Source organism: Achromobacter sp. (genome assembly GCF_049647645.1).
In the GTDB taxonomy this organism is placed as follows: Bacteria; Pseudomonadota; Gammaproteobacteria; order Burkholderiales; family Burkholderiaceae_B; genus Achromobacter.
On the sequence record NZ_JBARYB010000219.1, the window covers coordinates 55,080 to 161,849 of the forward strand.

General features: G+C 65.6%; 100 protein-coding genes and 2 pseudogenes (1 of these 102 cut by a window edge). 61 read left to right on the forward strand and 41 right to left on the reverse strand.

Annotated features, from left to right (window positions below; genetic code table 11):
* Both fabV and WBB14_RS25680 read right to left on the reverse strand, forming a co-directional pair.
* A protein-coding gene (fabV, locus tag WBB14_RS25675; protein ID WP_424242269.1) for an enoyl-ACP reductase FabV crosses the window boundary here: on the reverse strand, nucleotides 1-675 show its 5' portion. The gene continues 516 nt to the left of window position 1, outside the view; only the first 675 of its 1,191 coding nucleotides appear in the window; its start codon is at nucleotides 673-675; its stop codon lies beyond the left edge, outside the window.
* Between the two features lie 97 nt (nucleotides 676-772).
* Nucleotides 773-1,732, reverse strand: coding sequence for a DMT family transporter (locus tag WBB14_RS25680; protein ID WP_424242270.1), 960 nt, complete (start codon nucleotides 1,730-1,732; stop codon nucleotides 773-775).
* An 87-nt stretch (nucleotides 1,733-1,819) separates the two neighbouring features.
* Between WBB14_RS25680 and WBB14_RS25685 the strand changes: the two genes are divergently transcribed.
* A complete protein-coding gene (locus tag WBB14_RS25685) occupies nucleotides 1,820-2,725 on the forward strand; it encodes a LysR family transcriptional regulator (RefSeq protein WP_424242271.1) in 906 nt (301 codons plus the stop codon).
* 4 nt (nucleotides 2,726-2,729) lie between these two features.
* Here WBB14_RS25685 and WBB14_RS25690 read toward each other — a convergent pair whose 3' ends face one another.
* Nucleotides 2,730-3,149 carry a hypothetical protein gene (locus WBB14_RS25690; RefSeq protein ID WP_424242272.1) on the reverse strand — a complete coding sequence of 140 codons (420 nt, stop codon included), beginning with the start codon at nucleotides 3,147-3,149 and terminating at the stop codon, nucleotides 2,730-2,732.
* Between WBB14_RS25690 and WBB14_RS25695 the strand changes: the two genes are divergently transcribed.
* The 12 genes from WBB14_RS25695 (at nucleotide 3,148) to WBB14_RS25750 (ending at nucleotide 15,275) form a co-directional block, all read left to right on the forward strand.
* Nucleotides 3,148-4,194: a TRAP transporter substrate-binding protein gene (locus WBB14_RS25695; RefSeq protein ID WP_424242273.1), complete on the forward strand. Its 1,047-nt coding sequence runs from the start codon at nucleotides 3,148-3,150 to the stop codon at nucleotides 4,192-4,194. The genes WBB14_RS25690 and WBB14_RS25695 overlap by 2 nt on opposite strands.
* Nucleotides 4,195-4,476: 282 nt before the next feature.
* Nucleotides 4,477-5,097, forward strand: a complete 621-nt coding sequence (locus WBB14_RS25700) for a TRAP transporter small permease subunit (protein WP_424242274.1) — start codon at nucleotides 4,477-4,479, stop codon at nucleotides 5,095-5,097.
* Nucleotides 5,094-6,377, forward strand: coding sequence for a TRAP transporter large permease (locus tag WBB14_RS25705; protein ID WP_424242275.1), 1,284 nt, complete (start codon nucleotides 5,094-5,096; stop codon nucleotides 6,375-6,377). The genes WBB14_RS25700 and WBB14_RS25705 overlap by 4 nt, the downstream gene beginning before the upstream one ends.
* 72 nt (nucleotides 6,378-6,449) lie before the next feature.
* Nucleotides 6,450-7,133 carry a DUF2848 domain-containing protein gene (locus WBB14_RS25710; RefSeq protein WP_424242276.1) on the forward strand — a complete coding sequence of 228 codons (684 nt, stop codon included), beginning with the start codon at nucleotides 6,450-6,452 and terminating at the stop codon, nucleotides 7,131-7,133.
* Between the two features lie 83 nt (nucleotides 7,134-7,216).
* Complete coding sequence (locus WBB14_RS25715) at nucleotides 7,217-8,566, forward strand: amidase (protein WP_424242277.1); 1,350 nt, start codon at nucleotides 7,217-7,219, stop codon at nucleotides 8,564-8,566.
* A gap of 78 nt (nucleotides 8,567-8,644) precedes the next feature.
* The gene (locus WBB14_RS25720) at nucleotides 8,645-9,550 is read left to right on the forward strand and encodes a LysR family transcriptional regulator (RefSeq protein WP_424242347.1); all 906 of its coding nucleotides are present in this window, start codon (nucleotides 8,645-8,647) and stop codon (nucleotides 9,548-9,550) included.
* A gap of 107 nt (nucleotides 9,551-9,657) precedes the next feature.
* Nucleotides 9,658-10,464, forward strand: coding sequence for a putative hydro-lyase (locus tag WBB14_RS25725; protein ID WP_424242278.1), 807 nt, complete (start codon nucleotides 9,658-9,660; stop codon nucleotides 10,462-10,464).
* A 258-nt stretch (nucleotides 10,465-10,722) separates the two neighbouring features.
* The gene (locus tag WBB14_RS25730) at nucleotides 10,723-11,970 is read left to right on the forward strand and encodes an ABC transporter substrate-binding protein (protein WP_424242279.1); all 1,248 of its coding nucleotides are present in this window, start codon (nucleotides 10,723-10,725) and stop codon (nucleotides 11,968-11,970) included.
* A gap of 47 nt (nucleotides 11,971-12,017) precedes the next feature.
* Nucleotides 12,018-12,869, forward strand: coding sequence for a branched-chain amino acid ABC transporter permease (locus tag WBB14_RS25735; protein WP_119451601.1), 852 nt, complete (start codon nucleotides 12,018-12,020; stop codon nucleotides 12,867-12,869).
* Nucleotide 12,870: 1 nt separating this feature from the next.
* Nucleotides 12,871-13,860 carry a branched-chain amino acid ABC transporter permease gene (locus tag WBB14_RS25740; protein WP_424242280.1) on the forward strand — a complete coding sequence of 330 codons (990 nt, stop codon included), beginning with the start codon at nucleotides 12,871-12,873 and terminating at the stop codon, nucleotides 13,858-13,860.
* Nucleotides 13,841-14,563, forward strand: coding sequence for an ABC transporter ATP-binding protein (locus tag WBB14_RS25745; protein WP_013394013.1), 723 nt, complete (start codon nucleotides 13,841-13,843; stop codon nucleotides 14,561-14,563). Before WBB14_RS25740 ends, WBB14_RS25745 begins: the two co-directional genes overlap by 20 nt.
* 4 nt (nucleotides 14,564-14,567) lie before the next feature.
* Entirely contained in the window at nucleotides 14,568-15,275 is a 708-nt protein-coding gene (locus tag WBB14_RS25750; protein ID WP_424242348.1) for an ABC transporter ATP-binding protein, read from the forward strand.
* 57 nt (nucleotides 15,276-15,332) lie between these two features.
* Here the strand turns inward: WBB14_RS25750 and WBB14_RS25755 are convergent, their stop codons facing one another.
* The 4 genes from WBB14_RS25755 to WBB14_RS25770 all read right to left on the reverse strand — a co-directional run bounded on the left by WBB14_RS25755 (nucleotide 15,333) and on the right by WBB14_RS25770 (nucleotide 19,514).
* Nucleotides 15,333-16,403: a porin gene (locus WBB14_RS25755; protein WP_424242281.1), complete on the reverse strand. Its 1,071-nt coding sequence runs from the start codon at nucleotides 16,401-16,403 to the stop codon at nucleotides 15,333-15,335.
* Nucleotides 16,404-16,737: 334 nt separating this feature from the next.
* Nucleotides 16,738-18,039 (reverse strand): TRAP transporter large permease, encoded by a 1,302-nt coding sequence (locus WBB14_RS25760; protein WP_424242282.1) that lies wholly within the window; start codon nucleotides 18,037-18,039, stop codon nucleotides 16,738-16,740.
* Complete coding sequence (locus WBB14_RS25765; protein WP_424242283.1) at nucleotides 18,032-18,532, reverse strand: TRAP transporter small permease; 501 nt, start codon at nucleotides 18,530-18,532, stop codon at nucleotides 18,032-18,034. The genes WBB14_RS25760 and WBB14_RS25765 overlap by 8 nt, the downstream gene beginning before the upstream one ends.
* A gap of 7 nt (nucleotides 18,533-18,539) precedes the next feature.
* The gene (locus WBB14_RS25770) at nucleotides 18,540-19,514 is read right to left on the reverse strand and encodes a TRAP transporter substrate-binding protein (protein WP_424242284.1); all 975 of its coding nucleotides are present in this window, start codon (nucleotides 19,512-19,514) and stop codon (nucleotides 18,540-18,542) included.
* A gap of 280 nt (nucleotides 19,515-19,794) precedes the next feature.
* Here WBB14_RS25770 and nudC point away from each other — a divergent pair, with 280 nt between their 5' ends.
* The 3 genes from nudC to WBB14_RS25785 all read left to right on the forward strand — a co-directional run bounded on the left by nudC (nucleotide 19,795) and on the right by WBB14_RS25785 (nucleotide 24,891).
* Nucleotides 19,795-20,565: an NAD(+) diphosphatase gene (gene nudC, locus WBB14_RS25775; protein WP_424242285.1), complete on the forward strand. Its 771-nt coding sequence runs from the start codon at nucleotides 19,795-19,797 to the stop codon at nucleotides 20,563-20,565.
* A gap of 132 nt (nucleotides 20,566-20,697) precedes the next feature.
* Complete coding sequence (locus WBB14_RS25780; RefSeq protein ID WP_424242286.1) at nucleotides 20,698-21,207, forward strand: winged helix DNA-binding protein; 510 nt, start codon at nucleotides 20,698-20,700, stop codon at nucleotides 21,205-21,207.
* A 60-nt stretch (nucleotides 21,208-21,267) separates the two neighbouring features.
* Nucleotides 21,268-24,891 (forward strand): hydantoinase B/oxoprolinase family protein, encoded by a 3,624-nt coding sequence (locus WBB14_RS25785; RefSeq protein ID WP_424242287.1) that lies wholly within the window; start codon nucleotides 21,268-21,270, stop codon nucleotides 24,889-24,891.
* A 71-nt stretch (nucleotides 24,892-24,962) separates the two neighbouring features.
* Here WBB14_RS25785 and WBB14_RS25790 read toward each other — a convergent pair whose 3' ends face one another.
* Complete coding sequence (locus tag WBB14_RS25790) at nucleotides 24,963-25,997, reverse strand: C45 family autoproteolytic acyltransferase/hydolase (protein ID WP_424242288.1); 1,035 nt, start codon at nucleotides 25,995-25,997, stop codon at nucleotides 24,963-24,965.
* 167 nt (nucleotides 25,998-26,164) lie between these two features.
* On the opposite strand from WBB14_RS25790, the gene glnH reads away from it, so the two are divergent.
* The 3 genes from glnH to glnQ all read left to right on the forward strand — a co-directional run bounded on the left by glnH (nucleotide 26,165) and on the right by glnQ (nucleotide 28,442).
* Complete coding sequence (gene glnH, locus WBB14_RS25795) at nucleotides 26,165-26,917, forward strand: glutamine ABC transporter substrate-binding protein GlnH (protein ID WP_424242289.1); 753 nt, start codon at nucleotides 26,165-26,167, stop codon at nucleotides 26,915-26,917.
* A gap of 143 nt (nucleotides 26,918-27,060) precedes the next feature.
* On the forward strand, nucleotides 27,061-27,717 hold the full coding sequence (gene glnP / locus WBB14_RS25800) for a glutamine ABC transporter permease GlnP (RefSeq protein ID WP_424242290.1): 657 nt from the start codon (nucleotides 27,061-27,063) through the stop codon (nucleotides 27,715-27,717).
* A complete protein-coding gene (glnQ, locus tag WBB14_RS25805) occupies nucleotides 27,714-28,442 on the forward strand; it encodes a glutamine ABC transporter ATP-binding protein GlnQ (protein ID WP_424242291.1) in 729 nt (242 codons plus the stop codon). The genes glnP and glnQ overlap by 4 nt, the downstream gene beginning before the upstream one ends.
* Before the next feature lie 48 nt (nucleotides 28,443-28,490).
* Here glnQ and WBB14_RS25810 read toward each other — a convergent pair whose 3' ends face one another.
* From WBB14_RS25810 to WBB14_RS25830, 5 genes are all read right to left on the reverse strand, one after another.
* Nucleotides 28,491-30,785, reverse strand: coding sequence for a RelA/SpoT family protein (locus WBB14_RS25810; protein ID WP_424242292.1), 2,295 nt, complete (start codon nucleotides 30,783-30,785; stop codon nucleotides 28,491-28,493).
* A 21-nt stretch (nucleotides 30,786-30,806) separates the two neighbouring features.
* Complete coding sequence (gene rpoZ / locus WBB14_RS25815) at nucleotides 30,807-31,010, reverse strand: DNA-directed RNA polymerase subunit omega (protein ID WP_006219679.1); 204 nt, start codon at nucleotides 31,008-31,010, stop codon at nucleotides 30,807-30,809.
* A 44-nt stretch (nucleotides 31,011-31,054) separates the two neighbouring features.
* Nucleotides 31,055-31,687 (reverse strand): guanylate kinase, encoded by a 633-nt coding sequence (gene gmk / locus WBB14_RS25820; protein WP_173148231.1) that lies wholly within the window; start codon nucleotides 31,685-31,687, stop codon nucleotides 31,055-31,057.
* A gap of 103 nt (nucleotides 31,688-31,790) precedes the next feature.
* Nucleotides 31,791-32,711 carry a c-type cytochrome gene (locus tag WBB14_RS25825; protein ID WP_424242349.1) on the reverse strand — a complete coding sequence of 307 codons (921 nt, stop codon included), beginning with the start codon at nucleotides 32,709-32,711 and terminating at the stop codon, nucleotides 31,791-31,793.
* Nucleotides 32,711-33,415, reverse strand: coding sequence for a c-type cytochrome (locus WBB14_RS25830; RefSeq protein WP_424242293.1), 705 nt, complete (start codon nucleotides 33,413-33,415; stop codon nucleotides 32,711-32,713). Before WBB14_RS25830 ends, WBB14_RS25825 begins: the two co-directional genes overlap by 1 nt.
* Before the next feature lie 345 nt (nucleotides 33,416-33,760).
* Here WBB14_RS25830 and WBB14_RS25835 point away from each other — a divergent pair, with 345 nt between their 5' ends.
* Nucleotides 33,761-34,531 carry an SDR family oxidoreductase gene (locus tag WBB14_RS25835; protein ID WP_424242294.1) on the forward strand — a complete coding sequence of 257 codons (771 nt, stop codon included), beginning with the start codon at nucleotides 33,761-33,763 and terminating at the stop codon, nucleotides 34,529-34,531.
* Nucleotides 34,532-34,630: 99 nt separating this feature from the next.
* Here the strand turns inward: WBB14_RS25835 and WBB14_RS25840 are convergent, their stop codons facing one another.
* Complete coding sequence (locus WBB14_RS25840; protein ID WP_424242295.1) at nucleotides 34,631-35,230, reverse strand: C40 family peptidase; 600 nt, start codon at nucleotides 35,228-35,230, stop codon at nucleotides 34,631-34,633.
* A gap of 310 nt (nucleotides 35,231-35,540) precedes the next feature.
* On the opposite strand from WBB14_RS25840, the gene WBB14_RS25845 reads away from it, so the two are divergent.
* Both WBB14_RS25845 and WBB14_RS25850 read left to right on the forward strand, forming a co-directional pair.
* Entirely contained in the window at nucleotides 35,541-37,040 is a 1,500-nt protein-coding gene (locus WBB14_RS25845) for an AMP nucleosidase (RefSeq protein ID WP_424242296.1), read from the forward strand.
* A 135-nt stretch (nucleotides 37,041-37,175) separates the two neighbouring features.
* The gene (locus WBB14_RS25850) at nucleotides 37,176-38,735 is read left to right on the forward strand and encodes an amino acid permease (protein WP_424242297.1); all 1,560 of its coding nucleotides are present in this window, start codon (nucleotides 37,176-37,178) and stop codon (nucleotides 38,733-38,735) included.
* An 88-nt stretch (nucleotides 38,736-38,823) separates the two neighbouring features.
* On the opposite strand, the gene WBB14_RS25855 is transcribed toward WBB14_RS25850, so the two are convergent.
* From WBB14_RS25855 to WBB14_RS25865, 3 genes are all read right to left on the reverse strand, one after another.
* Entirely contained in the window at nucleotides 38,824-39,144 is a 321-nt protein-coding gene (locus WBB14_RS25855; protein ID WP_424242298.1) for an addiction module antidote protein, read from the reverse strand.
* A gap of 3 nt (nucleotides 39,145-39,147) precedes the next feature.
* Nucleotides 39,148-39,465 (reverse strand): type II toxin-antitoxin system RelE/ParE family toxin, encoded by a 318-nt coding sequence (locus WBB14_RS25860; protein ID WP_424242299.1) that lies wholly within the window; start codon nucleotides 39,463-39,465, stop codon nucleotides 39,148-39,150.
* Between the two features lie 394 nt (nucleotides 39,466-39,859).
* A complete protein-coding gene (locus WBB14_RS25865) occupies nucleotides 39,860-40,792 on the reverse strand; it encodes a YicC/YloC family endoribonuclease (RefSeq protein WP_424242300.1) in 933 nt (310 codons plus the stop codon).
* Between the two features lie 185 nt (nucleotides 40,793-40,977).
* Between WBB14_RS25865 and rph the strand changes: the two genes are divergently transcribed.
* Entirely contained in the window at nucleotides 40,978-41,712 is a 735-nt protein-coding gene (gene rph, locus WBB14_RS25870; protein WP_424242301.1) for a ribonuclease PH, read from the forward strand.
* A gap of 105 nt (nucleotides 41,713-41,817) precedes the next feature.
* Here the strand turns inward: rph and WBB14_RS25875 are convergent, their stop codons facing one another.
* Together WBB14_RS25875 and WBB14_RS25880 are read right to left on the reverse strand one after the other, a co-directional pair.
* Nucleotides 41,818-43,194 (reverse strand): MmgE/PrpD family protein, encoded by a 1,377-nt coding sequence (locus WBB14_RS25875; RefSeq protein WP_424242302.1) that lies wholly within the window; start codon nucleotides 43,192-43,194, stop codon nucleotides 41,818-41,820.
* Between the two features lie 16 nt (nucleotides 43,195-43,210).
* On the reverse strand, nucleotides 43,211-44,371 hold the full coding sequence (locus WBB14_RS25880; protein WP_013393987.1) for an acyl-CoA dehydrogenase family protein: 1,161 nt from the start codon (nucleotides 44,369-44,371) through the stop codon (nucleotides 43,211-43,213).
* Nucleotides 44,372-44,583: 212 nt separating this feature from the next.
* Between WBB14_RS25880 and WBB14_RS25885 the strand changes: the two are divergent.
* Nucleotides 44,584-46,017, forward strand: a pseudogene (locus WBB14_RS25885) (methyl-accepting chemotaxis protein); the annotation flags it as partial.
* Between the two features lie 153 nt (nucleotides 46,018-46,170).
* On the opposite strand, the gene WBB14_RS25890 reads toward WBB14_RS25885, so the two are convergent.
* Entirely contained in the window at nucleotides 46,171-48,024 is a 1,854-nt protein-coding gene (locus tag WBB14_RS25890; protein WP_424242303.1) for an EAL domain-containing protein, read from the reverse strand.
* Between the two features lie 205 nt (nucleotides 48,025-48,229).
* Between WBB14_RS25890 and rdgB the strand changes: the two genes are divergently transcribed.
* From rdgB to ntrC, 5 genes are all read left to right on the forward strand, one after another.
* A complete protein-coding gene (rdgB, locus tag WBB14_RS25895; RefSeq protein WP_424242304.1) occupies nucleotides 48,230-48,853 on the forward strand; it encodes an RdgB/HAM1 family non-canonical purine NTP pyrophosphatase in 624 nt (207 codons plus the stop codon).
* Nucleotides 48,854-48,890: 37 nt separating this feature from the next.
* Nucleotides 48,891-50,111, forward strand: coding sequence for a radical SAM family heme chaperone HemW (gene hemW, locus WBB14_RS25900; protein ID WP_424242305.1), 1,221 nt, complete (start codon nucleotides 48,891-48,893; stop codon nucleotides 50,109-50,111).
* Nucleotides 50,112-50,295: 184 nt separating this feature from the next.
* Complete coding sequence (gene glnA / locus WBB14_RS25905; protein WP_332015065.1) at nucleotides 50,296-51,708, forward strand: type I glutamate--ammonia ligase; 1,413 nt, start codon at nucleotides 50,296-50,298, stop codon at nucleotides 51,706-51,708.
* 181 nt (nucleotides 51,709-51,889) lie between these two features.
* Complete coding sequence (glnL, locus tag WBB14_RS25910) at nucleotides 51,890-52,954, forward strand: nitrogen regulation protein NR(II) (protein WP_424242306.1); 1,065 nt, start codon at nucleotides 51,890-51,892, stop codon at nucleotides 52,952-52,954.
* Nucleotides 52,954-54,462 (forward strand): nitrogen regulation protein NR(I), encoded by a 1,509-nt coding sequence (ntrC, locus tag WBB14_RS25915; RefSeq protein WP_424242307.1) that lies wholly within the window; start codon nucleotides 52,954-52,956, stop codon nucleotides 54,460-54,462. Before glnL ends, ntrC begins: the two co-directional genes overlap by 1 nt.
* An 18-nt stretch (nucleotides 54,463-54,480) precedes the next feature.
* Here the strand turns inward: ntrC and WBB14_RS25920 are convergent, their stop codons facing one another.
* The gene (locus WBB14_RS25920) at nucleotides 54,481-55,395 is read right to left on the reverse strand and encodes a LysR family transcriptional regulator (protein WP_424242308.1); all 915 of its coding nucleotides are present in this window, start codon (nucleotides 55,393-55,395) and stop codon (nucleotides 54,481-54,483) included.
* A gap of 179 nt (nucleotides 55,396-55,574) precedes the next feature.
* Here WBB14_RS25920 and WBB14_RS25925 point away from each other — a divergent pair, with 179 nt between their 5' ends.
* The 3 genes from WBB14_RS25925 to WBB14_RS25935 all read left to right on the forward strand — a co-directional run bounded on the left by WBB14_RS25925 (nucleotide 55,575) and on the right by WBB14_RS25935 (nucleotide 58,349).
* A complete protein-coding gene (locus WBB14_RS25925) occupies nucleotides 55,575-56,273 on the forward strand; it encodes a pirin family protein (protein ID WP_424242309.1) in 699 nt (232 codons plus the stop codon).
* Between the two features lie 104 nt (nucleotides 56,274-56,377).
* On the forward strand, nucleotides 56,378-57,283 hold the full coding sequence (locus WBB14_RS25930) for a pirin family protein (RefSeq protein ID WP_424242310.1): 906 nt from the start codon (nucleotides 56,378-56,380) through the stop codon (nucleotides 57,281-57,283).
* A gap of 88 nt (nucleotides 57,284-57,371) precedes the next feature.
* Nucleotides 57,372-58,349: a tripartite tricarboxylate transporter substrate binding protein gene (locus WBB14_RS25935; protein WP_332015060.1), complete on the forward strand. Its 978-nt coding sequence runs from the start codon at nucleotides 57,372-57,374 to the stop codon at nucleotides 58,347-58,349.
* A 15-nt stretch (nucleotides 58,350-58,364) separates the two neighbouring features.
* On the opposite strand, the gene WBB14_RS25940 is transcribed toward WBB14_RS25935, so the two are convergent.
* The 3 genes from WBB14_RS25940 to WBB14_RS25950 all read right to left on the reverse strand — a co-directional run bounded on the left by WBB14_RS25940 (nucleotide 58,365) and on the right by WBB14_RS25950 (nucleotide 62,005).
* Nucleotides 58,365-59,141 carry an ABC transporter ATP-binding protein gene (locus tag WBB14_RS25940; protein WP_424242311.1) on the reverse strand — a complete coding sequence of 259 codons (777 nt, stop codon included), beginning with the start codon at nucleotides 59,139-59,141 and terminating at the stop codon, nucleotides 58,365-58,367.
* 5 nt (nucleotides 59,142-59,146) lie between these two features.
* Nucleotides 59,147-60,817: an ABC transporter permease gene (locus WBB14_RS25945; protein ID WP_424242312.1), complete on the reverse strand. Its 1,671-nt coding sequence runs from the start codon at nucleotides 60,815-60,817 to the stop codon at nucleotides 59,147-59,149.
* 144 nt (nucleotides 60,818-60,961) lie between these two features.
* Nucleotides 60,962-62,005, reverse strand: coding sequence for a Fe(3+) ABC transporter substrate-binding protein (locus WBB14_RS25950; protein WP_424242313.1), 1,044 nt, complete (start codon nucleotides 62,003-62,005; stop codon nucleotides 60,962-60,964).
* A gap of 335 nt (nucleotides 62,006-62,340) precedes the next feature.
* Here WBB14_RS25950 and WBB14_RS25955 point away from each other — a divergent pair, with 335 nt between their 5' ends.
* Nucleotides 62,341-63,117: a ferredoxin--NADP reductase gene (locus WBB14_RS25955; protein WP_013393972.1), complete on the forward strand. Its 777-nt coding sequence runs from the start codon at nucleotides 62,341-62,343 to the stop codon at nucleotides 63,115-63,117.
* A gap of 212 nt (nucleotides 63,118-63,329) precedes the next feature.
* Entirely contained in the window at nucleotides 63,330-64,121 is a 792-nt protein-coding gene (locus WBB14_RS25960) for an SDR family oxidoreductase (protein ID WP_424242350.1), read from the forward strand.
* Between the two features lie 119 nt (nucleotides 64,122-64,240).
* On the opposite strand, the gene WBB14_RS25965 is transcribed toward WBB14_RS25960, so the two are convergent.
* Genes WBB14_RS25965 through WBB14_RS25975 form a run of 3 tightly spaced genes read right to left on the reverse strand, consistent with a single transcriptional unit; the run spans nucleotide 64,241 to nucleotide 66,977 of the window.
* Nucleotides 64,241-65,203 carry a Bug family tripartite tricarboxylate transporter substrate binding protein gene (locus WBB14_RS25965; RefSeq protein ID WP_424242314.1) on the reverse strand — a complete coding sequence of 321 codons (963 nt, stop codon included), beginning with the start codon at nucleotides 65,201-65,203 and terminating at the stop codon, nucleotides 64,241-64,243.
* Nucleotides 65,204-65,238: 35 nt separating this feature from the next.
* Nucleotides 65,239-65,622: an AtuA-related protein gene (locus WBB14_RS25970; RefSeq protein ID WP_424242315.1), complete on the reverse strand. Its 384-nt coding sequence runs from the start codon at nucleotides 65,620-65,622 to the stop codon at nucleotides 65,239-65,241.
* On the reverse strand, nucleotides 65,619-66,977 hold the full coding sequence (locus WBB14_RS25975; RefSeq protein ID WP_424242316.1) for an acyclic terpene utilization AtuA family protein: 1,359 nt from the start codon (nucleotides 66,975-66,977) through the stop codon (nucleotides 65,619-65,621). The genes WBB14_RS25970 and WBB14_RS25975 overlap by 4 nt, the downstream gene beginning before the upstream one ends.
* A gap of 97 nt (nucleotides 66,978-67,074) precedes the next feature.
* On the opposite strand from WBB14_RS25975, the gene WBB14_RS25980 reads away from it, so the two are divergent.
* A complete protein-coding gene (locus WBB14_RS25980; protein WP_424242317.1) occupies nucleotides 67,075-67,989 on the forward strand; it encodes a LysR family transcriptional regulator in 915 nt (304 codons plus the stop codon).
* On the opposite strand, the gene WBB14_RS25985 is transcribed toward WBB14_RS25980, so the two are convergent.
* Nucleotides 67,986-68,582, reverse strand: a complete 597-nt coding sequence (locus WBB14_RS25985; protein ID WP_424242318.1) for a putative adenosine monophosphate-protein transferase Fic — start codon at nucleotides 68,580-68,582, stop codon at nucleotides 67,986-67,988. The two genes, WBB14_RS25980 and WBB14_RS25985, sit on opposite strands and share 4 nt — an antisense overlap.
* A gap of 2 nt (nucleotides 68,583-68,584) precedes the next feature.
* Nucleotides 68,585-68,752 (reverse strand): YhfG family protein, encoded by a 168-nt coding sequence (locus WBB14_RS25990; protein WP_332014284.1) that lies wholly within the window; start codon nucleotides 68,750-68,752, stop codon nucleotides 68,585-68,587.
* 205 nt (nucleotides 68,753-68,957) lie between these two features.
* On the opposite strand from WBB14_RS25990, the gene WBB14_RS25995 reads away from it, so the two are divergent.
* The 4 genes from WBB14_RS25995 to WBB14_RS26010 all read left to right on the forward strand — a co-directional run bounded on the left by WBB14_RS25995 (nucleotide 68,958) and on the right by WBB14_RS26010 (nucleotide 73,157).
* Entirely contained in the window at nucleotides 68,958-69,344 is a 387-nt protein-coding gene (locus WBB14_RS25995; protein ID WP_424242319.1) for a Rid family detoxifying hydrolase, read from the forward strand.
* 39 nt (nucleotides 69,345-69,383) lie between these two features.
* Entirely contained in the window at nucleotides 69,384-71,474 is a 2,091-nt protein-coding gene (gene recG, locus WBB14_RS26000) for an ATP-dependent DNA helicase RecG (RefSeq protein ID WP_424242320.1), read from the forward strand.
* Nucleotides 71,475-71,554: 80 nt separating this feature from the next.
* Nucleotides 71,555-72,505 (forward strand): LysR substrate-binding domain-containing protein, encoded by a 951-nt coding sequence (locus WBB14_RS26005; RefSeq protein WP_424242321.1) that lies wholly within the window; start codon nucleotides 71,555-71,557, stop codon nucleotides 72,503-72,505.
* A 151-nt stretch (nucleotides 72,506-72,656) separates the two neighbouring features.
* Entirely contained in the window at nucleotides 72,657-73,157 is a 501-nt protein-coding gene (locus tag WBB14_RS26010; protein WP_207465082.1) for a Dps family protein, read from the forward strand.
* A gap of 70 nt (nucleotides 73,158-73,227) precedes the next feature.
* Here the strand turns inward: WBB14_RS26010 and WBB14_RS26015 are convergent, their stop codons facing one another.
* Nucleotides 73,228-73,833 (reverse strand): RBBP9/YdeN family alpha/beta hydrolase, encoded by a 606-nt coding sequence (locus tag WBB14_RS26015; protein ID WP_424242322.1) that lies wholly within the window; start codon nucleotides 73,831-73,833, stop codon nucleotides 73,228-73,230.
* A 316-nt stretch (nucleotides 73,834-74,149) separates the two neighbouring features.
* Here WBB14_RS26015 and WBB14_RS26020 point away from each other — a divergent pair, with 316 nt between their 5' ends.
* The 5 genes from WBB14_RS26020 to WBB14_RS26040 all read left to right on the forward strand — a co-directional run bounded on the left by WBB14_RS26020 (nucleotide 74,150) and on the right by WBB14_RS26040 (nucleotide 79,664).
* Nucleotides 74,150-75,277, forward strand: coding sequence for a branched-chain amino acid ABC transporter substrate-binding protein (locus tag WBB14_RS26020; protein ID WP_424242323.1), 1,128 nt, complete (start codon nucleotides 74,150-74,152; stop codon nucleotides 75,275-75,277).
* Nucleotides 75,278-75,484: 207 nt separating this feature from the next.
* On the forward strand, nucleotides 75,485-76,186 hold the full coding sequence (locus WBB14_RS26025) for a response regulator (RefSeq protein ID WP_013393959.1): 702 nt from the start codon (nucleotides 75,485-75,487) through the stop codon (nucleotides 76,184-76,186).
* Nucleotides 76,179-77,471 carry an ATP-binding protein gene (locus WBB14_RS26030; protein ID WP_424242324.1) on the forward strand — a complete coding sequence of 431 codons (1,293 nt, stop codon included), beginning with the start codon at nucleotides 76,179-76,181 and terminating at the stop codon, nucleotides 77,469-77,471. Before WBB14_RS26025 ends, WBB14_RS26030 begins: the two co-directional genes overlap by 8 nt.
* A 149-nt stretch (nucleotides 77,472-77,620) precedes the next feature.
* Complete coding sequence (locus WBB14_RS26035) at nucleotides 77,621-78,715, forward strand: serine hydrolase domain-containing protein (RefSeq protein ID WP_424242325.1); 1,095 nt, start codon at nucleotides 77,621-77,623, stop codon at nucleotides 78,713-78,715.
* A 61-nt stretch (nucleotides 78,716-78,776) separates the two neighbouring features.
* Nucleotides 78,777-79,664: a MipA/OmpV family protein gene (locus tag WBB14_RS26040; RefSeq protein WP_424242326.1), complete on the forward strand. Its 888-nt coding sequence runs from the start codon at nucleotides 78,777-78,779 to the stop codon at nucleotides 79,662-79,664.
* Nucleotides 79,665-79,745: 81 nt separating this feature from the next.
* On the opposite strand, the gene WBB14_RS26045 is transcribed toward WBB14_RS26040, so the two are convergent.
* From WBB14_RS26045 to ugpB, 4 genes are all read right to left on the reverse strand, one after another.
* On the reverse strand, nucleotides 79,746-80,834 hold the full coding sequence (locus WBB14_RS26045; RefSeq protein WP_424242327.1) for a sn-glycerol-3-phosphate import ATP-binding protein UgpC: 1,089 nt from the start codon (nucleotides 80,832-80,834) through the stop codon (nucleotides 79,746-79,748).
* A gap of 64 nt (nucleotides 80,835-80,898) precedes the next feature.
* A complete protein-coding gene (gene ugpE / locus WBB14_RS26050) occupies nucleotides 80,899-81,750 on the reverse strand; it encodes a sn-glycerol-3-phosphate ABC transporter permease UgpE (protein WP_013393954.1) in 852 nt (283 codons plus the stop codon).
* A 21-nt stretch (nucleotides 81,751-81,771) separates the two neighbouring features.
* Nucleotides 81,772-82,653 carry a sn-glycerol-3-phosphate ABC transporter permease UgpA gene (gene ugpA, locus WBB14_RS26055; RefSeq protein WP_424242328.1) on the reverse strand — a complete coding sequence of 294 codons (882 nt, stop codon included), beginning with the start codon at nucleotides 82,651-82,653 and terminating at the stop codon, nucleotides 81,772-81,774.
* A gap of 197 nt (nucleotides 82,654-82,850) precedes the next feature.
* A complete protein-coding gene (gene ugpB / locus WBB14_RS26060) occupies nucleotides 82,851-84,164 on the reverse strand; it encodes a sn-glycerol-3-phosphate ABC transporter substrate-binding protein UgpB (protein ID WP_332014794.1) in 1,314 nt (437 codons plus the stop codon).
* Nucleotides 84,165-84,358: 194 nt separating this feature from the next.
* Between ugpB and proC the strand changes: the two genes are divergently transcribed.
* From proC to WBB14_RS26095, 7 genes are all read left to right on the forward strand, one after another.
* Complete coding sequence (proC, locus tag WBB14_RS26065) at nucleotides 84,359-85,192, forward strand: pyrroline-5-carboxylate reductase (protein WP_424242329.1); 834 nt, start codon at nucleotides 84,359-84,361, stop codon at nucleotides 85,190-85,192.
* Nucleotides 85,189-85,758, forward strand: coding sequence for a queuosine precursor transporter (locus WBB14_RS26070; protein ID WP_332014796.1), 570 nt, complete (start codon nucleotides 85,189-85,191; stop codon nucleotides 85,756-85,758). The genes proC and WBB14_RS26070 overlap by 4 nt, the downstream gene beginning before the upstream one ends.
* 432 nt (nucleotides 85,759-86,190) lie before the next feature.
* Complete coding sequence (locus WBB14_RS26075) at nucleotides 86,191-87,306, forward strand: high-affinity branched-chain amino acid ABC transporter substrate-binding protein (protein ID WP_332014797.1); 1,116 nt, start codon at nucleotides 86,191-86,193, stop codon at nucleotides 87,304-87,306.
* Nucleotides 87,307-87,497: 191 nt separating this feature from the next.
* Nucleotides 87,498-88,424, forward strand: a complete 927-nt coding sequence (livH, locus tag WBB14_RS26080) for a high-affinity branched-chain amino acid ABC transporter permease LivH (protein WP_013393948.1) — start codon at nucleotides 87,498-87,500, stop codon at nucleotides 88,422-88,424.
* On the forward strand, nucleotides 88,424-89,659 hold the full coding sequence (locus WBB14_RS26085) for a high-affinity branched-chain amino acid ABC transporter permease LivM (RefSeq protein ID WP_013393947.1): 1,236 nt from the start codon (nucleotides 88,424-88,426) through the stop codon (nucleotides 89,657-89,659). The genes livH and WBB14_RS26085 overlap by 1 nt, the downstream gene beginning before the upstream one ends.
* Nucleotides 89,656-90,423: a high-affinity branched-chain amino acid ABC transporter ATP-binding protein LivG gene (gene livG, locus WBB14_RS26090; protein ID WP_013393946.1), complete on the forward strand. Its 768-nt coding sequence runs from the start codon at nucleotides 89,656-89,658 to the stop codon at nucleotides 90,421-90,423. Before WBB14_RS26085 ends, livG begins: the two co-directional genes overlap by 4 nt.
* A complete protein-coding gene (locus tag WBB14_RS26095; protein ID WP_424242330.1) occupies nucleotides 90,423-91,124 on the forward strand; it encodes an ABC transporter ATP-binding protein in 702 nt (233 codons plus the stop codon). Before livG ends, WBB14_RS26095 begins: the two co-directional genes overlap by 1 nt.
* Nucleotides 91,125-91,206: 82 nt before the next feature.
* Here WBB14_RS26095 and WBB14_RS26100 read toward each other — a convergent pair whose 3' ends face one another.
* The 3 genes from WBB14_RS26100 to WBB14_RS26110 are packed head-to-tail and all read right to left on the reverse strand — an operon-like array spanning nucleotide 91,207 to nucleotide 94,389.
* Complete coding sequence (locus WBB14_RS26100) at nucleotides 91,207-91,941, reverse strand: aspartate/glutamate racemase family protein (RefSeq protein WP_424242331.1); 735 nt, start codon at nucleotides 91,939-91,941, stop codon at nucleotides 91,207-91,209.
* A 1-nt stretch (nucleotide 91,942) separates the two neighbouring features.
* A complete protein-coding gene (locus tag WBB14_RS26105; RefSeq protein WP_424242332.1) occupies nucleotides 91,943-93,409 on the reverse strand; it encodes an N-acyl-D-amino-acid deacylase family protein in 1,467 nt (488 codons plus the stop codon).
* Nucleotides 93,410-93,411: 2 nt separating this feature from the next.
* On the reverse strand, nucleotides 93,412-94,389 hold the full coding sequence (locus WBB14_RS26110) for a Bug family tripartite tricarboxylate transporter substrate binding protein (RefSeq protein WP_424242333.1): 978 nt from the start codon (nucleotides 94,387-94,389) through the stop codon (nucleotides 93,412-93,414).
* Between the two features lie 133 nt (nucleotides 94,390-94,522).
* Between WBB14_RS26110 and WBB14_RS26115 the strand changes: the two genes are divergently transcribed.
* Entirely contained in the window at nucleotides 94,523-95,494 is a 972-nt protein-coding gene (locus WBB14_RS26115; RefSeq protein ID WP_424242334.1) for a LysR family transcriptional regulator, read from the forward strand.
* Between the two features lie 35 nt (nucleotides 95,495-95,529).
* Here the strand turns inward: WBB14_RS26115 and WBB14_RS26120 are convergent, their stop codons facing one another.
* Nucleotides 95,530-96,141, reverse strand: coding sequence for a glutathione S-transferase family protein (locus WBB14_RS26120; protein WP_424242335.1), 612 nt, complete (start codon nucleotides 96,139-96,141; stop codon nucleotides 95,530-95,532).
* An 80-nt stretch (nucleotides 96,142-96,221) separates the two neighbouring features.
* Between WBB14_RS26120 and WBB14_RS26125 the strand changes: the two genes are divergently transcribed.
* The gene (locus WBB14_RS26125; protein WP_424242336.1) at nucleotides 96,222-97,376 is read left to right on the forward strand and encodes a PQQ-dependent sugar dehydrogenase; all 1,155 of its coding nucleotides are present in this window, start codon (nucleotides 96,222-96,224) and stop codon (nucleotides 97,374-97,376) included.
* A 5-nt stretch (nucleotides 97,377-97,381) separates the two neighbouring features.
* Nucleotides 97,382-98,020 carry a glutathione S-transferase family protein gene (locus WBB14_RS26130; RefSeq protein WP_424242337.1) on the forward strand — a complete coding sequence of 213 codons (639 nt, stop codon included), beginning with the start codon at nucleotides 97,382-97,384 and terminating at the stop codon, nucleotides 98,018-98,020.
* 7 nt (nucleotides 98,021-98,027) lie between these two features.
* On the opposite strand, the gene WBB14_RS26135 is transcribed toward WBB14_RS26130, so the two are convergent.
* Nucleotides 98,028-98,942: a DMT family transporter gene (locus WBB14_RS26135; protein ID WP_424242338.1), complete on the reverse strand. Its 915-nt coding sequence runs from the start codon at nucleotides 98,940-98,942 to the stop codon at nucleotides 98,028-98,030.
* A gap of 56 nt (nucleotides 98,943-98,998) precedes the next feature.
* Entirely contained in the window at nucleotides 98,999-99,376 is a 378-nt protein-coding gene (locus WBB14_RS26140; RefSeq protein WP_207465043.1) for a DUF423 domain-containing protein, read from the reverse strand.
* 194 nt (nucleotides 99,377-99,570) lie between these two features.
* On the opposite strand from WBB14_RS26140, the gene parS reads away from it, so the two are divergent.
* Together parS and WBB14_RS26150 are read left to right on the forward strand one after the other, a co-directional pair.
* Entirely contained in the window at nucleotides 99,571-100,038 is a 468-nt protein-coding gene (gene parS, locus WBB14_RS26145) for a type II RES/Xre toxin-antitoxin system antitoxin (protein WP_424242339.1), read from the forward strand.
* Entirely contained in the window at nucleotides 100,035-100,550 is a 516-nt protein-coding gene (locus WBB14_RS26150; RefSeq protein WP_424242340.1) for an RES family NAD+ phosphorylase, read from the forward strand. Before parS ends, WBB14_RS26150 begins: the two co-directional genes overlap by 4 nt.
* A 1-nt stretch (nucleotide 100,551) precedes the next feature.
* Here WBB14_RS26150 and WBB14_RS26155 read toward each other — a convergent pair.
* A pseudogene (locus tag WBB14_RS26155) lies at nucleotides 100,552-100,848 on the reverse strand (zinc-binding dehydrogenase); the annotation flags it as partial.
* Between the two features lie 44 nt (nucleotides 100,849-100,892).
* Here WBB14_RS26155 and WBB14_RS26160 point away from each other — a divergent pair.
* From WBB14_RS26160 to petA, 5 genes are all read left to right on the forward strand, one after another.
* Nucleotides 100,893-101,438, forward strand: a complete 546-nt coding sequence (locus WBB14_RS26160; RefSeq protein WP_424242341.1) for a CDP-alcohol phosphatidyltransferase family protein — start codon at nucleotides 100,893-100,895, stop codon at nucleotides 101,436-101,438.
* Nucleotides 101,439-101,477: 39 nt separating this feature from the next.
* Nucleotides 101,478-102,164, forward strand: coding sequence for an HdaA/DnaA family protein (locus tag WBB14_RS26165; RefSeq protein ID WP_424242342.1), 687 nt, complete (start codon nucleotides 101,478-101,480; stop codon nucleotides 102,162-102,164).
* A gap of 174 nt (nucleotides 102,165-102,338) precedes the next feature.
* Complete coding sequence (locus WBB14_RS26170; protein WP_424242343.1) at nucleotides 102,339-104,543, forward strand: RNA degradosome polyphosphate kinase; 2,205 nt, start codon at nucleotides 102,339-102,341, stop codon at nucleotides 104,541-104,543.
* A gap of 45 nt (nucleotides 104,544-104,588) precedes the next feature.
* Nucleotides 104,589-106,061, forward strand: a complete 1,473-nt coding sequence (gene ppx, locus WBB14_RS26175; RefSeq protein ID WP_424242344.1) for an exopolyphosphatase — start codon at nucleotides 104,589-104,591, stop codon at nucleotides 106,059-106,061.
* A 162-nt stretch (nucleotides 106,062-106,223) separates the two neighbouring features.
* Nucleotides 106,224-106,770 (forward strand): ubiquinol-cytochrome c reductase iron-sulfur subunit (gene petA / locus WBB14_RS26180; RefSeq protein WP_424242345.1); only part of this gene is annotated, 547 nt, incomplete at its 3' end.

Genomic DNA, 106,770 nt, shown 5'->3' on the forward strand with positions numbered 1-106,770 from the left:
ATAGGTGAAGGCCGTGGTGGTGGCGCCCTCGGCCAGCACGCCGGCCTCAAGCAGCGCGTCGATCCACATCTGCCAGTCCTCACCACCCATGACGGCGACGGTGGCGTCGATCTCGGCCTGGGTGGCGGGTTCCAGCACGGATTCCTTGACCACTTCGCGGTCTGTGTCCAGGCCGCGCAGGTTCACCGCCTGCCCGATGGGCTTGAGCGTGGAATTGAAGACTTCCCCGGTCTTCGGGTGCGTGCGGCGGGGCGCGGCCAGGCTGTAGATCACCTGGTCGACCTGGCCCAGGTCCTGTTTGATGAGGTCTATGGTCTTGCGCTTGATCTCGTCCGAGAAGGCGTCGCCATTGATGCTCTTGGCGTACAACCCGGCGGCATGGGCCTGCTCGTGGAATTCCGCCGTGTTGTACCAGCCCGGCGTGCCGGCCTTGGTCGCGTCGCCCGGGCGTTCGAAGAACACGCCTAGCGTCTCTGCGCCGCAGCCGAAGGCCGCGCTGATCCGCGCCGCCAGGCCATAGCCGGTGGATGCTCCCAGCACCAGCACGCGTTTCGGCCCGCCAGCGATGGGCCCGTGGGCCTGGACGTAGTCGATCTGGTTGCGGACGTTGGCGGCGCAGCCGGCCGGATGGGTGGTGACGCAGATGAAACCGCGCACGCGGGGCTTGATGATCATGAGAGCCTCGATTCGGGGAAATGCCTGGATCGCCCATGCGCGAAAGCGCAAAAAGCGACCCGCATTGTACGGGAGGCGGCCGCGGCGCGTTGCCGGCTCAGCGCACGCCGGCCCCGGCCAGCGGCGCGGCCTGGGCCCGGCTGCGGCGCCATTCGACCAGGCCGATGCCGATGCCGCTGGCGCAGATGATGGCGATGCCGAGCCAGGTCAGCAGGTCGGGGAAATGGCCCCAGACCAGCCAGCCGACCGCGGTCGCGCTGAGGATCTGCAGGTAGACGAAGGGCGCCAGGGTGGAAGCGGGTGCGCGGCGATAGGCAGCGATCTGGAACAGGTGGCCCAGGCCGCCGGTGATGCCCGTGGAGATCAGCACGACCCAATCCAGCGGCGCCAGCGCCTTGAGGACGGGCAGGGCGGACGGCAGGATGAAGGGCAGGGCCAGCGTCAGGCAGATCGTGCCGACGGCGCCGCTCCAGATCAGCGAGGTGAACGGATCGTCGCCCGCAACGCGGCGCGTGGCAATGAATTGCACCGCGAAGCAACAGGCCGTGAGCAGGCCGAACACCGTGCCGACGGGGTCCAGGCCGCCGCCCGGGCGGATCACGATGATCACGCCGACGAATGCGATACCCGCGGCGACGAAACGAGACAGGCGGGCAGGCTCCTTGAGCACCCAGGGCGCAGCCGAGAGCACCAGCAGCGGCGCCAGGAAATTGATGGCGGTGGCCTCGGCCTGAGGAATGTAGCTCAGCGTGGTGAAGAACATCAGCGTGGCCAGGAACATCGAGCCGCCCCGCAGGATCTGTTCGCGCGGCTTCTTGCTGCGCAGCACGCCCAGCCCGCGCGCCGGCAGCACCAGGGCCAGGACCAGCGCCAGGTGGACGGCATAGCGGAACCACGACAGCACCAGCAGCGGCACGCCCGCGCTCATCACCCACTTGCCGCTGGCGTCCAGGCACGACAGCGTCCACATCGACAGCACCAGCAACAGCACCCCCATCATCGGGCCGCTGGAGGCGGGCGCGGCTGCGCGCGTGCGACCGTTATCGGCCGGGGTCATCGACAAACTCCTTGATAGGCTGGGCTGCCGGCTTGGGGGTGCCGGGCGGCTGACATGATACGCTCATCGCGCCGGGGGAACAGGCTCATGATAGAACTACGTAACATCGAAACTTTTTTTTGGGTGGCCACGCTGGGCAGCTTTCGCGCCGCGTCGGACAAGCTCAACACCACGCAGCCTGCGGTATCGCAGCGCATCGCCTCACTGGAGGCGGACCTGGGCGTACGCCTGTTCGAGCGCGAGGCGCGCGGCGTGAAGCTGACCGCCAAGGGCCACGAACTGCTGTCGCACGCCGAACGCATGCTGCAGGTGCGGCGCGACATGTTCGAGGCCGCGCGCGAGCAGAACGTCATGAGCGGCACGGTGCGTATCGGCGTGGCCGAAACCATCGTGCAGACTTGGTTGCCGACGCTGATTGAACTGATCCATTCGAACTATCCAGCGCTGGTGCTGGAGATCGAGGTCGACACGACCCACGTGCTGCGCTCGCACCTGATGTCGCGGCAGATCGACCTGGCCTTCCTGATGGGGCCGGTGCTGGAGGCTCGGGTCGAGAACCTGCCGTTGTGCACCTATCCGCTGGCCTGGGTTGCGAGCCCGCTGCTGGACCTGGGTCCCGAGCCGCTGACATTGGAGCGCATAGGCAAGCTGCCCATCATCACGTATCCCTCAAACAGCGCGCCTTATCGTGTGGTGCGCGACATGCTGACGCGCGCGGGCGTGAATTCGCCGCGCATGTACGGCAGCGCCTCGATGTCAATGGTGGTGCGCATGACGCAGGATGCCATCGGCACCAGCGTGATCGCGCCGGTGTTCCTGGGCAAGGAGTTGGCGCGCGGCGAATTGCGCATCCTGCGCGTGGAGGCGGACCCCTTGCCGGAACTGAGTTTCACGGCTACCTGGGTGCAAGGGCCGGACAGCCATGCGGTGCGCGTCATCGCGCAGATGGCCCAGAAGGTGGCGGAGCAGGCCGCGGACGGCGTTCCCATCTAGGTGTTTACCCGAGCACAAACGGCGCGGCCGGCGCGAGCAGCCGTTCGACAAGGCGGCGGCCCGGCGTGCCTGGCTGCCCGCTGAGCCGCGCCGCTGCGTCGTCTGCGCGAATCGAGAGGCGCGCGTCGAGCGAGACCAAAGAAAAATTTATACCCCCGTATCGCAACATACGATTGGACGCTCCGCGCCCCTGACGCTGCAATGACGGCACATCAATAACGATCGCCTGGATGCATAGAGCGGGGGAAAGCATGAACCAGCGTATGTCCCATTTCCAGACCCGGGCGGCAAGCCATGCCGCGCAGGCGCAATGCGCGCCTTTGCGCGGCTGATCTCCAGACTCTCCGATTGCTACCCGCGCGCCGCCAGGATAACGGGATCCGGCGCGCGGCATACCATCCCGCCAGCCAGGAGTTTTGTCCATGAAGAAGTCGCTAGTTTTCGCCGCCGTCGCTGCCAGCCTGCTGGCCGGCGCCGTCCAGGCGCAGGACCTGCCCAAGACCCAGTTGAAGGTCGTCGGCGGCCTGAGCAACCTGACTGCCTACAACGATTACGAAAAGCCGTTCTGGACCAAGACCATCCCCGAGCTGTCCAAGGGTCAAGTCACGGCCGACATCAAGGGCTTCAATGAAATGGGCCTGAAGGGCCCCGAGCTGCTGCGCCTGATGTCGCAGGGCGTGGTCGAGTTCGGTACCGCCACCCTGGCGTACTTCGCCAGCGATAACCCCATCAACGAAGCGATCGACCTGGCCGGCCTGGCGCCGGACGTCAAGACCGCGCGCGCGGTCACCGACGCGTTCGAACCGGTCTACGCCAAGCTGTACGGCGAAGGCAGCAACGTCAAGCTGCTGGGCATTTCCACCTATCCCGCCCAGGTGCTGTTCTGCAATGCCGAAATCAAGAGCCTGGCCGACATCAAGGGCAAGAAGGTCCGCACCAGCAGCCGCACCACCGCCGAGTTCGTCGAGGCGCTGGGCGGTTCGAGCGTGACCATGGCCTTCGGTGAAGTCGTGCCCGCGCTGCAGAACAAGGTGGTGGATTGCGCCATCACGGGTTCGCTGTCCGGCTACTCGGCCAAGTGGTATGAAGTGTCGACGCATCTGGTCGCGCTGCCGATCAACTGGAACCAGCAGATCCACGCCGTGAACCAGAAGGCCTGGGACAAGCTGGACCCCAAGGTGCGCACTTTCCTGCAGACCAATGTGAAGACCCTGGTCGACAACATCTGGGACGCTGCCGCGCGCCAGACCCAGGAAGGCTATGACTGCAACACGGGCGCTGCCGCTTGCCCGTTCCCGGTCAAGGGCAAGATGGTCCTGGTCCAGCCCTCGGACGCCGACCGCGCGCTGCTGAAGAAGGTCACCGAGGAAGCCGTGCTGCCCAAGTGGGCCGCGCGTTGCTCGGCCCAGTGCGTGAGTGACTTCAACGCCACGGTCGGCAAGACCCTGGGCGTGGTCGCGAAGAAGTAGGGCCCCCCCCGAAGCGCTGCGCGCTTCCCCCCCAGGGGGGCATGCCTGCGGACCGGCGGAGCCGGATCCACGGCATCCCGATTGGGGGGAGTCGCTACAGATTGGCAGAGCTGATTCCGTGGCATCTCAATTGGGGGCGCCGCAGATCGGTAAAGCTGATTCCGTGGCAGCTCGATCGGAGTTGCTACAGATCGGCACTGCCGGTTCCGTGGCATCCCTCTGGGATCGTTCGTTACATAGCTGGGAGGGCGATGCGTGCCCGACCCTGCAGAGGTTTTACTCATGACTCAAACTGAACACTTTCGCCTGCTGGGCGGGCTGTTGCGGCGCGCCGAGAGCTTCTCCCGGATGGCCGTGTGGGCCGGCGGTGGCTTGACGGTGGCCAGCGTGCTGCTGATTTCCTTCGACGTGCTGGCCCGCAAATTCCTGGGCTTCACCACCGGTGGCGCCGACGAGCTGTCGAGCTACGCCTTTGCCATCAGCACCTCCTGGGCGCTGGCGTTCGCCACGCTGCAACGCGCCAACGTGCGCGTGGACGTGGTCTACCAGTACATGCCGGTGCGCGTCGCCGCCGTGCTGGACTGGATCTCCATGGTGGCCCTGGCGGTCTTCATGGTCTACCTGACTTATTACGCGTCCGAGGTCGTGCAGACTTCCTGGGCGCAGAAATCCGCGGCGAACACGCCGTTGGCCACGCCCTTGTGGATTCCGCAGGGCCTGTGGCTGCTCGGCCTGGGTTGGATGTGCATTACGGTCGCGTTGATGCTGGCGCGCGCTTCCGCCGCGCTGGTTACGGGCGACATCGAACTGGTCAAGAGCATTTGCGGCGTGCGTTCGGCGCAGGAAGAAGCCGACGAGGAAGCCGCCGCCGGCGAGCGCATGGTGAAAGGAGAGGCCGCATGATTTCCACTGCATTGATACTGCTTCTGGTGCTGATCGGCCTGTCCATCCCCGTGGGCGCGGCGCTGGGCGTGCTGGGCCTGATCCTGGACCCGCTGTTCTCCATGCTGCCGCTGACGCGCGCGATCGGCGAGGTCTCGTGGAGCACCAACAACGAGTTCCTGTTGGTGGCGATTCCGCTGTTCATCATGCTGGGCGAGGTGCTGCTGCGCGCCGGGTTCGCCGAACGCATGTATGGTGCGATGAGTCTGTGGCTGTCGTGGCTGCCGGGCGGGCTGATGCACGCCAACATCGGCGCGTCGACGCTGTTCTCGGCCACCTCCGGCTCCAGCGTGGCGACCGCCGCGACCGTGGGCACGGTGGCCATTCCGCAGATCCGCAAGTACGGCTACAACGAGCCGCTGTTCCTGGGCAGCCTGGCCGCCGGCGGCACGCTGGGCATCCTGATCCCTCCGTCGATCAATCTGGTCATCTACGGCGTGCTGACGAACTCGTCCGTGCCCAAGCTGTACCTGGCCGGCATCATCCCGGGTTTCGCGATGGCCGCGCTGTTCATGCTGACGGTGGTCATCGCCTGCGTCGCCAAGCCGTCCTGGGGCGGCAAGAAGATCCAGGCGACCTGGGGCCAGCGCATCGCCAGCCTGGTGCATCTGGCGCCGCCCATGGGAATCTTCTTTCTGGTGGTCGGTTCGATCTACGCCGGCCTGGCCACGCCCACCGAGGCGGCCGCGCTGGGCGTGCTGGGCGCCTTCATCCTGGCGGCCTGGTTCCGCCGCCTGTCGTGGTCGATGCTGCGCGAGGTCATGGAAGGCACCATGCGGTCCACGGCCATGATCATGCTGATCGTGGTGGCGGCCAGCTTCCTGAACTTCGTCATGTCCGCTACCGGCCTGACCGACGCGTTGACGAAGTCGATCACGGGGCTGGGCCTGTCGCCTGGATGGATGCTGCTGATCGTGGTGGTCTTCTACCTGGTGCTGGGCTGCTTCATGGAAACGCTGTCCATGATGATCACGACCATTCCCATCGTGGCGCCCATCATGATCGGCCTGGGCTTCGATCCCATCTGGCTGGGCATCGTCATCATCATCCTGGTCGAAGCCGCCCTGATCACGCCGCCCGTCGGTTTGAACCTGTTCGTGGTCCAGAGCCTGCGCAAGAGCGGCTCCATGAGCGCGGTCATCGTCGGCAGCCTGCCGTTCGTGGCGGCCATGTTCGTGATGCTGGCGCTGCTGGCGTTCTGGCCGGACGTGGCGCTGTGGCTGCCGCGCGTGTTCGGCTGACCTTCATTCCCTAAACATTCCGGGCGCGGCCGACCGCCGCGCTCTTCACCTCCTTATTTCCGCAGGACAGATATGAAAGCCGTATTCCAGATCGAAGACTCGCAACCCCGCCAGGTGGAAGTCGAGTTCGACACCCTGATCGTCGCCGGCTGGGCCGGACGCGACATGGCCGCGATCGAGCACCACATCGAAGAGCTGGCCGCCATCGGCGTGCCGCGTCCCAGCAGCGTGCCGCTGTACTACCGCATCGCCGACAACCAGCTGACCCAGAAGGAAACCGTCCAGGCGCTGGGCGAGGATTCCTCGGGCGAAGTCGAGACCTTTGTGTTCGCGGTGGATGGCGAGATGTACGTCAGCATCGCTTCCGACCACACCGACCGCAAGCTGGAAACCTACAGCGTGGCGATGTCCAAGCAGGTCTGCGTCAAGCCCGTGGCCACCAGCGCCTGGCGCCTGGCCGACGTGGCGGACTACTGGGACGAGCTCATCATCCGCTCGTACATCGTCGAGAACGGCGTCGAAGTGCTGTATCAGGAAGGCCCGCTGGCGTCGCTGCGCACGCCGCAGGACCTGGTTGCCGGCTACACCGGCGGCTCGGCCGTGCTGCCGGCCGGCGCGGGCATGACCTGCGGCACCGTGGGCGCGATCGGCGGCATCCGCGCCTCGGCCGACTTCGCCATGGAACTGCACGATCCGCGGCGCCAGCGCAGCCTGCGTCACCGCTATCATGTCGAGACGCTGCCCGTGGTGGCCTGATTCCGGCCTCCGGCGCCTATCGCCAGGCGCGCCCGCGGGCGCGCCCGTTTGCACTCATGCCGCAAGGCGGCACTAGGATGACTATGGTTTCGACTCTGAATGATCTGACCCTGGCCCTGCAAGAGGGCCGCAGCAGCTCCGTGGAACTGACGCAGGCGGCGCTGGCCCGCGCCCAGGATGATGCGGGCGAGGGTGCACGCGCCTTCACGCGCCTGTACGCGGAAACGGCGCTGGCCCAGGCGCAGGCTTCCGACACGCTGCGCGCGGCCGGCATCGTCCGCTCGGCCATCGAGGGCTTGCCCATCAGCATCAAGGACCTGTTTGACATCGAAGGCGAGACCACGATGGCAGGTTCCGTGGCACGCGAAGGCGAGCCCGCCGCCGATGCCGACGCCGAAGTCGTGCGCCGCCTGGTGGCGGCAGGCGCGGTCATCATCGGCCGCACCAACATGACCGAATTCGCCTATTCCGGCCTGGGCATCAACCCGCACTATGGCACGCCCCTGAACCCCTACGACCGCGCCACCGGCCGCATTCCCGGCGGCTCGTCCTCCGGCGCCGCCGTGTCCGTCGCCGACGGCATGGCGGTCGCGGCCATTGGTTCGGACACTGGCGGTTCGGTGCGCATCCCCGCCGCGCTTTGCGGCCTGACGGGATTCAAGCCCAGCGCCTGGCGCGTTTCGATGGAAGGCGTGCTGCCGCTGTCGGCCAACCTGGATTCCATCGGCCCGATCGCGGCCAGCGTGCGCTGCTGCGCCGAGCTGGACGCCATCCTGTCCGGTGACGGCGGCCCGGTGCCGGAAGCGGCGGTGTTGCGCGGTCTGCGCCTGGCCATCCCGACCACCTTGGCGCTGGACGCCATGGAAAAGCATGTTGCTGACAGCTTCGCGGCCGCGGTTGCCCATCTGAAGGCCGCCGGCGCCCTGGTCGACGAGATTGCGATTCCGGAATTCGCGGAACTGGGGGCCATCAACGCCAAGGGCGGCTTTACTGCTGCCGAGGCCTGGGCCTGGCACCGCGACCTGATCGCGCGCGCCGGCAAGCGCTACGACCCGCGTGTGGTGTCGCGCATCATGCGCGGCAAGGACATGAGCGCGGCCGACTACCTGGACCTGCTGGACGCGCGCGAGGCCTGGGTCGCGGCGGTGGACCATCGCATCGCCGGCTACGACGCCCTGATCATGCCGACCACGCCCATCGTGGCGCCGGCGGTCGCCGACCTGCAGGCCTCGGACGAAGCCTATTACGCGGCCAATGGCCTGATCCTGCGCAATCCGACACTGATCAATTTCCTGGATGGCTGCGCGCTGTCGCTGCCTTGCCACGCGTCCGGCACGGCGCCGGTGGGATTGATGATCGCGGGCAGCAATGGCGCGGACCGCCGCATCCTGAGCATCGGCTTGGCGGTGGAAGCGCTGTACGCCGGCCAGTGATGTGCAGCCGGGGCGGACGGCAGCCGCCGGTCCGTCCCGGGCGCTAAGATGGCGGCTGCATCGCCGGACGCCGCCGCCATGATCGATCTACGCAATATCGAGACGTTCTTCTGGGTCGCCACCCTGGGCGGGTTCCGGGCGGCGGCCGAGAAGCTCAACGCCACCCAGCCCGCCATTTCCCAGCGCATCGCGTCGCTGGAATCCGATCTGGGGGTGCGCCTGTTCGACCGCGACACGCGCGGCATCAAGCTGACGGGCAAGGGGCGCGAGTTGCTGTCGCACGCCGAGCGCATGCTGCAGATGCGGCGCGATATGCAGGAGGCCGCAAGGGCCAAGAGCGTCATGACCGGCATGCTCCGGCTGGGGGTGTCGGAAACCATCGTCCATACCTGGCTGCCGACCCTGATGGAGTATCTGCACGACGTCTATCCGGCCTTGATGGTCGAGATCCAGGTGGATACGACTACGGTGCTGAAGACGCAGCTCGCTTCGCGCCAGATCGACCTGGCCTTCCTGCTGGGGCCGATGGAAGAACCCCGCATCGAGAACCTCTATCTCTGCAACTACCCCTTGTCCTGGGTGGCGAGTCCCAAGCTCAAGGTGGGGCGTCAGCCGATCCCCTTGAAGCGCCTGGCTGAATGGCCCGTCATCACTTATCCGTCCACCACCGATCCGCACCGCGCCGTGCGCCAGCTGTTGCAGCAGGCCGGGGTGGAGGCGCCGCGCATGTACGGTAGTTCGGCGCTCAGCGTCATCGTGCGGATGGCGCAGGACGGCATCGGCACCGCCGTCATCGCGCCCGTGATCCTGCACAAGGAGCTGGCGCAGGGCGAGTTGCGCATCCTGGACGTCAAGGCGCCGGCCTTGCCGCCGCTGCACTACACCGCCTGCTGGATGCAGGGGCCGGACAGCCAGATCCCGCGTGCGGTGGCCGAGGCGGCGCAGCAGATTGCGCGTGAAGAAGCGCTGCGCCATCCGGCATAACCCTGATAAGGAATATTGATCGGGGTCTATCGCAACTTGTGATTGGACGCTGGTCCGCGGTTCCTGTGCAATGTCCCCATACTGAAATTGTCATTGAAGGGATGGACATGCATACGAACCCCGGGGCACGCGCCAGCGTGGAATTGGCCCGCCAGGCGCGCCTGGATGCGCGCAGCGGCAAGCTCACCGGCCCCACCGCGAACCTGGCGCCGGGTCATGTGCAGGCCAACCTCGCGATCCTGCCGCGCGCGCTTGCCGCCGACTTCCTGCATTTCTGCCAGCGCAATCCCAAACCCTGTCCCTTGCTGGCCATGTCCGAACCGGGCGATCCCGCCTTGCCGGAACTGGGTCAGGACATCGATATCCGCAGCGATATCCCGCGCTACCGCGTCTGGCAGAACGGCGAACTTGTGGCCGAGCCTACCGACGTGCGGGATCTTTGGCGTGACGATCTGGTGTCGTTCCTGATCGGCTGTTCGTTCTCCTTCGAGGAAGCGATGCTGGACAACGGCCTGCCCGTGCGCCACATCGAGCAGGGCTGCAACGTGCCGATGTACCGCACCAATGTCCCGACCCATGCCGCGGGCGTGTTCGGCGGCCCGCTGGTCGTGTCCATGCGTCCCCTGAAGGCTGCCGATGCCATCCGCGCCATCCAGGTCACCTCGCGTTTTCCCTCGGTCCACGGCGCGCCGGTGCATATCGGCGACCCCGCGTTGATCGGGATTGCCGACATCAACCGCCCGGACTATGGTGATCCGGTGGAAATACGCGAAGGCGAAATGCCGGTGTTCTGGGCCTGCGGCGTGACGCCGCAGTCCGTGGTCGCCGCTGTCAGGCCGGAGTTCTGCATTACCCACGCGCCGGGCCACATGCTGGTCACGGACCTCATCAACAGCCGGATGGCGGTGTTCTGACCGTCCCAGTGCCGCTTTCCTGATAGCACGGAAACAGGGAGCGGTTACACGCCGTACTTTTGCTGCAGTACCCGTTGTGCCACCAAAACGATCCATCAAAGGACAAGGGGAAATGGCGACAACCGCACTGAATCTGGGGCCTTCCGGCTTGCCGGAGGGTCTCCTGCCGCCGCGAACGGGGTCATTTCCAAGGGCATGCCCCGACCCGCGTACATGCATTGCTTTCACACTTAGCCGGTTCAATCCAGGAGTCCAGTTATGAAGATGAAGCTCATCGCGGGTGTCGCCGCGAGTCTGGCGCTGATGAGCGCCGTGCCCGCGCAGGCCCAGCAGGCCGTGCGCATCGGCGCGATCTACCCCTTGTCGGGCGCCTTGGCGTCCACCGGGTCGGAAATCAAGGCGGCCATCGAGCTGGCGGTCGACATCATCAACAATCCGCACCCCGAACTGGAAGGCATACCGCTGGCCGCGGGCAGCGGCTTGCCGGCGCTGAAAGGCGCCAAGATCGAAGTGGTGTTCGGCGATTCCCAGGGCAAGCCCGAAGTGGGCCTGGCCGACGCCCAGCGCCTGATCGACCAGGAAAAGGTCGTGGCCCTGACCGGCGCCTACCAGTCGGCCGTGACCAAGACCGCCAGCCGCATCGCCGAGCAGCGCGGCATTCCCTATGTGAACGGCGAATCCAGCAGCCCGGACCTGACCGAGCGCGGCTACAAGTGGTTCTTCCGCACCTCGCCCAACGACGACACCTTCGTCGAGAACATGATGCAATTCCTGGACGGCGTGAAGGCGGTGCCGACTGCCAAGATCGCCGTGGTGTACGAGAACACCGACTTCGGCGTGAACACCTACAAGGCCGTCGAAAAGTTCGCCAAGCAGTACAAGCGCGAGCTGGTCGCCAACATTGCCTACAGCGCGGGCTCGGCCTCGGTGACGGCAGAAGTGCAGAAGCTGGCCGCTGCCAAGCCCGATGTGGCGATCTTCGCCAGCTACACCTCGGACGCCATGCTGTTCGTGCGCACCATGCGGGAAAGCAAGTATGCGCCGCCGGTGCTGCTGGCCAATGACGCCGGCTTCATCGATTCGCGCTTCGTGCAGGAAGTGGGGCCGCAGGTCCAGGGCGTGCTGACGCGCGACGTCTGGGGCAACGACGTTGCGGCATCCAAGGCCGGGCTGAAGAAGATCAACGACATGTACAAGGCCAAGACCGGCAAGGATCTCAACGGCAATAACGCCCGTTCTATGCAGGGCGTGCTGGTGCTGGCCGACGCGATCAACCGGGCCGGCTCGACCGATCCCGAGGCGATCCGCAAGGCGCTGGCCGCCACCGACCTGGGCGAAGCGCAAGTCGCGATGCCCTGGGCTGGGGTGCAATTCGACGCCAAGGGCCAGAACACCAAGGGCTCGGGCCTGATCCTGGAACTCAAGGGTTCGTCCTACCAGACGGTGTGGCCGGAGAAATACCGCACGGACAAGAACCTGCCCACGCTGCCGTTCGCCTGGAAGTAGTCGCAGTCTGACGCGGCGGGCCGCGGGGCTCGCCGCAGGAGCAATCCATGTTCGAAGCTCTCTCGGCAGGCCTGTTCAACGGCCTGATCTATGCCGCGGTGGCGGTGGGGCTGGCGCTGATCTGGGGCATTACCGACGTCATCAACTTCGCCCATGGCGAGTTCCTGATGCTGGGCATGTATGCCGCCTATTGGCTCTATACGCTGGGCCACATCGATCCCACGCTGTCTGCGCCGCTGGTGGCCATCGTGCTCGCCTTCGTCGGTTTCCTGACCTACGCGCTCATCATCCGCCGCCTGCAGAAGGGGCCGGCGATGGCAGTCATCCTGGCCACCTTCGGCCTGGGACTGGTGTTGCGCCAGATAGCCTTCATCGCCTTCAGCCCCGATTACCGCAGCCTGCCCGACACTCTGGTGTCTGGCAGCGTCACGGTTGCCGGCATTTCGCTGGGCCGGCCGCAGGTGGTGACGGGCCTGATCGCGCTGGTGGTGGTGGTCGCGCTGTTCATCCTGGTGTACCGCACGCGCTGGGGCCATGCCTTGCAGGCGGTGGCGGAAGACCGGCAGGTGGCTGCCCTGGTAGGCATTTCGCCGGACCGGGTCAATGCCCAGGTCTGGATGCTGGGCAGCGCGGCGGTTGGTCTGGCTGGCGCCTTGCTGACCACCTTCTTCTATGTGTTTCCCTCGGTGGGCACGGTGTTCGGCCTGCTGGCTTTCGTGGCGGTGTGCATGGGCGGCTTCGGTTCGCTGCCGGGCGCCTTCATCGCGGGGATTCTGATCGGGATCATCGAGGCCATGACGGGCTACTTCGTCGCGCCGGCGCTCAAGACGGTGAGCGTGTTCATCCTGTTCATCCTGGTTCTCTGGTATCGGCCGCGCGGCCTGTTCGGGCGGTGGTGAGATGAACAAGACAAACAAACTCGACGCCGCCTCGGCCGGCGTGCCGAAGTGGCCTGTGGCGGCGGCGGCCGTGGCCGCCATTCTGATGGCCCTGGTGCCGGTGGTGGTGAAGGACTCCTTCACTCTGCAAGTGCTGTTGCTGGCGATCATGTTCGGCGCGCTGGGCGCGTGCTGGAATCTCGTCGGCGGCTTTCTGGGCCGGATCTCCTTTGGCCATAGCGTGTTCGTGGGGGTAGGGGGCTATACCACTTTGCTGCTGCTGCACCATCTGAAGCTCACGCCGCTCCTGGGCATACCGCTGGGCGGCGTGATCAGCGCCGCGCTGGCCTGGCTGGTGGGCGGGCCCACGCTGCGGCTGTCTGGCCACTACTTCGCGATGGCCACCATCGCGCTGCTGCAGATCGGGCTGCTGCTGATGATCAATTGGGAGTGGGCGGGCGGTGCGGTCGGTCTGGAGGCGCCCATCGGCGACGCCGCCTGGATGCTGCTGTTCCGCAGCAAGGTGCCGTACTACTGGATCGCGGTGGGCCTGGCGTTCCTGACCTTCTGCGCCACGTTCTTCCTGGTGCACTCCAAGACCGGCTTCTACTGGCGCGCCATCAATGGCGACGAAGCGGCGTCGCGCAGCCTGGGCGTGCCCGCGGACCGCTACAAGATGCTGGCCTTCGTGATGTCGGCGGGCATGACCGGCGTCTGGGGCGGCTTCTTCGCCATGTACGTGGGCTTCATCGACCCGGAATCCATGTTCAACCTGACGATGTCGGTGCAGGTCGTGCTGGTGACCATCCTGGGCGGCGTCGGCACGCTGATCGGCCCGTGGCTGGGCGCGGCGGTGCTGTTGCCGCTGTCCGAGGGCACGCGCGTGCTGTGGGGCAGTTCGGGCATGGGCCTGGACCTGCTGGTCTTCGGCCTGGCCATATTGCTGGTCACCATGTTCCTGCCGGGTGGGCTGGTCACATTGAGGAGGCGCCGTGGCTCTGCTGGACGTTAAGAACCTGACCAAGCAATTCGGCGGGCTGGTCGCGAACAAGGACATCTCGCTGTCGGTCGAGGCGGGCGAGATCGTCGCCATCATCGGTCCCAACGGCGCGGGCAAGAGCACCTTGTTCAACGGACTGGTGGGGCATCACGAGCCCACCTCCGGCTCGGTGACCTTCGACGGCCAGTCCATGATAGGGCGTCGTCCCGAGCAGGTGGCGGCCATGGGCCTGGTGCGCACCTATCAGATCCCACGCAGCTTCGGGCAGATGACGGTGCTGGAGAACGCCATGGTCGGCGCGCTGCTGCGCCATCCGCGCCTGCAGGACGCGCGCCGCGAATCCGCCCGCGTGCTGGAACTGGTCGGGCTGGCCGAACGTGCCGACGTGCGGGCGGCAGAACTGAACGTGGCCGGACAGAAGCGGGTCGAGCTGGCGCGCGCGCTGGCGACCGAGCCGCGCATGCTGCTGCTGGACGAAGTGGCGGGCGGCCTGAATCCGGCCGAGGCCATCGCGCTGGCCGAGATCCTGCGCGGCATCCACGCGTCGGGCGTCACGCTCATCATCGTGGAGCATGTGCTGGAGGTGGTCATGCGGCTGGCGCAACGGGTGCTGGTGCTGAACTTCGGCCAGATGATCGCCGAGGGCGCGCCGCAGGAGATCGTGCGCAACCCGGCCGTGATCGAAGCCTATCTGGGGAGAAAGCACCGTGCCTGATGCGATGCTGAAAGTCGAGGACCTGAGCGTGGCCTATGGCGGCGTGCAGGCGGTGCGCGGCGTGTCGCTGGAAGTCAGACCGGGCGAGATCGCGGCCTTGCTGGGCGCCAACGGCGCGGGCAAGTCCAGCACCCTGATGGCCATTGTGGGGGCGGTCAAACCCAAGGGCGGACGGGTCGTGTTCGAAGGGCGGGACATTACCGGCACGCCGCCGGACAGGCTGGTGACCCAGGGGATCTCCATGATTCCCGAAGGCGCCCGCGTGTTCGCGCGCCAGCCGGTGGAGCAGAACCTGCGCCTGGGAGCCTACACGGTGCGGGACGAGCGCGTGTACGGCGAACGCCTGGAGCGCGTGTATGCCTTGTTCCCGCGCTTGAAGGAGCGCCGCGCGCAGTTGGCGGGCACCATGTCCGGCGGCGAGCGCCAGATGCTGGCCATCGGCCGGGCGCTGATGAGCGGGCCGCGCCTGCTCCTGATCGACGAACCCAGCCTGGGCCTGTCGCCTTTGCTGGTGGAACAGGTATTCGACGCGCTGGCGGCCCTGAACCGCGATGATGGCCTGTCGGTCTTGCTGGTGGAGCAGAACATGGCGCAGGCGTTGGAAGTCGCGGCACGCGCCTATGTGATGCAAAGCGGGAGGGTGGCCTTGTCGGGCGAAGCGGCAGAGCTCGCAGCCTCGGACGAGGTACGCAAGGCCTATCTGGGGATGTAGATCCGGGGATGTGACGAAGCCGCGCCGGACGCGCAAGGCGTCCGGCGCGCACAGTCATCAGAAGATGTGGCGGAAGCCCACTGCGGCGCCGAGCTGGTTGCTCTTGCCGGTAATTTCGCCGCTGGCGGCGTCGCTGACCTTGTTCCAGTCCACCGTGCCGTACACCTGCGAGCGCTTGGACAGCGAGTACTCGGCCACGGCGACCAGCGCGTAGCGCTTGCCCTTGTCGCCGTCTTCGACCACGTTCTTGCTTTGGTCGTAGTAGGCGGCGCCGGTGATGGCCCAGCGCGGCGTGGCCTGCCAGGTGACGCCGGCGAAGTAGCCGTTGTCCTTGCGGTCCAGGCCGGCGGCCTGGGCGCCACCCATTACAGCGTTGACCCAGCCGGTTTCGTCGCGGCCGTTGAAGTAGCCGGCAAATACCTTGGCGCCTTCGAACTGATAGGAAGCGTTCAGGTTCCACACGCGCTGGCGCAGGTCGGAATCCGTGCCTTCGTAGGTCTGCTGATAGCCCGCGCCCAGGCCCAGGTTGCCCACGGTGTAGCGCAGGCTGGCGCCGTACTGCTGGCCGGCCTTGTGGTCCTTGTAGTCGTCGCCGTTGGCCCAGGACAGCACGAACGCCAGGTCTCCAATGGTGTTGGAGTACTTGGTCATGTTGTTGGTGCGCACGCGCGACATGGCGGCGGGCAGCCAGGCGTTTTGGTCGTAGTTGCCGACGGTCAGCGGGTCGAAGTAGTCGGCCAGCAGGTCGAACATAGGGGTGTTCTGCAGACCCAGGGTCAGCGCGCCGATGCTGCCGCCGTCTAGGCCGATATAGGCCAGGCGGCTGAAGGTCTTGGCGGGATCCGAGCCGCGGCCGTTCTGCATGTTGAAGCCGTTTTCCAGGCGGAAGAAGGCGCGGTTGCCGTTGCCCAGATCTTCGGAGCCGCGCAGGCCCCAGCGGCTGTTGGAAATGGCGCCGTTCTCCATCGACACGCGGCTGCCGTCCGCGCCGACGCTGCCCGCGCTGGTGCTCAGGTAGCGGATGCTGACGTCGGCGATGCCGTAGAGGGTGACGCTGGTTTCGGCTTGGGCCGTGCCGGCGGCCAAGCCCAGGCCTGCGAGGGCGAGGGATAGGGTAATGCGTTTCATGCGGGGCTCCTCCTGGGTAGCGCTATTTTTTAGTGGCGCCGGGCTTTTGGCCCGGCTGGATGCGCCTGGCGGATCGTCAGGCGCTGGGCCGTCGCACCGACGCTTCGGGTAAGCGCGGGTCCGGGCGATGGCCGCATATGCACATATACGCCGTAATGTTGCAACGTAGCAGCGCCTGGGAATTCTAGAAAAGTTGGGCCGCGAACAACACCTGTAGTTTTTTGGAGTTTTCCCTGGTTTACAGGAGAGCAAAACAGGGGGCGCGGGTAGAGCGCGTTGGCGATGGCAAAAAAAAACCCCGTTCCGAGAACGGGGTTTTCACGATGGCGCCGTTCTATAGCGTCATGTGCAGCGGCAGCCACGTGGCTATGCCAGGCACGGCATAGAGCAGCAGCACGGCCAGGATCATCAGGAAGAACATCGGCAGTGAAGCGCGCGCGATGTAGGGCAATTCCTTGCCGCTCATGCCGGACAGCACGAACAGGTTGAACCCCACTGGCGGCGTGATTTGTGCCATTTCCACAACGAATACGATGAAGATGCCGAACCAGATCAGGTCGATCCCGGCGGCCTGCACCGTGGGTAACAGCACGCCCATGGTCAGCACGACGATGGAAATGCCGTCCAGGAAGCAGCCCAAGACGATGAAGAACACCATCAAGGCCAGGATCAGCCCAAACTGGGACAGGCCCAGGCCGCCGATCCATTCGGCCAGCGCGCGCGGCAGGCCGATATAGCCCATCGCCAACGTCAGGAACTGCGCGCCTGCCAAGATCAGCGCAATCATGCAGTACAGCCGGGTTGCGCCCAGCAGCGACTGCATGAAGGTGGAGCGGTTGAGCGAACCCTGCAGCGCCGAGAGGAACAGGGCGCCCACCACGCCGACCGCCGCCGCTTCCGTGGCGGTGGCAATGCCGGTGTAGATGGAGCCCAGCACCGCGCCGATCAGCAGCATCACCGGGATCAGATGCCGCGAACGCGACAGCTTCTGCATCAGCGACAGGCCCGGGTCGGCCGCCGGCACCTGGCCGGGATTGCGGATCGCCCACCAGGCGATGTAGCCCATGAACAGCAGGGCCAGCAGGATGCCCGGCAGGATGCCGGCGATGAACAGCTTGGCGATGGACACATCCGCTGCCACGCCATACACGATCATGATGATGGAAGGCGGAATCAGCAGGCCCAGCGTACCGGCCCCGGACAGCGTGCCCAGGATCTTGTCTTCGGGATAGCCGCGGCGCGTCAGTTCGGGGATGGTCATCTTGCCGACCGTGGCGCAGGTTGCCGCAGACGAGCCCGAGACCGCCGCGAAGATGGCGCAGCCGATCACGTTGGTATGCAACAGCCGGCCCGGCAGGCGATTAAGCCAGGGGGCGAGCCCCTTGAACAGGTCCTCCGACAGGCGCGTGCGGAACAGGATCTCCCCCATCCACAGGAAAAGGGGCAGGGCGGTCAGCGTCCAGCTGGAGGACGCGCCCCAGATGGTGACGGCCATTGCATCGCCCGCCGGCCGGCTGGAGAAGATCTCCATGCCGATCCATGCGGTCCCTGCCAGGGTCAGGCCGACCCAGACCCCGCAGCCCAGCAGCGCGAAGATCGAGACGACCAATAGGGTTATGACGAGAAGTTCATTCATGGGTTTGCTGCGAAGAGGCGGCGGCCAGGCCGCGAGAGCGTCGGATCAGCTCGTCGATCAAGGCGACCAGGAACAGCACTGTGCCCACGGCCATGCTGAGTTGGGGAATCCAGAGCGGCGTGGCGTCGTTGGACGTGGAGATGTCGTTGAACTGCCAGGAGTCGTAGGTCAGCTTGACACTGAAGAAGGCGAACGAGGCTGCCAGCAGGCAGCCGACCGCCAGGGCGAAGATATCCAGCCTGCGGCTGGCGGCGGGCTTGAGCGAATTGAGCAGCAGCGTCACGCGGATGTGTTCGCCGTGTTTGAACGTGCTGGCCAGCGCGAGAAAGCCGGCGGCGGCCATGAAATACCCGGCATAGGCGTCCGTGCCGGGTATGTTCATGCTGAGCTGGCGCGCGATGATCGCGGCCAGCACCGACACCAGTACGCCGATCGTGCACAGGCCGGCCATCAGGCCGGCCGCGCCGTAAAGACCATCTAGAAAGCGGCGCATGGAGGTATCACTGCTTCTTGTAGGCGTCGATCATGGCCTGGCCGTCGGCGCCGGCCTTCTTCAGCCAGTCTTCCAGCATGCGTTTGCCGATCACGGACAGGCCTTCCTTCAGCTCGACCGTGGGCTTGATGGTTTCCATGCCGTTCTTGGCCAGCTCTTCCTGGTACCACTTGTTCTTTTCCTGCGACAGCTTCCAGCCGCGTTCCTCGGCTTGCGCGCCGGCCTTCTTCAGGGCGTCTTGCGTGGCGGGATCGAGCGCATCGAACGCCTTCTTGTTGACGATGATGGCGTTCTTCGGCAGCCAGGCCTGCGTGTCGTAGAACTTCTTGATGTACTCGTAAGTCTTGGTGTCGTAGCCCGTGGATGCCGAGGACATGTAGGAATCGATCACGCCGGTGGCCAGGGCCTGGGCCAGTTCAGCCTGTTGCACCGTGACGGGCTGCGCGCCGACCAGTTCGGCGATCTTGGCCGTCACCGGGCTGTAGGCGCGCCATTTCAGACCCTTCATGTCCGAAATCTGCTTGATGTCCTTGTTGGCGAAGATGCCTTGGGGCGGCCAAGCCACCGCATACAACAGGGTCATGCCGTGCGCGTTGAGCTTCTTTTCGAGGAAGGGCTTTTGCGCCTGATAGAGCTTGAACGACGCTTCGTAGCCGGTGGCCAGGAAGGGCAGGCCGTCCAGTTCGTAGATCGGGTCTTCGTTCGCGAAGTTGGTCAGCAGGATCTCGCCGATCTGAGCCTGGTTGCCTTGCACCGCGCGCTTGATTTCGGGCGCTTTGTACAGCGAGGCGTTGTTGTGCAGCGTGATCTTCAGCTTGCCTCCGGACAACGTGTCCACGTCCTTGACGAAGGTGGTCAGGTTTTCGACATGGAAGTTGCTGGCCGGATAGGCCGTGGGCAGATCCCATTTCGTTTGCGCCTGTGCGCCTGCGCTGAACGCCAGGACGATGCTGCCGGCGAGCAGGGAGATTTTCTTGTGCATGGGTGGGTCCTTCTTTGCGAATGGTGAAGCCGGGTTGTGCCCGAAAGGCATTGCGAAAGAGTGCGCTGCGCCGATGACGCGCAGCTGAAAAGCCGTGCCATTCTATGTTGCTATGCGGTGGCCGCGCGCCCGAAATCACGTCTTTACGGGTTATTCCTAACAGGCGTGCGCGCTATGGATGATTGAGGGTTCAATCTTTGCCCAAGCCTTGCGCAAACGCATTGCGGCAGCCGTTTTTCTTCTAACATTGCGCTATTGAAAGCATGGTGCCGAGGCGTGTGTGAACTTCGTATTCCGTCATGATGAGTTGCTGGTTGAAGAAACGTCCGCCGTACTGCCGGACACCGCCTTGTGCGTTCAGATAGGGGTGGCAGCCGCGGCCTTGCAGCCGATCTGGGCGCTGCCCGGTTCGCCATACCGTACGGTGCACGTCGATCCCGGCATGGAGCCGCCGCAAGGCTATGCCTTCAGGAAGCTGCGCTCGCTCTTCGGCGTGCTGGACGACGAGCGCATGGCGTTGGCTGGCCGCGCCTACCAGATCGCCGAATGGGCGCGCACGCATAGGTTCTGTGGCGTCTGCGGCACGCCGGCGGAGCGCGTGCCCACCGAGTTCTGCCTGCGCTGCCCGTCCTGCGGCTTCTCGGCCTATCCGCGCATCTCGCCGGCCATGATGGTGCTGATCCGCAAGGGCGACAGCATCCTGCTGGCGCGCCACACCACGACGGCTACCTCGCGCTATACGGCGCTGGCCGGCTTCGTCGAACCCGGCGAAAGCGTTGAGCAGACCATCCATCGCGAGGTTCTAGAAGAAGTCGGCCTGAAGGTCGGCAACCTGCAGTACTTCGGCAGCCAGTCCTGGCCGTTCCCGCATTCGCTCATGGTGGCGTTCACGGCGGACTACGTGTCCGGCGACATTCGCGTCCAGGAAGACGAGATTGCCGACGCGCGCTGGTTCGGCCCGGGCGACCCCATGCCGGATATCGCGCCGCGGATTTCCATTGCCGGTTGGCTGATCCGGGCCAATCTGCCCATGGGCTGGTCGGCGCCGTAGCCGCTTTCTCACCGCATTGCTAGGGGTATTCCCTTGAAAAAGGGATTATTTGACGCCTTTGAATATTTTTTATTGATGAAATGTAGATAAATTATTAGTATTTCGCACATATAAACTCGGCTTGCGTCTCCCATGACACCTGCTTTGATTGCATCGTCGGCCCATCTGGCTGGCGGCAGCGCGCCCGACCTCTCCGAGGTCGAGTTCGGCCTGATGATCGCCAGCCACGCCTTTGACCGCTGGACCGTGCGCTGCATGGCGGCGGCTGGACTGCCCGACCTGACGCCCACCGACGTGATGGTCTTCCATCACGTCTATCACCGCGAGCGGCCCAAGAAGCTGGCCGACATCTGCTTCACGCTGAACGTCGAGGACACGCACATCGTCAGCTATGCGCTCAAGAAGCTGGAGCGCCTGGGCGTGGTCAAGGGCGAGCGCAGCAGCAAGGAAGTGTTCTACAGCGTGACCCCGGAAGGCGCAGCCATCCTCAAGCGCTACGCCGAGATCCGCGAGCAATGCCTGACCGCCGGCCTGGACGCGCCGGGCGGGGGCGGGCTGGACTACAGCCGCCAACTGGCGCACACGTTGCGCGCGCTGTCCGGCCTGTACGACCAGGCGGCCCGCGCGGCGACCTCTCTCTGATTCCGTTTACCCGCGCGCGGCCGCAGGCGCCGCGGCGACCCTTTGTTTGCAAGGACAGCTATGAAGTGGCAATTCTGGATTGATCGTGGGGGCACCTTTACCGACATCGTGGCGCGGCGCCCCGATGGTTCCACCACTACGGCCAAGATGCTCTCGGAAAACCCCGAGCAGTATCGCGACGCGGCGGTGGCCGGCATCCGCAAGCTGCTGGGCATCGCGCCCGGGCAGCCTGTGCCCGTCGATCAGGTCGAATGCGTGAAGATGGGCACCACGGTGGCCACCAACGCCTTGCTGGAACGCAAGGGCGAGCGCACCTTGCTGGTGACGACCCGCGGCTTCCGCGACGGCCTGCGCATTGCCTACCAGAACCGGCCGCGCCTGTTCGACCGCAACGTCATCCTGCCCGAAATGCTCTACGAGTCCGTCGTGGAAGCCGACGAGCGCGTGGCGGCCGACGGCGAGGTGATCCGCGAGCTGGACCAGGAAGCGCTGCGCGCGGCCATGCAGGGCGCCTATGACAGCGGCATTCGCGCTGCCGCCATCGTCTTCATGCATGCCTGGCACGCACCCGAGCACGAGCGCATCGCGGCCCGCATCGCGCGTGAAGTGGGCTTTCCGCAGGTGTCGGCCTCCCACGAGGTCAGCCCCTTGATCAAGTTCGTGTCGCGCGGCGACACCACGGTGGTGGACGCCTACCTGTCGCCCATCCTGATGCGATATGTGGATCAGGTGGCCGGCGAACTGCCGGGCATCCGCTTGATGTTCATGCAATCCAGCGGCGGCCTGACCGATGCGCACCGCTTCCGCGGCAAGGACGCCATCCTGTCGGGTCCAGCCGGCGGTATCGTCGGCATGGTGCGCACCAGCGAGATCGCGGGCTTTCCCAAGGTCATCGGCTTCGACATGGGCGGCACCTCGACCGACGTGTCGCACTACGCTGGCGAATTCGAGCGCGAATTCGAAACCCAGGTGGCCGGCGTGCGCATGCGCGCGCCCATGATGAGCATCCATACGGTGGCGGCAGGCGGCGGTTCGATCCTGCATTTCGACGGCGCGCGACTGCGCGTGGGCCCGGATTCGGCCGGCGCCAATCCTGGTCCCGCGTGCTATCGCCGCGGCGGCCCGCTGGCGGTGACGGACTGCAACGTCCTGTTGGGCAAGATCCAGCCCGATTTCTTTCCCAAGGTCTTCGGTCCCGAAGCCAATGAGCCCCTGGACCGCGACGCGGTCGTGGCGCGCTTTACGGCCATGTCCGACGAAGTGCGCGCCGCCACCGGCCGCGAGATGAGTCCGGAACAGCTCGCCGAGGGCTTCCTGGAAATCGCGGTGGGCAATATGGCCGAGGCCATCAAGCGCATCTCGGTGCAGCGCGGCCACGACGTGACCGAGTACGCGCTGACCGTGTTCGGCGGCGCGGGCGGCCAGCACGCTTGCCTGGTCGCAGACGCGCTAGGCATGACGACGGTGTTCGCGCATCCGTTGGGCGGCGTGCTGTCGGCCTATGGCATGGGCCTGGCCGATCAGACCGACATGCGCCAGAAGACGGTCGAAAAGGTGCTCGACGCCGACCTGATGCAGGCGCTGCAGGGCGAGCTGGACGAACTGGCCGGCCTGGCCGTGGGCGAACTGCGCCGTCAGCACGTGGCCGAAAGCGACATCGGCGTGCAGCGCCGCCTGCACCTGAAGTACCGCGGCACGGACACCTCGCTGGAAGTGGCTTATACGGATCTGGATCAGGCGCGCAAGGATTTCGAGGCGGCATACCGCCAACGCTATTCCTTCCTGATGCCCAACCGCGAGCTGGTGGTGGAGACCATTTCGGTCGAAGCCACGGGCGGCGGCGAGCGTGTCGGTGAAGCGTCTGCCGCACGCGTGCGCAACGGCGCGCTGGCTCCCAGCCGCGTCGTCAGCATGTACAGCGGCGGCGCCTGGCGCGATACGCCCCTGTATGTGCGCGAGGACATGGCGGGTGGCGACGTGGTGGCGGGACCGGCCATCATTTCCGAGCCCAACCAGACCACGGTGGTAGAAGCCGGCTGGCAGGCGGAATTGACGGCGCAGGACCACTTCGTGATCCGCCGCGTCGAGGCCCGTCCGGAACGTCGCGCCATCGGCACTCAGGCCGACCCGGTCATGCTGGAGGTATTCAACAACCTCTTCATGTCGATCGCCGAACAGATGGGCTACCGCCTGCAGAACACCGCCTACTCGGTCAACATCAAGGAACGCCTGGATTTCTCCTGCGCGATCTTCGATGCGCAGGCCCGTTTGATCGCCAATGCCCCGCACATGCCGGTGCACCTGGGTTCCATGGGCGAGTCCGTGCGCACGGTCATGCACGCCAATGCCGGCATCATGAAGCCGGGCGATGCCTATGTGGTGAACGATCCGTACCACGGCGGCACGCACCTGCCGGACGTCACTGTCATTACTCCGGTTTTCGACCGCGAAGGGCGCGAAATCCTGTTCTACGTGGGGTCGCGCGGCCACCATGCCGATATCGGCGGCACCACGCCGGGCTCGATGCCGCCGGATTCCAAGACGGTGGAAGACGAGGGTGTGCTCTTCACCAACTTCCAACTGGTGAAGGACGGCGAGTTCCGCGAAGCCGCCGCGCGCGGCATCCTGGGCTCGGGCCGCTGGCCGGCGCGCAATCCGGACCAGAACATCGCCGACATGCACGCGCAGATCGCCGCCAACGAAAAGGGCGTGCAGGAGCTGCTGCGCATGTGCGACCACTTCGGCCTGGAGGTGGTCCGCGCCTACATGGGGCATGTGCAGGACAACGCCGAGGAAGCAGTGCGCCGCGTGATCTCGGTGCTGAAGGACGGCAGCTACGAGTATCCGCTGGACAACGGCGCGGTGATCCGCGTGGCCGTGAAGGTCGACACCGAGGCGCGCAGCGCCGTGGTGGATTTCACCGGCACGTCCAATCAGCTGGACAACAACTTCAACGCACCCGGCGCCATCGCCGTGGCGGCGGTGCTGTATGTGTTCCGCACGCTGGTCAATGACGACATTCCGCTGAACGACGGCTGCCTGGTGCCGCTGTCCATCATCCTGCCGGAAGGCTCGATGCTGCGTCCGAACCCGCCGGCTTCGGTGGTGGCGGGCAACGTGGAAACGTCCATGTGCATCGTCAACGCGCTATACGGCGCGCTGGGCGTGCTGGCCGCAAGCCAGGGCACGATGAACAACTTCACGTTCGGCAATGCGCGCCATCAGTACTACGAGACGATCTCGGGCGGCACGGGCGCTGGTCCGGTGCGCATCGATGCGGCGGGTCCCCACGATGAAGGCTTCGCAGGGACTTCGCTGGTGCAGGCGCACATGACCAACTCGCGGTTGACGGACCCCGAAGTGCTGGAGTTCCGTTTCCCGGTGCGCCTGGAGTCCTACGAAATCCGCAAGGGTTCGGGCGGGGCCGGCCGCTATCCGGGCGGCGAGGGCGGCGTGCGCCGCATCCGCTTCCTGGAGGACATGACCGCGGCCATCCTGTCGAACAACCGCCGTTATGCGCCGTTCGGCCTGGCGGGCGGGCAGCCCGGCGCCATGGGCCGCAACTCAGTCGAGCGCGCCGACGGTTCCATCCAGGAACTGGGGCCGCAGGACAGCGCGCAATTGCGCCCGGGCGACATCTTCGTCGTTGAAACCCCCGGAGGCGGCGGCTACGGCCAGGCTTGACCCGCAGGGCATGAACCAACGGCCGCGTCAGCAATGACGCGGCCGTTGTCTTGCGGCGTGGCGGGGGACTGCTATTCCGCGTCCGACATCACATCCAGCGCAATGTCCGCCTTCGCCTTGCGGTCGTAAACCCGCAAGGTCACTTCGCTTTCTCCGATCTCGAAGATCGCGGTCGCCAAGGTGTTCTCATCATCGGGATCGTCTGCCGCGGTACGCAATATCGGCAGCTTCCCTTCAGTGTCGTGCAAGGCGGCGATCACATCGTCGCGGCCGGTGCTGCCGGACCAGCCGTCCACGATCCCTTCGATGCGGTTCTGGCGCGATCGAGACGAGTCCGTGACGATCTGCGCCACGCCGCCCATGTCCGCGTGCACGATGTGATTGGCATGGCCGTAGCGCGTGCCGATCTCCAGGATGGAGGCCGAGCCCGGCGCGACTTCCGCGCTGACGAGGCGCGCGTCGCCGGCCGCGCCCAGCGTGTGATGGAAGCCTCCCGAGTGCGGCAGCTCGCGCAGCAGCGCGACGGCCTCGTCCAGCGTGGCGCAATCCAGCACCGCACGGGCCATCAGCATGCGCGGCACGCCCGGATGCCGCTGCCGGATGCGCAGGTTGTTGATGGTCTGCACCAGGCCGGCGCGGTTGGCGCCGAAAGTATGGCCGGGCAGCGAGCCGGGATAGTAGAAGCTGACATAGCCGGGCGCGTCGTCCAGCGCCACGTCGACCAGATGGCAGCGCCCATGCAGATAAGGATCGCCGTCCTCGTTGTGGCCGATCCAGCGAGTGCCGTCCGCCGCCCTCAGCGCGACCGAGGTGCAGCCGTCGGTGGTGCTGTGCAGCAGGTCGCCGCGGCAGTTCCACAGCAGCACGTCCCCGATCGGCATGCGCAGGCCTTCCGCCATGCCTTCCAGCTCTTCCCAGACTGCCGGCAGCGCCGCTTGCGCCTGCTGCGCCAGCGTGTCCAGGAAGGCGTGCCCGCGCCACGGCCGCAGCGCGTCCCAGCTGCGGCTTTGCTCCAGGTAGGTCGCCATCAGGGGGCGCGCCAGCTTGCCCAGCGCCAGGCCGGCCTGACGTCGGTTGCCGGCAATGCGCACATATTTGTAGGCCATGGGAATCCTCCGGGTGTCATGCGGATTGTAAATTTTCCGGCCGCTGCCGGGTGGGGACGTATGCGTTAAGATCGGCGGTAAGCTGTGCTGGAGACCCCGGCGCGGCCCAGGAATCATGCCCCTACAACAACCCCGGGGTGCCGACTGGTCCCCAAGAGGAGAGTTTCATGATCAAACGTAAAGTCGCCGCCGCGCTGGTCGGCCTGTCCGTGGCCATGTTCGGCGCCGCTTCCGGCGCCCAGGCCCAAGGCAAGGAATTGGTGGTGGCCACCGATACCGCTTTCGTGCCGTTCGAGTTCAAGCAGGGTAATACCTATGTGGGCTTTGACGTGGATCTCTGGGCAGCCATCGCCAAGGAACTCAACCTCAAGTACAAGCTGCAACCCATGGACTTCGCCGGCATCATCCCGGGCCTGCAGACCAAGAACATCGACGCGGCGCTGGCCGGCATCACCATCCGGGACGACCGCAAGAAGGTCATCGACTTCTCCGATCCCTATTATGAAAGCGGCCTGGCCATCCTGGTCGGCGAAAAGAACACGGACATCAAGGACGCCAAGTCCCTGGGCGGCAAGACCGTCGCGGTCAAGACCGGCACCGCTACCGTCGACTTCCTGAAGGCCCAGGTGCCGGATGCCAAGCTCAAGCTGTTCCCGAACATCGACAACGCCTATCTGGAACTGGCCACCGGGCGGGTGGACGCGGCGGTGCACGACACGCCCAATGTCCAGTACTACGCCAACACGGCCGGCAAGGGCCGGGTGAAGGTGGTGGGTTCGGTCAAGAGCGGCGACTTCTACGGCATTGCCTTCCCCAAGGGCAGCGATCTGGTGCCGCAGGTGAACAAGGCGCTGGCCACGCTGAAGGCCAACGGCCAGTACGACGCCATCTACACCAAGTGGTTCGGCAAGAAGCCCTGAGCACCCGGGTTCGCTTTGCATTCCGGGACCGCTCGGCATCGGCCAGCGCCGGCTGATGCCGGCCGCTGCGCCGCAGTGCGGCGGGCGGTCCCGCGCCGCTCTCGCCGCGCTGCGTCGCGGCGTCGCGCCATAGGGGGAATATCGTGGAGTTTGACTGGACTGTAATCAAGGACGCGCTACCCAATCTGCTCGAGGGTACGCTCATGACCATCAAGATCACGTTCTGGGGCCTGTTCGGCGGTTTTCTGCTGGGCGCGCTATCCGGCGTGACGCGGGCTTACGGGCATCCCGTGCTGTCGGCCATCGCGCAGGTCTACGTCGCCGTCATCCGCGGCACGCCCATCGTGGTGCAGGTGATGTTCATCTATTTCGCCTTGCCCCTGCTGGCGAACATCCGGGTGGATGCGGAATGGGCGGCGATCGTTACGCTCATCATCAATTCCGGGGCCTATATCTCTGAAATCGTGCGCGGCGCGCTGCTTTCCGTGCACAAGGGCCTGAAGGAAGCCGGCCAGGCCATGGGGCTGCCGTTCCACAAGATTCTTTTCCACATCATCGGGCCGGTGGCGTTCCGCCGCATGATTCCGCCGCTGGGCAACCAGTGCATCATCAGTCTCAAGGATTCGTCGCTCTTCATCGTGATCGGCGTGGCCGAGCTGACCCGCCAGGGCCAGGAAATCATGGCCAGCAATTTCCGCGCCGTCGAGATCTGGTCGGCGGTGGCGATCGTTTACCTGATCCTGACCGGCCTCATGGCGCTGGCCCTGCATCTGGTTGAAAGAAGGATGCGCATACTATGAGCATGGTCGAATTCCACAACGTCACCAAGAACTTCGGCGAGTCCATGGTGCTCGACGGCATTTCGCTGAATATCGACGCGGGCGAGGTCGTGGTGGTGGTCGGGCCCTCGGGCTCCGGCAAGTCCACCTTCCTGCGCTGCATCAACGTGCTTGAAACCATCAATGGCGGCGACCTGCTGGTCGATGGTCTGAGCGTGAACGGCGGCGCGGCGCAAGTGCGCGAAATCCGCCGCGAAGCGGGCATGGTATTCCAGCAGTTCAACCTGTTCCCGCAGATGACTGCGCTGGAAAACGTCATGTTCGGCCCGGTGCATACGCGCGGGCAGAGCCGCGCCGAAGCGCGCGAGTTGGCCGAGAGCCTGCTGGCCAAGGTCGGCCTTGCCGAGCGCATGAACCACTATCCCTCGGAGCTGTCCGGCGGCCAGCAGCAGCGCGTGGCGATTGCACGGGCGCTGGCCATCAAGCCCAAGCTGATGCTGTTCGACGAGCCCACGTCGGCGCTGGATCCGGAGCTGCGCCACGAAGTCCTCAAGGTCATGCGGGACCTGGCGGAAGAGGGCATGACCATGGTGGTGGTCACGCATGAGATGGAGTTCGCGCGCAAGGTGGGCAGCCGCCTGATCTTCATCGACGCCGGCAAGATCGCGCATGACGGGCCGCCGGGCGAACTGTTGAGCAACCCGCCCAGCCAGCGGCTCAAGGATTTCCTGCAGCACGTGACCTGAAGGCAGCGTGCAGGGCTGGGTTCAGCCCTGCACGGCCGACCTTGCGTTTCAGCCCTTCACGCGCACGATCTTCTGCACCTGCGGCACATGGCGGATGGCGCGGATGACCTGCGCCAGGTGCTTGCGGCTGTCGACTTGTATCGTCAAATGCAGCGACACCGTGGCGACCGCGTCGTCGTGCATGGTGACGTGCATGATGTTGGCGTCGGCCGCCGTGACTTCCGCGGCCAGCCGTCCTAGCACGCCGCGCTCGTTACGCGTGACGATATCCAGGCGTGTGGCCAGGTGCTTGGCGGTGTGGGCGTCCCAGGCGACATTGATCCAGCGTTCCGGCTCGCGCAGGCGCTGGCGCATCGCCACCGGGCAGTCGGCGGTATGCACCACCAGTCCGTGTCCCATGCGCATGCCGGCGATGATGGGATCGCCAGGCAGGGGGCCGCAGCAAGGCGCCAACTGCACGGCCTGGCCTTCATTGCCCTGAATCAGGATGGGAGCGCTGCGCGCCGAGGTCAGTTCGTCCACAGCCGCTGCCGTGGTCGCCACCAGTTGGTGCTCGGGCGCGAAGCGGCGCGCCACCACGGCAGCCAGGCGCTTGCCCAGCCCGATGTCGGCCAGGATTTCCTCGCGCGAGCTGGCGCCGGTGCTGCGCGCCAGCTTCTGCCAGGCCGGGTCGTCGGTGGCGGGCAGGGGCATGTGCAATTCTTGCAACGCCTGACCCAGCAAACGTTCGCCAAAGGCCACCGATTCTTCGTACTTGACCGTGCGCAGATAGTGGCGGATTTCGGAGCGCGCGCGCCCGGTACGCACGTAGTTGAGCCACTGCGCGTTGGGACGGGAGGCGGGCGAGGTGACGATTTCCACCGTGTCGCCGCTGTTCAGTTCCGTACGCAGCGGCACGAATTCGCCGTTGACCTTGGCGGCCACCGCCTGATTGCCGATGTCGGTGTGGATCGCGTAGGCGAAGTCCACCGGCGTGGCCCCGCGAGGCAGCGAGATGATCTTGCCGCGCGGCGTGAATACATAGACCGCGTCGGGAAACAGGTCGACCTTGACGTGCTCCAGGAATTCGCCGGAATCGCCGGTCTGGCTCTGGATGTCCAGCAGCGATTGCAGCCATTGGTGGGTGCGCTTCTGCAGGTCGTTCAGAGTCAGGTCCGCGCCCTTGTAGAGCCAGTGCGAGGCCACGCCTTCTTCCGCCACATGATGCATGTCGCGGGTGCGGAACTGGAACTCCACGGGCGTGCCGTAGGGGCCGACCAAGGTCGTATGCAGGGACTGGTAGCCGTTCACCTTGGGAATGGCGATGTAGTCCTTGAACTTGCCGGGCACGGGACGGTAGAGCTGATGCAGCGTGCCCAGGGCCAGGTAGCACTCGGGCAAGGTGTGCACGATGACGCGAAAGCCGTAGATGTCCAGGACGTCGGAAAACGACTTCTTCTGGTCGACCATCTTGCGGTAGATGCCGTAAAGCGTCTTTTCGCGGCCGGTGACCTCGGCTTCGATGCCGGCGGCGGGCAGCGAAGCCCGCACCGAATCGGCGATCTTGGTGATGACTTCGCGGCGGTTGCCGCGTGCGGCCAGCACGGCCTTGTAGAGCACCTGGTAGCGGTTCGGGTACATGGCCGCGAAGCACAGGTCCTGCAGTTCGCGGAACAGCAGGTTCAGGCCCAGGCGGTGCGCGATGGGCGCGTAGATCTCCAGGGTTTCGCGCGCGATGCGGCGGCGCTTTTCCGGGTTGACCGCGTCCAGCGTGCGCATATTGTGCAGGCGGTCGGCCAGCTTGATGAGGATGACGCGCACGTCGCGCGCCATCGCCAGCAGCATCTTGCGGAAGCTTTCGGCCTGCTGTTCGGCCTTGGTGGCGAAGTCCAGGCGGTCCAGCTTGGACAGGCCGTCGACCAGTTCGGCGACTTCAGGGCCGAATTTCTCGGCCAGCTCGTGCTTGGCGATGCCCTGGTCTTCCATCACGTCGTGCAGCAGGGCGGCGGACAACGCGTTGACGTCGAGCTTCCAGCCTGCGCAGATTTCAGTGACGGCGATGGGGTGAGAGATGTAGGGCGAGCCGCTGGCGCGGAACTGGCCCAGGTGCGCCTGGTCCGCGAAGCGATAGGCCTCGCGCACGCGCTCTACGTCTTTCTTGTCGAGATAGCTGCCGATGATTTCGGTCAGCGGCGCCAGCGAAGCGACCGGCGAGGCGGTCGCGTCCGCCGCTTCTTGCGCGGCGACGGACGGTGGCGTGAGGGGGGTCTTGTCTTTCTTGCCCGTGCGGCGCCCGAGACGGGAGCCGGCACGTAGTGCGGCAAGCAGACCTGATGAAGCGTACTTCAGCCCGGGAAAAGCCATGCTTGCCGCCCCCGGAAATTATCAGGTGGGTACTTTACGCAGCATTTCCACGCCGGTGAGGCCGCCCGCGATTTCGCGCAGGGCAGTGACCGTGGGCTTGTCTTTGCTGTCCAGGCGCGGGGCATGGCCTTGCGCCAACTCGCGGGCGCGGTAGGTTGCGGCCAGCGTGAGCTTGAAACGATTGGGGATTTGATTCAGACAGTCTTCGACGGTAATGCGAGCCATTAGGACACCTGGTGCTGATGGAGGATAGGGAGAATGCGTTCGGCTCAGTGTTCGGCCGGAATACCCAGTTGCGAGAACAACTGGCTATGACGGGCGGCCTGAGACGAAAAGCGCAGCCGCGCGGCGCTAACTATTTGAGTCAGTTCCGACAAGGCCACGCTAAATTCTTGATTAATAATAACATATTCGCATTCAGGCGCGTGGGCGATTTCGCCGCCCGCGGCCATCAGGCGGCGCGCGATCACCTGGGGCGCGTCCTGGCCGCGCGCCTTGAGCCGGCTTTCGAGTTCATCGATGGACGGCGGCAGCACGAACACGCCGATCGCGCCGGGGAAGCGCTGCTTCACCTGGCGGGCGCCTTGCCAGTCGATTTCCAGCAGCACGTCGCGGCCGGCGCGCGTGGCTTCGTCGATGCGGTCGCGCGGCGTGCCGTAGAAATTGCCATGCACTTCCGCCCATTCCAGCAGATTGTTGCCTTCGCGCAGGAGCTTGAATTCGTCCGGAGACACGAAGCGGTACTCGCGGCCGTCTTCCTCGCCGGGGCGGGGCGCGCGGGTGGTGCAGGAGATGGAGAGCAGGATGGAGGGGTCTTGCTGGAGCAAGGCCTTGACCAGGCTGGACTTGCCGGCGCCGCTGGGCGCGACGACCATGAAGACGTTTCCGGGATTGGCGGACATGAATGTGGCAGGCGTGTGATGCTGAGACACGAAGAATAACAAATCGCGTGGCCGGGCAGGGGGGAAACCCGCAGCCCGGCCACGCGATTTGCGGACGCCGGATTCAGCCGCCAGCCTTGACGGCGGCCTGGATCAGCTTGCCGCCGGGCGCGGGGGAGTCGCTGCCCAGCAGATGGCCGTTGACCTCGATGCCGTACAGCGAGTCGTCGGAGTCGTGGTACTTGGCCCGGGTCGCGGCAACCGATTCGGTATAGCGCGGATCCTGCGGGCGTTCATGCGCGTTCATGAAGTAGGCGACATCCCAGGCTTCCTGGTCGCTCAGCATGCCGGCCTGTCCCAGCGGCATATTGGCCTTGATGAAGCCGGCGGCATTGCCGATCTGATGCATGCCCGCGCCCCAGTTGAAGGAGTCCGCACCCCACAGGGCGGGGAACACCCAGTGCTTGCCGTTCTTCTGGCCCCGGCCCTCGGCGCCGTGGCAGACGGCGCAATACTGCGCGTAGACCTCGCTGCCGCGCACGTAGTCGGCCTTTTGGGCGGGCGGCGGCAATTTGCGGTAGCCCTGGCCTTCCAGCACCACCCCGGTGGGGGCCTTGCTGGCCAGCCAGAACATATAGGTCTGCAGGGCGGTCAGCGTGGGGTCGTCGGCGGCTGGCGCCTTGCCGTTCATGCTGAAGCGGAAGCACCCCTGCAGGCGTTCGGCCAAGGTGTTGACGTGGCCGTTCTTGGCGCGATAGGCCGGGTACAGCACATAGGCCGCCCATATCGGCGCCGAATCGGCGCGGCGGCCGGCGTCCAGGTGGCAACTGGCGCAGTTCAGGTCGTTGCCGACGAACTTGCCGGCCTTCTGCGGCGTGTGCAGGAAGATCTGCTCGCCTTCGCGCACAGCCTTGCCGAAGTCGTTATCGGGTATGGATGCGGCGGACGGCGGCGTGAAAGAAGGGCGCGGCTCGGCGGCGAATGCCGCGGCGGACGCGAACAGGCAGGCGGCCGCGGACAGCAGGCGCAGGCGGGTGGCGGTCATCATTGCTGGGCTCCCGCGGTGGTCTGGGCTTGCGCGGCAAGCTGGTCGGCGGCCTTGGGCAGGCCGGCGTAGTAGGCGGACACGGCGTCGATCTCGGCGCTGGAGAGGCGGGTGGCCACGGCGGGCATCAGGCCCAAGGGACCCGGCGGGCGCTGGCCTTGTTGCCAGGCGCGTAGCTGGCCCGCGATGTAGGCGGCGGGCTGGCCCGCCAGGGCGGGGAAGTTCGCGCCGACGCCGATGCCGCCAGGGCCGTGGCACTGGTTACAGGCCGGCACGTTCTTGTCCCAGGCGCCGCGGGTGGCCAGCCAGGCGCCGGTGTCGGCCGGCTTGACCGGGTGCATGGCGGTGGCGGCGAGCTTGTCGGTGTCCTGGGCAGACGGCAGCGAGGCGTAGTACTGTGCCACGGCCTTGCGCTGCGCCGGGTCCAGCGCCTTGGCGGTGGCGGCCATGACCGGGCTGACGCGGGAGCCGTTGGCCATGGCTTCGAGCTGTTCTTCCAGATAGGCGCTGCCCATGCCGGCCAGTTGCGGAAAACCGGCGGCCGGATTGCCTTCGCCGCGGGCGCCGTGGCAGGTGATACAGGCGGGCGCGCCATTGGCGCCCTGGGTGCTGATCTGCTTGCCGTCAGGCGCGCCTTGGGCCCCGGCCGAGGCGGCGTACAGCGCGCCCAGGACGAGTGCGCCGGTTAGGGACCGTGGGGTCATGGATGCTGCTCCATAGATGTTTTTGGATTTTTGGTAATAAGCTAATTTCTCAGAATTATATAAAGACTTGTGACGGATCAACACGAGATTATCGATTCAGTGGCAAGCGCCGCGCTCGATTCCGCGGTGGGAAATGTGTGGAGAAGAGTGGTGTGCGCAGGCGGGTCCGAGGCGCAGGCGCTCACGGAAAATCGCCTTGCTTTCCGCACTCCGGCGGGGCCGCCACGCCGCGTAATTTTTGCTTGCGTGTGACGGCTGGGTAAGTGTCACCGCTGGAACCATCGCTTGCAGCATCGCCAGAACGATTCGGGTAGCATTTCGCCGATCGATAACAAGGAGAATCCGATGCAAGCGAACGAGATCGAACACCCGCGCGTGGCGCTGGTCACCGGCGCCGGTACCGGCATAGGCCGCGCGGTGGCGCTGGAATTCCTGGCGCAAGGTTATCGGGTCGTACTGGCCGGCCGCCGCCGCGAACCGCTGGAAGCGACCCGCACCGCGGCGGGCGAGGATGGCGTGCGGGCGCTGGTGGTGCCCACGGACGTGTCGGATGAGCAGGCCGTGCGCGAGCTCTTCGACGCGGCGCAGCGCGAATACGGCCGGCTGGACGTGCTGTTCAACAATGCCGGACGCGGCGCGCCGGCGATGCCGATCGAGGAGTTGCCCGTGTCCGTCTGGCGCGACGTGGTCGACACCAACCTGACCGGCATGTTCCTGTGCGCGCAGGCCGCCATCCGCGTGATGAAGGCGCAGAACCCGCGCGGCGGGCGCATCATCAACAATGGCTCGATCTCGGCGCATGCGCCGCGTCCGTTTTCCATTGCCTACACCGCCACCAAGCATGCGGTGACCGGGCTGACCAAGTCGATTTCGCTGGATTGCCGGTCCTACAACATCGCTTGCGGCCAGATTGACATCGGCAATGCCGCGACCGACATGACCGAGCGCATGGCGGCCGGCATCCTGCAGGCCGATGGCAGCACCAAGGTGGAGCCGCGCATGGACGTGGCGCATGTGGCGCAGGCGGTCGCCGCCATGGCGCGCCTGCCGCTGGAAGCCAACGTGCAGTTCATGACCGTCATGGCGACCAATATGCCCTTCGTGGGCCGCGGCTGAAACGCGATCAGCCTGCGGCGGCGCGTCCATCGCAGGACTGGCCGCGGCAGGCTGTGGCGCCGCCCCCTGGGGCGCGCCGGACGCGCCCCGTTTTTTCCGTCAGCGGGCGGAAGCCTGGGCCAGCATCTGGCCCGGTTGCATATCCAGGTAGCGCCGCGCGCCGACGTAGCGCTTGTTCCAGTACGGATTCTTCATTTCATCCACACGCACCTTGGTGCCGCGGCGCGGGGCGTGGACAAACTTGTTCTGGCCGATATAGATGCCCACGTGCGAGGTTACGCCGCGGCCGCGCGTGGCGAAGAACACCAAGTCGCCAGGGCGCAGTTCCTGCTTGCCGGCGACGGATTCGCCGGCGGTGCGCTGGGCGCGGGCCGTGCGGGGCAGTTCCAGGCCGGCGATCTCGCGGAAGACATACAGGACCAGTCCGCTGCAATCGAAACCTTCGGCGTCGTCGCCGCCCCAGCTGTAGGGCGTGCCGATCGCTTCCAGGCCGGCTTGGACGACGCGGTCGCGCAGGGTGGGGACAGTGGGCTCCTGCGCCAGGCGCAGGCCGGTGAGCGAGGGGCGGGCCTGCTCGGGGCGGATCGACGCCTGCGCGGCGTCGGGAATCCAGGAGAGCGTCAGGGCGATGATGGGCGCTGACAGGAATACGGGAATGCGTAGGTGGGCAATTCGGGCTTTTCGCGTGGGCGGCGTCATTACGTCACTTCAAGAATCGGAGTGGGCGGCATGGCTTTGCCTGGATAGGCAAGCCGGCGGAAAGGGGGCAGCACCGGGGCGCAGAACCCCGGATTGCCACATGATTGTAATGGAATAATGTTTCATTACATTTGTAGTGCAATGCAGCATTCTTGTCGGCAGACGTTACGGGCCAGCGCCGCTCGCGCAGGCCTGAATATGACACTTCATCTTGCGCTGGCTCGTGCATAATCGTCGCCATCGGCCCCACGGCACGGCAAGCCGGCAGCGGCCGCTGAAACAGATAAGATGAGAAGCGGAGTAAAGCTCGATGATGAATGCAGTGCACCCTTTGTCTTCCATGAGCCGGCCTGACGCCTTGCCCTTCGAACCGTTCCAGGATGCGGTGGCGGCGGTGGAGCGCCTGATCGAAATCTATGCGCGCAACACCGCTTTCCTGCGCGCCGCCTTCCGCGAAGTGCTGAAAGGCTCGACCAACGGCCGCGAGCGCGCCCGCGCCTACTACCCGGCCATCCGCATCGTGGTGGAAACCTATGACCCGATCGATACGCGGCTGTCGTATGGCCACGTGGCCGAACCGGGCATTTACCAGACCACCATCACCCAGCCCGCGCTGTTCCGCGACTACCTGATAGAGCAAGTGGGCCAGCTGCTGCAGAATCACCGCGTGGCGGTGGAGGTCGGCGAGTCCGATTCGCCCATTCCGCTGCATTTTGCTTTCCCCGAGGGCGCCTATGTCGAAGGCGAGCATCTGGAAGCGCTCAAGCGGCCCCTGCGCGACCTGTTCGACGTGCCGGACCTGGCGGTGACGGACGATGCCATCGTCAACGGCTCCTGGCGCGGCAAAGAGGGCGAACCCAAGCCGCTGGCGCCGTTCACCGCCCAGCGCGTGGACTATTCGTTGCATCGCCTGCAGCACTACACCTCGACCGCGCCGGCGCATTTCCAGAATTTCGTGCTGTTCACCAACTATCAGTTCTACGTGGACGAGTTCTGCGCCCGCGCCCGCGCGCTGATGGCCAGCGGCAACGCTGACTACGACATGCTGGTGGAGCCGGGCAACCGCATCACGCGCCGCGGCGAAAGCGGTCCGGGCGACGAGGACCAGGCAGTGCGGCTGCCGCAGATGCCGGCCTATCACCTGGTGCGCGGCGACCATTCCGGCATCACGCTGGTGAACATAGGCGTGGGCCCGTCCAACGCCAAGACGATTACCGATCACATCGCCGTGCTGCGCCCGCATGCCTGGCTGATGCTGGGCCACTGCGCCGGCCTGCGTGATTCCCAGCGCCTGGGCGACTACGTGCTGGCGCATGGCTATGTGCGCGAGGACCACGTGCTGGACGCCGACCTGCCCACCTGGGTGCCGGTGCCCGCGTTGGCCGAGGTGCAGGTGGCGCTGGAGCAGGCGGTCGAAGAAGTCGCGGGGCTGTCGGGCTGGGACCTGAAGCGCATCATGCGCACGGGCACGGTCGCCACCATCGACAACCGCAACTGGGAGCTGCGCGACCACCTGGAACTGGTGGAGCGCTTTGCGCAGTCCCGCGCCATTGCGCTGGACATGGAATCGGCCACCATCGCCGCCAACGGCTTCCGTTTCCGCGTCCCCTACGGCACCTTGCTGTGCGTGTCGGACAAGCCCTTGCATGGCGAACTGAAGCTGCCCGGCATGGCCAGCGCCTTCTATCGCCGGCAGGTGAACCAGCATCTGGAAATCGGCATCCGTGCCTTGGAGCGGCTGCGCGATATGCCGCCGGAGCGCCTGCATTCGCGCAAGTTGCGCACCTTCATGGAAACGGCGTTCCAGTAGTCCGATTGATCCGTCCCCGAGGCCCCGCGATTTCACCGGATGGGGTCTCTTGCGCTATCCTCGCCGGTTGCTTGGAAATCCCCAGGCACCCGGGCGCGTGGCGCGGGTGCCTTCATGACCTGAAGGAAACGCATTTTGGCACCATCGGAACACGATGAACGTCGCTCAGGCGGCACGCGCAAGGCGGAGGCGGAACAACCTTCCGAGTTGCGCCGCACGCTGTCCGCGCGCCACCTGACCATGATCGCGGTAGGCGGGTCGATCGGCACCGGGCTGTTCGTGGCCTCGGGCGCGACCATCGCCAAGGCCGGCCCTGGCGGCGCGCTGCTGGGCTATGTGCTGATCGGCATCATGGTTTATTTCCTGATGACCAGCCTGGGCGAACTAGCCGCCGCCATGCCGGTTTCCGGTTCTTTTTCCACCTATGGCGCGCGCTACGTCGAGGACGGCTTCGGCTTCGCCTTGGGCTGGAACTATTGGTACAACTGGGCGGTCACGGTGGCGGTCGACCTGGTGGCGGCGCAGCTCGTCATGGCGTACTGGTTTCCGGACGTGCCCGGGTTCTATTGGAGCGCCTTGTTCCTGGCAATCACGTTCGGCCTGAACGCCATGTCGGCGCGCGGCTTCGGCGAGGCGGAATTCTGGTTTGCGCTGATCAAGGTGATCGCCGTACTGGCGTTCGTGGCAATGGGCGTGATGATGCTGCTGGGCATCATCCGCGGCGGCGAGGCCGGCGGCCTGGCCAACTGGACGGTGGGCGACGCGCCTTTCTCGGGCGGTTTTGCTGCGCTGATCGGCGTGGCCATGGTGGTGGGATTTTCGTTCCAGGGCACCGAACTGATCGGCATCGCCGCGGGCGAATCCAAGGATCCGGCGCGCAACCTGCCGCGCGCGGTGCGGCAGGTGTTCTGGCGCATTCTGCTGTTCTACGTGGCGGCCATCCTGGTCATCGGCCTGCTGATTCCGTATACCGATCCGCATCTGCTGCGCAACGAGGTCGAGGACATCAGCGTCAGCCCCTTCGCCCTGATCTTCGAGCGCGCCGGCCTGTTGGGGGCGGCTTCGGTCATGAATGCGGTGGTGCTGACGTCGGTCTTGTCGGCCGGCAACTCCGGCATGTACGCCGCCACGCGCATGCTCTACAGCCTGGCCCGCGACGGCAAGGCGCCGCGCATTTTCGGCCGCATCTCGCGCAACGGCGTGCCGCTGTGGGCGCTGCTGGCGACCACGGCGGTGGCGGCGCTGTGCTTCTTCACCTTCATCTTCAGTCCCAACGCCGTCTACATCTGGCTGCTGAACACGTCCGGCATGACGGGCTTCATCGCCTGGCTGGGCATCGCCATCAGCCATTACCGATTCCGCCGCGGCTACGTCAAGCAGGGCCATAACTTGGCCGATCTGCCCTATGTGTCGCCGTTCTTTCCGTTCGGGCCGATATTCGCCTTTGTGCTGTGCCTGGTCATTACCCTGGGACAGAACTACCAGGCGTTCCTGCAGGACAAGATCGATTGGGGCGGCGTGGTCGCGACCTATATCGGCATTCCGCTGTTCCTGCTGATCTGGGCCGGCTACCGGCTGGCGCGCGGCTCGCGCTTCGTCAACTACCGTGATATGAAGTTCCCCGATGCGCGGGCGCGCAGCGCGTATCTGGATTCAGCGCTGCGGGGAGAGCCTGCGGCGGGAGAGGCGCGCTGAAAGGCCGGCGCGGCGCGGCGAGGGGACTGGCCGTACAGCCATTGCCCCCTCGTGGGCTGCGGTCAAACGAGTGACCGTCGCAAGTCGTTCAAGCGTGCGCGATCTCCGCGTGCAGTTTGAGTCCCAGCGCGCGGATTACTTTCATGATGGTGCTGAACTCTGGATTGCCTTTTGCAGACAGGGCTTGATACAGGCCCTCGCGGGATAGACCCGTATCGCGGGCAAGCTGGCTCATGCCTCGCGCACGGGCGATGTCGCCCAGAGCCGCACGGATCAGACTGCCGTCGCCAGGATCTTCCGCAAGGCAAGCCTCGAAATACAGCACCGCATCCTCATCTGTCTTGAGGGTGTCAGCGGCATCCCAACGGCTAAATCCTTCGGGGATGTTGACGGTGAGAGGTTCGCTCATGGTTCACTCCTTCCACTGCTTGGCGAGATCGATGGCGCGCTTGATGTCGGCGTCCTGCTTTGCTTTGTCGCCACCGCATAGCAGCACGATTACAGTGTTGCCGCGTCGGGTGAAGTACAGACGGTAGCCGGGACCCACGTCGATACGCATTTCTGAAACACCATTGTGCAAGGGCTTCCAATCGCCCAGATTGCCACGCTCGGCAAGGCGGATTCTGCCAGTGATACGTGCGCGGACAATCCTGTCGCGCAGATTGTCATGCCACACTTTGAACTGGCGACTCTGGACGATTTCGATTGCATTTATTGTGAGCCATGGCATACATGAATGTCAATCATGAATTACAGCTTCATCGTTGCGCGGCGACTCTTGGGCGTCCCGCTCCACTGTTTCGACTAGGCGGGGGCGATGTACGCGCACCCCAGATGCATCGCCGTTGGCGTGGGCGACCGCTACCTGCAGAGCGTGCTTGATGCAATCGAATGCTGTGTTCAAGATGTTCTCCGTCCTCTCTGATGTTGACCCATGCCGCTCCCGGACCGGCAAGCTTGGCTGTGGGGGCTATATCAGCAGATATGGACGAATGGTCGGCCCTTCTACATTCCAAAATCAGACAAAAAGCAGCCCTTACATACTGGATCGTCCATCCAGCACATAAGGGCTGCTTTTTATTGCCCAGATCCGGCGCACAGACAACGCGCCACCGCGTATCCGGTTACTCGATGTTCTGCGCCTGTTCCCGCATCTGTTCGATCAGCAGCTTCAAGTCCATGGCCGCGCGGGTGACTTCCATGCTGCCGGCCTTGGAGCCCAGGGTGTTGGCTTCGCGGTTCATTTCCTGGAACAGGAAGTCCAGGCGCTTGCCTGCGCTGCCGGCGTTCTTCTTGCCGGAGGCTTGCTTGCCGCCGCCGTCGCCCAGCAGGTGACGCAGCTCTTCCAGGTGCGAGCGCAGGCGCGACAGCTCTTCGGCTACGTCGATGCGCAGCGCGAACAGGTTGGCTTCCTGCGACAGGCGTTCCGACAGTTCCGCGCCGGAAATGTGGGTGAAGCCGCCGGGGAAGGCGGATTCCACGCTTTCGCGCAGCTTGGAGGCCAGCTTGTCGCGGTGGTCGGCCAGCAGCTGGGGCAGGTGCGCCTGCACCAGTTCGACGATGCGCGCCACGCCGTCGGCGCAATCGCGCATCATGCCGGCCAGGCGTTCGCCTTCGCGTTCGCGGCCTTCCTGCAATTGGGTCAGGGCCTGTTGGGCGGCCTGCAGGCAGGCCGCGCCCCAGACTTGCGGGTCAAGGGCGTCGTTGGCGCGCTGGCCGGGCCAGTTGAACAATTCCACCAGGCGCGGGGCGGCGATGTCCGGGAGGATGCGGCGCGCCGCTTGCAGCTGTTCGGCCAGGCTTTCGAGCCAGGCCGGCTCCAGCTTGGATAGGTCGGTGCTGGCGTTGCGCGTGTAGGAGACGCGGATCTCGACCTTGCCGCGCGCCAGGTTGGCGGTCAGCAGTTCGCGCAGCGGCGTTTCGACGTGGCGCAATTCGTCGGGCAGGCGGAAATAGAGGTCGAGGAAGCGGCTGTTGACGCTGCGGAATTCGAGCGCAAGCGTGCCTTGCTCGAGATCTGCGCGGGCGTTGCCGAAAGCGGTCATGCTGCGAATCATGATGTGCGTGTCCTGGTAATGCTTTTTATTGGGAACCGGTTACGGCCCAGCCCGCGCCAGCCGGTATTTCGGCGCGAGCCTTGTGTATGTACCGGTTACATCGCGGCAGGATACTCCAAGCGGCGGTTTCCTGCGGCGCCACCCCGTACAATGCGGCGGATCTTAGCCACGTCTGGAGTCTGCCTGTGACCAATACCCCCGCCATCGCCCGTCCTTCGGGCCGCGCCGTCGACGAACTGCGGCCGTTCAGCCTGGAGCGCGGATTTACGCGCTACGCCGAAGGTTCGGTACTGGTGAGGGCCGGCAATACCCATGTGCTGTGCACGGCCAGCGTATTGGAGAAAGTACCGCCTTTTCTGAAGGGCAAGGGGGAAGGCTGGGTAACGGCTGAATACGGCATGTTGCCGCGGGCCACCCATACCCGTGGCGACCGCGAGGCCGCGCGCGGCAAGCAGAGCGGCCGTACGCAGGAAATCCAGCGCCTGATCGGCCGCAGCCTGCGCGCGGTGTTCGACATGAAGGCGCTGGGCGAACGCACCCTGCATCTGGACTGCGACGTGCTGCAGGCCGACGGCGGCACGCGCTGCGCCAGCATCACCGGCGCCTGGGTGGCGGCCTCCGACGCCATCGCCTTGCTGATGAAGCGCGGCGACCTGGCCGCGAACCCGATACGCGACGCGGTGGCGGCGGTGTCGGTCGGCCTGGTGCAGGGCCGCGCGGTGCTGGACCTGGATTACGAGGAAGACTCGGCCTGCGACGCGGACGTGAACGTGATCATGACCGGCAGCGGAGCCTTCGTGGAAGTGCAGGGCACGGGCGAGGGCGCCACCTTCACCCGCGCGGAACTGGATAGGATGCTGGTGCTGGCCGAAGGCGGCATTGCCGGCCTGGTGCGCGAACAGCGCGCGGCGCTGGCCTGATCAGCGCCAAGAAATGACGGGTTGGGCGCGTTCATCGCGGCCAACCCGTCGACCAGAGTCCATACACAGTAAAAGGAGCCTTGCACAGGCTCCAGCCTGCCGCCGTCAGGCCCGCGGCAGCAGCATCCCCAGCTTTTCGGCTTTCTCCAGATTCCAGATCGCCGTGATCAGCCCGCGCAGCTCCTGCTCGGTGGCGGCGTCCGCATAGCGGCCCAGGCTTAGCGTCTTGTCCTCGATTTCCGCCCGGCTCAGGGTGTTGCCCGGATCGCCCTTGGGCTCGTCGACGCGGCCATGCAGCTTGCGGCCGTCGCGGGTGTAGACGGTGACCTTGCCGATCCAGCGTTGGGGGTAGGCGCCGTCGACCTCGGGGTCGAGCTCCATTTCCACCTTGCCGCGGAACGTGGCCACGCCCGGATCGTCCAGGCCAGCGTCGAACTCGGCCAGGCCGGCGCGTCCTTGGCGGGCGATCAATGCCAGGACCGTGCCCATCGAAAACTTGGACTGGTGCACGGTCTGCGGATTGACTACCGGCCCGAGCACGTCGATGGCGCCCTGATGTACGTGGGCAACGACCCGTTCGACGTCGGCCTCGGTGAGATTGTTGTCGCGCAGCGCCTGTTGCAGCGCGTCGGCGGCCGGGTGGGTGTGGCGGCAGGAGGCGTGGAACTTGAACGAGGTCTCGGCCAGCGCCCAGCGCTCGCCCAACCGGTCGCACAGGCGGCTGGGGTCGGCGTCCGTCGACATGCCGGCCGCCATGCCCTGCGGGCCTTCCAGGATGTGGCGCGCGCCGGTGAAGCCCTCGCGTGCCAGGTAGGCCGCGGTAATGCCGTCGGCGGCGGCCTTGGCGGTGTGCAGTTGCTTGGAGTCGGCAGCGTCGCGCAGGAACTCCCAGAGGCCGGCCGCCTGGGTGCCGGCCGACCCGAGCGCGTGCAGCATTTCCTCGGGGGACAGGTTGAGCAGCCGGCCGGTGGTGACGGCGGCGGCCAGCGTGCCGGCGGTGCCGGTGGTGTGGAAGATCTTGTAGTGCGAACGGCCCAGGAATTCGCCCACGCGGATCCCGACTTCGTAGCCCGCCACGGCGGCGACCAGCAGGTCGCGGCCGGAACGACCCAAGGCCTGGGCCACGGCCAGCGCGGGCGGGAACACCACCGCGGCCGGGTGGAACACGGAACCGTTATGCACGTCGTCCTGCTCCACCACGTGGGCAGCGGCGGCATTGACCATCGCGGCGAACAGCGGCGTGGTGCGGCGGCGGGTGATCAGCACTTCGCTGGGGCCGTCGGTCGGGCCCATGGCCGCGGCATAGCGGTCGATGGCCTGCACGGCGCGCGCGGAGGCCCCCGCCAGGATGGAGGCCAGGCAGTCCAGCAGCAGGTCCTCGGCGCGGCGCAGCACCGGGGCCGGTATGTCTTCATAGCGCAGGTTGGCGGCAAAGGCCGCGAGCTCGGCGCTCAGGTGCGGGGTGTCTTTGACAACGGTCATTGATGTCGGGATCCGGTCAGAAGGAGCGGGGCAGGCCCAGGATGTGTTCGGCCACGTAGGACAGGATCAGGTTGGTCGAGATCGGCGCAACCTGATACAGGCGGGTTTCGCGGAACTTGCGCTCCACATCATATTCCGTGGCGAAGCCGAAGCCGCCGTGGAATTGCAGGCAGGCGTTGGCGGCTTCCCAGGACGCGTCGGCGGCCAGCAGTTTGGCCATATTGGCCTGGGCGCCGCAGGGCTCATGGGCGTCGAACAGGCGGCAGGCTTCGTAGCGCATCAGGCTGGCGGCTTCGACGTTGATGTGGGCGCGGGCGATGGGGAACTGCACGCCCTGGTTCTGGCCGATGGGGCGGCCGAACACCATGCGCTCCTTGGCGTAGGCGGTGACCTTGTCCACGAACCAGTAGCCGTCGCCGATGCACTCGGCGGCGATCAGGGTGCGTTCGGCGTTCAGGCCGTCCAGGATGTACTTGAAACCCTTGCCTTCCTCGCCGATCAGGTTTTCTTCGGGGATTTCCAGGTTGTCGAAGAACAGCTCGTTGGTCTCGTGGTTGACCATGTTGGGGATCGGGCGGATAGCCATGCCGTGCTTCACGGCGTGATGCAGGTCCACCAGGAAGATGGACATGCCTTCCGACTTGCGCGTGACCTGGTCCAGCGGCGTGGTGCGCGCCAGCAGGATCATCAGGTCCGAGTGCTGCACGCGCGAGATCCAGACCTTCTGGCCATTGATGACGTAGCGGTCGCCGCGCTTGACGGCGGTGGTCTTGATCTTGGTGGTGTCGGTGCCGGTGGTGGGCTCGGTCACGCCCATGGACTGCAGGCGCAGTTCGCCTGCGGCGATGCGCGGCAGGTATTCGCGCTTCTGGGCTTCGGAGCCGTGGCGCAGCAGCGTGCCCATGTTGTACATCTGGCCGTGGCAGGCGCCGGAGTTGCCGCCGCTGCGGTTGATTTCTTCCATGATGACCGACGCTTCGGTCAGGCCCAGGCCGGAGCCGCCGTATTCCTGCGGGATCAGCGCGGCCAGCCAGCCGGCCTCGGTCAGCGCGCGGACGAAGGCTTCGGGGTAGCCGCGTTCTTCGTCGACCTTGCGGAAATATTCGGAGGGGAATTGGGCGCAGAGGTCGCGTACGGCTTCGCGGATATCCTGATAGGCGTGGGAGGCGTTGGGCATGTTGCTGTTTTCTATATGGGTGATGGATCGGTGCAGAATTGAATGTGCCGCAAGCCGCAGTCCCTGCCAATTCACAATTGCTTAATACGGGGTTCGGTTTCGTGACGGGAGTTTGTCATCCCGGCGGCGGGGTTGTGTCAAGAAATTGCCAAACTGGGTGTCCATAATCCGTACGAACGCCGCCGCTGGCGGCAGGTTTTGTATGGACTGATATGCGGAAAAACATCAGGGTCACGACGGCGGTGTCGGCCATTCTTGCGTTGTTCGTGGCGCTGTTCGCGCTGGCGGCGGCGGCGGGAATCTCGGTGCTGCGGGAAAACCGCGCGGACATCGAAGCGCTGGGCCGGGGCAGCATCGAACGCGCTGGCGACCTGGCCGACATGACCAGCCGGCTGTTCCAGGCGCGCGCCGCGCTGACGGATGCCAAGACGGCAATGGAAGGCGGCCTGGAAGAGGCGCGCAACGAGTCTTTGGCGCACGCCGAGGCGCTCTTCAAGCAGGCCGCGGCCAGCATGGCGCGCCTGCGCGCCAATCCCGACGCCAGCGCCGAGGGCGCGCCGCGCTTCGATGCTGTGCTGGCCGCCTATGCCGCCTTCGCGGACAAGACGCTGGCGCCCATGCACGCGGCCATCAAAGGCTGGAACGGCATCGAGGTGAACCGCCTGGTGGACAAGGCGCTGCCGGCCAGCGGCGCCGCCTACGTCAAGCAGGCCGACGCCTACCAAACCTACGCCCGCGATCAGGGCCAGGCGGCGGTGGCCAGCGCCAGCCTCACGCTGCAGCGGGTGATCGCGGTGGCCGCCGGCGTGCTGGCGCTGGTGTTGGCGCTGGCCGTGCTGATCCGGCTGGCGTTCCGCCGCAGCATCCTGCGGCCGCTGAACGAGGCCGGCGCGCATTTCGACCGCATCGCCGACGGCGACCTGACGGGCGCTATCGCCATGCGCGGCGACAACGAGATCGGCGTCCTGTACAGCGCCATGCGGCGCATGCAGAAGGGGTTGTCGGCGGCCGTCGCCTCGGTGCGCCACGGCGTCGAGGAAATCCATACCGGCTCGGGCGAGATCGCCGCGGGCGGGGCCGACATGTCGGACCGCACCGCGCGCCAGGCGGGCTCGCTGCAGGAAGCGTCGGCCAACATGATGCAGCTGGCGCATACGGTGCAGCTGACGGCGGGCAACGCCGACCTGGCCAGCCGCCAGGCGCTGGGCGCCACACAGCTGGCGCAGCGCGGCGGCGCGGCGGTCGAAGAAGTGGTGCAGAGCATGCAGGGCATCGCCGAGAGCGCGCGCCGCATCGGCGAGATCGTCGGCGTGGTCGACAGCATCGCCTTCCAGACCAATATCCTGGCGCTGAACGCGGCCGTGGAAGCGGCGCGCGCCGGAGAACAGGGCAAGGGCTTCGCCGTGGTGGCGGGCGAGGTGCGCTCGCTGGCCCAGCGCAGCGCGCAGGCCGCCAAGGAGATCAAGGGCCTGATCGAGGATTCCGCGGCGCGCGTGCAGGCGGGGGTGCGCCAGGTCAGCCTGGCCGGCGACACCATGCGGGACATGGTGCAGTCGGTGGACCGGGTGACGCAGATCGTGGCCGAGATTTCCAGCGCCACGGCCGAGCAGGCCGCCGGCATCGCCTCGGTCAACCACGCGGTGGCGGACATCGAGCGCTCGACGCAGGAGAACGCCGCCATGGTGGAGCAGACCGCAGCCGCGGCCGCCGCTCTGGAAGCCCAGGCGCAAGGCTTGCGGCGGGCGGTGGCGGTGTTCCAGATCGCCCAGCCGGCCCATGGTGCGGCCGGGCAGCAGGGCTCAGCTGTCGAGCTGCGGCAGGATGCCGCCGGTGTAGCGCTCGGCCACCAGCGACAGGTTCCCGTGCTTGACCTTGTGCTTGACATGGGCGGCAGCCGACGCGATGTCCTCAGGGCGGATGCGCTCGCATAGCGAGGGCGTGACGGTGAGGGCGCCGACCCCCAGCGTCACGAAGGGAAAGAAGCGGGGCACGCCGTAGCGGTCCTCGGCTTCGATCCCGCCGTTGCGGCGGCCTGCGTCGTCGTACAGGTCCATCGCGCGGTCGTTGAATTCGGCAATGATGCGCTGGGCGCGCTCCATCCAGTCGGGACTGCGCAGCAGCACCACGAAGTCGTCGCCGCCCACATGGCCGACGAAGTCGCGCTGCGGGTCGCAATGGCGCTTGATGACCTCGGCGGTCAACATGATCATGTCGTCGCCGCGCCAGTAGCCGTAGACGTCGTTGAAGGGCTTGAAGTTATTCAGGTCGCCATAGCAGATGGTGAAGTCGTCCGCGTCTTCCAGCAGCGTGGCGATGTGCCGGCTGATGGGGATGTTGCCGGGCAGGGAGGTCAGGGGATTGGCGTACCGCGCCGCCTCGATGCGCATTTCGGTGACCGAGCGCACCAGCGTTTCGCCGGTGGCCAGCCCGTCGTAGCGGCCTTCGCGCGTGATGATCAGGCCGTCCATCAGATAGCGCTGGTCTTCCGAGATCAGCACATGGCTCAACTGGTCGATGGACACATTCAAGTCCACCAGCACCGGTTCGGCGTTCATGAAGGTCGAGCAGGCGTCGCGTCCGAACAGTTCGCGCGTGTAGCGCTGGGCGTAGTGTTCCGAGAAGTCGCGCCGGTTGATGATGCCGACCGGGCGGTTGTCGTCATCCACCACGGCCACCGCGTGCATCTCCTTGTGCTCGATGAACAGCCGGTGCACGTCGTCGTTGGTATGCCCGCTCAATTGCACCGCCGGCGCTTCGACGCGCAGGCTGGCGGCGGTGCCGCCGATGCCGCGCTGCAGCGCGGCCGCCGGGGCCCGTTGCCGCAGCGAATCGCGCAGCGGCGGCGCCAGCTCGGTCAGCAGCATTTCTTCCGGCCGGCCCAGCAGCCAGCCTTGCGCGTAGCGGATGTCCAGTTCGCGCACCACGGCCAGGTCCTCGGCGGTTTCGATGCCTTCGGCGACGATGGTGGTGCCCAGGTGCTGCGCCACCTTCAGGATGGCGCGCACCATGTTCTGCTTGCGTTCGTCCTGGCCGATGCCGTCGAAGAAATAGCGGTCGATCTTGACCAGGTCCGGCTGCATCTCGGCCCAGAGCTGCAGATTGGAGTTGCCCACGCCGTAGTCGTCCAGCGCAACGCGCATGCCATGCTCGCGCAGGCAGGCGAAGGCGCTGGACAGCTCCGCCATGTGCTCGGACAGCGGATCCTGCTCGGTGAGCTCGACGATGATGCTGGACGGCGCGAGTGAGCAGTCTTTGAGCAGGCGCTGGGGCATTTCCTCGCCCCACAGGGTCCAGTAATGCAGCAGCGCCGAGCCGGACAGGTTCAGGAACAGCATGCCGGCGGCGTCGTGCTGATGAAAGCCTTGGGCGCCGGCGCGGAAGCTGGCCAGTTCCAGCTGCGGATGCAGGCCCTGGCGGCGGGCCTCGGCAAACAGCGCGTCGGGGAAGTGCAAAGCGGTGTCGGCGGGGCCGCGGATCAGGCTTTCATGGCCGTAGATGCGGCTGTGCGAAAGATCGACCACGGGCTGGAAGCGCGGGCGCAACAGCCGTTCGCGCAGGATGCCGGCCAGGCTCACGTGCGCTGACGCGCTGTCCAGGGATGATGAGGGCGCGCGGGCCGCTACCGGCCGGGGCAAAGCGTGAATGGGGTCCATCGCCGGTGCGTTCAGATACTATCAGTGACAAGTTTGATCATATTGACAAGAAAATATGTCGGCGTTGTTGCGTCGACGACGGGCGCGCCATCTTCAATTAGGGTACGCATCACTGTCAACCCCGGCCCAGGGCATATCCTTCCTGCGAGCGGGGTATCCCGCCCCGGCGGCGGCGCATCCGGCCCGCGCCCTATACAATTTGCCCATGACTGCTCCCAAGATTCCCGATTCCCTGCGCCGCGTCGTGCTGGCCTCCAACAATGCCGGCAAGCTGCGCGAGTTCTCTGCCTTGTTCGCGCCTCTGGGCATAGAACTGGTGCCCCAGGGCGAACTGGGAGTGCCCGAAGCCGAAGAGCCGCACGTCACCTTCGTCGAAAATGCGCTGGCCAAGGCCCGCCATGCCAGCCGCCTGACCGGACTGCCCGCGTTGGCCGACGATTCCGGCCTGTGCGTGGCGGCGCTGGACGGTGCGCCCGGCGTGTATTCGGCGCGCTATGCCAAGATGCATGGCGGCGAAAAATCAGACCAGGCCAATAACGAACTGCTGGTGCGCAAGTTGGCCGGCGTGGCCGACCGCAGCGCCTGGTACGTGGCGGTGCTGGCGCTGGTGCGCTCCGAAAACGATCCCCGCCCGCTCATCGGCGAAGGCCTGTGGCATGGCGAGATCATCGACCAGCCCGAAGGCGCCAACGGCTTTGGCTACGACCCGCATTTCTATCTGCCCGACCAGGCCCTGACCGCCGCGGCGCTGGACCCGGAGGAAAAGAACCAGCGCAGCCACCGCGCCCGCGCGCTGCGCGAACTGTTGAGCAAGCTGAGCCAGGCTTGACGAGGGCGCCGCGTGGCGCCCAGTCCAGGAATTACGCATGTCCATCATCATTCCCATCCGCAACGACATGGGCGCGCAGCCGTCGCGCCTGAAGCTGCCGGCCGGCGCCACGCTGACCAGCCTGCCGCCGCTGTCGGTCTACGTGCATGTGCCCTGGTGCGTGCGCAAATGCCCTTATTGCGACTTCAACTCGCACGCGGCGCCGGGCGAGATCCCGGAGCGCGCCTATCTGGATGCGCTGCGCAGCGACCTGGAACAGGCGCTGCCTTCCATCTGGGGGCGGCAGGTGGTGTCGGTTTTCATCGGCGGGGGCACGCCCAGCCTGCTGTCGTCCGAGGGCCTGGACGAGCTGCTGGCGATGTTGCGCGCCTGTCTGAACCTGTGGCCCGACGCCGAGATCACGATGGAAGCCAACCCCGGCACGGCCGAGGCCGGGCGCTTCCGCGACTACGCCGCCAGCGGCGTGACGCGGTTCTCGCTGGGAATCCAGAGTTTCGACGACGCCCAGCTGAAGAAGCTGGGCCGCATCCATGACAGCGCCCAGGCCCGGGCGGCGATCGAGATGGCGCAGCGCGCCGTCGCGCGCGTGAACCTGGACATGATGTTCGCCTTGCCCGGCCAGACGCTGGAGGCCTGTGTGGCCGACTTGCGGCAAGCCGTGGCCTTCGGCACCGAGCATCTGTCGCTCTATCACCTGACGATGGAACCCAATACCGTCTTCGCCAAGTTCCCGCCCGAGGACCTGCCCGACGACGACACCAGCGCGGCCATGCAGGACGCGGTGGAAGCCGAACTGGCTGCGGCCGGGCTGTCCCGCTACGAGGTCTCGGCCTATGCCAAGCCCGGCGCCCGCTGCCGCCACAACCTGAATTACTGGGAGTTCGGCGACTACCTGGGCCTGGGGCCGGGCGCGCATGGCAAGCTCTCCTTCCATGACCGCATCCTGCGCGAGGCGCGGCTGCGCAGTCCAGACTCGTGGATGCAGGCCGCCATGACTCGTGACGGCAGCCACATCGCCGAAAGCCGCCAGGTCGGCCCGGACGAACTGCCGTTCGAGTTCATGCTGAATGCCCTGCGCCTGAAGGACGGCGTCGCCGCCACCGCCTTCAACGAACGCACCGGCCTGTCGCTGGCCGCCATTGCGCACCAATTGGAGGCAGCGTCCAAGCGCGGCCTGCTGGACGCCGATCCCACCCGTCTGCGGGCGACCCCGCTGGGCTGGAGATTTCTCAATGATCTGCAGGAAATGTTCCTGTAGCGTGCATGCACCATAGTGGGGCCAGCATGCCCCACTATTTGCACCATTATGGTGCTACATTTTCCCGTGACCCGCCTGCCTTCCCCGGGGAATCCCGGGGGTAAAACCTGGCACGCTTATTGCTTCCTTCTTTTATGCCAATCGACGGGCAAAGCCCTCGACCTTTTTATCTAATGGAGATGACATGGCAAGCCCGAAAGATGTCCTGAAACAGATCGCCGACAACGAAGTCAAATTCGTGGATTTCCGCTTTACCGATACGATTGGCCGTGAGCACCACGTTTCCGTGCCTATCAGCCAGATCGATGAAGACAAGCTGGAAAGCGGGCAGGCCTTCGACGGTTCGTCGATCCCGGGCTGGAAGGGCATCGAAGCCTCCGACATGCTGCTCATCCCCGACCTGTCCACCGGCAACCTCGATCCGTTCCGCGAAGAGCCGACCCTGATCCTGTCGTGCGACGTGGTCGAACCGTCCGATCTGAAGGGCTATGACCGCGACCCGCGCTCGCTGGCCAAGCGCGCCGAAGCCTACCTGAAGTCCTCCGGCCTGGGCGACACCGCCTACTTCGGTCCGGAACCCGAATTCTTCGTCTTCGACGGCGTGACCTGGAACAGCGACATGTCCGGCACTTTCGTCAAGATCAAGTCGGAAGAAGCGCCCTGGTCCTCGGGCCTGGAATTCGAAGGCGGCAACACTGGCCACCGTCCCACCGTCAAGGGCGGCTACTTCCCCGTGCCCCCGGTCGACTCCTTCCAGGACATGCGTTCGGAAATGTGCCTGCTGATGGAACAGATGGGCGTGCCGGTCGAAGTGCACCACCATGAAGTGGCCGGCGCCGGCCAGCTCGAAATCGGCACCAAGTTCAGCACGCTGGTGCAGCGCGCCGACTGGACGCAGATCGTCAAGTACGTGATCCACAACGTGGCCCACGCCTACGGCAAGACCGCCACGTTCATGCCCAAGCCCATCGTCGGCGACAACGGCTCCGGCATGCATGTCCACCAGTCCATCTGGAAGGACGGCCAGAACCTGTTCGCGGGTAACGGCTACGCCGGCCTGTCGGAATTCGCGCTGTACTACATCGGCGGCATCATCAAGCACGCCCGCGCGCTGAACGCCATCACCAACCCCGGCACCAACTCGTACAAGCGCCTGGTTCCGCACTACGAAGCGCCCGTGAAGCTGGCCTACTCGGCCCGCAACCGTTCGGCTTCGATCCGCATTCCGTACGTCGGCAATCCGAAGGGCCGCCGCGTCGAAGCGCGTTTCCCGGACCCCCTGGCCAACCCGTACCTGGCCTTCTCGGCCCTGATGATGGCTGGCCTGGACGGCGTGCAGAACAAGATCCACCCCGGCGATCCCGCCGACAAGAACCTGTACGACCTGCCGCCGGAAGAAGACGCCAAGATCCCGACCGTCTGCGCGTCGCTGGAGCAGGCGCTGGAAGCCCTGGACAACGACCGCGAGTTCCTGACCCGCGGCGGCGTGTTCAGCAACGACATGCTCAGCGCCTATATCGAACTCAAGATGGGCGACGTGAACCGTCTGCGCATGACGCCGCACCCGGTCGAGTTCGACATGTACTACAGCCTCTGATGCGCTGAGGCTGCAGCTGGAGGTCGCGCGATGTAGGCAGAAACCAGGGCCCGCACCACGCGCACTTCCAGGTCGCGGTTCGACGTACTGCCCGCCAGGTGCAATAGCCCGGCGGGCAGGGCGCCCGGTTCCGGCGCCGCCGTCGCGTTCCGCCTTCCCCTCACATTCGGGTATGTAGAAAATGAATGTAGAAGCTCTCGATTTGCTAGCCACGTCCGTTTTCCTGGTCAACGCACGCGGTCATATCGAATACGCCAATGCGGCCGCCGAAGATCTGTTCGGCCGCTCGCGCAAGCAACTGGGCGGCCAATCCGCCGCCACGCTGTTCGACAGTCCGGAAAACATTCAATCCTCCATCGACCGCGCCGCCGCCGGACGCTATGCCGACGTCAGGCAACTGGCCTCGTTGCGCCGCGCCGCCGAATCCGTGGAAGTTTCCGTAACGACCGTCGGGCTGACGGGCCAGCGCTGGCCCGTGCTGATAGAAACTCGCGAGATCGAGCAACGCGTGCTGGCCGATCGCAACCACCGGCTGGTTGACGAGATCGAGGCCCACCGCGAACTGCTGCGCAATCTGGCGCATGAAGTCAAGAATCCCCTGGGCGGCCTGCGCGGCGCCGCGCAACTGCTGGAAGCCGAGCTGCCCAGCGCGGCACTGGCCGAGTACACCCAGGTCATCATTTCCGAAGCCGACCGCCTGCAGGCGCTGGTGGACCGCCTGAGCGGCCCGCAACGTGTGCCGCTGAATGCGCGGCCGGTCAATATCCATGAAATTTGCGAGCGCGTCTGCGCGCTGATCCAGGCTGAATTCCGCAACGACGTCACGCTGCTGCGCGACTACGACGCCTCGGTGCCGGATCTGAAGGGCGATGCCGCCCGCCTGATGCAGGCCGTCCTGAATGTGGCCCGCAATGCCGCGCAGGAACTGGTGGCGCGGCCGCAAGGCCCGCAAACCGAGCCCGGCGTGGTTACGCTGCGCACGCGCGTGGCGCGGCAGGTGATGCTGGCCCACCGGCAGCACCGCCTGGCGCTGGTGCTGTCCATCATCGACAACGGTCCCGGGGTGCCGGATCAGATCCGCGACCGCATCTTCCATCCGCTGGTCACGGCCCGGGCCGGAGGCACCGGCCTGGGCCTGAGCCTGGCGCAGGACTTCGTGCAGCAGCACGGCGGCATCATCGAATTTGAATCCCGGCCTGGCCGCACCGAGTTCCGCCTGGTCCTTCCGATGGAGCCTGCACTCTGATGAAACCCGTATGGATCGTCGACGATGACCAGGCCATCCGCTGGGTCCTGGAAAAGGCCCTGGCGCGCGCCGGGGTCCCCACCCGCAGCTTTTCCCAATCTGCCGACGTGCTGGACGCGCTGTCGCGCGACAAGCCGGCCGCGGAAGCGCCCGCCGCGCTGGTCTCGGATATCCGCATGCCCGGCGGCAACGGACTGGAGCTGCTGCGCCAGTTGAAGGAACGCCATCCCGGCCTGCCCGTGATCGTGATGACCGCGTTCGCGGACCTGGACAGCACCGTATCCGCCTTCCAGGGCGGCGCGTTCGACTACCTGGCCAAGCCTTTCGACGTGAACGAGGCGGTAGCGCTGATCCAGCGCGCCATGCAGGAGTCAGCCCAGCCGGAAGGGCCTGAAGGGCAAGGCGAGTCGGCGCAGAACAATGAACGCTGGATGATGACGCAGTCCTCGTCCACCGCCATGCAGGAAGTGTTCCGGGCAATTGGCCGGCTGGCCCAATCGAAGGTCACCGTGTTGATCACGGGCGAGTCCGGCACCGGCAAGGAGCTGGTGGCGCGCGCCCTGCATGGCCATGGCGTGCGCGCCGGCGGTCCCTTCGTGGCGCTGAATGCGGCGGCCATCCCGCGCGACCTGCTGGAGGCCGAGCTGTTCGGCCACGAACGCGGCGCGTTCACCGGCGCCAACAATCTGCGCCGCGGCCGCTTCGAGGAAGCGCACGGCGGCACGCTGTTCCTGGACGAAATCGGCGACATGCCCATCGAGCTGCAGACGCGCCTGTTGCGCGTGCTGGCCGAAGGCAGTTTCTACCGCGTGGGCGGGGCGCAGCCGGTGCGGGTCGACGTGCGCATCGTCGCCGCCACCCACCAGCCGCTGGAGCAGCGCGTGGAGCAGGGCCTGTTCCGCGAGGACTTGTTCCATCGCCTGAACGTGATCCGGTTGCGCCTGCCGCCCTTGCGCGAGCGGGTCGAGGACATCCCGGCCCTGGCCGGCCACTTCCTGACGTCCAGCGCCCGTGCGCTGGGTGTGCCGGTCAAGCGCCTGACGCCGGAAGCCTTGGCCGTGCTGTCCAAGTTCGATTTTCCGGGCAACGTGCGCCAATTGGAGAACTTCTGTCACTGGCTGACGGTGATGGCTCCCGGCCAGACGGTGGAACCGGCGGATCTGCCGCCGGAAATCCGCGCCATGGAGCACCAGCAACAACCTAGCCTGGCGTTTGCGCGTCCCGCCGCGCCCATGGCCGGCGTGGGTACGGTGGTGCAGGCCGCGGCGCCCGTGGGCGACGATTCATCGCGCAACTGGCAGGATTCCCTGGTGCGCGACGCGCAGTACCGGCTGGAGCGCGGCGAGCCCGCGGTCATGGCCACGCTGACGCGCCAGTTCGAGAAAATCCTGCTGCAAAGCGCGTTGGACGCCAGCCGCGGCCGCCGCGTGGAAGCGGCTACACGCCTGGGCATAGGCCGCAACACCATCACGCGCAAGCTGCGCGAGCTGGGCATCGAAGACGAATAGGGTGCGCGGCCGCGCGCCTTATCCCATCCCCAGCAGGCTCTCGCACAGGCGCGGCGACTTCAATTTCTGCAGCCACCATTTCAAGGCTTCGCCTGGGGGCTCGGAGCGCCAGGCGTAGGCCAGGTGTTCCGTCAGGGACATGCCTTCATCCGTCTCGCATACCACCAGCAATCCTTGCGCCAGATAGGGCGCGGCCAGCGTCAGCGGCAGGTAGCCGCAGCCCAGGCCGCGCACCTGGGCGTCTATCTTCGCCTGCATGGTGGGCATGACCAGCGTGGGCTGTTCAGCAAGGATGCCGCGGGTCTGCGGCGCCAGGTTGCGGGACGTATCCGCCACCACCACCGCGCAGTAGCGCGTGATGTCCCCGCGGCTCAGCGGCTGCGGCAAGGACGCCAGCGGATGGTGCGCAGCCACGCAGAAGCCGAATTGCGATTGCCCGATGGCTTGCGAGCGGTACGGGCCGGTGGGTTCGCCGGCGGCGCCCGCGCCGATGACTAGATCGGCCCGGCCGGAAGTCAGCGCGTCCCAGTTGCCGCTCAGCACTTCGCTGGAAAAGCGCAGCGTGGTGGCGCTGCCCAGCGCCTGGAACTCCTCGATCAGATCGTACAGCGGCCGCCACGGCAGCACGGCGCTGACCGCGATGCGCAATTCCACTTCCCAGCCGGTGGCGATGCGCTTGACGCGGCACGCCAGGTCGTCCAGCGATTGCAGCACGTGGCGCCCATCCTTCAGCAGCGTTTCGCCCGCCGGCGTCAGCAGCGCGCGGTGCCCCGAGCGGTCGAACAGCAGCACGTCCAGCCCGTCTTCCAGCTTGCGGATGGAATAGGTCACCGCCGAGGGCACCTTGCCGAGTTCGCGGGCCGCTTTGGCAAAGCTGCCGTGGCGCGCGATGGCGTCCACCAGGATCAGCAGTTCGGGGGTAATCGCTTGCATGGATGCGCCTGAAATAAGCATTCAAAAAATTTGAATGGTTCCGTCAAAATATAGCGCCAAACAGGCGAGGGCGCACGCGCACAATATCACTCATGCCGGTGGTGCAGCGGCTCCCCTCAAAACGAGGGTGATGAAAGCAGGCTGCACAACCATTCACATTATTGAAACAGGAGTCCGCAATGCTTACCACTCGCCGCGCTGCTGAACGGGGTCACGCCAACCATGGATGGCTGGACTCGTTTCACACCTTTTCCTTTGCCAACTACTACGATCCGGCCCACATGGGCTTCGGCGCCCTGCGCGTGATCAATGATGACCGCATCGCGGCCGGCCGCGGCTTCGGCACGCATGGCCATCGCGACATGGAGATCATCACCTATGTGCTGGACGGCGCGATCGCCCACAAGGACAGCATGGGCAGCGGCTCGACCATCCAGCCCGGCAACGTGCAGCGCATGAGCGCTGGCCGCGGGGTGATGCATTCGGAATTCAATCCGCTGTCGGACCGCGAAACGCACATGCTGCAGATCTGGATCGAGCCCGACGTCGCCGGCATCGCGCCGGAGTACGAAGAGCGCAGCTTCAGCGACGAGCAGAAGCGTGGCCGGTTGCAGGCCCTGGTGTCGCCGGATGGCGCTGACGGTTCGATGAAGATCCATCAGGACGCGCGTCTGTACGGCGGCCTGTTCGATGGCGACGAGTCCGCCGCGCTGGAATTGGCCGCTGGCCGCCGCGCCTGGGTGCATGTGGCCCGCGGCAGCTTGACGGTCAACGGTGTCGAGCTCTCGGCCGGCGACGCGCTCGCCATCACCGACGAGACCCGTGTGGAGCTCTCGGGCGGCAAGAATGCCGAAGTCCTGGTGTTCGACCTGGCGTAACGACCCTGGGCGGGCGGGCTGATGAAGCCCGCCCGCCTTGTTTTTTCCATGCAAGCGGCAGGCCTTAAGATGGCTATTGGCCCCACAACCCGGAGAGTCTGATCATGTCCACCTTGTCCGAAGCCGGCGAAAGCCAGATTGAATCCGTCGTGGTGCCGCGCACCAGCGACCTGGGCGGTTTTTCCGTGCGCCGCGCCATCCCGTCCGCGCAGCGCCGCACCGTCGGGCCGTTCGTCTTCCTGGACCACATGGGTCCGGTCGAGTTTGCGCCCGGTAGCGGCATAGACGTGCGCCCGCACCCCCATATCGGCCTGTCCACCGTGACCTACCTGTACGAAGGGTCCATGGTGCACCGCGACGGCGCGGGCAATACCCAGACCATCCTGCCTGGCGAGGTCAACTGGATGACGGCCGGCCGCGGCATCGTGCACTCGGAACGTTCCTCGCCTGAAAGCCGCCAGGGCGTGCAGCGCCTCTGTGGCCTGCAGATCTGGGTGGGTCTGCCGAAGGAGCATGAAGAGACCGATCCGGGCTTCACCCACTACGGGCTGGATGCGCAGCCTGTCGTTGAAGGCGAGGGCGTGCGCGCCCAGGTGGTGGCGGGTTCGCTGTTCGGCAAGACGTCCTCGGTGAAGACGTTGTCGCCGCTGTTTTATGGTGACCTGCAATTGCAGGCCGGCGCGACCACGGTGTTGCCGGCTGAGCACGAAGAGCGCGCCGCCTATCTGGCGCAAGGCACGGTCGAGATCGACGGCCAGGAGTTCGAAAGCGGCCGCCTGGTCGTGTTCGCGCCCGGCCGGCCCGTGCAGATCCGCGCCAAGACCGCGGCGCGCTTTGCCGTGATCGGCGGCGAGCCCCTGGATGGCCCGCGCTTCGTGTGGTGGAACTTCGTTTCCAGCAACAAGGACCGCATCGAACAGGCCAAGCAGGACTGGCAGCGCAACCGCTTCGACCAGATCGTGCCGGGCGACGAGACCGAATACATCCCGCTGCCCGAGCCGCGCGCCTGAAGTTGCACGCACACCGGCCGCGCAAGCGCGGCGCGGCCGGCGGTATGATGCGCCTCCCGACCCAACAACAAACCGGGATGGAGACATCATGCATCGCTACACATTCAATGCGCTGCGCGGCCTGGCCGCGCTGGCGCTGATCCAGGGCGCATCGGCCGCGCTCGCCGCCGGCTATCCGGCCAAGCCCATCACCTTCATCGTGCCCTATACGGCGGGCGGCACCACCGACCTGGTGGCGCGCACGGCTGGCCAGAAAGTGGCCGAAAAGCTGGGCCAGCCTGTCATCGTCGAAAACCGCCCGGGCGCAGGCGGCAACATCGGCATGGACGCCGTGGCCAAGGCTGCGCCCGACGGCTACACCATTGGCTTCGGCGCGATTTCCACGAACGCCCTAAACCCCTTCGTCTACCCGTCCATGCCGTTCGATCCCACCAAGGATTTCACGGGCGTCAGCATGCTGGGCGCGTCCACCGTGGTGCTGGAGGTCGGTCCGGCCTTGAAGGTCGATAGCGTCAAGGACCTGGTGGCCTACGCCAAGCAGCATCCGGGCACCTCGTTCGGCACGCCGGGCACCGGTACCTCCATGCATCTGGCCGGCGTGATGTTCGACCAGCTGACCGGCGCCGGCATGCAGCACATTCCGTACAAGGGCAGCGCGCAGGGTCTGAACGATCTGCTGGGCGGGCACCTGCCGGTAATGTTCGACAATCTGCCGGCGTCGCTGCCGCACATCAAGGCGGGCAAGGTGCATGCGTTGGCGGTGACCGGCAGCAAGCGCGCGCCGGCCTTGCCGGACGTGCCGACGCTGGCCGAGCTGGGTTACGAGGCTGCCGTGGTGGATCCGTGGTTCGCGGTCTATGGCCCGGCGAAGATGTCGCCGGAGGTGACCCGTGCCCTGAGCGAAGCCTTCCAATGGGCGCTGGCCTTGCCGGAAGTGAAGACCAAGCTGGAGCAGGCCGGCTTCATGCCCTACGGTTCCACGCCGCAGGAAGTGGAACGCCTGACCCAAAGCCAGCACGAGGCCTTCAAGGCCTTGTCGCAGAAGGTGAAGCTGTCGGCCGACTGAGCGGCCGGCGCAGACTCAGCGGCCGCGGGCGTAGGCCTGCTCGCGCCGCTCTTCCAGCGCTTCGCGGCGGATGAAATCGCGCACGAAGTCGCTGGCGGGATGATGGTGCAGGTTATAGGGCGTATCCCACTGCGCGATGCTGCCCTGGGACATGACGCCGATGCGGTCGGCGATGGCGAAGGCTTCCGCCTGGTTGTGCGTCACCAGGATGGCCGTATGGCCGGTGGTCTTGAGGATGTCGCGCACTTCGAACGCCAGGCGCTCGCGCGTGTCCACGTCCAGGTTGGAGAACGGTTCGTCCAGCAGTAGCAGGTCGGGCGAGGGCGCCAGCGCGCGCGCCAGCGCCACGCGCTGTTGCTGACCGCCGGAAATCTCGTGGGGATAGCTGTTGGCGGCATGCGCCAGGCCCACCAGTTCCAGCATTTCCTCGACCCGCCGGGCGCGCTCGGGGCGGGCCAACTTGCGCAGGCCAAAGGCCACGTTCAGCGCAACCGACAGGTGCGGAAACAGCGCGTAGTCCTGGAACATCATGCCCACGCGGCGATGCTCGGGCGCCACCTGCACGGCGGGCGAGGAGATGACCGTGCCGTCCAGCAGGATGCGTCCGGCCCGTACCGGCTCGAAGCCGGCAATGGCGCGCAGCACCGTGGTCTTACCGCAGCCGGACTCGCCCAGCAGGCAGCCGATATGGCCGACGGGCAGGCCCAGCGTCAGGTCCTGCACCACGGGCTTGAGTCCCGCCGGGGTGTCGTAGGCGAGGGAAAGGTGATCGAGTTCTAACAGATCGGGCACGGTGATCAATGTCCCATTTTCAGATTGGTGCGCGCCAGCAGGATGACGGGGAACAGGCCGGCCAACACGATGGCCAGCGCCGCGACGGCGCCTTCTTCATAGGTGCCGCGGGCGGCTTCCGCGTAGAGCCAGGTGGCGAGCGTGTCGAAATTCATGGGCCGCAGCAGCAGCGTCGCAGGCAGTTCCTTCATGGCGTCCACGAACACCAGCAGGGCGCTGGCCGCCAGTGCCGGGCGCAGGAGCGGCAGATGCACGCGGCGCAGCGTGCCGGCCGAGCTTTCGCCCAGCAGGCGCGAAGCCTGCTCCAGCGACGGCGGGATGCGGGCCAGGCCGGCTTCCAGCGCGCCGGTTGAAATCGCCAGGAAGCGGATCGCGTAGGCGCAGACCAGCGCGCCCATCGACCCCATCAGGAAAAGGCCGGTGCCGCCGAATACCTTGGCGACCGCGGTGTCGATCCAGACGAAAGGCGTGAGCAGCCCGATAGCCAGTACCGTGCCGGGCACCGCATAGCCCAGGCTGGCGATGCGCGCGCAGGCGCGGCCGGGGTTGAAGCCCGAGCTTTCGCGTAGCGTGCGTCCGGCCCAGGCAACGATCAGTCCGCACAGCAAAGTGACGATGGTGGCGCTGAAGGCCACGATGAGCGTATTGCTCAAGCCGTTGAGCAGTTGCTGCGACACGCCGCCAACCAGATGCATGCGCTTGTAGGTTTCCACGATCAGGTAGAGCGCGGGCGCGACGAAACCCGCCAGCACCGGGATCCAGCCTAGTACTGCGGCTATGGCGCCAGCGGTGCCGCGCAGGCGGCGCGGCTGCATCGGGCGCATGCGCTGCGTGTTGGCGTAACGCTGGCGCTTGCGTCCATGGCGTTCCAGCAGGATCAGCCCGATCACGATCGCCAGCATGGTCAGCGCGATCTGGGCCGCGCCAGCCAGGTCGGAACGCGTGACCCAGGTGGTGTAGACCGACACGGTCAGCGTCTGCACGCCCAGGAATTCGGAGGCGCCGATATCGTTCAGCGTTTCCAGCAGCGCCAGGCTCACGCCCACCACGATGGCGGGCCGGGCCAGGGGCAGGGCCACGCGAAAGAACACGGCGACGCGTCCGGCGCCCAGCGTGCGTGCCGCTTCCAGCAGGCTCGCGGCCTGCGTCATGAACATGACGCGGGTGCTCAGGTAGACGTAGGGATACAGCACGAAACCCAGCACGAAGATCGCGCCGTAGATCGAACGCAGGTCCGGCAGGCGGAACTGGCGCGGGCTGTCGTAGCCCAGCACCGCGCGGATCCCGCTCTGGATCGGGCCTATCGGGTGCAGCAGGTCCAGATAGGCGAAGGCGATGATGTAGGTCGGCACCGCCAGTGGCAATAGCAGCGCCCAGGTCAGCACGCGGCGGGTGGGGAAGTCGTAGGCGGTCACCAGCCAGGCCGCGCCCGTGCCCAGCAGCGTGACCAACACGCCCACGCCGGCCAGCAGCAAGGCTGTATTGGCCAGCGCCTGAGGCAGCACATAGCTGGCCAGATGCTGCCAATGCGAAAGATCACCGCCCAGCGCCCACCAGCCCAGCGTCAGGACGGGAGCCAAGACGGCCAGCGCGATCAGGGCGGCGCCGGCCAGCCAGCCGGCCCCGCGTTCAGTCCAGCGCAGACGCAGCGGCCGCGGCAAAGAATCAGTGTGCATGCTTCAAGTCGATTGCATCAATGGCAAGGCCTGCTCCCTCCAGAAAAGGGAGCAGGCCCTACGCGCTGGCCTGGGCGCGGCCCGCGCGTGTGTCACTGCCACATGGTCGCGCCGCGCCGCAAGGCGTGGCGTGCCACGGGCTTATCAGTTGTCGAAACCGACCTTGTCCACCAGTTCGCTGGCTTGCTTGCGATGCTTGGCGATCTCGGTCAGCGGCAGCGGGTCCACCTTCAGCTCGCCAAAGCTGGCGATCACGGGGTCCAGCTTCACGCCCTTGCGGACGGGGTATTCATAGTTGGCCTGCGCATATATGGCCTGGGCGGGTTCGGACACCAGGTAGTCCAGCAGTTTGATCGCGTTGGCCTTGTTGGGCGCGTGGGCCGCCACGGCTGCGCCGCTGACGTTCACGTGCGTGCCGCCGCTCTTGGCGTTGGCGAAGGTCGGGCGGATGACCTTGATGGCATCGCCCCACTTGCGTGCGTCGGTGCCGGCTTCGGCATTCTTCATGTGGCCCACGTAATAGGCATTGGCCAGGCCGATGTCGCAGATGCCACCCAGGATGTCGCGGGCCACGTCGCGGTCGCCGCCGGCGGCCTTGCGGGCCAGGTTGGCCTTGACGCCGCGCAGCCATTTTTCGGTGGCTTCGGCGCCGTCATGCGCGATCATGGAGGCGACCAGCGCGGTATTGTAGGGATGCTGGCCCGAACGGATGCAGACCTTGCCCTTCCACTTGGGATCGGCCAGGTCTTCGTAGCGGAAGGCTTCCAGCTTCAGGTCCTTTTCCACGTACAGCACGCGGTCGCGCAGCGACAGGGCGTACCACTTGCCGTCGGCACCGCGCAGGTTGGCCGGAATGACGGATTCCAGGGTTTGCGACTTGACCGACTGAGTCACGCCGCCGTCGACCAGATCCAGCAGGTTGCCGATGTCCACGGTCATCAGGACGTCGGCGGGCGACTTGGCGCCTTCGGCCTTGACGCGTTCCAGCAGGCCGTCCTTGACGAAGACCGTATTGACCTTGATGCCGCTTTCCTTGGTGAAGGCGTCCAGCAGCGGCTGGATCAGCTTGGGTTCCCGAGTGGTGTAGAGGCTGACTTCCTCGGCGGCGTTGGCCGACACGGTGAAGGCGGCGGCGCCGGCCAGCGCCAGGGCGCGCAGCAGCGAATTCAATTGGGGACGCTTGTTCATGAGGAGGTGCTCCGGCTAGGGCTGCAGTGGAAATCCCGGATGTCCAGGCCTTCCACTGCTCAAAACGGTCTGCTAACGAAAATGATTATCAAATGAGAACGCGACGATAACAGGAAGCAAAGCGGCGTTCAACTACTAGTAAGTCAGGCGGACTTAAGGCTTGATCCCCATCAATACGGCATAAGCGTATTACGGAATAATGAGAGCAGTTATCATCGAGACCCTGTAGAATAGGGTCAACCCTAATGCCGGCCGCGTCTTTTTTGCGGCACGGAATGACCCAGCGGCACAAGCCGGGCGCATTGCCCGGGGCGGTCGCCCTAATTTGATACGACATGGCTGCTTTCAACACTGAGCGCGTACTAAGCGTGCACCACTGGAACGACACCCTGTTTTCCTTCACCACGACGCGTGACTCGGCCTTGCGGTTCCACAATGGCCACTTCGTGATGATCGGATTGGAAGTTGAAGGCAAGCCCCTGCTGCGGGCCTACAGCATCGCCAGCGCCAACTATGAAGAGAACCTCGAGTTCCTCAGCATCAAGGTGCAGAACGGTCCGCTCACGTCGCGCCTGCAGCATCTGAAGGAAGGCGACACCATCCTGGTCAGCCGCAAGCCGGTGGGCACGCTGGTCGTTGACGACCTGAAGCCGGGCAAGCACCTGTTCCTGTTCGGCACGGGCACCGGCCTGGCGCCTTTCATGAGCATCATCAAGGACCCGGACATTTACGAACGCTTCGACAAGGTCATCCTGGTGCATGGCGTGCGCTGGGTCAGCGAGTTGGCCTATGCCGACTTCATCGAAAAAGAGCTGCCGAACAACGAGTTTTTCGGCGATGTGGTACGCGATAAGCTGGTGTACTACCCGACGGTCACGCGTGAACCGTTCCGCAACCAGGGCCGCATCACGGAACTGATGGAAAACGGCAAGTTGTGCGAAGACATCGGCATTCCCCAGATCAACCCGGAAACCGACCGCGCCATGATCTGCGGCAGCCCGCATATGCTGGCCGATATCAGCGCCATGCTGGACAAGCGCGGCTTCACGGTGTCGCCGGGCGTGGGCCAGCCGGGCGACTACGTGGTCGAGCGGGCATTCGTGGACAAATAAGTCCCGGCGCAGGCCCCAAACCAGAAACCCATCGCGGCGATGCGATGGGTTTTTGTTTTTTGGCGCTATACGGCACAGGCGCGAAGTGCAGCCACACCGCCTTCCATGAGGCGTACACGGCGCTGATGAAGCGCGACAATGCAACGTTCAAGGCGCTGATCGGGAAATCCGGCATGCGTCAATGGACTGCAAACAACGACAGGGAGCAAGAAATGGATCTGGGCATTACCGGCAGGACCGCGCTGGTGGGCGGCGCGAGCAAGGGCCTGGGCTATGGCTGCGCGCTGGCCCTGGTGCGCGAAGGCGTCAACGTGGTGATCGTCGCGCGCGGCGCCGACGCCCTCGAGGCCGCGCGGCAGCAGCTGCTGCAGGCGCGGCCGGACGGCAAGGCCTTCGTCAAGGCCGTGGCGGCCGACATCACCACGCCGCAAGGCCGTGAGGCCGTGTTCGCCGCGCACCGCGACTACGACATCGTGGTCACGAATGCGGGCGGCCCGCCGCCCGGGGATTTCCGGGATTGGGGCAGGGAGCAGTGGCTGTGCGCGATCGACGCGAACATGCTTGCGCCGATCGAACTGATCAAGGCCACGGTGGACGGCATGGCCGAGCGCGGCTTCGGACGCATCGTCAACATTACTTCCAGCGCCGTCAAGGCGCCGATCGACATCCTGGGCCTGTCCAACGGCGCGCGCAGCGGCTTGACCGGCTTCGTGGCGGGCGTGGCGCGCAGCGACATCGCGGCGCGCGGCGTCACGATCAACAATCTGCTGCCGGGCGCATTCGCCACCGACCGGCTGAGCTCGGCCCTGGCGGCTTCGGCAGCCAAGACGGGGCAGGATGCGCAAGCCGTGCGCGCCCAACGCCAGGCGGCGATACCGGCCGGTCGCTTTGGCAACGCGGAGGAGTTCGGCGCCATCTGCGCCTTCCTGTGCAGCGTCCATGCGGGTTACGTCACCGGCCAGAACGTGCTGGCCGACGGCGGCGCCTATCCCGGCACTTTCTGAGAGGACGGCACCGAGGTTTCAAGCAGGTCTGTTTGCGGGTCAGAGGGCGGTGGTGTATTCGCGCCGCGCAGGACTGCGGGGCGGCGCGCCGGTACACCGCCGCCCCCGGCTGTTCCGGCCTACTCAGGCTGGATGCCGGCCTTCTTGATGATTTCGCCCCATTTCTTCGACTCGGCCTGCTGGAACTTCGCGAGCTCGTCCGGGGTGGAACTGGCGGCGTCAGTGCCCGTCTGCGCATAGAACTGCTTGGCCGGCGCGCTTGCCGTGGCCTTGACCAGCAACTCGTTCAGACGCTTGATGACTTCCGGCGGCGTGCCGGCCGGCGCATAGGCGGCAAACCAGTAACCCATTTCATAGCCCGGCACGCCGGCTTCGGCGATGGTGGGCACGTCCGGCGCCAGCGGCGAACGCGCCAGGCCGGTGACGCCCAGCGCGCGCAGCTTGCCCGACTTGACCTGGGGTAGGCCGGTAGCCGTGTCGGTGATCATCATGTCGATCTGGCCGCCCAACAGGTCGGTGACCGCAAGCGGGTTGCTCTTGTACGGTACGTGCAGCAGCTGCACGCCCGCCATCTGCTGCAGCAGCTCGCCGGCGATGCGGCTGCTGGAGCTGCCGCTGCCGAAGCTCAGCTTGCCGGGCGACTGCTTGGCCTGGGCCAGGAAGTCGTCGACGGTCTTGGCCTGCGAACCGGGATTCACCACCATGATCTGGCCGCCTTTGCCCAGCAGGGTCAGCGGCGCGTAGTCCTTGACCGGGTTGTAGGTCAGCGTCTTGTACAGATGTTCGTTGGCGGCGTGCGTGGTATTGGTGGTGATCAGCACCGTATAGCCGTCGGGGGCGGCGCGGGCGCCGGCGGCGGCGCCTATCATCGCGCTGGCGCCGGGCTTGTTCTCGATCACGACGGCCTGGCCGGTCTGTTCGGTGACCCCCTGGCCGATGGCCCGGCCGATCTGGTCGGTGGCGCTGCCGGCCGCGAACGGCACGATGAAAGTGATGGGCTTGGCGGGGAACTGGGCCATGGCGCTCAAGGGCAGGGCGGCGGCCAGCAGCAAGGCCAGCCGGCCTTTGGTAGCAATGCGCATGTGTGTCTCCTGTGGGGTTCTTATAGGAATTGAAATCAGGCGGCCGCGGGGCGGTCGCCGGGTATGTCTGGCAGCCGGCCAGCCAGCGCCGGGCTGACCTCGACCGTCATGTCCAGCAATCTGAAGGACAGGCTCTTGCCGTGCGTGTCCAGGTTGAGGGCATCGTTGACGCCGCCGTCCAGCACGCCTTCAAGCACGAAGTTCATGGCGTGCAGCGTGGGCAGCGTGTAGCGGGTGACGCGCCGGGGATGGCGGTAGGCGAACCAGGCGGCGACGCGGGCTTCGGTGGCCTGGGCGGCCAACACCTCGTAGCATTCAGGGTCCCAGGCGATCAGGCTCAGGTTGGAGATGTCGCCCTTGTCGCCCGAGCGGCTGTGGGCCAGGCGGTACAAGGGGACCGCGATCAGCGGCGGATTCATTGCGGGGCTTCCTCCAGGAAGGTCCAGCCGCTGGGCACGGCGCCACGTGGCAGGGTGCAGGACATCATGTTCAGGCGCGGCCGCAGCGCGGTGCGCACGCCGCCGCCGCCGGCCGGGCCGCAGGTATAGAGCGCGGTGACTTCGCGCAGCACGCTCTCGGCCAGCTTGCGGTCCATGTGTTCGGCGGCGATGCGCAGGCGCACGTCGCGCCCATGGACGTCGGGCTGGCGGGACAGCATTTCGCCAGCATCGTCGCCCAGGATGCTGATGGCGCCGATCAGGTCAGCGCGCAGGCGCAGCGCCGGGTCCAGGCGCCTGCGCACGATGTCGGCCGCCAGGCGCGCGCGCGCCTCGGCCTGCACGCCGGCATAGGAGATCTCGGCCTCGGCCAGCCAGCCGCCGTGGTAGCAAACGTTGACCTTGAGTTCATCGGGACGCGCATGGCCGGTGATGCCGCGCACCGCCACCCGGTCGCCGCCTAGGTCGGCCACTGTGGCAAGGCTCAGGTCGGCGACGACGTCCGGCGTCAGGTAGCGCGCGGGATCGTGCACTTCGTACAGCAGCTGTTCCTTGACCGTGCGCGCGTCGACCATGCCGCCGGTGCCGTCTGCCTTGCCGATCACGAACTCGCCGTCGGCATGGATCTCGGCGATGGGAAAGCCCGCAGCGTGCACGTCCGGCACGTCCTTGAGGCCCGGCACGCAGAAGTAGCCGCCGGTAACCTGCAAGCCGCATTCCAGCATGTGGCCGGCCATGGTGGCGCGGCCCAGGCGCGGCCAATCGTCCATGGCCCAGCCAAAGTGCGCCAGGGCCGGGCCCAGCGTCAGGGAGGGGTCGGACACGCGGCCTGCCACCACCACCTGCGCGCCGGCAGCCAGCGCCTCCGCGATCTCGGTGGCGCCGAGGTAGGCGGTGGCGCTGACCACGTCCAAGCCGTCCAGCGCGCCGCCCAGGCGTTGACGCAGCAATTCCCGCTGCGCACCGCTCGCGAGCGCATCGCCGTGCACCACCGCGATGCGGGGCGCGGGCAGGCCTTGTTGCCGGGCGAGCGCGGCAATGCGTCTGGCTGCGGCGGCGGGGTTCGCCGCGCCGAAGTTGCCGACGATATTGATGCCGTGGCGCAGGCAGTCGCCGAGCACGGGGCCGACCAGCTCGTCCAGCAAGGGCTCGTAGCCGCGCTCCGGATCCGCGTTACGCGCCAGCTGGGCCAGCGCCAGCGTGCGTTCGGCCAGCGTTTCGTAGATCAGCACGCCGCCGCCTCGGGCGATCAAGGTACGAACCACGGCGGCGGCGCCGTCACTGCGGTCGCCGGAAAATCCGGAGGCGCAGCCTATGTAGAGGGGGGATAGTGGCATACGGATTCGGTGCTGGATCGGGGTATCTGAGTTCACTATAGGCATCCGCCGCTAATCAGTAAAATAGAAAGATCGGATCAATTCATAGAAAAAAGCCATGAATCTATCTGCCCGGCAATTGCGCGCGTTCGTGGCCCTGGCCGAAGAAAAACACTTCACCCGGGCGGCTCAGCGTTGCCACCTGACGCAGCCGGCCTTCAGCGCCCTGATCCGCCAGCTGGAAGACAGCGCCGGCTTGCGCCTGTTCGACCGCAACACGCGCCATGTCGAGCTGACGGCGGAAGGCCAGGTGCTGGACGCGACAGCGCGCAGGCTGTTGGCCGACATGGACCTGGTGATGGAAGACCTGCGCGATCATGCCGCAAGGCGCCGCGGGCGGGTGGCGCTGGCGGCCTTGCCCTCGCTCGCCGCAGGCTGGCTGCCGGGGCTATTGGCGCGTTTTCGCGAGGCCTATCCAGGCATCACGGTGGACCTGCGGGATGCTTTGCTGGATCCCTGCCTGGACCTGGTGCAGGCAGGGCAGGTGGATTTCGCGGTGGCTTCCCGACGGCCGGACATGAACGACCTGGACAGCGAGTTCCTGCATGCGGACCGCTATTTCCTGGTCTGCCGCGCCGACCATCCGCTGGCGGACGCAGGCAAGGCCCGGCTGCGCGACATCTTGCGCTATCCCATGATCCAGCTGGCGCGGGGCAGCAGCGTGCGCAAGCACCTGGATGCCGCCTTGGGCGCCGACGCGCCGGCGCCCGTGTTCGAGGTGGAGCACCTGGCGACGGCGACGGGGCTGGTGCGCGCCGGCCTGGGCATCTCGGTGGTGCCGGCGATGACGCTGTTCCATTTCGGCGGCGCCGACCTGCGCATCGTGCCGCTGGCAGGCAAGGCCCTGACCCGGCCGCTCTACCTGGTGCGGCGCAAGGGCCGCACGCTGTCGGTCGCGGCGCAGGCCTTGTATGACTTGCTGCGGGAGCATCGGGGGGATATCGACAGCCCGAGCTTGGCTGGGCCGCGCTAGCCGTCTATCCGCTGGCCGACGCAGCGTTGGAACACGGCCTGCAGCGGTGCATAGTCGCAGAGCACGGCCGCGATGTTGGCGTCGACCCATTCCATTTGCGTCACTGGCCACCAACCGATCTCGTAGCCCGCATTGAGGATAAGGTGCTCGAACAGGAGGCGTTGGGCGCGGCCGTTTCCTTCTCGGAAGGGATGAATCATGTTGAGGTCGCCATAGGCGACAGCGACAGCGGCTATCAGGGCGTCACGCGGCAGGTCGATGAACCAGTGGGCTTGTGCCAGGGCCGCGAAGATCTTGTTGGCCTCGGGTTCGATTCTGGGTGTGTTGCAGAAGCGGGTGCCGCCTTTTGCAATATCGATGGTGCGCAGCTCACCCGCCCAGTCGTAGAGATCCTGAAACAGCGCGCGATGGAGCTGCTTCAGGTAAGCAAGGTCGTAGGGAGGCAGGGAAAACTCGAGCTGGCTGACGGCGATCTCGGAAAGATCCTGCTCAGCCTGCGCGAGCCGCGCATCGTCCCGGATGTCCAGCCGGTTACGCAGCGAGTAGCTGCCTGGATAGCAGTACGGATCCTGTCCGGTGCCGTACTTGTCCAATGTCAGGCAGGCTTGCGATAGGCGCGCAACACGGCCTCGCGCGAAGGAAGTTCGCGCTTCGCGTCGGCGGGTGTGAGCGGGTAGCCTTCCAGGCGCATGCTGGCCGCGTAGTTCAAACGGCGCACCTTTTCCCAGTAGTCCAACTTGGCTTGCAGGGTGCTGTTTTTCAAGAAAAGCGCCTTATCTGAGAACCTGCGGGATAGTCTGGTGATTATAACGAAGCCGGCCTGGAACCTGGCTGATTCAGCCTTTGCGGGACCGGCCCATATTCAGTCCTGCACCCACCCTAAGGCGTTCAGCTACTTTCGCAAAAGTCTATTGCTCGATACACTTCGATAGTTGTAGTTTCTATCCGTCTTTCGAAGGATTCCGCCCATGAGCAAGCAAATCATCCATACCGACTCCGCGCCCGCCGCGGTAGGCCCTTACTCGCAAGCGGTTGCCGTAAGCGGCACCAAGACTGTGTACCTCTCGGGCCAGATCGGCCTGGAGCCGGGCACTGGCGATCTGGTTTCCGAGAACTTCGATGCCCAGGTGCGTCAGGCTTTCGCGAACATGCAGGAAGTCATCAAGGCCGCCGGCGGCACGCTGGACAATGTGGTCAAGCTGACGCTGTTCCTGACCGACCTGGGCAAGTTCACGGCCGCCAACGCCATCATGGCCGAGATCATTCCCCAGCCGTTCCCGGCGCGCTCCACCATCGGCGTGGCCAGCCTGCCCAAGGGCGCGCAGTTCGAAGTCGAAGCGATTCTGGTCCTGTAAAGCCCACCCGGACTTTTCAATCCCGAGGTTCGTTTCTCCATGCCGGCCGCAACCGCGGCTTCCAAGCGATCTGGCGCCGACAACAAAGGCGCTGGCAAAGCGATGACGGATACGGAGCGCAAGCTCCGTAACCTGGGTTTGGTGCTGCCCGAGGACTTCGTGCTGCATCTGCCGCTGCGCTACGAAGACGAAACCCGCATCGTCCCGATCAGCGCCTTGCGGCCCGGTTTTGCCGGGCAGGTGGAGGGCGAGATCACCAAATCCGAGGTTCTCTACCGGCCCCGGCGGCAACTGACCGCCACCCTGGTGGACGACAGCGGCGAACTGCAATTGCGCTGGCTGAATTTCTACCCCAGCCAGCAGAAACAAGTCAGCGTCGGCAAGCGCCTGCGCGCGCGCGGCGAAGTTCGCGGCGGGCTGTTCGGGCGCCAGATGGTGCACCCGCGCATGACCAATGCCGACGCGCCGCTGCCCACTGCGTTGACTCCTGTCTATCCCAGCACCGAAGGGTTGCCCCAGCTGACCCTGCGCCGCGCCATCGCGCAGGCGCTGGACCGCGCCGACCTGTCCGACACCTTGCCCGACGAGGCGCGGGCCCGCTACGACCTGCCGCCGTTCGAGCCGGCCATCCGCGCCTTGCACACGCCGGCCCAGGGCGAATCCGAGCAGGCCTTGCTGGACCGCGTGCATCCGGCCTGGCGCCGCATCAAGTTCGACGAACTCCTGGCGCAGCAGCTGTCGCTGGCCGCCGCGCGCGCTGCCCGACGCGTCAAGGAAGCCGAATCGCTGCCGGCGCGCACCGAGCCCGGAAGCCTGGTGGCCAGGTTATACGAAGCGCTGCCGTTCAAGCTGACCGGCGCGCAGGAACGCGTGGTTCAGGAAATATCCGCCGACATGGCCAAGCCGTATCCCATGCATCGCCTGCTGCAAGGCGACGTCGGCAGCGGCAAGACCGTGGTGGCGGCTATCGCCGCGGCGCAGGCCATCGCCAGCGGCGCCCAGGTCGCGCTGATGGCGCCCACCGAAATCCTGGCGGAGCAGCACTTCCGCAAGCTGGTGTCGTGGCTGCAGCCGCTGGGTGTGAACGTCGCCTGGCTGAGCGGCAGCCTCGCCGCCAAGGCGCGCCGCGCAGCGGTGGCGGCTGCCGCGGACGGCAGTGTGCAATTGATCGTCGGTACGCAAGCGCTGATCCAGGACAACGTCGAGTTCCACCGTTTGGGCCTGTCCATCGTCGATGAGCAGCACCGCTTCGGCGTCGGGCAGCGCCTGGCGCTGACGCGCAAGGGCGAAACCGTGCGCGGCCGCAACGTGCCGCATCAGCTCAACATGAGCGCGACGCCGATTCCGCGCACGCTGGCCATGACCTTCTTCGCCGACCTGGACGTTTCCGTCATCGACGAGTTGCCGCCGGGGCGCAGCCCCGTCCTGACCAAGCTGGTGTCGGACGCGCGGCGCGTGGAAGTCATCGCCCACATCGCCCAGGCCGCGCGCGGCGGACAACAGGCCTACTGGGTCTGTCCGCTGGTCGAGGAAAGCGAGGCCCTGGAGCTCCAGACCGCCGTCGATACCTACGAAGGCATGCGGGTCGACCTGCCGGACCTGCGCATCGGCCTGGTCCACGGCCGGCTGCCGCAGGCCGAGAAGGCCGCCGTGATGCAGGCTTTCCGCGATGGCGAAGTGGACCTGCTGGTCGCCACCACCGTTATCGAAGTCGGCGTGGACGTGCCGAATGCCTCGCTCATGGTGATCGAGCACGCAGAACGCTTTGGCCTGGCCCAGCTGCATCAGCTGCGCGGCCGGGTAGGGCGCGGCACCGCCGAATCGGTATGCGTGCTGCTCTATCAGACGCCGCTGTCGCAAGTGGCGCGGGAACGTCTGCGGGCCATGTTCGAAACGTCGGATGGCTTCGAAATCGCCCGCCGCGACCTGGAACAGCGCGGCCCGGGCGAATTCCTGGGCACGCGCCAGTCGGGCATGGCGCTATTGCGCTTCGCCGACCTGGAAACGGACGCGGCCATTGCCGAAGACGCGCGCGACGCCGCGGTCTGGCTGCGCGCCGAACACCCGGCGGCGGTCGAGGCGCATCTGGCGCGCTGGATGCGCGGGCGCGAGGATTTCCTGCGCACCTGACCATGCAAGCAGCCGCCAACCTTAATCTAGCAAGCGCCAGCCACGAGGCTGGGGCATAACCCCCGGGGGCGTAGTCCACCATGACTCTCACCGAACTCAAGTACATCGTCGCCGTCGCGCGCGAACGGCATTTCGGCCGGGCGGCCGAGGCCTGTTTCGTCAGCCAGCCCACGCTCTCGGTAGCGATACGCAAGCTGGAGGACGAATTGGGCGTGACGCTGTTTGAGCGCGGCGGCGCCGAGGTCGGCGTCACTCCGATCGGCCAGCGCATCGTGGCGCAGGCGCAGAAAGTGCTGGAAGAAAGCGCCAGCATCAAGGAAATTGCGCGCCAGGGACACGACCCGCTGGCAGGCCCCTTGCGCGTCGGCGTGATCCACACCATAGGCCCGTACCTGCTGCCGCGGCTGGTGCCGGTGCAGATCCGCCGCACCCCGCAGATGCCGCTGCTGCTGCAGGAGAACTTCACCGTGCGCCTGGTCGAGCTGCTGCGCCAGGGCGAGATCGACTGCGCCATCATGGCCTTGCCGTTGCCCGAGGCCGGGCTGGTCATGCAGCCTCTCTACGATGAGCCTTTCATCGTGGCCGTGCCCAATGACCACGAGTTGGCGCGGCGCGTATCCATCGACGCGCAGGACCTGAAGCAGCAGACCATGCTGCTCCTGGGCAGCGGCCATTGCTTCCGCGACCAGGTGCTGGAAGTCTGCCCCGAACTGTCGCGTTTCTCGGCTGCGAGCGACGGCATCCAGCGCACCTTCGAGGGCTCCTCGCTGGAGACCATCCGCCACATGGTCGCGGCCGGCATAGGCGTGACCGTCCTGCCCGTGACCGCGGTGCCCGAGCAGCCGCCGTCCAACAGCCTGTTGCGCTATCTGCCGTTTGAAGGCCATGTGCCGGAGCGCCGCGTGGTGCTGGCCTGGCGCCGCAGCTTCCCCCGCTTGGCCGCCATCGAGGCGCTGGCGCAGGCGGTCTACGCCTGCGAGCTGCCGGGTGTGAAGATGCTGACCGACGAGGTCGCGGCCGTGCAGGATTGAGTTCCAGGCCGCTGTCCCGCGGCCTGGAGCGCGCGGCTTGCGCCGCGTCAAAAGGTCGCAGGACTTATTGATCGTAGCGGCGGATATTGCGGCATTTCGCCGTATTTGCAGTGTTATCCTTGTTTCGCACATTCATTCCTAGGAGCTAGCAATGGCCAAGTCCCCCAAGAAGACCTCCAGCGTTCCGCGCATCAACATCGGTATCTCGGACAAGGACCGCGCCGCCGTCGCCGGCGAATTGTCCAAGCTGCTGGCCGACTCGTACACGCTGTACCTGATGACGCACAACTTCCACTGGAACGTCACGGGGCCCATGTTCAACACGCTGCACCTGATGTTCATGACCCAGTACACCGAAGAGTGGAACGCGCTGGACAGCATCGCCGAGCGCATCCGCGCGCTGGGCCACTACGCGCCGGGCACCTACCGCGAATTCGGCAAGCTGTCCTCGATCGCCGAGCCGGACTCGGTGCCGGAAGCCTTGGAAATGGTGCGCCTGCTGGTGACCGCCAACGAGTCCGTCGCCAAGACCGCGCGCGCGGCGTTCGAGAAGGCCGATGCCGCCAATGACCAGCCCACGGCGGATCTGCTGACGCAACGCCTGGACGTGCACGAAAAGAACGCCTGGATGCTGCGCAGCCTGCTGCAATGACAGCGACGGCCGCCGCATGAAAAAACGGAGCTTCGCGGCTCCGTTTTTTCATCCAGCGCCCGGACCGGGTTCAAGCCTGATGCGACAGCGGGCGCGCCGGTATGGGCGCGATACGCTCGGGCGGCGGCGTCACGCGCCATACCGCTCGGCGCCGTAGCGCGCCCAAGAGTTTCAAGCCTTGCGGCCAGTCGTCCAGGCCGCTGTCGGCATTGATGTGGCCTGCGCCCGGCACGACCACCAGCCGGCTCCCCCAATCGCGTGCAAAAGCGCGGGCGCGTTCCAGCTGGCAATAGGGATCGTTGTCGCTCGCCACCACCACGCTCTGGAATGGCAAGGACTGGCGCGGGATCGGGCCGAAGTCCTTCAGGCAGGCAGGCGCCCCTGCGCGCTCAACGTCCGCCGGCGCCACCAGCAGGGCGCCCGCGACCTTGGCGCGCAGCGGCACCGGCAGCGCGGCGCTGATCAGGCAGCCCAGGCTGTGCGCTATCAGGAGGACGGGGCTGCGGGCCTCATTCACTTCGGTGGCAAGCGCCGCGATCCATTCGCCTGGGGCCGGATGTTCCCAGTCGCGTTGTTCGACGCGGCGCGCATGTGGCAGCAAGGCCATCCAGCGCGATTGCCAGTGTTGGGGGCCGGAGTTTTTCCATCCGGGAACGATGATCGGTTGGAGTCTCATGGCGGCCATGATGCCGCGCGGCCTTAGTAACGCAAACGAATAAATCGTCTTTTGCATATACGCTGGCGGGCATAAGGGCGGGCGGCGAAGAATGCCGCAGCGCAATAATCAGACGCGTATCAAAGTGGTCCGAAACTGGCCTAAAAGGGGTGATTTTTCAGTGTATGCTTGCCGTGCAATCGCAATGCAACCGGGCGTGACCGGGGCCGAAACCCCTGCAAAGGGCAGTCCAGCAGGCATGCTTGGCCTGGAGATGATCCGGCGTCCGCCACGGTGCAAAAAACTAACGATTACAAATCATTAGAGGAGTCCACACATGAAGCCAGTATTTCGTCTGACCCCGGTTATCGCAGCGCTGGGCGTTGCGGCCGGTCTGGCGTTTGCCTCGGGAGCGCAAGCGCAAACCATCAAGATCGGCGTCGTCGGCCCCACCACCGGCGCGGTCACGCAGTATGGCGATATGGTCCGTGAAGGGGTCGATACCGCGGTCGAGCGCATCAACGCCGCCGGCGGCATCAACGGCAAGAAGCTGGAAACCGTCGTGATCGACGATGGCTGCGAACCCAAGCAAGGCCCGGTCGCCGCCAACCGCGTCGTCAACAGCAAGATCGGTTTCGTCGTGGGCCACGTGTGCTCGGGCGCCACCATCGCCGCTGCCGACATCTACAACAATGAAGGCGTGGTCATGGTCACTCCGTCGGCCACGTCGCCGGCGCTGACCGACGGCAAGAACTACGAGTTCATCTTCCGCACCATCGGCCGCGACGACCAGCAAGGCCCGGCCGCGGCCAAGTTCATCCTGGACAAGATCAAGCCCAAGAAGGTCGCCGTGCTGCATGACAAGCAGTCCTACGGCCAGGGCATCGCCACCGCGGTCAAGAACGACCTGGAGAAGGGCGGCGTGGCCGTCGCCGTGTTCGAAGGCATCAACGCCGGCGACAGCGACTACTCGGCCGTCATCACCAAGCTGAAGAGCCAGGGCGTGGACTTCGTCTACTACGGCGGCTACCACCCCGAAATGGGCCTGCTGCTGCGCCAGGCGGCCGAACAGGGCGTGAAGGCCAAGTGGATGGGTCCGGAAGGCACGGGCAACCCCGACATCAATGCCATCGCCGGCGACGCCGTCGAAGGCATGCTGCTGACGCTGCCGGCCGACTTCACCCAGAACGCCGCCAACGCCGACATCGTCAAGGCCTTCGAAGCCAAGAAGCGCAACGCCAGTGGCGCCTTCCAGATGACCGCCTACACGGCCACCCAGGTCATCGCGGACGGCATCAAGGGCGCGGGCAGCGACGACCCGACCAAGGTCGCCAAATACCTGCACGCCAACTCCTTCGACACGCCGATCGGCAAGGTGTCCTGGAACAAACAAGGCGACCTGACGAACTTCGAGTTCGACGTGTTCACCTGGCACAAGGATGGTTCTAAGACCGTCTACAAGTAAGTCCGCGAGCGGGCCTGCGGCCCGCGACACGGGCGGAACCACTTGGCGTTCCATGGCAAACCGGGCCGGAAGCGACAGTCTTCCGGCCCGGTTTTTTCGTTCTTGCGCCAGGTGGGGGAACCGGCGGAAGGCGTCCCGGTCGAACGCCCGTCCGTCGCGATTGCGTAGAATGCGGCGCCATCGACCTCACTTTTCTGTCTGGACACCATGACCAAGGCCTTGTTAGTCGAAGACGATCCGAAACTGTCGCGCCTGATCGCGCAGTTCCTGGAGCAGCACGGGTTCAATGTCGCCCAGGCTTACCGCGGCGATCACGCGGTGGAAGCTTTCCGCAGGCATGACCCGGCCATCACCATCCTGGACCTGATGCTGCCGGGCAGGGACGGCCTGCAGGTCTGCCGCGACCTGCGCGCCTTTTCGTCGGCGCCCATCCTGATGCTGACGGCGCGCGAAGACGACCTGGATCAGATCCTGGGCCTGGAGTCAGGCGCGGACGACTACGTCATCAAACCCGTGGAACCCCGCGTGCTGCTGGCGCGGATCCGGGCGCTGCTGCGGCGGCACAGCCAGCTGGACGAACCGCCGGAGCGCCTGGAATTCGGTCCCCTGGTGATAGACCGGCGCACGCGCGCCGTGGTCCATGCCGGCTCTGAAGTGGACCTGACCACGATGGAGTTCGAAATGCTCTGGGCGCTGGCCAGCCAGGCCGGCCAGGTGCTGACCCGCGACGACCTGCTCAACGCGGTCCGCGGCATCGAGTTCAACGGGCTGGACCGCAGCGTCGACGTCTGCGTCAGCAAACTGCGGCGCAAGCTGGACGACGATCCGCGCGACCCCGCGCGCATCAAGACCGTGTGGGGCAAGGGCTATCTGTTCTCGCCCAAGGCGCACGAGGGCGGTGATGCTTAAGTTTGTCCTGCGGCTGTTCGTGGTGCTGGCGGTGGGCTTCGTCATTTCCAACGAAGTGGTGGACAGGTCCGCCAACTACTTCTTCGAGCCGGTCAGCGATGCCTACACACGCGAAGCGGTGCGAGGCCAGATCCACAGCCTGGTGCAGGAACTGGGCGGCGTGCCGCCCGCCGAGCGCGAGGCGCACGTGCGCGACGCGCTGGCGCCGCATTACGGCCTGACGCTCAAGGTGGTCGATGCCGACAGCTATGGGGCCACCGAGGACGAGCGCGCGATGGTGGATTCCGGCAGCTTCTTCGTCCGTGACAAGCAGCAGACCTTCGTGGCGGCGATTCCCGGCCCGGGCAGGCAATGGCTGGAAGTCAAGCTGCCGCCCGAACCCTCCATCGGGCCGTGGCTGATGGCTGCGGTGTATTCCGCGCTGGGCCTGCTGCTGTGCGCCTTCATGCTGGTGTGGGCGCTACCCATCTGGCGCGACCTGGAGGCCCTGAAGACCGCGGCCCTGCGCATGGGGCAGGGCGATCTGCAGGCCCGGGCGCGCCTCTCGCGCCATTCCAGCATCCGCAACCTGGGCGACACCTTCAACCAGATGTCCGACCGCATCAGCGCCCTGGTGGGCAACCAGCGCGACCTGACCAACGCCGTGTCGCACGAGCTGCGCACGCCGATTGCGCGCCTGTCGTTCGAACTGGACATGATGGACCGCGAGGACGATCCGGCCGCGCGCAAGCGGCTGGTCGAGGAAATGAAGAGCGACGTGGCCGAGCTGGATGCCATGGCTTCCGAATTGCTGATGTACGCCCGCCTGGAGCACAAGGGCGACGGCGTCGCCCTGCAGGCGCAGGACGCGCGCGGCTGGCTGGATTCGGTGGTGCAGCACGCCGGGTTCGAGGCTGGGGTCTCGGGCGTGTGCTGCGAGGTGGCGCTATGCCAGGTGCCCGAGGTGCATCTGCACCAGCGCTACATGACGCGCGCCGTGCTCAACCTGTTGCAGAACGCCATCCGGCACGCTGGCCGCCGGGTCCAGGTCAGCCTGATCAGTCCGGGCGCGCGCGAGTACGTACTGATCGTGGACGACGACGGCCCGGGCATCCCGCCTGCGGACCGCGAGCGCATTTTCGAGCCCTTCATTCGCCTGGACGAAAGCCGCGACCGGGGCACGGGCGGAGTGGGGCTCGGCCTTGCCATTGTGAGCCGCGTGGCCCGTTGGCACAACGGCACGGTGCAGGCAAGCGACAGCCCCCTGGGCGGCGCGCGTTTCGTGCTTGCCTGGACGGCCGCCTGAAGGCTCCCACGCCGCGGCGCGGCACAACGTAAACAAACTTCACAAACCGCCGCCGCAATCTTCACAAACTCCATACAAAGCGGGAAAGATCGCGACTACGCGCGTGGCTAGCATGACGGCAGTTCTCTTCAGAGGTATTGCCGCTCGCCATGTTTTCCCTCAGCCGCCTGGTTGCCGTAGGTATGTTGCTGGTCGCCGCGGGCGGTTGCCAGGGCGTGCCTCCCGACACGCCGCCTCCGATCGCTCAGGGCGACTACCAGGCAGTCGTCGGCTATCTGGCCCAGCGCATCCCCTATGACATGGATGCGTCCGGCGTGCCGGGCCTGTCGATCGCCATCGTCGACGACCAGCGCGTGGTGTGGAGCACGGGCTTTGGCTACGCCGACCGCCTGCGCCACCGCAGCGCGACCAGCGACACGCTGTACCGCGTAGGAACCATCACCAAGATCGTCACCGCGGCGGGCGTGCTGCGCGCCGCCGATGACGGGCGCCTGGCGCTGGACCAGCCGGCCTCGCAGGCGCTGCCTGACTGGGACATCCAGCCGCGCCGCGGCGCCATGCAATGGCTGGGCGCGCATCCCTTTACCGCCCGCAATCTGTTGGCCGTGCATCCGGGGTCGCTGGAAGACACCATGGGGCGCGCGCGCGCCGACATGGCCTACGCCTTGTTGGGCGACATGGTCGCGCACCTGGCGAGCGAGCCCTTCGATACCTATGTGCGCCGCACCATCCTGCAGCCGCTGAACATGCCGCGCGCAGGCTTCCATCCCAGCCCCCGCATGCTCGACCTGCGCGCCTCTGGCTACCGCCGCGGCGCGCCCTGGACCGAGGCGTCGCAGCCCAATGAGGCCGCCGATGGCCTGTGGCTCAGCACCTCGGAGATGGCGCGCTTCTCCAGCATGCTCTTTGCGGACGGCCTGTACCAAGGCCGCCGCGTGCTGAACGCCGAGTCGGCCCGCGCCGTGCTCGACATGGAAACGGTGGAGGGTGCGCTGGCGCTGGAATGCCGCCTGGCGCTCTCGTGGCTGGCGGCGCCCTGTGGCGAGGAGATCGCCGACGCGCCCGTGCGCCAGCACAGCGGCGCTACCGAAGCCTTTCATTCGCGCTTTGTGGTGGCGCCGCGAGACAAGCTCGCGGTACTGGTCATGAGCAATTCCGACACGAGTGAACCGCTGGTGGCCTCGGTGTCGACGATGGCGATGGCGCTGATGCGCCAGGCCAAGCAGGGCGCTGACATCCCATAGATCGAGCCACTTGCGGCTCTACGGTTTTACCCCCCCTCAACATCGTTTCTTGGAAGCTGTTATGAAGCGAAAAATCCGTTCTTCCCTGTTTACGCGCGCCGCCGGCGCCGCATGCCTGCTGGCTTTAGTCCCGGGACTATCCCTGGCCGATGACGCTGCGAACAGTTCCGTCTACGGCCAGCGCGGGGCCAGTTCGCGCGGGTTGACGGTGGCGACCGGGGAAGGGGCGGCCGACGAATGGCTGTTCTACGGCACGCTGGGCGCCGGCTACGCGCCGCGCTACAGCGGCAGCGACGAATACTCCGCCGTGCCCATCATCGGCCTGGGCGTGCGCAGCCCCGGCGGCTTCTTCCTCGGCACCGACCATGGCCTGGGCTGGGAGACGCAGGCGCTGGACAGCACCTTCCGCTTCTACCTCGCGCCCAGCGCCTCGCGCAAGGACCACAAGAAGGGGTTCCAGGGGTCGGACAAGCTGCGCGGCATGGGCGACATCCAAAGCCGCGCGCAGATCGGCATGGACGCCGAAACCACGCTGGGCCCGGTGACGCTGTCGGCCACGGTGGCGCACGCGTTCAAGAAGGGCGACAACCGCGATGTGGGCAGCGCCTACACCATGTTCAATCTGGGAGCCAGCACTACGGTGTACGAGGGCAGCGCCGGAGCGATCTCGCTGGCGTTGTCCGGCACCTTCGGCGACGGTAACTACATGCGCACCTGGTACGGCGTGAGCGGCAACCAGTCGGCTAAGTCCGGCTATCGCAAGTACACGCCCAAGGGTGGTCTAGAAAGCGTGGGCCTGGGTGCGACCTGGACCGTGCCGCTGAGCAAGTCCTGGTCGTGGACCACGGCTGCGGAAGCGCGGCGCCTGTATGGCGACGCCGCGGACAGTCCCATCGTGAAGGACCGCGCGCAGTACACCATAGGCACCATGATGACGTACTCGTATTGATCGGGAAAAGCTCGTTTCCGGCCGGAAATGAGCAGGGCGGAGCCGGGCGGGCGACGCCGCCGGTTCCGCCCGGGGATGCGTTTACAGGCCTTGCACGCGGCGGCCGGTGTCGGCCTCGAACCAGTGCAGCGGATGGCGGCCATCCGGGCCCAGGCTGACGCGGTCGCCGACCTTGGCCGACGACTCGGACAACTGGCGCGTGGTGCAGCGCACGACCAGCATGGACTTGCCGCAGCGGCTGTGGACCAGTTGCTCGGAGCCCAGCGTTTCGACCATCTCGACTTCGGCCGGCACGCCTTGGGTGTTCAGCAGCATGTGTTCTGGCCGCATGCCCATGATGATCTTGCGGCCGCGCACCTGCGAGGGCACCTGCAGCGGCGAAATGTCCAGCGCAGTGCCGTCCAGCGTCTGTACCGTGCCGTCGCCAGCCACGTTCACTTCCATCAGGTTCATCGGCGGCGAGCCGATGAAGCCGGCGACGAAGGTCGAGGCGGGCTTTTCGAACACTTCCATCGGCGTGCCGATCTGCTCCGGCACGCCCTGGTACATGACGATCATGCGATGGGCCAGCGTCATGGCCTCGACCTGGTCGTGGGTCACGTACAGGCTGGTGGTGCCCAGGCGGCGGTGCAGCTTCATGATTTCCAGGCGCATCGCCACGCGCAGCTTGGCGTCCAGGTTCGACAGCGGTTCGTCGAACAGGAACACCTTGGGTTCGCGCACGATGGCGCGGCCCATGGCCACGCGCTGGCGCTGGCCGCCCGACAGCGCACGCGGGCGGCGGTCCAGCAGATGGCTCAGTTCCAGGATCTGCGCGGCCACGTCCACGCGCTTCTTGATCTCGTCCTTGGAGAACTTGCGGATCTTCAAGCCGTAGGCCATGTTCTCGAACACGGTCATGTGCGGGTAGAGCGCGTAGTTCTGGAACACCATCGCGATGTCGCGTTCGGCCGGTTCCAGGTTGTTGACCACCTTGTCGTCGATGACGATTTCGCCGCTGGTGACGGTTTCCAGGCCGGCGACCATGCGCATCAGCGTGGACTTGCCGCAGCCGGAGGGGCCGACGATGACGATGAACTCGCCGTCCTTGACGTCCATGTCGATGCCATGGATGACAGGAATGTTGCCGGCGTAGGTTTTCTTGACGTTGCGAAAGCTTAGAGTAGCCATGAGTTATTCGTGTTCGGAGTCGTGTTCGGGTAGGGGGCAGCAAGCCGAAGGCGCGGCGTGGGGGTCACTTTTCAGTGTCGACCAGACCCTTGACGAACCATTTCTGCATCAGGATGACGACCAGCGCCGGCGGGATCATCGCCAGCATGGCGGTGGCCATGGTGATGTTCCATTCGGTCACGCTGTCGCCGCCGCTGATCATCCGCTTGATGCCGATGACGACGGGGTACATGTCTTCCTGCGTGGTCACCAGCAGCGGCCACAGGTACTGGTTCCAGCCGTAGATGAACTGGATCACGAACAGCGCGGCGATGCTGGTCTTGGACAAGGGCAGCAGCACGTCGCGGAAGAAGCGCACGGGACCCGCGCCGTCGATGCGCGCGGCTTCGATCAGTTCGTCCGGCACCGTCAGGAAGAACTGGCGGAACAGGAAGGTGGCGGTCGCCGAGGCGATCAGCGGCAAGGTCAGGCCGGCGTAGCTGTTGAGCAGGCCCAGATCGGCCACGACCTTGTAGGTGGGCGCGATGCGGACTTCGACCGGCAGCATCAGCGTGACGAAGATCATCCAGAAGAAGAACATGCGGCCGGGGAAGCGGAAGTACACCACCGCGAAGGCCGACAGCAGCGAGATGGCGATCTTGCCGATGGAAATCGCCAGCGCCATGATCAGGCTGACGTACATCATGCGGCCCACGGGCGCGCCCGAGGAGCCGCCGGACGAGCCGCCAAACAGCGCCTGCATGTAGTTGTCGACGAAATGCTTGCCGGGGATGAGGGACATCGGCGCGGAAGCCACTTCCTGCGCGGTCTGGGTCGACGCGACGAAAGTGACATAGAGCGGAAATGCCACCATCGCCACGCCGCAGAGCAGAATGACGTGGGCCAGAATATCCAGCCAGGGACGGCGTTCAACCATTGTTTGTAGCCTCGGACAAAATCAATACTGCACTTTGCGATCGACGTAGCGGAACTGCACGACCGTCAAGGCAATCACAATGAACATCAGCACCACCGACTGGGCCGCGGACGAACCGAGATCCAGGCCGCGGAAGCCGTCGCTGTACACCTTGTAGACCAGGATCGAGGTCGACGTGCCGGGACCGCCCTGCGTGGTCGTGTCCACCACGGCGAAGGTGTCGAAGAAGGCGTAGATGATGTTGACCACCAGCAGGAAGAACGTGGTGGGCGAGAGCAACGGAAACACGATGCTCCAGAAGCGGCGCGACGGGCTGGCGCCGTCGATCGCGGCGGCTTCGATGAGCGAACGCGGAATCGACTGCAGGCCGGCCAGGAAGAACAGGAAGTTGTAGGAAACCTGCTTCCATACCGCGGCGATCAGCACCAGGGTCATGGCCTGGTTGCCGTCCAGGCGCGGGTTCCAGTCGACGCCGGCATGGCGCAGGGCCACCGCCAGGATGCCGACGGAAGGCGAAAACAGGAACAGCCACAGCACGCCGACGACGGCGGGCGCGACGGCGTAGGGCCAGATCAGCAGTGTCTTGTAGAGCCCGGCGCCGCGGATGACGCGATCCGCCATGACGGCCAGCAGCAAGGACACGCCCAGCCCGACCACCGCCACGAGGATCGAGAAGACGGCGGTGACGCGGAAGGAATCCAGGTAGGCCTGTTGCGAGAACAGTTCCTTGAAGTTGTCCAGTCCGACGAACTCGGAGGACAGCCCGAAAGCATCTTCCAGCCGCAGCGATTGCCACATGGCCTGGCCGGCAGGCAGGAAGAAGAAGACCACGGTAATGATGATCTGCGGCAGGAGCAGCAGATAGGGCAAGGTCTTGTGCCCGAATACAACGCGTTTTTCCATAGGGGGAACCCAAGGTACAGAAAAGCGGCGGTTGGAGTAACCGCCGCCTGAAACCGCCTTCGTAAAATACGAGAGGCTTAAGGCCCTAAAAATGCAGGGCCTTAAGCCTTGTACTGCGTGATGCTGAACCGCCCAAGTCCTTGTTACGGCATGGAAAATACCGATTGACAGGACCCGGCCGGCGTCTCGGAAGGGCGTTACTTTACACTCTTCTCAAACTTTTCCAGCAGTTCGTTGCCGCGCTTGACGATGTTCTCGGCGCCGTCCTTGGCGCTGACCTTGCCCGAAACGATGCGCTCGATTTCTGCGTCTTCGATTTCACGGATCTGCGGCAGGAAGCCCAGGCGCAGGCCGCGCGATTGGGCCGTGGTTTCGACGTTCAACTGCTTGACGCCGACTTCGGTGCCCGGGTTCTTGTCGTAGAAGCCGTCCTTCTTGGTCAGCTCGTAGGCAGCCTTGGTGACGGGCACGTAGCCGGTCTGCTGGTGCCAGCGGGCGGCGATTTCCGGGCTGGCCAGGAACTTGAAGAACGCGGTCACGCCCTTGTAGGTTTCGGGCTTCTTGTTGGCGAAGACCCACAGCGAAGCGCCGCCGATGATGGTGTTCTGCGGCGCGCCTTGCACGTCGGCGTAGTAGGGCAGGGTCGAGGTGCCGAATTCGAACTTGGCGTTCTTGGCGATGTTGGCGCGCAGGCCGGACGAGCCGGTGATCATGGCGCACTTGCCGCTGATGAACAGCGAGTTCGGCTCGTCGCCGCGGCCGCCGTACATGAAGATGCCTTCCTTGCCCAGCTTGGCCAGGTTGTCCAGGTGGCGCACGTGCAGCGGAGTGTTGATGGCGATGCGTGCGTCCAGACCGCCGAAACCGTTGTCCTTGGTGGCGTAGGGCACGTTATGCCAGGCCGAGAACGTCTCCAGCTGGACCCACGACGGCCAGGAGGTGGTGTAGCCGCACTCTTGGCCGGCGGCCTTCAGCTTTTGGCCGGCGGCGGCCAGCTCTTCCCAGGTCTTGGGCGGCTTGTCGGCGTCCAGGCCGGCCTTCTTGAAGGCGTCCTTGTTGTAGTAGAACACCACGGTCGAGCTGTTGAAGGGCATCGACACCAGCTTGCCGTCGGGCGACGAGTAGTAGCCGGCCACGGCGCCGATGAATTCCTTGGGATCGATCGGGTTGCCGGCCTCTTCCGACATCTGCTGCACCGGCTTGATGGCGCCCTTGGCGTACATCATGGTGGCGGTGCCGACTTCGAACACCTGGAGGATGTCGGGGGCATTGCCGGCGCGGAACGCGGCGATGCCGGCATTCATGGATTCACCGTAGTTGCCCTTGTAGACTGCCTTGACTTGGTAGTCGGGGTTCTTCTTGTTGAATTCGTCGACCAGGCCGTTCACGCGGTCGCCCAGCGCGCCTTCCATCGAGTGCCAGAATTGGATCTCGGTGGCGGCATGCGCGGAGGCGCCTGCGAAAGCCGTCATGATGGCGGCAAAAGTTAGTGCAATACGGTGGGATCGCATAGAGAGGTTCCTCCAGTTGGGCGTGACGCGACCGGGTTGTCCGGGCGCGGAAAACACGACACCTTATGAATTGTTTGTGACAAAACCGTGACTTTCACATCACTCTAAACGCCTGTCAAATTGCGCGTTTCAGGCGCGAACGAACATTTTTTCTTTTTTTTCCCAACAAGAACTCCCGTTTACAATCGTCTCCTATGAAAAACGAACTTTCGATTGCTTTCATCGGCGGCGGCAATATGGCAGCCGCCCTGGCCTCCGGCCTGGCCGGCAAAGTATGCGCCGCCGGCAACATCCATGTCATTGACATAAACCAGGATTCGCACGCCGCCTGGCAGGCCCGCGGCATGACCACCGCGACGAGCCCGGGCGAGGCCCTGGCGGGCTGCCGCGTGTGGGTGTTCGCAGTCAAGCCACAGAACATGAAAGACGTTGTGGCTTCCACGCGTCAATGGCTGCGCGAAGACACTTTGGTGGTAAGCGTGGCGGCCGGCATCCGCGCCGACACCCTGGCCGGCTGGCTGGGCACGGCCGAGGCGCCGTTCAAGCGCCTGGTGCGCTGCATGCCGAATACGCCGGCGCTGGTGGGGGCGGGCATCACCGGCCTGGCTGCCCTGGACGGCGTGGACGCGGCCGACCGCGATCTGGCTGCCCAATTGTTGTCCAGCGTGGGCGAAGTCGTCTGGGTCGCGGATGACGCCGCGCTCGACGGAGTGACAGCCCTGTCGGGCAGCGGCCCGGCCTATGTCTTCCTATTCCTGGAAGCGCTGGTGGCGGGCGGCCAGAAGGTCGGCCTGACGGCCGAGCAGGCCAAGCAGCTGGCGCTGGGCACGCTGGCCGGAGCCACGCGCCTGGCGGCCGAGTCCTCCGAGCCTCTTGCCACGCTGCGCGAACGCGTCACATCGAAGGGCGGCACTACTGCCGCGGCGCTCAATGCCTTCGGCGCGGCGGGCTTTGCCGGCATCGTCGAAGACGCCATGGCCGCCGCCGCGCAGCGCTCGCGCGAACTGGCGGAGGAGTTCGGGAAATGACGGCCACGGACGCAAGCGCAGCCTCGCGGCGCTTCGCTCTCATGAGCCGGCCGCAGTTTGCCATCGCCGTGCTGTGCATGCTGGTGGTGGTGGTCGGCTCGAACATCCTGGTCCAGGTGCCGCTGAACGACTGGCTGACCTGGGGCGGGCTGTCCTATCCGGTGGCTTTCCTGGTTACCGACGTGCTGAACCGCCGGTTCGGCCCGTCGGCTGCGCGTCGGGTGGTCTGGTTCGGCTTTGCCGCCGCTTTGGTGGTATCGGTATGGGTCGCCTCGCCGCGTATCGCGCTGGCCTCGGGCCTGGCCTATATCTGCGCGCAACTGGTCGACATCCAGGTGTTCGACCGCCTGCGCGACCAGCGCTGGTGGCGCGCGCCGCTGGTGTCGGGCGTGCTCGGCGCAATCCTGGACACCGCGGTGTTCTTCAGCGTCGCTTTTGCCGCCACCGGCGCGCCATGGATGACCTGGATGATGGGTGACCTGGCGATCAAGCTCGCGGTCAATATCAGCATGCTGGCGCCGTTCCGGGCGCTGATGTGGAATCTGGCGAAACCGGCCAATGCTTGAATATGCGGCAGGGGCGGGCGGGTCGTTGGCCCGCCTGCTTGTTTCAAAGCGGTGAATTACTACGCGCGTTAATTATTATTCGTAAGGCTTGCGTAAGCACTGTATTTAAATGCGTCTTTAAACGGCGTATTAATTTGCGCAGATATTTATGCTCAAGCATAAATTCTTGCGGCCCGCCAGATATTAACTAAGGTTTACTTGCGAATTCTCCAGCGATTTCATGGGCTTGCCGCCGCCATCCGTCACGATTAAAGGCATTGGCCAAAATATTGGGGATTACACGCAGTGACAGTATGGCGGCTTGCTTCCAGAATACCGCCCACACCGTGTTTTTGCCCAAGAAGCCGGCGACGGGCGACGAGGATTAACGGATTACCCAACCGATAAACCGCGTCGGACAGAGCCGCTCAAAACCTCGCTGGAGAACTCCGCATGAAGTTTCTGAATCGCCTTACCCCGGTAGCCATGGCGCTTGGGGCACTTGCCTTGGCTGGCGCCGCGCACGCCGCCGACACGATCAAGATCGGCATTCCCCAGCCCATGACCGGCCCCAATACGCAATACGGCGACCAGATCCAGGCCGGCGCATTGACCGCGATCGAGACCATCAACGCCAAGGGCGGCGTCAAAGGCAAGAAGCTCGAACCTATCCTCATCGACGACGGCTGCGAACCCAAGCAGGCCGTGCCGGCCGCCAACCGCGTGGTCAATTCCGGCGCCAAGTTCGCCGTGGCCCATGCCTGCTCGGGCGTGACCGTGGCCGCCGTGAAGGTCTACGAGGAAGAAGGCATTGTCGGCATCACCCCGGGCGCGACTTCGCCGTTGGTCACCGACACGATCAAGCCGCACTTCTTCTTCCGCACCATCGGCCGCGATGACCAGCAAGGCCCGTACGCCGCCAGCTACATCGCCAAGACCCTGAAGCCCAAGAAGGTCGCCGTGCTGCACGACAAGCAGACCTATGGTTCGGGCGTGGCCACCCAGGTCAAGGATTCCCTGGCCAAGGAAGGCGTGAACGTTGCCATGTTCGAAGGCATCAACGTCGGCGACAGCGACTACTCGGCCATCATCACCAAGCTCAAGGCGGCTGGCGTGGACCTGGTCTACTTCGGCGGCTACCACCCGGAACTGGGCCTGTTGCTGCGCCAGTCGCGTGAACAGGGCCTGAAGGTCCAATTCATGGGTCCGGAAGGCACCGCCAACCAGGATTTGGTGGCGATCGCCGGCCCGGCCATCGACGGCCTGCTGGTCACGCTGCCTGCCGACTTCACCAAGCTGCCTGGCAACGAGAGCATCGTGAAGGCCTTCAAGGACGCCAAGCGCGATCCGGACGGCGCCTTCCAGATGCCGGCGTACGCCGCCGTGCAGATCCTGGCCGACAGCATCAACGCGGTGGGCGAAGACCCCGCCAAGGTGGCCGACTACATGCACAAGACGACGTTCAACACCGGCATTGGCAAGGTCGAGTACGACGCCAAGGGCGATTTGAAGAACTTCGAATTCGCCGTCTACAAATGGGATAAGGACGGCAAGAAGACCCAGCTGTAAACTCGCGATCCCGCCGGCGCGTTGCCGGCGTGTAGGGCCTGTCGTCCTCGTTCTGCCGTAATCCGCGTAGCGATGCGCCAAAAGCGCTGTGCGGCCGGCAGGCGCAGATGCCAGGCCCTTATAAAATACGCCCAGGTTTCCGGCTCCGGGTCTTACCACCGGGGCCGGAACCATTTGGAGCAAGAGAAATAATGTCCGACCTCATACCCCAACTTACCCAGCAATTCTTCAACGGATTGTCTCTGGGCGCGATCTATGCGTTGATTGCCATCGGCTACACAATGGTCTACGGCATCATCGGTATGATCAACTTCGCTCACGGCGAAATCTATATGATCGGCGCCTATGTCGGCCTGGTCACCCTGACGGCCATCGGCACCAATAGCGGCTTGCCGATACCGTTCATCATCGCGGCCATGCTGGTCGTGGCCATTGTCGTCACCGGCATCTACGGGTTCAGCGTCGAACGCGTCGCCTACCGGCCCGTGCGCGGCAGTCCCCGCCTGGTGGCGCTGATCTCCGCCATCGGCATGTCGATCTTCCTGCAGAACTGGGTGGCCCTGGGGCAGGGCGCGCGCGACATGGCGGTGCCATCGCTGGTGTCGGGCGCCGTGCAGTTCCACATGGGCTCCGACTTCGACGTGACGGTGCCGTATTCGCGCATCATGATCATCGTGGTCACGGTGCTGCTGATGATCGGACTGACGTTGTTCATCAAGTATTCCCGCATGGGCCGCGCCTCGCGCGCCTGCTCGCAGGACATGCACATGGCGAACCTGCTGGGCATCGACACCAACCGCGTTATCTCGTTCACCTTCGTGATGGGCGCGATCCTGGCGGCGGTGGGCGGCGTGCTGATCGCCATCACCATCGGCAAGCTCAATCCCTTCATCGGCTTCCTGGCCGGCATCAAGGCTTTTACCGCGGCAGTGCTGGGCGGCATCGGCAGCATCCCCGGCGCCATGCTGGGCGGCGTGCTGCTGGGGCTGGCCGAGACCTTCGCGGCTGCCTACATCTCCTCGCAGTACAAGGACATCGTGGCGTTCTCGCTGCTGATCCTGATCCTGCTGTTCCGTCCCACCGGGCTGTTGGGCAAACCTGAGGTGGAAAAAGTCTGATGTCGAACAACAATCTGAAAAACGCCACGATGGCGGCCGTGCTGACGGCCGTCATCGTCACCCCCGTCTTCGGCCTGCAGCTGATCCGCCAGGGCGCCCGCACCACGATGGAGTCGAACTGGTCCCTGGTGGCGATTGCCGCTGCGGTGGTGTTCTTCTTCCAGCTGCTGCGGCCCTGGATCGCCAAACCGTTCCAGAAGCTGAAGACCAGCATGCCCACGCTGCCGGCCGCGCCGGCCAGCACTCACAAGCCGCTTGCGCTGCTGCTGTTGGCGATCGCGGTGATCTGGCCGTTCTTTGCCGGCCGCAGCTCGGTGGACATCGCCACGCTGGTGCTGATCTACGTGATGCTGGGCCTGGGCCTGAACATCGTGGTGGGTTTCGCGGGCCTGCTGGACCTGGGCTTCGTGGGCTTCTATGCGGTGGGCGCCTATACGTACGCCTTGCTGTACCACTGGGGCGGCTGGAGCTTCTGGGAAGCGCTGCCGTTCGCGGGCGCCATGTCGGCGCTGTTCGGCTTCATCCTGGGCTTTCCGGTATTGCGGCTGCGCGGTGACTACCTGGCGATCGTGACGCTGGGCTTCGGTGAAATGATCCGCCTGTTGCTGATCAACCTGAACACGTTGACGGGCGGCCCGGATGGCATTTCGGGCATTCCCAAGCCGACGGTGTTCGGCATGGAAATGACGCGCCGCGCCAGCACGGAAGGGGGCACCACGTTCCATGAATTCATGGGCTGGACCTTCCAGAACCAGCACATGGTGGTCTATCTGTACCTGATGGCGCTGCTGCTGGCGTTGGCCACGCTGTTCGTTTCGACCCGGCTGATCCGCATGCCGGTCGGGCGCGCCTGGGAAGCGCTGCGCGAAGATGAGATCGCATGCCGTTCGCTGGGATTGAACCCCACGCGCATCAAGCTGTCCGCGTTCACGCTGGGCGCCATGTTCGCCGGTTTCGGCGGCGCGTTCTTCGCGGCGCGCCAGGGCATGGTGAACCCGGAGTCCTTCACGTTCATCGAGTCCGCGCTGATCCTGGCCATCGTGGTGCTGGGCGGCATGGGCTCGCAGGTGGGCGTGATCCTGGCGGCCGTGCTGCTGACGGTGCTGCCGGAAGTCGCGCGCGAGTTCGCCGAGTACCGGATGCTGATGTTCGGCCTGGTGATGGTATTGATGATGATGTGGCGTCCGCAGGGGTTGTTGCCCATGAAGCGTCCCCACGTGGAGCTGGCTAAATGAGCGAGGCATTGCTGAAAGTATCCGGACTCACCATGCGGTTCGGCGGCCTGCTGGCGGTCGACAGCGTGGCGTTCGAAGTCAAATCCGACGAGGTGTTCGCCATCATCGGTCCCAACGGGGCCGGCAAGACCACCGTGTTCAACTGCGTGGGCGGCTTCTATGCGCCGACGGCGGGCGACATTACCATGGACGGCAAGGCCATCACCGGTCTGCCCAGCCATAAGGTGGCGCGCCACGGCCTGGTGCGTACCTTCCAGAACGTGCGCCTGTTCAAGCAGCTGACCGTGCTGGAAAACCTGCTGGTGGCGCAGCATACCCAGGTGGAGTCGCGGCTTTTGCCGGGCCTGCTCAAGCTCAAGTCCTATCGCCAGTCCGAGACCGATGCGCTGGCGCGCGCGGCGCAATGGCTGGATTTCATGGGCTTGCGTGAGTTCGCCAACCGCGAAGCCGGCAACCTGGCCTACGGCCACCAGCGCCGCCTGGAGATCGCGCGCTGCATGATCACCAAGCCGCGCCTGCTGATGCTGGACGAACCGGCGGCGGGCCTGAACCCTCAGGAGAAGCGCGATCTGCAGTCGCTGATCGACCAGCTGCGGCGCGAGTTCGGTGTCGCGGTGCTGCTGATCGAGCACGACATGAGCCTGATCATGGGCATCTCCGACCGCATCCTGGTCATGGAGCACGGCAAGCCCATCACTACCGGCACCCCCGAGCAGGTGCGCAACGACGAGCGCGTCATCAAAGCGTACCTGGGGGAGGAATAATGCTTAAGCTGGACAACATTCATACCTACTACGGCGCCATCCAGGCGCTGAACGGGGTGTCGGTAGAAGTCAACAAGGGCGAGATCGTCACGCTGATCGGCGCCAACGGCGCGGGCAAGACGACGCTGCTGATGACGGTCTGCGGCAATCCCCGGGCCAAGGAAGGCAAGATCACGTTCGAGGGCGAGGACATCACCCACAAGGACACGCACCACATCATGCGCAATGGCATCGCCATTTCGCCGGAGGGGCGGCGGGTCTTCAAAGACCTGACCGTGGCCGAGAACCTGATGATGGGCGGCTTCTTCGCCAAGCGCGACGAGATCCAGGCGGGCATCGACCATGTGTACGGGCTGTTCCCGCGCTTGAAAGAGCGCGCCAGCCAGCGCGCCGGGCTGATGTCGGGCGGCGAGCAGCAGATGCTGGCCATCGGCCGCGCACTGATGACGCGGCCGCGCCTGTTGCTGCTGGACGAGCCGACGCTGGGCCTGGCCCCGCTGGTGATCGCCCAGATATTCGACATCATCCGCGAGATCCGCGAACAGGGCGTGACCGTGTTCCTGGTCGAGCAGAACGCCAACAAGGCGTTGGGCGTGGCCGACCGCGGCTATGTGCTGGAAAACGGTCGCGTGGTGTTGCAGGACACCGGCGCCAACCTGCTGGTCAACGACCAGGTGCGCAAGGCGTATCTGGGCGGTTGATAGCTATTCCCCGCGAAGGGAAATTGGGGCGCATCGCAAGATGCGCCTTTTTTTTTCGCGTCCCAGCTCTCAGACGGGCGGCTCAGGCCGCCGCCAGTTCCTCAGCTTGATAGTGCGCGATCGCTGCCCGCGCCAGCGCGTCGATCGAATCCGTCAGCGTCACGCCCAGGCTGGGGCGCAGCGCGTGCGGCACGGCCAGCGGCAGTTCGGTGCAGCCCAGCACCACGGCGTCGGCGCCGCGCGCCTTGAGGCGGGCGATGCATTCGGCGGCCGGGTCGTAGGCGTCCTCCAGGCGATTGGCCTTGACCGCGCGGATCGAGCCCATGCAGTAGCGCTCGACTTCATCGTCGTCCGGCACGATGCATTCATAGCCTTGCGCTTCCAGATGCTGCTGGTAGAGGCCCAGCTTCAAGGTGGCGGCGGTGCCCATCAGGCCGATGCGGCCGGCGGGCAGGCCCAGGCGGCGCAGATCGTCGATCACGGCCTGGATGATATGCAGCACGGGTACGCCGGCGGACGCGGCGATCTGGTCGTACCAGAGGTGGGCCGTGTTGCACGGGATGGCGATGAGCTGCGCGCCGGCCTGCTGCAGGAAGCGCACGCCTTCCTGCATGTAGGGCAGGGGATTCTCGCCGCCGGCCATGTAGGCGCTGGAGCGGTCGGGGATGCGGGGGTCGTTGCGCAGCAACGTGGGGATGTGCTGCTGGTCGATCGCGGCGGGCGTCAGCGCCGCCAGACGCAGGGCAAAGGCCGCGCCGGCCATGGGGCCCATGCCGCCCAATACACCCAGGTAACAACCCTGGGAATAGTTGTTCACGTTATTCACTCCGAGGTAATGCCATCCCGGGCGTCAAAACCTGGCCCGGGCGTTCGGCGCCGGTTCGTTCCCCATCCCACACCTGCTTGCCATTGACCCAAACTGCCTGGATGCCCTGACTTGCCTGAATGGGAGCTGAAAAAGTGGCCACATCTGTCACCGTGGCGGGATCGAACAGCACCAGGTCAGCATGATACCCCTCCCGCAGCAGGCCGCGCTGCGCGATGCCGTATTGGTCCGCGGCGAGGCCGGTCATCTTGTGGATGGCGGTTTCGAGTGTCAGCAGGCCTTGTTCGCGCACCATGGCGCGCAGCACGTTGGTGAAGGTGCCCCATTGGCGCGGATGCGGATGCGGGTCGAACGGCAGGCCGTCGGAACCCACCATGGTCAGTGGATGCGAGAAGATGCGGCCGACGTCCGCCGGGTCCATCAGGAAGTAGATGGCGCCGGCGGGCGCCAGGCGGGCGATGGCGGCCTCGTCGTCCAGGCCCAATTCGGCCATGACCTCGCTGAAGTCGCGGCCGGTGGCCTCGGGGTAGCCCTTGGACCAGGTGATCATGGTGCGGCTGGCCAGCCGCGCCCGGTCCAGCCGCAGCATGGTGGAGGTGGCGGGATAGGGATGGCAATCCAGGCACACAGCCTGGGTGGCGGCGGCGCGGCTGATCAGGTCCAGCGTTTCGCGGCTGCGGCCGTGGTTGCGTTCGCCGGCCAGCTTGTGGTGCGAGAAGACCACGCGGCAATCGAGTTCGCGGCCGATCAGCAGCGCTTCTTCCATTGCCGGCACGATGTGGTCGGCCTCGTCGCGCAGATGGGTGGCGTACACGCCGGGACGGCCGCGCAGCGGCGCGCAGACCTCGATGATTTCGTCGGTGGGCGCGGCGCTGGCCGGCGGGTAGAAGGTGCCGGTGGAAACGCCGAAGGCGCCCGCGTCCAGCGCTTCTTGCAGCAATTCGCGCATGGCGGCGCGCTCGTCCGCGTCGGCGGCGCGCGAGGTGTCTGCCATGACGGCCACGCGCAGCGTGGTGTGGCCGACCAGGGGCGCGACGTTGACGGCGGCGGGCGTGGCGCGCAGCGCGTCCATCCAGGCGCGGAAGGTGCCGAAACGGAACAGGTCGGCCGGGCCCAGCAGATCCAGCGGCTGCGGGATTGCGGTGCCGGTCAACGGGGCCAGGCTGATGCCGCAATTGCCGGTGACCACGGTGGTGATGCCCTGCGAGACCTTGGGCAGCATGTCCGGGTGCGCCAGCAGGTAGCCGTCGTCGTGGGTGTGGGAATCGATGAAGCCGGGAGTCAGCGTCAGGCCTGCGGCGTCGATGACCGGCACGCCAGCGGGATGGGCGAATTCGCCCACCGCCGCGATGCGCCCGTCGCGCACAGCCAGGTCGCCCTGGCGGGCGGGTCCGCCGGTGCCATCGACGAGCATGGCGCCCGCCACGATGAAGTCTGCTTGCAGCATGCGCGTGCTCATGTTCAATCGAGTTTCTCGATGCCGGCGCCGTCGATGATCTGTTGCCACTTGGCGGTTTCGCGGTCGATCAGCTGTTTGAAGTCGGCAGGCGAGCCGCTGGCCGGCTCCGCGCCCAGCGTGGCCAGGCCGGTGCGCACGTCAGGCGCCTGCAGCGCCTTCTGGATGGCGGCGTTCAGCGTGGCCACCACTTCCGGCGGCGTGCCCTTGGGCGCGACCACGCCGCCCCAGGCGACGGTCTCGTAGCCCTTCAGGCCGGCTTCGTCCAGGGTAGGGACGTCGGGCATCAGCGCCAGGCGCTTCAGGCTGCTTACACCGATGGCGCGGACCTTGCCGCTCTTGACCAGCGGGGTCGCTTCCGAGGTGTTGACGAACAGGTAGTCGAGGCGGCCGCCCAGCAGGTCCTGGATGGCGGCGGGGCCGCCGTTGTAGGGGATGAACATGACGTTGATCTTGGCCATGCTTTTGAACAGTTCCCCGCCCATGTGGCCGGTGGTGCCCACGCCCGATGCGCCGTAGGACAGGCGGCCGGGTTCCTTGCGGGCGCGGTCGATCAGGTCCTGCACGCTCTTGACCGGCGAATCGGCGGGCACGATCAGCGCGTTGTACAGGTCGAACAGATGCGCCACCGGGGTCAGGTCCTGGTCCACGTCATACGGCAGACGCTTGAACAGCGAGCGGTTCACGGCCAGCGTGTTGATGTTGCCGTAGCCGACCGTGTAGCCGTCGGGCGCGGCGCGCTTGACCAGGGCGATGCCGATATTGCCGGCGGCGCCGGGGCGGTTTTCGACCACCACGGTGGCGCCGGTGTCGCGCGCCAGCTGGGTCGTGATCAGGCGCGACAGCACGTCGGGCGAGCCGCCGGCGGCGGACGGTACCACGAAGGTGATGGGCTTGTCGGGATAGGCGCCGGCGGTGGCCGCGGCGGACAGGACGGCGCCGAGCGCCAGCGCGGAAAGGCCGCGGATGACTTTGCTGTGCATGGTGGATTTCCCCTGGTTTTCTAGTGTTGAGGCGGGCAGGTTACACCTCGGGGCGGCGCGCGCCCTCATCGAAAAATGTCGAAAACCTATAATCGGGCGTTATCGGTTTGGGGCTGAATTGCCAGGGGAAAAAATGGATGCGCATGCCTACGCGGACGAGGTCGGACCCACCGCCGGACGGCCTTTGAATCTGCGCCAGATCGAGGTGTTCCGGGCCATCATGATGGCCGGATCGATCAGCGGCGCGGGGCGCATGCTGCACGTGTCGCAGCCCGCGGTCAGCCGCGTGCTGGCGCTGACCGAGAGCCGGCTGGGCTACAAACTGTTCGAACGCGTGAAGAGCCGGCTGTCGCCCACGGCCGAGGCGCGGCGGCTATACGCGGAAGTCGAGCAGGTCTATGGCGGCATCCAGCGCGTGAACGACCTGGCCGCCAGCCTGGGCCAATCGGGCGCGGGCATGCTCAAGATCGTCGCCAGCGCCAGTTTCGGGCAGCGCCTGATACCGATGGCGCTGGACCGCTTCCGCGGCCGCAATGCGGATGCGCGGGTCGATTACCGCAGCGTGACCTTCGATGAACTGGCAGCGTATTTCCTGTCGGGCCAGGCGGACATCGGCGTTTCCATGCAGCCGCCCGATCATCCCAACCTGCGGTCCGTGCGCCTGGCGCAGGTGCCGATCATCTGTGCGCTGCCTGCCAACCATCCGCTGGCGGCGCGCGACGTCGTGCGGCCGGAGGATTTCTCCACGGCGGCCTGGATCGGCTATCCGCGCGACACGCCGCTGGCGCGGGCGCTCAAGCCCTTCTTCGGCGAGGGGCCGGCATGCGCGGCGGCGGTTGAGGTGCATTCGCCCGTGACCGCCTGTTCGTTCGTGCAGCAGGGCTTGGGACCGGCGCTGGTCGACGCCTGGTGCGTGACGCCGGATCAGGCCGCGCACATGGCGTTGCGGCCGATATCGCCGCAGGCCAGCGTGGACATCTGGGCCACGCATTCGAATCTGAGCGCGCCGCCCTTGTTGGCGCGGCGCTTTCTGGCGGCGGTGAAGAAGACGCTGGAAGAAGGCGCGCCGCCTGATCTGACGGAGGCGCCGGACGCTTCCAGCTGAGGGCTTGCGCTGGTCTGCGCAAGCCCCAGAAGGCCTTACAGGCCCTCGGCCTTGAGCGCGGCCTGGACGCCCTTGTCGGCTTCCATGCGCTTGAAGAAGGCGGCCAGGTTGTCCTGCCCCGACAGGTTCACTTCCTTGCCGTGCGCCCAGCGCAGCACCACGTACAGGTAGGCGTCGGCGATGGAGGGCTTGTCGCCGGTCAGGTAGGACTTGCCGGCGAGCTGGCCGTCCAGCTGCGCGAACAGCTTGGTCAGCAGCGCGGACGCGGAAGCCGCCAGTTCCTTCTGCGCGGCCTCGTCGCCCAGGAAACGCGGCGCGCCGAAGATCATCGAGAAGGTCTTGTGGATGTCCGAGTTGATGAAGCCGAGCCAGCGGCGCACTTCGGCCCGCGAGCGCGGCGTGCCGTCGCCCAGCAGATTCAGTTCCGGGGCATGTTCAGCCAGGTATTCGAGGATGGCGGCGTTCTGCGTGACGGTCCAGCCATCGTGCGCCAGGGCCGGCACGGCGCCCAGCGGGTTGACCTTCAGGAACTCCGGGCCCTTGAGCTCGTCGCGGCTCAGCTTGTGCGTTTCGTAGGGTTTGCCGATCCATTCCAGAACGATGTGGGATGCGAGCGAGCACGCGCCGGGCATGTAGTACAGTTTCATCAGATGGGGTCTCCTGAGAGCAAGGACGGGGATCTCCGTTCCTGGCCGATATGGTACGCCACCCGTTGCCGGAGATGCCCATGCCGTCACGTCCCGCCGCGATCGCGCGCGCGTTGCTTCTGTCGCTCTGCCTGTCCGCCGCGCTGCCGGTGTCGGCACAGCCAGGTCCCGAACCCGCATCCGTCCCGGCCCGCGTCACGGCGGTGGTGGGCGGCCTGAACCATCCCTGGGCCATGGCCTTCCTGCCCGAAGGCGGCGTGCTGATCACGGAGCGTCCCGGCAACCTCAGGCTGCTGCGTATACCGGGCGGGTTGTCCAAGCCGCTGGCCGGCGTGCCCAAGGTCGCGGCGCAAGGCCAGGGCGGCCTGCTGGACGTGGCGCTGTCGCCGGACTTTGCCCAGGACCGCTATGTCTACCTGTCGTATGCGGAGGCCGACGGTTCGAAGAGCGGCACCGCCGTCGGCCGTGGTCGGCTGTCCGCCGATGGCACGGCGCTGGAGGGTTTCCGCGTGCTGTTCCGGCAGGAACCCAAGCTGTCGTCGGGCCTGCACTACGGCTCGCGGCTGGTGTTCGACGGCAAGGGCTATCTCTACATCTCGCTGGGCGAAAACAACCAGCGGCCCACCGCGCAGGATCTGGACAAGCTGCAAGGCAAGGTGGTGCGGCTGAAGACAGATGGCTCAGTGCCGCCGGACAACCCCTTCGTGGGCCAGGCCGGTGCGCGACCGGAGATCTGGTCCTACGGACATCGCAACCCTCAAGGCATGGCGCTCAATCCCTGGACCGGCCAGCTCTGGGAAAACGAACACGGGCCGCGCGGCGGCGACGAGATCAATCTGGTCCAGCGCGGCAAGAACTACGGCTGGCCGCTGGCCACCCACGGCATCAACTATTCGGGCCAGCCCATACCCGAAGCGAAGGGTGCGGACCTGCCTGGCATGGAGGCGCCGCTGTACTGGTGGCCGAAGTCGCCGGCCATCAGCGGCATGGCTTTCTACAACGCGGACCGTTTCCCCGCCTGGCGTAATTCCGTATTCATCGGCGCTCTCGCCAACCAGAATCTCATCCGCCTGACCTTGGACGGCGATCGCGTGACGGCCCAGGAGTGGCTGCTGACGGACCGCAAGCAGCGGATACGCGACGTGCGGCTGGGGCCGGACGGCTATGTGTACGTGTTGACCGATGCCTCGCCGGGCGAATTGCTGCGCCTGGCGCCGGCCGAACAGGGGGGGTGAACGCCATGAAATCGTATGAGCTGATCGGGTCCGCCGGTTGCGGATCCGCCATTGTCGAGATGGCGCTGGTGCTGGCCAACGTGCCGCATACGCTGACGGACCTGCCGTACCTCAAACCCTGCGACCAGCGGGACAGGCTGTTGCGATTGAATCCCCTGGGGCAGGTGCCCACCCTGGTGCTGCCGGACGGCGAGGTCATGACCGAGAGCGCCGCCATGATCCTGCACCTGAATGACGTGGCGCCCCAAGCCGGGCTGGCGCCTGGGGCGGACAAGCCGGAGCGGGCGCGCTTTCTCAATCTGCTGATCCGCCTGGTGGCGGCCGTCTATCCCACCTTCACCTATGGCGATGACCCTCCGCAATGGACCAGCGCGGGCCCAGCCGCCGAACTGCTGCGCGAGAGAGTGCACTCGCGGCGGGCGGACATCTGGCTGGAACTGGAGCGCCAGGCTGGCGCGCCGCACATGCTGGGCCGGCGTTTTTCGGCGCTGGACCTATATGTGACCGTGATGACGCGCTGGCGTCCGGGGCCGGCATGGTTCGCGTCCGAGTGCCCGGCCTTGATGGCTGTGGCGCGCGAGGCGGCGCTCGAACCCAACGTGGAGCGGGTGCTGCGGCGGCACTTTCCGCCGCCCACGGAGTAGCCCGGCGTCAGGCTTTGAGCCGCTTGCGAGTTTTCGACTTGGCCCGCGCTTCGCGCACGGCGATGTAGACGCCGCTGCCGGCGATGAAGAGCGCGCCCAGATAGGCATAGGCGTCCGGGGTCTCGTGCCAGAAGATCCAGCCCAGGATGGCGGCCCAGATCAGCCCGGTGTAGTCGAAGGGCGCGACCACCGAGGCGGGGCCGATGCGGAATCCCTGCGTGATCAGCGCCAGGCCCAGGGTGCTGAACAGCGCGACCGCGCCGAAATACGGCAGGTCCGCCATCGCCGGCGGCTCCCAGACCAGGGGCAGGGCGACCGCGCTACAGACCAGTTGGCCCAGCACGATGTACAGCGTGGTCGTCAGCATGCCTTCGTTGCGGTTGATGCCGCGGGCCGTGATCATCATTACCCCGTAGAGCATGGCGGTGATCAGCGGCAGCAGGGTTGCGGCCTGGAAGGTGGCGGCGCCGGGCCGCACCACGATCAGCACGCCGGCAAAACCGGCCAGCACGGCCAGCCAGCGCTTGCCGTCCACGCGCTCTTTCAGGACCAGGACCGACAGCGCCGTCACGAACAGCGGCGCGGCAAAGGCGATGGCGGTAGCCTCGGCCAGCGGCAGCGTGCGCAGCCCCAGATAGAAGCAGTAGGCCGACACCACGTTGATGGCGCCGCGCGCGAGGTGCAGCCCGGGATGGGCGGTGCGCAATACCCGGCGCCCGCCCAGCCAAAGCGCCAGCGCGGTGACGAAAGGCAGGGCGATGAGCGCCCGCAGGAACAGGATCTGCAGCGGGTTGTAGTGGGCGCCCAGCCATTTGGCGTTGGCGTCGCTCAAGGTCAGGAAGAAAATGCCGGCCACCACGCAGGCAATGCCTGCGGCGGCGGATTGGGTTTGGGTGGCGGGCAATACGGAAGAAGTGGACATCTACAGCCTGGGAGGGGGGCGGTTCCTGCCGCCTGAAACGGAAAAGAGGAGGAGGATCAGCCCTGGGCGCGATAGGCCGCCAGCGCGACCATGCCCCAGGACGCCAGGAAGGCGACGCCGCCGAAAGGGGTGACCGCGCCCAGCCAGTGCGTGCCCGTCAGGGACAGCACGTACAGGCTGCCGCTGAACAGCACAATGCCGACGAACATCACCACGCCCGCCGCGGACAGCAGGGGCGAGCCGTAGCGGGCGCCCAGCAGCGCGACCACGAACAGGCCCAGCGCGTGGATCAGGTGATACAGCACGCCGGTCTGCCAGACGGACAGCAGTTCCGGCGTGAGCATGCGCTTGAGGCCATGGGCGCCAAACGCCCCGGCGCCCACCGCCACCATGAGATTCAACGCCGCGAGTATCGTCAGCTGCCGGTCCGTCATCGCCAGTCCTTATTAGTGTCTGATTAATCGTGTTACAGCCGCCTATGATATGCCCAAATCCAGGCCTGCCCCGGGGCAGGGCGTGCATGGGGACGGGTCTTGTGATGGGAATTCCAAATGAGATATCATGAATTCAATTTGGAATTTTCTGGTGCGCCCGCAACCGTGGCGCCCCAACTTGCAGGAGCCAGGCCATGAGCGTAGCCGCCCTCGAAAAAAACACCGCCAAACGTCCGTCGCGTCATGCCGCCGCGCGTGCCAAACAGTTGTTCCGCAGTCTGGTCGACAGCCCCCTGGTCGACATGGCGCGCGACGTGCGCCGCGGCCTGCCGGCGCAGATGGTGGATGACGCCGCCGATTACCTGCGGGTGCCCAAGTCCGAGATCATGGCCATCACCGAGGTCAAGGCGGCCTCGCTGTCGCGCTGGAGCCGCGAGGGCCTCATGCTGCCCCTGGGCGAGTCCGACCGCCTGGCCCGCGTGGCGCGGGTGGCGCGGGTGGCGCGCCAGGTGCTGGGCAGCGACGAAGAGGCGGTGGCGTGGCTGAATACGCCGGTGCCCGCCTTGGGCAACGTCAAGCCCTTGTCGCTGCTGACGTCCGACGCCAGCAGCCGCATCGTCGAGGACACGCTGGCGCGCGCTGCGGCGGGCGTCTACGCATGACCGACGACAGTGTTTCGATCTGGCGCATCGGCACGACCGCAGGCAAGTACCGCGCCGACGATTTGAGCGGGGCGGGGGCCGCAGCCGTCGGCGGGCGCTACAACAGCGCGGGCACGTCAGTGGTCTATGCCTCGGCCAGCGTGGCGCTGGCGGTGCTGGAAACCGTGGTGCACTTCGCGGCCCGCGCGTCCGAGCAGGCCAACCGCTATCTGATCGAACTGGCCGTGCCGCGCGCCGTGCATGAAGCCCGCCAGACGCTCAGCCTGACGCAGCTGCAAGAGGATTATCCGTTCTGGGACGCCGTGCCTTTCGCCGAAGCCTCGCAGGCCGTGGGCGACAACTGGGTGCAGTCCGGCGTGTCGGCGCTGCTGGAACTGCCCAGCGCCATCGTGCCCTATCGGGGCGTTCCGGACTGCAATTTCCTGATCAATCCGGCGCACCCCGACGCCGAGCACATCGTGGTGGTGCGGCGCGACCGCTTCATCTACGATCCGCGCCTGCGGCCCGTCTAGTTCAGTTCGTCAGCACCGCGCGGCCCACCACCTTGCCGGCCCGCAGCGACGCCAGCACGCTGTCGGCTTCGGCCAGCGCATGGCGGTGCACCGGCATGGGCGGCACCTTGCCGGCCCGCACCAGTTCCATCAGTTCCTGCAGTTCGGCCAGGTTGCCGACGTAGCTGCCGACGATGGACAGGGCCTTCATGGGGATCAGTGCGATCGGCCAGGATGAGGCGCCGCCGAACAGGCCCACGATGATCAGCTTGCCGCCCTTGGTCAGGAAGTCGAAGGCCAGCGAGGTGGTCGCGGTCGCGGCCCCAACTCCTTGTGGAGACAGGTGAAAGTCCGGAACGTCTCGTGAGCATCCCGAACATCATTACGCTCATCCGCATTCTGCTGGTTCCGGTGATTGTCTGGGCCATTGCCTCCGGACAAATGAAAATCGCATTCGGAATCTTCGTTATTGCCGGCGTCAGCGACGCGGTGGACGGATTTCTGGCCAAGCGCTTCAACATGGCAAGCGAGTTGGGGGCGCTGCTCGATCCACTGGCGGACAAGGCGCTGCTGGTTTCGATCTATGTGGCACTCGGCATCTGGGGTGCGTTTCCGCGCTGGATCGTCATTCTGGTGGTGTCGCGGGACATCATGATCGTGGGGGCCGTCATCATTTCGTGGTTGTTCGGCAAGCCAATGCCGATGAAACCGCTGATGGTGTCGAAACTGAACACGGCAGCGCAGGTGGCCTTGGCGGCTCTGGTTCTGGCCGCGCTGGGATTCAACTTCAGTTCGGCGCCTTACGAGCTTATCCTGATGGCATGCGTCACGGTGCTGACGCTGTTGTCGGTCGCTTTCTATATGGTGGAGTGGGTCCGCCATATGAGCACCATCGAGCTAAGTCGTTAGGGCAGTCGAGTGCCGGCGAAGCCGGAACGGAGTCAATGCGTGTCGGTCAGTGCCCCACCTCGTCAGCTTGCGTTTGCCCTGCCGCACGCCGAGAGCCTGTCTCGCGATGACTTTCTCGACGGCCCGTGCAATACGGCCGGACTGGCGCTGATCGATCGTTGGCCGGACTGGCCGAGCCGGATCATGATGCTGGTCGGGGCCGAGGGCTCCGGGAAAAGCCATCTGGCTGCGATCTGGGCCAGCGAGGCAGGGGCGCGAGTGACCGCCGCCCATACCCTGACGGCAACGACGGTGCCGGCCGAACTCGCGACCGGCGCGCTGGTGGTCGAGGATGTCGATCCGGCAACTCTGGATGAAAGGGCGCTGTTTCACCTTCTCAACCTTGCTCGCGAGTACGAAGCCTTCGTTTTGATGACGGCGCGGCAGCCGCCCTCGACCTTTGAGGTCGGGCTGCGCGACCTGCGCTCCCGACTCCGGGCATTGCCGGTAATTACTCTCGAGCAACCGGACGACGGCTTGTTTCGCGCGTTGATCGTCAAATTCGGCGCTGATCGGCAGATGCAACTCGACGAGGCGGTCGTGAGTTATCTGGTCAGCCGTATCGAGCGATCCTCGATGGCGGCGCGCGAAGCGATCGCTCGGCTGGACGCGGAATCCCTGCGGCTTGGCCGGCCGATTACGCGGGCGTTAGCGGCGGACGTGCTGAGGCAAGACAATCTGGAGTGACGATCCGAGTGACGTTGGCTTGCGCGGGCGGAAACCTGAAAGGACATCGTACGCTGCCCTGCGACGATGCATTCATCCCGTTGCTTGATCCTCTCCCGTCAATGTCATTGAATTGTCATGTCGATAGAACATGGTCGGCGCGGTTGTCGCTGCCCCTGTATTGGATTTCGGTCGATGGATGCTATTCAAACGATTGCTACTGAAGACGAAAAGACCGTTTCCGAGGCGGCGCCGTCCATTGCCTCAAGTCCCGAGCGCTATATCAACCGGGAACTGTCCTGGCTGCATTTCAATCGCCGGGTTCTGGAAGAGGCGGTCAACGTCGGTCATCCGGTGCTGGAGCGAGTCCGCTTCCTGTCGATTTCCGCAAATAACCTTGATGAATTCTTTATGGTCCGCGTCGCCGGCATCAAGGCGCAGGTCCGTGAAGGCATTCTCGAACGCAGTCCCGACGGCCTGACCCCGGCCGAACAACTCGTCGGCATCAACGAAACCGTGTCGCGACTCGCCATCGATCAACAGGCAATCTGGCGCGATCTGCGCGGCACGCTCGCCGAGGTCGGCATCGTAATGGTGGACGGCAAGGATGCGACCAAGGCCGAGCGCGCCTGGGTCGAGGATCACTTCCTTCACAACATCTTTCCGCTGTTGACGCCGTTGGCGATCGATCCGGCGCATCCGTTCCCGTTCATTCCGAGTCTGGGTTTCACTGTCGCATTGCATCTGGTCCGAGTGTCGGACGGCAAGCCGATGAATGCGTTGATCCGCATGCCGGGCAAGATCGATCGCTTCATTCGCATGCCGTCCAACGGCAAGGACGGTACGGTGCGACTGATGACGCTGGAGCAGGCCACCAGCCTGTTCATCGGGCGTCTCTTTCCCGGTTATCTCGTCAAGGGGCAGGGGGCGTTCCGCGTTATTCGCGACAGCGAACTGGAAATCGAGGAAGAAGCCGAAGATCTCGTGCGGCTGTTCGAGACGGCGTTGAAGCGCCGGCGTCGTGGTTCGGTGATCCGGTTAGAGATCGAAGCGACGATGCCGGAGGAGTTACGCGCCTTCGTGCAACGCGCGCTCTCGACCGCCGATGACGAGGTGTTGTTGGTGGACGGCGTGCTGGCGATGAACGAACTGTCGCAACTGACGCGGCTCGATCGTCCCGATCTCGAATTCGTGCCTTACGTGCCGCGGCATCCCGAGCGGGTGCGCGACCATGGTGGCGACATCTTCGCGGCGATCCGGCAAAAGGATCTGATCGTCCATCACCCGTATGAATCCTTCGACGTCGTCGTGCAATTCCTGCAACAGGCGGCGCGCGATCCGGATGTGGTTGCAATCAAGCAGACGCTGTATCGCACCTCGCGCGATTCCCCGATCGTGCGCACGCTGGTGGAAGCGGCGGAAGCCGGCAAGTCGGTGACGGCGCTGGTCGAGATCAAGGCGAGATTCGACGAAGAGGCCAACATCCGCTGGTCGCGCGATCTCGAGCGTGCCGGCGTGCAGGTAGTGTATGGCTTCCTCGAATTGAAGACGCACGCCAAACTGTCATTGGTCGTGCGTCGCGAAGGCGGCAGCCTGACCACTTATGTCCACACCGGGACCGGCAACTATCATCCCGTCACTGCGCGCATCTACACCGACCTGTCGTATTTCACGTCGGACCCGATCATCGGCCGCGACGCGGCGCGCGTGTTCAACTACATCACCGGCTATGCGGAGCCGAGCGACATCGAAAAGATGGCGGTGTCACCGCTGACCCTGCGCAAGCGCATTCTCGATCATATCGAGGGCGAGATCGCATTCATGCGGCAGGGCAAGCCTGCCGCGATCTGGATGAAGATGAATGCACTGGTCGATCCCGAGATCATCGACGCGCTTTATGCGGCGTCGCAGGCGGGCGTATCGATCGAACTCGTCGTGCGCGGCATCTGTTGTCTGCGGCCTGGTGTTCCCGGTCTGTCCGACAACATTCGCGTCAAATCGGTGATCGGTCGATTCCTGGAACACGGTCGCATCTACTGTTTCGGCATGGGACATGCGATGCCGGGGCCGAAAGCGGCTGTGTATATCTCGTCGGCGGACATGATGCCGCGCAATCTCGATCGCCGCGTCGAGGTGCTGTGCCCATTGCAAAATCCGACGGTGCATCAGCAGGTTCTCGAACAGATCATGGTCGCAAACCTGAAGGATACAGAACAGAGCTGGCAGTTATTGCCGGATGGATCGTCAACGCGTATGAAGGCGGCGAAGGGCGAGGAGCCTTTCAATCTGCATAACTACTTCATGACCAATCCGAGTCTCTCTGGCCGTGGAAAGTCACTCAAGGAATCGTCGCCGCGCCGGCTTACGCGCAAATCGGAACGGCAGTCATCCTCATCATAGAGGATCTGTCGGGTGACAGTGCGCCCGCGAAAGCGCGCATCCAGCGTGGCGGTGATCGACATCGGTTCGAATTCCGTCCGCCTCGTGGTCTATGAATCGCCGGCGCGAAGCCTCGTGACCATCTTCAACGAAAAGGCGCTGTGCGGTCTTGGCCGCGAAGTGCAGACCACGGGTCTGCTTGCGGCGGACGCCGTTACCAAAGCGCTGACGTCGCTTCGACGTTTTCGCGCGCTGTGCAGAGTGATGAAGGTCGGCAAGGTTTATGCCGTTGCCACCGCAGCGTGCCGCGATGCGACCAACGGGCCTGAGTTCATCGCGCGCGCCGAGAAGATTTGCGGGACGCCTATCACAATCCTGTCCGGCAAACGTGAGGCGCATCTTTCGGCGCTGGGCGTCGTGTCCGGAGTCTACAAACCCCACGGCCTCGTCGGCGACCTCGGTGGCGGATCGCTGGAATTGATCGACGTGCGCGGCAATCGGCTCAGCAGCGGCGTGACGTTGCCGCTCGGCAGTCTCGCGCTGCAGGACGCCTCGCAGAAGTCTCTCAAGCGCGCGCAACGCATCGTGCACAACGAACTGGCCCGCGCACCGCAGCTTGCGGCAGGCAAGGGCCGCACCTTCTATGCGGTCGGCGGCACCTGGCGCGCACTGGCGCGTCTTCACATCATTCAGAGCGGATATCCGCTGAAGGTGATGCACGGCTATTCGATTCCGGCAGCCGAAGCACTCTCGTTCGTGCGGCGATTGCGTCGTCTGATCGCGGCCAACGCGCTTGCGGATATCGAGGCGGTGGCGGATGCGCGGCAACCGCTTTTGGCTTACGCGGCGCTGGTGCTCGAACACATCATTCGGATCGCGAAGCCCGACGCCATCGTGTTCTCGACCTACGGCGTGCGCGAGGGCCTGCTGTACGAGATGCTTCCGGCGCAGGAGCGCGCCAAGGATGGGCTCGCGAGTGCCGCGCAAGCCTTGAACCTTTTGCTGTCGCGCTCGGCGCGTCACGCCGAAGAACTGATCGCGTGGACCGACAGTTTCGTAAGGATCGCCAAGCTGCCGGAGACGCCGGTCGAACGCCGCTTGCGTCACATCGCTTGTCTGTTGTCCGATATCGGTTGGCGTGTGCATCCAGACTATCGCGGCGAGCAGACGCTCAATCTCGTCTGTCACGGCAACTTCGGACAGATCACTCACGAAGGGCGCGCGTTCGTCGCGCTTTCGGTGTTCTATCGTTATGCTGGATTGCGCGAGGAAAATGAATCACCGCCTGCGGTGCGCACACTGGTCTCGCCGATGATGCTTGAACGCGCGCGCATTCTTGGAGCGGCATTCCGCGTCGCGCATCTGATCTCGGCGGCGCGGCCCGGCGTGTTGCCGGCAACGCACTTCCGCAGCAAGGGACGCAAGCTGTCGCTGATCTTCGAGCATCGCATGGTCGATCTGGTCGCGGACCGCGCCGGCAGTCGCTTCAAGCAACTCGCCAAACTGGTGGGACGCTCGGGGTCGATCATTCGGAAGTAGCCCGCTACGTCACACCATTGGTCACCGATGATTGAACGACCGCAGGCAACAAATGCCGTTGCGTGCGTGTTATCGGAATCGTCGATCTTATTACGAAGAGTGCTGCGTCACCGACGAGGCATTGGCGATGGATCGGGGGCGCAGCCACACTCGGAGCGAACCGTGACCACCTTGCCTGTCGATCAAACAGAAATACCCTCCGATCACAAACAGACGCGAAGAGATTTCCTATATGTCTTGACAGGATGCGTCGGTGCGGTCGGCGCGGCCGCGGCACTCGTCCCCCTGATTTCTCAGATGGAGCCCGATCAAGCCACTTTGGCAGCCGGCGGTCCCGTCGATCTCGACCTGAGCAAGGTGCAACCGGGGCAGCAGGTCGTTGTTCGCTGGCGTGGGCGGCCGGTTTTTGTGATCAATCGTTCGCCGACCGCGCTCAAGACTTTGCAGGACGAAAAGCTGCTGTCGCAACTCGCTGATGCTGGTTCGGAGCAACTCCAGCAAGCCGACTATGCGAAGAATTGGCATCGGTCGATCAAGCCTGAGTATGGGGTCTACGTGGGTATCTGCACTCACCTCGGATGCATTCCGATGTACTATCCGGATCCGAGCGCATCGGTGCCGACGTCGGATTGGCTCGGAGGTTACTTCTGTCCGTGTCATGGATCGAAATACGATTTGGCCGCCCGCGTTTTTCGCGGCGTGCCGGCTC

Coding starts and splice junctions, on each gene's coding strand:
- WBB14_RS25680 (WP_424242270.1), bottom strand. CDS start 1,732: ATGACCCCGGCCGATAACGGTCGCACGCGCGCAGCCGCGCCCGCCTCC.
- WBB14_RS25685 (WP_424242271.1), top strand. CDS start 1,820: ATGATAGAACTACGTAACATCGAAACTTTTTTTTGGGTGGCCACGCTG.
- WBB14_RS25695 (WP_424242273.1), top strand. CDS start 3,148: ATGAAGAAGTCGCTAGTTTTCGCCGCCGTCGCTGCCAGCCTGCTGGCC.
- WBB14_RS25690 (WP_424242272.1), bottom strand. CDS start 3,149: ATGGACAAAACTCCTGGCTGGCGGGATGGTATGCCGCGCGCCGGATCC.
- WBB14_RS25700 (WP_424242274.1), top strand. CDS start 4,477: ATGACTCAAACTGAACACTTTCGCCTGCTGGGCGGGCTGTTGCGGCGC.
- WBB14_RS25705 (WP_424242275.1), top strand. CDS start 5,094: ATGATTTCCACTGCATTGATACTGCTTCTGGTGCTGATCGGCCTGTCC.
- WBB14_RS25710 (WP_424242276.1), top strand. CDS start 6,450: ATGAAAGCCGTATTCCAGATCGAAGACTCGCAACCCCGCCAGGTGGAA.
- WBB14_RS25715 (WP_424242277.1), top strand. CDS start 7,217: ATGGTTTCGACTCTGAATGATCTGACCCTGGCCCTGCAAGAGGGCCGC.
- WBB14_RS25720 (WP_424242347.1), top strand. CDS start 8,645: ATGATCGATCTACGCAATATCGAGACGTTCTTCTGGGTCGCCACCCTG.
- WBB14_RS25725 (WP_424242278.1), top strand. CDS start 9,658: ATGCATACGAACCCCGGGGCACGCGCCAGCGTGGAATTGGCCCGCCAG.
- WBB14_RS25730 (WP_424242279.1), top strand. CDS start 10,723: ATGAAGATGAAGCTCATCGCGGGTGTCGCCGCGAGTCTGGCGCTGATG.
- WBB14_RS25735 (WP_119451601.1), top strand. CDS start 12,018: ATGTTCGAAGCTCTCTCGGCAGGCCTGTTCAACGGCCTGATCTATGCC.
- WBB14_RS25740 (WP_424242280.1), top strand. CDS start 12,871: ATGAACAAGACAAACAAACTCGACGCCGCCTCGGCCGGCGTGCCGAAG.
- WBB14_RS25750 (WP_424242348.1), top strand. CDS start 14,568: ATGCTGAAAGTCGAGGACCTGAGCGTGGCCTATGGCGGCGTGCAGGCG.
- WBB14_RS25755 (WP_424242281.1), bottom strand. CDS start 16,403: ATGAAACGCATTACCCTATCCCTCGCCCTCGCAGGCCTGGGCTTGGCC.
- WBB14_RS25760 (WP_424242282.1), bottom strand. CDS start 18,039: ATGAATGAACTTCTCGTCATAACCCTATTGGTCGTCTCGATCTTCGCG.
- WBB14_RS25765 (WP_424242283.1), bottom strand. CDS start 18,532: ATGCGCCGCTTTCTAGATGGTCTTTACGGCGCGGCCGGCCTGATGGCC.
- WBB14_RS25770 (WP_424242284.1), bottom strand. CDS start 19,514: ATGCACAAGAAAATCTCCCTGCTCGCCGGCAGCATCGTCCTGGCGTTC.
- WBB14_RS25780 (WP_424242286.1), top strand. CDS start 20,698: ATGACACCTGCTTTGATTGCATCGTCGGCCCATCTGGCTGGCGGCAGC.
- WBB14_RS25785 (WP_424242287.1), top strand. CDS start 21,268: ATGAAGTGGCAATTCTGGATTGATCGTGGGGGCACCTTTACCGACATC.
- WBB14_RS25790 (WP_424242288.1), bottom strand. CDS start 25,997: ATGGCCTACAAATATGTGCGCATTGCCGGCAACCGACGTCAGGCCGGC.
- glnH (WP_424242289.1), top strand. CDS start 26,165: ATGATCAAACGTAAAGTCGCCGCCGCGCTGGTCGGCCTGTCCGTGGCC.
- glnQ (WP_424242291.1), top strand. CDS start 27,714: ATGAGCATGGTCGAATTCCACAACGTCACCAAGAACTTCGGCGAGTCC.
- WBB14_RS25810 (WP_424242292.1), bottom strand. CDS start 30,785: ATGGCTTTTCCCGGGCTGAAGTACGCTTCATCAGGTCTGCTTGCCGCA.
- rpoZ (WP_006219679.1), bottom strand. CDS start 31,010: ATGGCTCGCATTACCGTCGAAGACTGTCTGAATCAAATCCCCAATCGT.
- gmk (WP_173148231.1), bottom strand. CDS start 31,687: ATGTCCGCCAATCCCGGAAACGTCTTCATGGTCGTCGCGCCCAGCGGC.
- WBB14_RS25825 (WP_424242349.1), bottom strand. CDS start 32,711: ATGACCGCCACCCGCCTGCGCCTGCTGTCCGCGGCCGCCTGCCTGTTC.
- WBB14_RS25830 (WP_424242293.1), bottom strand. CDS start 33,415: ATGACCCCACGGTCCCTAACCGGCGCACTCGTCCTGGGCGCGCTGTAC.
- WBB14_RS25835 (WP_424242294.1), top strand. CDS start 33,761: ATGCAAGCGAACGAGATCGAACACCCGCGCGTGGCGCTGGTCACCGGC.
- WBB14_RS25840 (WP_424242295.1), bottom strand. CDS start 35,230: ATGACGCCGCCCACGCGAAAAGCCCGAATTGCCCACCTACGCATTCCC.
- WBB14_RS25845 (WP_424242296.1), top strand. CDS start 35,541: ATGATGAATGCAGTGCACCCTTTGTCTTCCATGAGCCGGCCTGACGCC.
- WBB14_RS25855 (WP_424242298.1), bottom strand. CDS start 39,144: ATGAGCGAACCTCTCACCGTCAACATCCCCGAAGGATTTAGCCGTTGG.
- WBB14_RS25860 (WP_424242299.1), bottom strand. CDS start 39,465: ATGCCATGGCTCACAATAAATGCAATCGAAATCGTCCAGAGTCGCCAG.
- WBB14_RS25865 (WP_424242300.1), bottom strand. CDS start 40,792: ATGATTCGCAGCATGACCGCTTTCGGCAACGCCCGCGCAGATCTCGAG.
- WBB14_RS25875 (WP_424242302.1), bottom strand. CDS start 43,194: ATGACCGTTGTCAAAGACACCCCGCACCTGAGCGCCGAGCTCGCGGCC.
- WBB14_RS25880 (WP_013393987.1), bottom strand. CDS start 44,371: ATGCCCAACGCCTCCCACGCCTATCAGGATATCCGCGAAGCCGTACGC.
- WBB14_RS25890 (WP_424242303.1), bottom strand. CDS start 48,024: ATGGACCCCATTCACGCTTTGCCCCGGCCGGTAGCGGCCCGCGCGCCC.
- rdgB (WP_424242304.1), top strand. CDS start 48,230: ATGACTGCTCCCAAGATTCCCGATTCCCTGCGCCGCGTCGTGCTGGCC.
- hemW (WP_424242305.1), top strand. CDS start 48,891: ATGTCCATCATCATTCCCATCCGCAACGACATGGGCGCGCAGCCGTCG.
- glnA (WP_332015065.1), top strand. CDS start 50,296: ATGGCAAGCCCGAAAGATGTCCTGAAACAGATCGCCGACAACGAAGTC.
- glnL (WP_424242306.1), top strand. CDS start 51,890: ATGAATGTAGAAGCTCTCGATTTGCTAGCCACGTCCGTTTTCCTGGTC.
- ntrC (WP_424242307.1), top strand. CDS start 52,954: ATGAAACCCGTATGGATCGTCGACGATGACCAGGCCATCCGCTGGGTC.
- WBB14_RS25920 (WP_424242308.1), bottom strand. CDS start 55,395: ATGCAAGCGATTACCCCCGAACTGCTGATCCTGGTGGACGCCATCGCG.
- WBB14_RS25925 (WP_424242309.1), top strand. CDS start 55,575: ATGCTTACCACTCGCCGCGCTGCTGAACGGGGTCACGCCAACCATGGA.
- WBB14_RS25930 (WP_424242310.1), top strand. CDS start 56,378: ATGTCCACCTTGTCCGAAGCCGGCGAAAGCCAGATTGAATCCGTCGTG.
- WBB14_RS25935 (WP_332015060.1), top strand. CDS start 57,372: ATGCATCGCTACACATTCAATGCGCTGCGCGGCCTGGCCGCGCTGGCG.
- WBB14_RS25945 (WP_424242312.1), bottom strand. CDS start 60,817: ATGCACACTGATTCTTTGCCGCGGCCGCTGCGTCTGCGCTGGACTGAA.
- WBB14_RS25950 (WP_424242313.1), bottom strand. CDS start 62,005: ATGAACAAGCGTCCCCAATTGAATTCGCTGCTGCGCGCCCTGGCGCTG.
- WBB14_RS25955 (WP_013393972.1), top strand. CDS start 62,341: ATGGCTGCTTTCAACACTGAGCGCGTACTAAGCGTGCACCACTGGAAC.
- WBB14_RS25960 (WP_424242350.1), top strand. CDS start 63,330: ATGGATCTGGGCATTACCGGCAGGACCGCGCTGGTGGGCGGCGCGAGC.
- WBB14_RS25965 (WP_424242314.1), bottom strand. CDS start 65,203: ATGCGCATTGCTACCAAAGGCCGGCTGGCCTTGCTGCTGGCCGCCGCC.
- WBB14_RS25970 (WP_424242315.1), bottom strand. CDS start 65,622: ATGAATCCGCCGCTGATCGCGGTCCCCTTGTACCGCCTGGCCCACAGC.
- WBB14_RS25975 (WP_424242316.1), bottom strand. CDS start 66,977: ATGCCACTATCCCCCCTCTACATAGGCTGCGCCTCCGGATTTTCCGGC.
- WBB14_RS25980 (WP_424242317.1), top strand. CDS start 67,075: ATGAATCTATCTGCCCGGCAATTGCGCGCGTTCGTGGCCCTGGCCGAA.
- WBB14_RS25995 (WP_424242319.1), top strand. CDS start 68,958: ATGAGCAAGCAAATCATCCATACCGACTCCGCGCCCGCCGCGGTAGGC.
- recG (WP_424242320.1), top strand. CDS start 69,384: ATGCCGGCCGCAACCGCGGCTTCCAAGCGATCTGGCGCCGACAACAAA.
- WBB14_RS26005 (WP_424242321.1), top strand. CDS start 71,555: ATGACTCTCACCGAACTCAAGTACATCGTCGCCGTCGCGCGCGAACGG.
- WBB14_RS26010 (WP_207465082.1), top strand. CDS start 72,657: ATGGCCAAGTCCCCCAAGAAGACCTCCAGCGTTCCGCGCATCAACATC.
- WBB14_RS26015 (WP_424242322.1), bottom strand. CDS start 73,833: ATGAGACTCCAACCGATCATCGTTCCCGGATGGAAAAACTCCGGCCCC.
- WBB14_RS26020 (WP_424242323.1), top strand. CDS start 74,150: ATGAAGCCAGTATTTCGTCTGACCCCGGTTATCGCAGCGCTGGGCGTT.
- WBB14_RS26025 (WP_013393959.1), top strand. CDS start 75,485: ATGACCAAGGCCTTGTTAGTCGAAGACGATCCGAAACTGTCGCGCCTG.
- WBB14_RS26030 (WP_424242324.1), top strand. CDS start 76,179: ATGCTTAAGTTTGTCCTGCGGCTGTTCGTGGTGCTGGCGGTGGGCTTC.
- WBB14_RS26035 (WP_424242325.1), top strand. CDS start 77,621: ATGTTTTCCCTCAGCCGCCTGGTTGCCGTAGGTATGTTGCTGGTCGCC.
- WBB14_RS26040 (WP_424242326.1), top strand. CDS start 78,777: ATGAAGCGAAAAATCCGTTCTTCCCTGTTTACGCGCGCCGCCGGCGCC.
- WBB14_RS26045 (WP_424242327.1), bottom strand. CDS start 80,834: ATGGCTACTCTAAGCTTTCGCAACGTCAAGAAAACCTACGCCGGCAAC.
- ugpE (WP_013393954.1), bottom strand. CDS start 81,750: ATGGTTGAACGCCGTCCCTGGCTGGATATTCTGGCCCACGTCATTCTG.
- ugpA (WP_424242328.1), bottom strand. CDS start 82,653: ATGGAAAAACGCGTTGTATTCGGGCACAAGACCTTGCCCTATCTGCTG.
- ugpB (WP_332014794.1), bottom strand. CDS start 84,164: ATGCGATCCCACCGTATTGCACTAACTTTTGCCGCCATCATGACGGCT.
- proC (WP_424242329.1), top strand. CDS start 84,359: ATGAAAAACGAACTTTCGATTGCTTTCATCGGCGGCGGCAATATGGCA.
- WBB14_RS26070 (WP_332014796.1), top strand. CDS start 85,189: ATGACGGCCACGGACGCAAGCGCAGCCTCGCGGCGCTTCGCTCTCATG.
- WBB14_RS26075 (WP_332014797.1), top strand. CDS start 86,191: ATGAAGTTTCTGAATCGCCTTACCCCGGTAGCCATGGCGCTTGGGGCA.
- livH (WP_013393948.1), top strand. CDS start 87,498: ATGTCCGACCTCATACCCCAACTTACCCAGCAATTCTTCAACGGATTG.
- WBB14_RS26085 (WP_013393947.1), top strand. CDS start 88,424: ATGTCGAACAACAATCTGAAAAACGCCACGATGGCGGCCGTGCTGACG.
- livG (WP_013393946.1), top strand. CDS start 89,656: ATGAGCGAGGCATTGCTGAAAGTATCCGGACTCACCATGCGGTTCGGC.
- WBB14_RS26095 (WP_424242330.1), top strand. CDS start 90,423: ATGCTTAAGCTGGACAACATTCATACCTACTACGGCGCCATCCAGGCG.
- WBB14_RS26105 (WP_424242332.1), bottom strand. CDS start 93,409: ATGAGCACGCGCATGCTGCAAGCAGACTTCATCGTGGCGGGCGCCATG.
- WBB14_RS26110 (WP_424242333.1), bottom strand. CDS start 94,389: ATGCACAGCAAAGTCATCCGCGGCCTTTCCGCGCTGGCGCTCGGCGCC.
- WBB14_RS26115 (WP_424242334.1), top strand. CDS start 94,523: ATGGATGCGCATGCCTACGCGGACGAGGTCGGACCCACCGCCGGACGG.
- WBB14_RS26120 (WP_424242335.1), bottom strand. CDS start 96,141: ATGAAACTGTACTACATGCCCGGCGCGTGCTCGCTCGCATCCCACATC.
- WBB14_RS26125 (WP_424242336.1), top strand. CDS start 96,222: ATGCCGTCACGTCCCGCCGCGATCGCGCGCGCGTTGCTTCTGTCGCTC.
- WBB14_RS26130 (WP_424242337.1), top strand. CDS start 97,382: ATGAAATCGTATGAGCTGATCGGGTCCGCCGGTTGCGGATCCGCCATT.
- WBB14_RS26135 (WP_424242338.1), bottom strand. CDS start 98,942: ATGTCCACTTCTTCCGTATTGCCCGCCACCCAAACCCAATCCGCCGCC.
- WBB14_RS26140 (WP_207465043.1), bottom strand. CDS start 99,376: ATGACGGACCGGCAGCTGACGATACTCGCGGCGTTGAATCTCATGGTG.
- parS (WP_424242339.1), top strand. CDS start 99,571: ATGAGCGTAGCCGCCCTCGAAAAAAACACCGCCAAACGTCCGTCGCGT.
- WBB14_RS26150 (WP_424242340.1), top strand. CDS start 100,035: ATGACCGACGACAGTGTTTCGATCTGGCGCATCGGCACGACCGCAGGC.
- WBB14_RS26170 (WP_424242343.1), top strand. CDS start 102,339: ATGGATGCTATTCAAACGATTGCTACTGAAGACGAAAAGACCGTTTCC.